At 31.5% G+C, this 115343-nt stretch carries 105 protein-coding genes, 1 tRNA gene and 2 pseudogenes (1 of these 108 running past the window's edge); 52 read left to right on the top strand and 56 right to left on the bottom strand.

Annotated elements, in window-relative coordinates; genetic code table 11:
* The 5 genes in view from Q0945_RS12125 to Q0945_RS12105 are tightly spaced (at most 36 nt apart) and all read right to left on the bottom strand, a layout consistent with a single transcriptional unit that may run on beyond the window.
* On the bottom strand, window positions 1-920 hold the 5' portion of the coding sequence (locus Q0945_RS12125) for an acetate kinase (RefSeq protein ID WP_299434898.1). 277 nt of this gene lie to the left of the window's left edge; only the first 920 of its 1197 coding nucleotides appear in the window; it begins with the start codon at window positions 918-920; its stop codon lies off the left edge, out of view.
* Window positions 921-934: 14 nt separating this feature from the next.
* Window positions 935-3022 (bottom strand): phosphate acetyltransferase, encoded by a 2088-nt coding sequence (pta, locus tag Q0945_RS12120; protein WP_299434896.1) that lies wholly within the window; start codon window positions 3020-3022, stop codon window positions 935-937.
* Between the two features lie 36 nt (window positions 3023-3058).
* Window positions 3059-4690 carry a phosphoenolpyruvate carboxykinase (ATP) gene (gene pckA / locus Q0945_RS12115; protein ID WP_299434894.1) on the bottom strand — a complete coding sequence of 544 codons (1632 nt, stop codon included), beginning with the start codon at window positions 4688-4690 and terminating at the stop codon, window positions 3059-3061.
* Between the two features lie 25 nt (window positions 4691-4715).
* On the bottom strand, window positions 4716-6554 hold the full coding sequence (locus Q0945_RS12110) for an SLC13 family permease (RefSeq protein WP_299434892.1): 1839 nt from the start codon (window positions 6552-6554) through the stop codon (window positions 4716-4718).
* Window positions 6555-6576: 22 nt separating this feature from the next.
* Window positions 6577-7356 (bottom strand): universal stress protein, encoded by a 780-nt coding sequence (locus tag Q0945_RS12105; RefSeq protein ID WP_299434890.1) that lies wholly within the window; start codon window positions 7354-7356, stop codon window positions 6577-6579.
* A 231-nt stretch (window positions 7357-7587) separates the two neighbouring features.
* Between Q0945_RS12105 and Q0945_RS12100 the strand changes: the two genes are divergently transcribed.
* The 5 genes from Q0945_RS12100 (at window position 7588) to Q0945_RS12080 (ending at window position 15531) form a co-directional block, all read left to right on the top strand.
* Complete coding sequence (locus Q0945_RS12100; RefSeq protein ID WP_299434888.1) at window positions 7588-8316, top strand: DUF2490 domain-containing protein; 729 nt, start codon at window positions 7588-7590, stop codon at window positions 8314-8316.
* A 209-nt stretch (window positions 8317-8525) separates the two neighbouring features.
* A complete protein-coding gene (locus Q0945_RS12095; RefSeq protein WP_299434886.1) occupies window positions 8526-8840 on the top strand; it encodes a hypothetical protein in 315 nt (104 codons plus the stop codon).
* Window positions 8841-9012: 172 nt separating this feature from the next.
* Window positions 9013-9567: a DUF4347 domain-containing protein gene (locus Q0945_RS12090; RefSeq protein ID WP_299434884.1), complete on the top strand. Its 555-nt coding sequence runs from the start codon at window positions 9013-9015 to the stop codon at window positions 9565-9567.
* 10 nt (window positions 9568-9577) lie between these two features.
* Entirely contained in the window at window positions 9578-14626 is a 5049-nt protein-coding gene (locus Q0945_RS12085) for a gliding motility-associated C-terminal domain-containing protein (protein WP_299434882.1), read from the top strand.
* A gap of 17 nt (window positions 14627-14643) precedes the next feature.
* On the top strand, window positions 14644-15531 hold the full coding sequence (locus Q0945_RS12080) for a type IX secretion system membrane protein PorP/SprF (protein WP_299434880.1): 888 nt from the start codon (window positions 14644-14646) through the stop codon (window positions 15529-15531).
* Window positions 15532-15672: 141 nt separating this feature from the next.
* Here Q0945_RS12080 and Q0945_RS12075 read toward each other — a convergent pair whose 3' ends face one another.
* Entirely contained in the window at window positions 15673-15873 is a 201-nt protein-coding gene (locus Q0945_RS12075; protein WP_299434878.1) for a hypothetical protein, read from the bottom strand.
* A 334-nt stretch (window positions 15874-16207) separates the two neighbouring features.
* Between Q0945_RS12075 and Q0945_RS12070 the strand changes: the two genes are divergently transcribed.
* From Q0945_RS12070 to Q0945_RS12005, 14 genes are all read left to right on the top strand, one after another.
* Entirely contained in the window at window positions 16208-17692 is a 1485-nt protein-coding gene (locus Q0945_RS12070; RefSeq protein WP_299434876.1) for an FGGY family carbohydrate kinase, read from the top strand.
* A 13-nt stretch (window positions 17693-17705) separates the two neighbouring features.
* A complete protein-coding gene (xylA, locus tag Q0945_RS12065) occupies window positions 17706-19031 on the top strand; it encodes a xylose isomerase (RefSeq protein ID WP_299434874.1) in 1326 nt (441 codons plus the stop codon).
* A gap of 120 nt (window positions 19032-19151) precedes the next feature.
* Window positions 19152-20174: a LacI family DNA-binding transcriptional regulator gene (locus Q0945_RS12060; protein WP_299434872.1), complete on the top strand. Its 1023-nt coding sequence runs from the start codon at window positions 19152-19154 to the stop codon at window positions 20172-20174.
* Window positions 20175-20417: 243 nt separating this feature from the next.
* A complete protein-coding gene (locus tag Q0945_RS12055; RefSeq protein WP_299434870.1) occupies window positions 20418-21149 on the top strand; it encodes a M15 family metallopeptidase in 732 nt (243 codons plus the stop codon).
* A complete protein-coding gene (locus Q0945_RS12050) occupies window positions 21136-22068 on the top strand; it encodes an alpha/beta hydrolase (protein ID WP_299434868.1) in 933 nt (310 codons plus the stop codon). Before Q0945_RS12055 ends, Q0945_RS12050 begins: the two co-directional genes overlap by 14 nt.
* 60 nt (window positions 22069-22128) lie before the next feature.
* Window positions 22129-22202: transfer RNA gene (locus Q0945_RS12045), tRNA-Pro, on the top strand.
* Between the two features lie 475 nt (window positions 22203-22677).
* A complete protein-coding gene (locus tag Q0945_RS12040) occupies window positions 22678-22983 on the top strand; it encodes a hypothetical protein (RefSeq protein ID WP_299434866.1) in 306 nt (101 codons plus the stop codon).
* Between the two features lie 387 nt (window positions 22984-23370).
* Window positions 23371-25746, top strand: a complete 2376-nt coding sequence (locus Q0945_RS12035) for a TonB-dependent receptor (RefSeq protein ID WP_299434864.1) — start codon at window positions 23371-23373, stop codon at window positions 25744-25746.
* A 27-nt stretch (window positions 25747-25773) separates the two neighbouring features.
* Window positions 25774-26997 carry a DUF4374 domain-containing protein gene (locus tag Q0945_RS12030; protein ID WP_299434862.1) on the top strand — a complete coding sequence of 408 codons (1224 nt, stop codon included), beginning with the start codon at window positions 25774-25776 and terminating at the stop codon, window positions 26995-26997.
* Between the two features lies 1 nt (window position 26998).
* A complete protein-coding gene (locus Q0945_RS12025) occupies window positions 26999-27700 on the top strand; it encodes an ABC transporter ATP-binding protein (protein WP_298555239.1) in 702 nt (233 codons plus the stop codon).
* Window positions 27701-27742: 42 nt separating this feature from the next.
* Complete coding sequence (locus Q0945_RS12020) at window positions 27743-29179, top strand: DUF3526 domain-containing protein (protein ID WP_299434860.1); 1437 nt, start codon at window positions 27743-27745, stop codon at window positions 29177-29179.
* Complete coding sequence (locus Q0945_RS12015) at window positions 29172-30608, top strand: DUF3526 domain-containing protein (protein WP_299434858.1); 1437 nt, start codon at window positions 29172-29174, stop codon at window positions 30606-30608. Before Q0945_RS12020 ends, Q0945_RS12015 begins: the two co-directional genes overlap by 8 nt.
* A 170-nt stretch (window positions 30609-30778) precedes the next feature.
* Entirely contained in the window at window positions 30779-31312 is a 534-nt protein-coding gene (locus Q0945_RS12010; protein ID WP_299434856.1) for a sigma-70 family RNA polymerase sigma factor, read from the top strand.
* A complete protein-coding gene (locus Q0945_RS12005) occupies window positions 31313-32110 on the top strand; it encodes an anti-sigma factor (RefSeq protein ID WP_299434854.1) in 798 nt (265 codons plus the stop codon). It abuts the gene before it with no gap.
* A gap of 1 nt (window position 32111) precedes the next feature.
* Here the strand turns inward: Q0945_RS12005 and Q0945_RS12000 are convergent, their stop codons facing one another.
* The gene (locus Q0945_RS12000) at window positions 32112-33188 is read right to left on the bottom strand and encodes a VOC family protein (RefSeq protein WP_299434852.1); all 1077 of its coding nucleotides are present in this window, start codon (window positions 33186-33188) and stop codon (window positions 32112-32114) included.
* Window positions 33181-33888 (bottom strand): TIGR04283 family arsenosugar biosynthesis glycosyltransferase, encoded by a 708-nt coding sequence (locus Q0945_RS11995; RefSeq protein WP_299434850.1) that lies wholly within the window; start codon window positions 33886-33888, stop codon window positions 33181-33183. The genes Q0945_RS12000 and Q0945_RS11995 overlap by 8 nt, the downstream gene beginning before the upstream one ends.
* Window positions 33889-34030: 142 nt before the next feature.
* Here Q0945_RS11995 and Q0945_RS11990 point away from each other — a divergent pair, with 142 nt between their 5' ends.
* Window positions 34031-34822 (top strand): DUF547 domain-containing protein, encoded by a 792-nt coding sequence (locus Q0945_RS11990; RefSeq protein WP_299434848.1) that lies wholly within the window; start codon window positions 34031-34033, stop codon window positions 34820-34822.
* Between the two features lies 1 nt (window position 34823).
* On the opposite strand, the gene Q0945_RS11985 is transcribed toward Q0945_RS11990, so the two are convergent.
* The 4 genes from Q0945_RS11985 to Q0945_RS16145 all read right to left on the bottom strand — a co-directional run bounded on the left by Q0945_RS11985 (window position 34824) and on the right by Q0945_RS16145 (window position 39848).
* Window positions 34824-37046 (bottom strand): TonB-dependent receptor, encoded by a 2223-nt coding sequence (locus tag Q0945_RS11985; protein WP_299434846.1) that lies wholly within the window; start codon window positions 37044-37046, stop codon window positions 34824-34826.
* A 52-nt stretch (window positions 37047-37098) separates the two neighbouring features.
* The gene (locus Q0945_RS11980; protein ID WP_299434844.1) at window positions 37099-38376 is read right to left on the bottom strand and encodes a CDC27 family protein; all 1278 of its coding nucleotides are present in this window, start codon (window positions 38374-38376) and stop codon (window positions 37099-37101) included.
* An 86-nt stretch (window positions 38377-38462) separates the two neighbouring features.
* On the bottom strand, window positions 38463-39143 hold the full coding sequence (locus Q0945_RS16150) for a hypothetical protein (protein ID WP_366136332.1): 681 nt from the start codon (window positions 39141-39143) through the stop codon (window positions 38463-38465).
* A 24-nt stretch (window positions 39144-39167) separates the two neighbouring features.
* Complete coding sequence (locus tag Q0945_RS16145) at window positions 39168-39848, bottom strand: DUF4331 family protein (protein WP_366136330.1); 681 nt, start codon at window positions 39846-39848, stop codon at window positions 39168-39170.
* Between the two features lie 218 nt (window positions 39849-40066).
* Between Q0945_RS16145 and Q0945_RS11970 the strand changes: the two genes are divergently transcribed.
* Window positions 40067-40597 carry a hypothetical protein gene (locus Q0945_RS11970; RefSeq protein ID WP_299434842.1) on the top strand — a complete coding sequence of 177 codons (531 nt, stop codon included), beginning with the start codon at window positions 40067-40069 and terminating at the stop codon, window positions 40595-40597.
* Window positions 40598-40828: 231 nt separating this feature from the next.
* Here the strand turns inward: Q0945_RS11970 and Q0945_RS11965 are convergent, their stop codons facing one another.
* From Q0945_RS11965 to Q0945_RS11950, 4 genes are read right to left on the bottom strand one after another with little or no spacing between them, the layout of a single operon-like run.
* A complete protein-coding gene (locus tag Q0945_RS11965; protein WP_299434840.1) occupies window positions 40829-42145 on the bottom strand; it encodes a sulfatase-like hydrolase/transferase in 1317 nt (438 codons plus the stop codon).
* 18 nt (window positions 42146-42163) lie between these two features.
* On the bottom strand, window positions 42164-42802 hold the full coding sequence (locus tag Q0945_RS11960; RefSeq protein ID WP_299434838.1) for an SCO family protein: 639 nt from the start codon (window positions 42800-42802) through the stop codon (window positions 42164-42166).
* Window positions 42803-43369, bottom strand: coding sequence for a hypothetical protein (locus Q0945_RS11955; protein ID WP_299434836.1), 567 nt, complete (start codon window positions 43367-43369; stop codon window positions 42803-42805).
* Complete coding sequence (locus Q0945_RS11950) at window positions 43370-44119, bottom strand: YHYH protein (RefSeq protein ID WP_299434834.1); 750 nt, start codon at window positions 44117-44119, stop codon at window positions 43370-43372.
* Window positions 44120-44367: 248 nt separating this feature from the next.
* On the opposite strand from Q0945_RS11950, the gene Q0945_RS11945 reads away from it, so the two are divergent.
* The 6 genes from Q0945_RS11945 to fsa all read left to right on the top strand — a co-directional run bounded on the left by Q0945_RS11945 (window position 44368) and on the right by fsa (window position 50291).
* Window positions 44368-44808: a thioredoxin family protein gene (locus tag Q0945_RS11945; RefSeq protein WP_299434832.1), complete on the top strand. Its 441-nt coding sequence runs from the start codon at window positions 44368-44370 to the stop codon at window positions 44806-44808.
* An 80-nt stretch (window positions 44809-44888) separates the two neighbouring features.
* The gene (locus Q0945_RS11940) at window positions 44889-45794 is read left to right on the top strand and encodes an FAD:protein FMN transferase (protein ID WP_299435001.1); all 906 of its coding nucleotides are present in this window, start codon (window positions 44889-44891) and stop codon (window positions 45792-45794) included.
* Window positions 45791-46003, top strand: coding sequence for a DUF4266 domain-containing protein (locus tag Q0945_RS11935; protein WP_299434830.1), 213 nt, complete (start codon window positions 45791-45793; stop codon window positions 46001-46003). The genes Q0945_RS11940 and Q0945_RS11935 overlap by 4 nt, the downstream gene beginning before the upstream one ends.
* A 57-nt stretch (window positions 46004-46060) precedes the next feature.
* On the top strand, window positions 46061-47356 hold the full coding sequence (locus Q0945_RS11930; protein WP_299434999.1) for a DUF3570 domain-containing protein: 1296 nt from the start codon (window positions 46061-46063) through the stop codon (window positions 47354-47356).
* A gap of 232 nt (window positions 47357-47588) precedes the next feature.
* Window positions 47589-49619 carry a transketolase gene (locus Q0945_RS11925; protein WP_299434829.1) on the top strand — a complete coding sequence of 677 codons (2031 nt, stop codon included), beginning with the start codon at window positions 47589-47591 and terminating at the stop codon, window positions 49617-49619.
* Window positions 49620-49637: 18 nt separating this feature from the next.
* The gene (gene fsa / locus Q0945_RS11920; RefSeq protein WP_299434826.1) at window positions 49638-50291 is read left to right on the top strand and encodes a fructose-6-phosphate aldolase; all 654 of its coding nucleotides are present in this window, start codon (window positions 49638-49640) and stop codon (window positions 50289-50291) included.
* 261 nt (window positions 50292-50552) lie between these two features.
* On the opposite strand, the gene Q0945_RS11915 is transcribed toward fsa, so the two are convergent.
* From Q0945_RS11915 to Q0945_RS11905, 3 genes are read right to left on the bottom strand one after another with little or no spacing between them, the layout of a single operon-like run.
* A complete protein-coding gene (locus Q0945_RS11915) occupies window positions 50553-54503 on the bottom strand; it encodes an Eco57I restriction-modification methylase domain-containing protein (protein ID WP_299434824.1) in 3951 nt (1316 codons plus the stop codon).
* Entirely contained in the window at window positions 54490-55500 is a 1011-nt protein-coding gene (locus Q0945_RS11910; RefSeq protein WP_299434822.1) for a restriction endonuclease subunit M, read from the bottom strand. The genes Q0945_RS11915 and Q0945_RS11910 overlap by 14 nt, the downstream gene beginning before the upstream one ends.
* Window positions 55497-55697 (bottom strand): helix-turn-helix transcriptional regulator, encoded by a 201-nt coding sequence (locus Q0945_RS11905; protein ID WP_144896418.1) that lies wholly within the window; start codon window positions 55695-55697, stop codon window positions 55497-55499. The genes Q0945_RS11910 and Q0945_RS11905 overlap by 4 nt, the downstream gene beginning before the upstream one ends.
* 285 nt (window positions 55698-55982) lie before the next feature.
* On the opposite strand from Q0945_RS11905, the gene Q0945_RS11900 reads away from it, so the two are divergent.
* Window positions 55983-57104, top strand: coding sequence for a formylglycine-generating enzyme family protein (locus Q0945_RS11900; protein ID WP_299434819.1), 1122 nt, complete (start codon window positions 55983-55985; stop codon window positions 57102-57104).
* Window positions 57105-57221: 117 nt separating this feature from the next.
* Window positions 57222-58187, top strand: a complete 966-nt coding sequence (trxB, locus tag Q0945_RS11895) for a thioredoxin-disulfide reductase (RefSeq protein WP_299434817.1) — start codon at window positions 57222-57224, stop codon at window positions 58185-58187.
* A 58-nt stretch (window positions 58188-58245) separates the two neighbouring features.
* Here trxB and Q0945_RS11890 read toward each other — a convergent pair whose 3' ends face one another.
* From Q0945_RS11890 to Q0945_RS11865, 6 genes are all read right to left on the bottom strand, one after another.
* Window positions 58246-58692 (bottom strand): hypothetical protein, encoded by a 447-nt coding sequence (locus Q0945_RS11890; protein WP_299434815.1) that lies wholly within the window; start codon window positions 58690-58692, stop codon window positions 58246-58248.
* 117 nt (window positions 58693-58809) lie between these two features.
* Window positions 58810-59820: a dipeptide epimerase gene (locus tag Q0945_RS11885; protein WP_299434813.1), complete on the bottom strand. Its 1011-nt coding sequence runs from the start codon at window positions 59818-59820 to the stop codon at window positions 58810-58812.
* A gap of 96 nt (window positions 59821-59916) precedes the next feature.
* On the bottom strand, window positions 59917-60648 hold the full coding sequence (locus tag Q0945_RS11880; RefSeq protein WP_299434811.1) for a head GIN domain-containing protein: 732 nt from the start codon (window positions 60646-60648) through the stop codon (window positions 59917-59919).
* A 97-nt stretch (window positions 60649-60745) separates the two neighbouring features.
* On the bottom strand, window positions 60746-62518 hold the full coding sequence (locus tag Q0945_RS11875; RefSeq protein WP_299434809.1) for a PspC domain-containing protein: 1773 nt from the start codon (window positions 62516-62518) through the stop codon (window positions 60746-60748).
* Window positions 62518-62856, bottom strand: a complete 339-nt coding sequence (locus tag Q0945_RS11870; RefSeq protein WP_121068691.1) for a PadR family transcriptional regulator — start codon at window positions 62854-62856, stop codon at window positions 62518-62520. The genes Q0945_RS11875 and Q0945_RS11870 overlap by 1 nt, the downstream gene beginning before the upstream one ends.
* Before the next feature lie 135 nt (window positions 62857-62991).
* Complete coding sequence (locus tag Q0945_RS11865) at window positions 62992-63474, bottom strand: DUF4870 domain-containing protein (protein WP_299434807.1); 483 nt, start codon at window positions 63472-63474, stop codon at window positions 62992-62994.
* A gap of 134 nt (window positions 63475-63608) precedes the next feature.
* Between Q0945_RS11865 and Q0945_RS11860 the strand changes: the two genes are divergently transcribed.
* Complete coding sequence (locus Q0945_RS11860) at window positions 63609-64064, top strand: DUF4442 domain-containing protein (RefSeq protein WP_299434805.1); 456 nt, start codon at window positions 63609-63611, stop codon at window positions 64062-64064.
* A gap of 36 nt (window positions 64065-64100) precedes the next feature.
* Here the strand turns inward: Q0945_RS11860 and Q0945_RS11855 are convergent, their stop codons facing one another.
* Window positions 64101-64517 (bottom strand): hypothetical protein, encoded by a 417-nt coding sequence (locus Q0945_RS11855; protein WP_299434803.1) that lies wholly within the window; start codon window positions 64515-64517, stop codon window positions 64101-64103.
* Between the two features lie 135 nt (window positions 64518-64652).
* On the opposite strand from Q0945_RS11855, the gene Q0945_RS11850 reads away from it, so the two are divergent.
* Window positions 64653-65450: a TIGR00266 family protein gene (locus tag Q0945_RS11850; protein ID WP_299434801.1), complete on the top strand. Its 798-nt coding sequence runs from the start codon at window positions 64653-64655 to the stop codon at window positions 65448-65450.
* A 92-nt stretch (window positions 65451-65542) separates the two neighbouring features.
* Window positions 65543-66136, top strand: a complete 594-nt coding sequence (locus Q0945_RS11845) for an NUDIX domain-containing protein (RefSeq protein ID WP_299434799.1) — start codon at window positions 65543-65545, stop codon at window positions 66134-66136.
* Window positions 66137-66138: 2 nt separating this feature from the next.
* Here the strand turns inward: Q0945_RS11845 and Q0945_RS11840 are convergent, their stop codons facing one another.
* On the bottom strand, window positions 66139-67377 hold the full coding sequence (locus tag Q0945_RS11840) for a D-alanyl-D-alanine carboxypeptidase (RefSeq protein ID WP_299434797.1): 1239 nt from the start codon (window positions 67375-67377) through the stop codon (window positions 66139-66141).
* Between the two features lie 285 nt (window positions 67378-67662).
* Here Q0945_RS11840 and Q0945_RS11835 point away from each other — a divergent pair, with 285 nt between their 5' ends.
* The gene (locus Q0945_RS11835) at window positions 67663-67860 is read left to right on the top strand and encodes a hypothetical protein (protein WP_299434795.1); all 198 of its coding nucleotides are present in this window, start codon (window positions 67663-67665) and stop codon (window positions 67858-67860) included.
* Window positions 67861-67930: 70 nt separating this feature from the next.
* Here Q0945_RS11835 and Q0945_RS11830 read toward each other — a convergent pair whose 3' ends face one another.
* Window positions 67931-68869, bottom strand: coding sequence for a LysR substrate-binding domain-containing protein (locus Q0945_RS11830; protein WP_299434793.1), 939 nt, complete (start codon window positions 68867-68869; stop codon window positions 67931-67933).
* A 251-nt stretch (window positions 68870-69120) separates the two neighbouring features.
* Here Q0945_RS11830 and Q0945_RS11825 point away from each other — a divergent pair, with 251 nt between their 5' ends.
* Entirely contained in the window at window positions 69121-71283 is a 2163-nt protein-coding gene (locus tag Q0945_RS11825) for a TonB-dependent receptor (protein ID WP_299434791.1), read from the top strand.
* A 225-nt stretch (window positions 71284-71508) separates the two neighbouring features.
* A complete protein-coding gene (locus Q0945_RS11820) occupies window positions 71509-72342 on the top strand; it encodes an alpha/beta hydrolase (protein ID WP_299434789.1) in 834 nt (277 codons plus the stop codon).
* A gap of 76 nt (window positions 72343-72418) precedes the next feature.
* Here Q0945_RS11820 and Q0945_RS11815 read toward each other — a convergent pair whose 3' ends face one another.
* The 3 genes from Q0945_RS11815 to Q0945_RS11805 form a co-directional block, all read right to left on the bottom strand.
* Complete coding sequence (locus Q0945_RS11815) at window positions 72419-73255, bottom strand: DUF4249 family protein (protein WP_299434787.1); 837 nt, start codon at window positions 73253-73255, stop codon at window positions 72419-72421.
* 4 nt (window positions 73256-73259) lie between these two features.
* Window positions 73260-75626, bottom strand: a complete 2367-nt coding sequence (locus Q0945_RS11810) for a TonB-dependent receptor (RefSeq protein ID WP_299434785.1) — start codon at window positions 75624-75626, stop codon at window positions 73260-73262.
* A 178-nt stretch (window positions 75627-75804) separates the two neighbouring features.
* Window positions 75805-77100, bottom strand: coding sequence for a DEAD/DEAH box helicase (locus Q0945_RS11805; RefSeq protein ID WP_299434783.1), 1296 nt, complete (start codon window positions 77098-77100; stop codon window positions 75805-75807).
* Between the two features lie 223 nt (window positions 77101-77323).
* Here Q0945_RS11805 and Q0945_RS11800 point away from each other — a divergent pair, with 223 nt between their 5' ends.
* Window positions 77324-78754 carry a C-type lectin domain-containing protein gene (locus Q0945_RS11800; protein ID WP_299434781.1) on the top strand — a complete coding sequence of 477 codons (1431 nt, stop codon included), beginning with the start codon at window positions 77324-77326 and terminating at the stop codon, window positions 78752-78754.
* A 4-nt stretch (window positions 78755-78758) separates the two neighbouring features.
* Here Q0945_RS11800 and Q0945_RS11795 read toward each other — a convergent pair whose 3' ends face one another.
* Window positions 78759-80312 (bottom strand): FAD-dependent oxidoreductase, encoded by a 1554-nt coding sequence (locus Q0945_RS11795; protein WP_299434779.1) that lies wholly within the window; start codon window positions 80310-80312, stop codon window positions 78759-78761.
* A gap of 81 nt (window positions 80313-80393) precedes the next feature.
* A complete protein-coding gene (gene metE, locus Q0945_RS11790) occupies window positions 80394-82718 on the bottom strand; it encodes a 5-methyltetrahydropteroyltriglutamate--homocysteine S-methyltransferase (RefSeq protein WP_299434777.1) in 2325 nt (774 codons plus the stop codon).
* A 155-nt stretch (window positions 82719-82873) separates the two neighbouring features.
* Here metE and Q0945_RS11785 point away from each other — a divergent pair, with 155 nt between their 5' ends.
* The 12 genes and pseudogenes from Q0945_RS11785 (at window position 82874) to Q0945_RS11730 (ending at window position 89698) form a co-directional block, all read left to right on the top strand.
* Window positions 82874-83335, top strand: a complete 462-nt coding sequence (locus Q0945_RS11785; RefSeq protein WP_299434775.1) for an Lrp/AsnC family transcriptional regulator — start codon at window positions 82874-82876, stop codon at window positions 83333-83335.
* Between the two features lie 40 nt (window positions 83336-83375).
* The gene (locus tag Q0945_RS11780) at window positions 83376-84359 is read left to right on the top strand and encodes an NAD-dependent epimerase/dehydratase family protein (protein ID WP_299434773.1); all 984 of its coding nucleotides are present in this window, start codon (window positions 83376-83378) and stop codon (window positions 84357-84359) included.
* A 122-nt stretch (window positions 84360-84481) separates the two neighbouring features.
* Window positions 84482-84898 carry a DUF2141 domain-containing protein gene (locus Q0945_RS11775; RefSeq protein ID WP_299434771.1) on the top strand — a complete coding sequence of 139 codons (417 nt, stop codon included), beginning with the start codon at window positions 84482-84484 and terminating at the stop codon, window positions 84896-84898.
* 34 nt (window positions 84899-84932) lie between these two features.
* Window positions 84933-85556, top strand: a complete 624-nt coding sequence (locus Q0945_RS11770; protein WP_299434769.1) for a hypothetical protein — start codon at window positions 84933-84935, stop codon at window positions 85554-85556.
* A 10-nt stretch (window positions 85557-85566) separates the two neighbouring features.
* Window positions 85567-86901, top strand: coding sequence for a 2TM domain-containing protein (locus Q0945_RS11765; protein ID WP_299434767.1), 1335 nt, complete (start codon window positions 85567-85569; stop codon window positions 86899-86901).
* A 153-nt stretch (window positions 86902-87054) separates the two neighbouring features.
* A pseudogene (locus tag Q0945_RS11760) lies at window positions 87055-87285 on the top strand (2TM domain-containing protein); the annotation flags it as partial.
* Window positions 87286-87341: 56 nt separating this feature from the next.
* The gene (locus Q0945_RS11755; protein ID WP_299434765.1) at window positions 87342-87644 is read left to right on the top strand and encodes a 2TM domain-containing protein; all 303 of its coding nucleotides are present in this window, start codon (window positions 87342-87344) and stop codon (window positions 87642-87644) included.
* Entirely contained in the window at window positions 87635-87973 is a 339-nt protein-coding gene (locus tag Q0945_RS11750) for a 2TM domain-containing protein (protein WP_299434763.1), read from the top strand. Before Q0945_RS11755 ends, Q0945_RS11750 begins: the two co-directional genes overlap by 10 nt.
* Window positions 87973-88281: a 2TM domain-containing protein gene (locus Q0945_RS11745; protein ID WP_299434761.1), complete on the top strand. Its 309-nt coding sequence runs from the start codon at window positions 87973-87975 to the stop codon at window positions 88279-88281. Before Q0945_RS11750 ends, Q0945_RS11745 begins: the two co-directional genes overlap by 1 nt.
* Window positions 88281-88589, top strand: coding sequence for a 2TM domain-containing protein (locus Q0945_RS11740; RefSeq protein ID WP_299434759.1), 309 nt, complete (start codon window positions 88281-88283; stop codon window positions 88587-88589). Before Q0945_RS11745 ends, Q0945_RS11740 begins: the two co-directional genes overlap by 1 nt.
* Window positions 88589-88936 (top strand): 2TM domain-containing protein, encoded by a 348-nt coding sequence (locus Q0945_RS11735; protein WP_299434757.1) that lies wholly within the window; start codon window positions 88589-88591, stop codon window positions 88934-88936. The genes Q0945_RS11740 and Q0945_RS11735 overlap by 1 nt, the downstream gene beginning before the upstream one ends.
* Before the next feature lie 6 nt (window positions 88937-88942).
* On the top strand, window positions 88943-89698 hold the full coding sequence (locus Q0945_RS11730; protein ID WP_299434755.1) for a LytTR family DNA-binding domain-containing protein: 756 nt from the start codon (window positions 88943-88945) through the stop codon (window positions 89696-89698).
* A 276-nt stretch (window positions 89699-89974) separates the two neighbouring features.
* Here the strand turns inward: Q0945_RS11730 and Q0945_RS11725 are convergent, their stop codons facing one another.
* The 4 genes from Q0945_RS11725 to Q0945_RS11710 form a co-directional block, all read right to left on the bottom strand.
* Complete coding sequence (locus tag Q0945_RS11725) at window positions 89975-91159, bottom strand: LETM1-related biofilm-associated protein (RefSeq protein ID WP_299434753.1); 1185 nt, start codon at window positions 91157-91159, stop codon at window positions 89975-89977.
* 127 nt (window positions 91160-91286) lie between these two features.
* Entirely contained in the window at window positions 91287-93533 is a 2247-nt protein-coding gene (locus Q0945_RS11720; protein ID WP_299434751.1) for an MMPL family transporter, read from the bottom strand.
* Between the two features lie 67 nt (window positions 93534-93600).
* Complete coding sequence (locus Q0945_RS11715) at window positions 93601-94227, bottom strand: YceI family protein (protein ID WP_299434749.1); 627 nt, start codon at window positions 94225-94227, stop codon at window positions 93601-93603.
* An 89-nt stretch (window positions 94228-94316) separates the two neighbouring features.
* Entirely contained in the window at window positions 94317-94892 is a 576-nt protein-coding gene (locus tag Q0945_RS11710) for a YdeI/OmpD-associated family protein (protein WP_299434746.1), read from the bottom strand.
* A gap of 113 nt (window positions 94893-95005) precedes the next feature.
* On the opposite strand from Q0945_RS11710, the gene Q0945_RS11705 reads away from it, so the two are divergent.
* On the top strand, window positions 95006-95803 hold the full coding sequence (locus tag Q0945_RS11705; RefSeq protein WP_299434744.1) for a ThuA domain-containing protein: 798 nt from the start codon (window positions 95006-95008) through the stop codon (window positions 95801-95803).
* Between the two features lie 338 nt (window positions 95804-96141).
* Here Q0945_RS11705 and Q0945_RS11700 read toward each other — a convergent pair whose 3' ends face one another.
* Both Q0945_RS11700 and Q0945_RS11695 read right to left on the bottom strand, forming a co-directional pair.
* Entirely contained in the window at window positions 96142-98334 is a 2193-nt protein-coding gene (locus Q0945_RS11700; RefSeq protein WP_299434742.1) for a radical SAM protein, read from the bottom strand.
* Between the two features lie 92 nt (window positions 98335-98426).
* Window positions 98427-99305 (bottom strand): DUF1080 domain-containing protein, encoded by an 879-nt coding sequence (locus tag Q0945_RS11695; protein ID WP_299434740.1) that lies wholly within the window; start codon window positions 99303-99305, stop codon window positions 98427-98429.
* A gap of 188 nt (window positions 99306-99493) precedes the next feature.
* On the opposite strand from Q0945_RS11695, the gene meaB reads away from it, so the two are divergent.
* Window positions 99494-100498 (top strand): methylmalonyl Co-A mutase-associated GTPase MeaB, encoded by a 1005-nt coding sequence (gene meaB, locus Q0945_RS11690; protein WP_299434738.1) that lies wholly within the window; start codon window positions 99494-99496, stop codon window positions 100496-100498.
* Between the two features lie 3 nt (window positions 100499-100501).
* On the opposite strand, the gene Q0945_RS11685 is transcribed toward meaB, so the two are convergent.
* The 11 genes from Q0945_RS11685 to Q0945_RS11635 all read right to left on the bottom strand — a co-directional run bounded on the left by Q0945_RS11685 (window position 100502) and on the right by Q0945_RS11635 (window position 110789).
* Window positions 100502-101377 carry an ATP-binding cassette domain-containing protein gene (locus Q0945_RS11685; protein ID WP_299434736.1) on the bottom strand — a complete coding sequence of 292 codons (876 nt, stop codon included), beginning with the start codon at window positions 101375-101377 and terminating at the stop codon, window positions 100502-100504.
* On the bottom strand, window positions 101374-102045 hold the full coding sequence (gene modB, locus Q0945_RS11680) for a molybdate ABC transporter permease subunit (RefSeq protein ID WP_299434734.1): 672 nt from the start codon (window positions 102043-102045) through the stop codon (window positions 101374-101376). Before modB ends, Q0945_RS11685 begins: the two co-directional genes overlap by 4 nt.
* The gene (locus Q0945_RS11675) at window positions 102042-102446 is read right to left on the bottom strand and encodes a TOBE domain-containing protein (RefSeq protein ID WP_299434732.1); all 405 of its coding nucleotides are present in this window, start codon (window positions 102444-102446) and stop codon (window positions 102042-102044) included. Before Q0945_RS11675 ends, modB begins: the two co-directional genes overlap by 4 nt.
* Complete coding sequence (gene modA, locus Q0945_RS11670) at window positions 102439-103215, bottom strand: molybdate ABC transporter substrate-binding protein (protein ID WP_299434730.1); 777 nt, start codon at window positions 103213-103215, stop codon at window positions 102439-102441. The genes Q0945_RS11675 and modA overlap by 8 nt, the downstream gene beginning before the upstream one ends.
* Before the next feature lie 528 nt (window positions 103216-103743).
* Window positions 103744-104355: a hypothetical protein gene (locus tag Q0945_RS11665; RefSeq protein WP_299434728.1), complete on the bottom strand. Its 612-nt coding sequence runs from the start codon at window positions 104353-104355 to the stop codon at window positions 103744-103746.
* A 51-nt stretch (window positions 104356-104406) separates the two neighbouring features.
* Window positions 104407-104988 (bottom strand): Crp/Fnr family transcriptional regulator, encoded by a 582-nt coding sequence (locus Q0945_RS11660; protein ID WP_299434726.1) that lies wholly within the window; start codon window positions 104986-104988, stop codon window positions 104407-104409.
* 1072 nt (window positions 104989-106060) lie between these two features.
* Window positions 106061-106963, bottom strand: coding sequence for a sugar phosphate isomerase/epimerase family protein (locus Q0945_RS11655; RefSeq protein ID WP_299434724.1), 903 nt, complete (start codon window positions 106961-106963; stop codon window positions 106061-106063).
* Window positions 106964-107002: 39 nt separating this feature from the next.
* A complete protein-coding gene (gene yiaK / locus Q0945_RS11650; RefSeq protein WP_299434722.1) occupies window positions 107003-108001 on the bottom strand; it encodes a 3-dehydro-L-gulonate 2-dehydrogenase in 999 nt (332 codons plus the stop codon).
* A gap of 220 nt (window positions 108002-108221) precedes the next feature.
* On the bottom strand, window positions 108222-109175 hold the full coding sequence (locus Q0945_RS11645) for a prolyl oligopeptidase family serine peptidase (RefSeq protein ID WP_299434720.1): 954 nt from the start codon (window positions 109173-109175) through the stop codon (window positions 108222-108224).
* Window positions 109176-109665: 490 nt separating this feature from the next.
* Window positions 109666-110055, bottom strand: a complete 390-nt coding sequence (locus tag Q0945_RS11640) for a RidA family protein (RefSeq protein ID WP_299434997.1) — start codon at window positions 110053-110055, stop codon at window positions 109666-109668.
* Window positions 110056-110225: 170 nt separating this feature from the next.
* Window positions 110226-110789, bottom strand: coding sequence for a Crp/Fnr family transcriptional regulator (locus Q0945_RS11635; RefSeq protein WP_299434718.1), 564 nt, complete (start codon window positions 110787-110789; stop codon window positions 110226-110228).
* Between the two features lie 669 nt (window positions 110790-111458).
* Between Q0945_RS11635 and Q0945_RS11630 the strand changes: the two genes are divergently transcribed.
* Together Q0945_RS11630 and Q0945_RS11625 are read left to right on the top strand one after the other, a co-directional pair.
* Window positions 111459-111935, top strand: a complete 477-nt coding sequence (locus Q0945_RS11630; RefSeq protein WP_299434716.1) for an Hsp20/alpha crystallin family protein — start codon at window positions 111459-111461, stop codon at window positions 111933-111935.
* Between the two features lie 206 nt (window positions 111936-112141).
* Window positions 112142-112249, top strand: a pseudogene (locus Q0945_RS11625) (IS110 family transposase); the annotation flags it as partial.
* A 31-nt stretch (window positions 112250-112280) separates the two neighbouring features.
* Here the strand turns inward: Q0945_RS11625 and Q0945_RS11620 are convergent.
* From Q0945_RS11620 to Q0945_RS11595, 6 genes are all read right to left on the bottom strand, one after another.
* Window positions 112281-112709 carry a DUF1330 domain-containing protein gene (locus Q0945_RS11620; RefSeq protein WP_299434714.1) on the bottom strand — a complete coding sequence of 143 codons (429 nt, stop codon included), beginning with the start codon at window positions 112707-112709 and terminating at the stop codon, window positions 112281-112283.
* A 56-nt stretch (window positions 112710-112765) separates the two neighbouring features.
* Window positions 112766-113332, bottom strand: a complete 567-nt coding sequence (locus tag Q0945_RS11615; protein ID WP_299434712.1) for a Crp/Fnr family transcriptional regulator — start codon at window positions 113330-113332, stop codon at window positions 112766-112768.
* Window positions 113333-113394: 62 nt separating this feature from the next.
* A complete protein-coding gene (locus Q0945_RS11610) occupies window positions 113395-113589 on the bottom strand; it encodes a helix-turn-helix transcriptional regulator (RefSeq protein ID WP_299434710.1) in 195 nt (64 codons plus the stop codon).
* On the bottom strand, window positions 113586-114041 hold the full coding sequence (locus Q0945_RS11605; protein WP_299434708.1) for a hypothetical protein: 456 nt from the start codon (window positions 114039-114041) through the stop codon (window positions 113586-113588). Before Q0945_RS11605 ends, Q0945_RS11610 begins: the two co-directional genes overlap by 4 nt.
* 302 nt (window positions 114042-114343) lie before the next feature.
* Window positions 114344-114646, bottom strand: a complete 303-nt coding sequence (locus tag Q0945_RS11600; RefSeq protein ID WP_299434706.1) for a hypothetical protein — start codon at window positions 114644-114646, stop codon at window positions 114344-114346.
* A gap of 175 nt (window positions 114647-114821) precedes the next feature.
* Window positions 114822-115343: IS3 family transposase (locus tag Q0945_RS11595; protein ID WP_299434704.1), on the bottom strand; the 522-nt coding region annotated here is incomplete at its 5' end.

Genomic DNA, 115343 nt, shown 5'->3' with positions numbered 1-115343 from the left:
TTTTTAATTCTATAGGCAGAAAGTTTTAATGCAAGAATACAATCAGAGTTTCCTGCTTTTGCTTTTTTATCAATTTCACGAAGATCAGAATATCCTGTGAGACCAAAAAGTCCACTTTTTTTTTGGAGTATATTACTAACTTCTTGTCCTGTAAGATTTAAATTTTCCATCATATAAAAAATGATAGATTGGTCTATATCTCCGCAGCGAGTACCCATTACCAAACCATTAGTAGGACTAAAACCTAAAGAATGGTCAATACTTTTGCCATTTTTAACAGCAGTAATACTACAGCCATTTCCAAGGTGTATTGTAATTATTTTACTTTGCTTTTTTTTGAGAATTGAATTTGCTTTTTCAGATACATATTTATGACTTGTACCATGAAAACCATATGCTCTAATTTTGTGCTTAAGAGCTATATCTTTAGGAATAGCGTAGGTATAAGCTACTTCTGGTAAAGTTTGAAAAAAAGCAGTGTCAAAAACAGCAATTTGTTCAGCATCTTTAAATACGTTTATAGCAACTCTAATACCTTCTGCATTAGCAGGATTATGTAATGGCGCTAAAAAAGACAATGCTTCTATTTCTTTTAAAACTTCTGGCGTAACCTTTGTTGGAGCATTAAATTTACTGCCGCCATGTACTACTCTGTGTCCCACAATATTAATATCAGAAACAGAAGAAATTAATTTCTGGGAAGGATCTAATAAAAATTGAGAAATTTTATCAAGTCCTACACCATGATTAGGTATTTGTGTTTTTTCTTTATGAGAGTAACTTCCTTTTTTATAACTAAAAAAGCTATCCTCTAGGCCTATACGTTCTAATAAACCTTTACACAAAACTTTTTCAGTAGGCATTTGTATAAGTTGAAACTTAATAGAAGAGCTACCTGAATTAATTATTAATATGTTCATTAATTAAATTTAAATTATTGTTCCTGAGCTTGTATTGCGGTTACTATAACGGTATTAAAAATATCTTCTATAGTACAGCCTCTACTTAAATCGTTTACTGGTTTATTTAAGCCCTGAAGTATTGGTCCAATGGCTAAAGCTCCTGTTTCTCTTTGTACTGCTTTATACGTGTTATTTCCGGTATTTAAATCAGGGAAAATTAATACAGATGCTTGTCCTGCTACTTTAGAATTAGGTAATTTTTTTTTACCAACTATAGGGTCTACAGCTGCATCATACTGTATGGGACCTTCCACATTAAGGTCTTTTCTTTTTTCTTTAACTAAATCTGTAGCCTGGCGTACACGGTCTACATCTTCACCAATTCCAGATGCTCCAGAAGAATAAGATAGCATTGCAATTTTAGGTTCAATATTAAAGGCTTTTGCGGTATCTGCAGAGGATATTGCTATCTCTGCAAGTTCTATAGCTGTTGGATTTGGGTTTATAGCGCAGTCTCCAAAAACAGAGACTCTATTTTCTAGACACATAAAAAAGATAGAAGAGACTATAGAGCTATTAGGTTTTGTTTTTATAAACTGCAAGGCAGGTCTAATAGTATGTTGTGTAGTGTGTATTGCACCAGATACCATACCATCTGCATCTCCTTTATAAACCATCATAGTTCCAAAATAGGAAATATCTTGCATTAAATCTTTTGCAGCGTCCATAGTAATGCCTTTGTGTTTTCTGAGTTCATAAAGCGTAATCACATAATCGTCAAAATTACTAGAAGAGTAGGGGTCTGTTATTGCAATACCTTTTAAATTTAGACCATGTAGAATTGCATTTTTTTCAATCTCTTCTTTATTCCCTAATAAAATTAAATCTACCACTCCGGTTTTTTGTAAGTTGGAAGCAGCTTGTAGTATTCTCAAATCTTCACCTTCGGGCAAAACAATTCTTTTTTTAATTGCTTGCGCGCGTAAAGCCAAATTATACTGGAACATTCTAGGAGTTACTATTTTTGGTTCATAGGTTTCCAGTTTTTCCAGTATCTCTTGTCTGTTTATATGCTTATTAAATAAGGCAATAGAAGTGTTTATTTTTCCTTTGTTTTTTGCGTAAATTTTAGATTTAATATTCCCAACTGCATTTGTGGTGGCAAAAGTGCCTTGTTTTACAGATAAAATTGGCACACTAGGCTCAGAACCTTCTAAGAGTTTCATTATAGATTCTTCAGGTTTAATACCGCCGGTAAGCAAAATTCCAGAAATAGCAGGATAGTTTGCAGAGGAGTTTGCTTGCAAAGCCCCTAAAATTATATCGGATCTATCACCAGGAGTAATAACTAAACCATTAGCACTTAAATGCTTTAGATAATTTGCTAATTGCATAGCACCAACACCAAAACTTCCGGTTTGGTTGTTTAAATAATTTTTTCCAAAAAGCACTTCGGCCATTAAAGCATCTCTTATCTCCATTATGGTAGGATGGGATAATTCTGGATGCCTAGGAACGGAATATATAGATGTTTTATTATCTAATTCCTTAGAAATTTCAGTGATTACTAGTTCTGTGTTTTCAGGGCGAGTTTTATTAGCAATTACACCGAGAATATTTAAACCTTTGTCTTTATAAGAGCGTACCGCAGATACGACACTACTACAAAAATCTTTTAGGGATTTACCTTTTGCATTATCTACTAAAATAACAGGAGATCCCAAGTTTTTTGCTATATCCCTGTTTAGGTCTAGTTCTATTACATTGTTTTCTCTATAAAAATCTGTTCCTTCAATTAAAATAAAGTCAAAACGTTTTTCTAAATTTTTATAAGTATTGATAATCCTGTCAAGAATTTCACTGCTTTTTCCCTCATTATATAGTTCTAAGACTTCATCTTGAGTTAAGGCGTAAGATTCTTTGACAGGAATATCAATATTAAAATGGTTAATTACCGTTTCAATATGATTATCGGCTCCATTGGAGTTTACTTGGTCAATAACTGGTCTAAAGTAGCCCACCTTTCCCATTTTGCCCAGTAGCATTTCCATTAGTCCTAAAACTACCAAAGATTTACCGCTATGGGCTTCTAAAGTAGCTACGTAAAGTGATTTTACCATTTTAAATTATATAAAGTGAAAGTTTTTTGTTTTAATTTACAAGTGAGCTAAACCTTGATGTGTGTCAATTAACGGCCCACCATGCATAATCTCATTAGATGCTTGATCTATAAATTTATCAAAATTTAAATGAAAAGAGTGTGCTAATTGTATAGCTTTACTAACGTATGCTCCTTTTTGTAACCAAGTATTCATTGGGTCTAATATTTCTGAAGGTACATCATGTATATATTTTGGCATGTGTAACCCAAACACAGGATGCTGTTCATAATCTACATCATTAAGGGCTCCTTTCATAGCCTCTGTAATCATAGTTCTTGTGTAGCGTAACTTTATTCTAGAACCTACACCATAAGGTCCGCCGCTCCAACCTGTATTTACTAGCCATACATTTACGCCAGCTTCGGTCATTTTTTTACTTAACATTTCTGCGTATACTGTAGGGTGTAGCGGCATAAATGGTTCTCCAAAACAAGCCGAAAAGGATGGTACTGGTTCTGTAATACCAGCTTCTGTACCAGCAACTTTAGCGGTATATCCAGATATAAAATGATACGCAGCTTGTCCTGGGGTAAGTTTAGATATTGGAGGTAAAACCCCAAAAGCATCACAAGTTAAAAAGAAAATATTTTTAGGATTTTTTGCAAAAGAAGGTTGCATAATGTTATCTATATGATGTATTGGATAACTTACTCTTGTATTTTGAGTAATAGAAGTATCTTCGTAATCTACCTCTTTTGTTCCTTCCTTAAAAACAATATTTTCTAGCATAGCTCCAGGGCGAATTGCACGAAAAATGTCTGGTTCTTTTTCTTCTGTTAAATCTACAACTTTAGCGTAACAACCACCTTCAAAATTAAAAATGGTATTATCAGCTGTCCAACCATGTTCGTCATCTCCGATTAGCTTACGATTTGGATCTGCAGATAAAGTAGTTTTTCCTGTGCCAGAAAGTCCAAAGAAAATAGCAGTTTCTCCATCTTCTCCTACGTTTGCAGAGCAGTGCATAGGTAAAACATTCTTCTCTATAGGCAGTATAAGATTAAGTGCGCTAAAAATACCTTTCTTCATTTCTCCAGCATAAGCAGAACCACCTACTAACGCAATTTTTCTTGTAAAGTCTAAAATAGAGAAGTTTCCTTGTCGTATTCCAAGAGCCTCAGCATTTGGTGTTTCATAACCTGAGGCACATACTACTAACCAATCTTCAGAAAAATCTGCATATTCAGAATCTTTTAGTCTTAAGAACATATTATTTACAAAATAGTTAGACCATGGATACTCTGCTATAGTCCTAACATTTAAGCGATATTCAGGAGCAGCACAAACATAACCGTCGTGTATATAAATTTCTTTATTAGAAAGGTAGTTTACAACTTCGTTATATAATTGGTTAAAGCTATCAGAACTGATGCCTTTATTAGTTCTGTTCCAAAAAACTTTATCTTTCGTATAATCATCTTTTACTAGGAAGCGATCTTGCGGAGACCTACCAGTAAATTTACCAGTATTTATACAAAGAGTACCATTCTCGGTCTCTGTACCCATTCCTTTTTCTAATGTTATTTTTTGAAGAGTATCTGCATCTAAATTCCAGTGCGCATTTGCATCTTTAATACCGTACTTTTCTAGGTTAGAGTTAGTAGGTTTTTTTGTTATTGTTTCCATAATATTCTGATTTTTAAGTTATTAATTAAAATGGCCAAAATAATGGCACTAAAAATATTGTTGTAATAAAAAATAGGAAGAGTAATGGTGCTCCAACTTTTACATAATCTAGGAATTTGTAACCTCCAGCAGCCATAACCATTGCATTGGTAGTAGTACCTACAGGAGTTAAAAATGCAGTTGATGCCGATACCGCTACAACAATCATAAATGGTTTAGGAGAAACTCCTAGCGTAGTAGCGGCAATTAAAGCAATTGGAGCCATTAGAACTGCTGTTGCCGAATTGTTTATGGTTTGACTAAAAGCAGTTGTTAATAAGAAAATACCACCTAAAAGCATGGTAGGGTTTATAGCTCCTAACTTTGTTACAAGGGTGTCTGCGGCCCATTGTGCAACACCTGTTTTTTGTAGTGCCACTCCCATAGGAATCATTGCGGCGATCATAACCACACTTGTCCAGCTTATTCCTTTGTAGGCTTTGTTTATAGGCACACAACCAGTAAGCATTAACACTCCTGCGCAAACTAATGCAGCAATAGCACCGGGCAAAATTTTAAATACTAATAAAATAATCATTAGGATTAAGGTACTTAGTGCTATATAGGATTTAAGAGTAAGTTTATCTACATTTTTGGCCATTGTTTCTGGATTACCAGATATAACAACATGTTCGTATTCTTGCTGTAAATCTTCTATAGCATTCCATAATCCTCTAATAATAAAAGCATCTCCTGGTTTTATAGTCACTTCTTCCCCCACAAGTGGAGCATTATCTCGAGACACGCCTAAAAGTTGAATGCGATTTTTATCTAAATAACTTCCTAAAGGAACTTTGCGTCCTACAAAAGCAGAATTAGGTGTTATAAGCATTTGAGAAAGCCCTACTTCTTGATTAATAAGCTCTTCTTTTAATTCTGAATTTGTATGTTTAAAAGGAATAATTCCTAATTTATATTTGCGCATTATAAAATCAATATTCTTTGCTTTTCCTTTAACTGTTATAATATCATGATAACGCATTTGAGTCTTAGGTTCAGGAAACTCTACAAATTCAGGAACTCTTTTTAAAGTATTAGAATGTCTTCTGCGCAAGCGCATAATGGTTACTTTATGATTCTCCTCAAAATTCCAATCTTCAATTTTTGTATTTATAAGAGGAGACATAGAACGGATACGAAAACGGTACATATTATCCCCAATACTATAATCTTTAACCCATTTGTGCATTTCAGAATCTATGTCTATTGGGCGGTCTTTTGTTTTGTTTGATGGTAAAAGTCTATGTCCTATATGTTTAAAATATAGTAGAGCAATAAGTAATAGAGGAACTCCTATTAAACCAAATTCAAAAAAAGAGAATCCTTCTAAACCAGCATCTACCAAAGCATTACTAGCTATAATATTTGGAGGTGTTCCTGTTAAGGTTAGCAAACCTCCCGTATTAGAACCAAAAGCTATAGGCATTAATAGTTTGGATGGTAATGTACCGGCGTTCCATGCAGCGGATACAGTTACAGGTAATAAGGCTGTTACAGTTCCAGTATTGCTTACAAAACCAGAAAGTATACTGGAGCCCATAGTTACAATGATTAGTAACTTAGGAACGCTATTACCAGCCCATTCTACAAACTTTTTACCTGCCAAAGCTGTCCACCCAGTTCTTGAAAGACCTTCACCAATTATAAATAATGCAGCAATCATTACTACTGTAGGGTTGCTAAAACCGCTTAACGTCTCTTTTAAACTTAGAACACCAGATAAATAAAGGGTAAGCATAGCTAAAATGGCTACAACATCTGGCGGATATTTTCCCCAGATAAAAAGTAGTATGGTAATACTTAAGATTATAGTTATGGTTAGCAAGATTTTGTTTTTTTAGAATTAATTATTCAATTGTTAATACAGGTACTGTAGCTTTTAATACTAGTTCCTTAGTAAGTAAGCCATCAGACGGAGTAGCTTTTTTGGTATGGTTTCTAGGAAGAATAGCAATCATATCTATATCATGTTTATTCACATAAGAAAAAATTCCTTCTACTATATCTGGGTTTTCTATAAAGGTATGTTCACTGTAAAAATTCTCTAGATAGTACATTAATGTATTCTCATTTTTTTCATCACTTTCTGTATATCCAAAAGTTCCTGGTTCATTTTGAATAGTTAAAACATGAACTTTAGCGTTAAACTTTTGAGAAATATTTAAAAGGATTTTTAAGGCAGTAGGCTTATCAATTTCATTTTTTCCTAAGACCAAAATAATATTCTTAATTTTTTGTTTTTTATTGCCTTCAGGAACAACCAAAATTGGATATTTAGATTCATTAACAAGTTTGGAGGTGAAAGAAAAATCTTTATCTAAAGACCACCCTGAAGTACCCATAATAATTAAGTCAGATTTTTTTTCTTCTTGCACTTCCATTATTACATCTGTAACAGAACCATCCCAGCCTAATGACCATGTCATTGGAATTTTAAGCTTGTTTTCATATTTTTTGGAAAGACTTTGATAAGTGTCACGCATCTTGTCATCATCTGCATTATTAGATACATGGATGAGGTTTATGTTTATCTTTTCATCTGCCACAAAGTGTACAGCATAGTCCAAAGCTTTATCGGCACTTTTAGAATAATCATAGGGTACTAATATTTTAGATATTGTGTTCATGGTAACTTTGTTTTTAAGATTATAGAAATATTCTATTCAAAAGTATATTGGTTTCTTTTTATAAAATGTGACTTATGTCATGTTCTGATTATAAACCTGTTAGGTGCATTATTTTTAACTTTATGTTAACCTAAATTTTATACGCTAAAAAATCTAAACATGTCATATGTCATGTTTTGACAGGTATGCATTTTAAAAATTTGTACTTGATTCTAAAGAAGAATTTTTGTAATGATAAAATTTAGAAAAAGTGCAGATTACTATGGATTAAATAGAACTTTTAAAAAGGGTATAACAATACTTTTAATGCTTGTTTCCTTTGTAAACTTTGCACAAGAAAAGGAGGATTTGTTAGGGTCTTGGTTTATAATTTCAGGAAGTAATAAAATATCTAATAAATTTAGTATTCCAACTCTGAGTATTTTAAGACATTATAAACTTATTAGTAATTATGAGTTTGCTTTTTTTAGAACAGGATTAACCTATCAAGTGAAAAAGAATTTTCTAACTACAATAGGAGTAGCATATTTAGATTCTGAAGCATATATAGGTAATGAATTTGGGGGGCATACTAAACAGATTTGGTTATATGAAGAGTTAGTATTTAAATCAAAATATAAAAACGCACTAATTTCTAATAGAATACGATTAGAATCTTGTTGGATTGATAAAGTAGGGGAGAGTTTAGTAAATAATAGAATTAGATATAGATTACAAGCAAAAATCCCTTTAAATAATGCTTTTTATTTTAAAATATTTAATGAATATTTTATAAACCTAAAAGCACCCCACTTTAACCAAAATAGATTTTTTATTGGGTTGGGCCATAATGTAACAAAGAGTGTAAAAGTAGATATTGGGTACATGAAAAATACTTTTAAAAAAAGTAATTTTGATCGTATACAGTTAGCTGTTTATTTTAAAACTGATTTTAGAAAAAAGAATAACCTAAATTTATAAACTCCCAATAAATTCCGATAAGTTTACAGACTTTTTTAGATTCATTTTTTTCTAAGCCTGTATCGCAAGGTGTTAATTCTAATAAGTTTTTTATTTTATATCTATAATTAAAATACGTTGTTTATAAATATAAAACGGGCATTAAACTCTTTCTAGTCTGTTTACTGTTAGTTTTTTTAGGAGAACCCAAAGCAGGTAAAAAAAATGCAATGCGCACTATTGGAGGGTATCATAAAAATATACCTCCATCACCAATTAAAAATGTTACGTTGTTAGGGAGCAATACAAAAGTAGATTGGGAAGTAACTACCGATAGTTTTTACTTAACCATGCCAGAAGTAGAGTTTAATTTAGAGGTTGCAAATACAAAAAGCAATATTTTCCTTGGAGAGGTAAGTTTAGAAGCTAGTTACAAGAAATGTTTCTTAGGAGTTTTAGGCATGGTTCCAATTTCTCAAAATTTAAATAGTAAAAGAGTAGAACTTAAGAATAGAATTTCAGTTTATTTGAATGTTAATATATAAAACAATTAATTGTAAGAGTTTTATTTAAACAATGTTGTGTTAAAGTAATGTAATACCGTTTTTTTTGAAAGTTACATACAAATTTACATCAACTCACAACATTTGTAAGAAAATACGTACTTTAAATATTTAATTTAGCGTTTAACTATAAAATATAATTAAACCTTAATTTATGCAAACTAAATACTCTACTTCCAAAAGAACATTCATATATGTATTCTTTTTTTTATGTTTAAAATTTTATGCCCAATCTGGCTCTAAAAATCTGGTTGTTATAGATTCAGATTTTTCAGAGAAAACACAAATTATAAGCACTTTAAGTACAAATCAAGTTTTAGTAGAGTTAAACAATACTACAAATGCTTGGAAACAAATAAGAGAATTTTTGCAAGAAAATTCAGAAATTAAAACAATACACCTTTTTGCTAATGCATCTTATAATTCTTTACAAATGGGAGGTGTAGCCTATGATTTAAATTCAGTTAATGCTGAGTTTGAATTAAGTATGTTAGAAGGTCTTTATCAAGGAGAGCATATTCAATTGCTTGTATACAATTGTAATTTAGGCTCTAATACAGATGGTTTAGCTTTAATTAAAGCAATTGGTGAAAAAGCCTATTTTAATGTAGGTGCTTGTACTAGTTGTACTTCTATTTTTGATACTGCATTTAATTTCGACTATTGGTCTTTAAGTGCATCAATAACGAACTCCATTTTAACAAAATAAAATCCCCCAAATGAGAAAAATATTTAAAAACACCTTAGCGTGGGTATGCTTGGTATTTACCACTGTATCCTTTGCACAAACGGTAGATATGACAGTACAGCAGGGTCCTAACATAGATGTTATGGTAACTGTTGGTTCTGCACAATTAGATTTAGCACCTTTTGAAACAGATTTAGAGACATCTTTAATTAATAAAGGAATGCCTTTAGGTAAATTACGCGTAGAGGCTTTTGAAAGGAGTACTATATCATCAGATCAGGCAGATGCAGCTGATATTTTTAATAGTTGGGTAAAAATGGATTTTACTGGAGCGGAACCACCAAATCCACACAACTCATTGGCGGGAGGTGTGTATAGCGGACCATATTTTTCTTTTGACTCAGGAACAAACCGAATTTTAGCGGATCCTGTTGCAAGAAATTCAGGAAATTATGGAGTGGCAATGTATGATCCAACGGGCGATGTGTCTGATGGTTCAATTTCGGCAACTTTTGGTCTTTCAGGAGACCCATATGTACATGCAGAGGTAGGTTTTATCTTTAGAAAAGTAGATAATGATAATTTTTATGCGTATATCATTGATAATCATACTTATTGCGGGAATTTACAAGGATACGCTAGCGGAGATGGTTTTCCTGCAGAAGCTATTTTAAAAAGAGAAAATGGTGTAACAACTATTTTAGCTGTTAATACTAGTAGTGGGCAAAGTGGTACTGCAACTTACGGTTGGAACGGGAATAGAGCAGATATGTTCGGCGCTTTTTATAATGGTCAGGCTATTGATTTCAGGATTGAAATGAGTGGCAATGATATAAAAATTTATCGTAAAGGAGGAGGAGGTAATGCAGGGACAGATTGGATAGAATCATTTGATATTACCGACTCAACACACTCTACTGGTAGTTATGGTTTTTATGTTCACGAGCAAGAAAATGCATATTTTGAAGATATCGCAATCGAAAAATTATCATTAAGAGCTTTTAAAGATGTACTGAGAGAACCACAGTGGAGAAATAATGCATTACGCTTTAATATAAACTTAGACGACTTAGAGGTAGCAGATTTTAATGATGATTCCGATTTGTCAGAAATATTAATGCGTACCATAAATGAAGACATTCATTACATAGGTTGGGGTGTTAATGCAAATAAGACTCAGTTTGAAAGATTTGTTACACAAAACAATCAAAAAGGAACCTTTGTAAATAGAGATGAAACAGCTTATAATGATTGGATAGATCAAATAGCACAATATATATATAATCAGTATGTTTTTGGAACAGTAAGCGCTGGGGAATATTTTATAGCAGGTACTTCTGTAGAAATAGATGTTACACCAACCGAGTTAAAAACAAATACTGCAAACGCAAGTTACCCTAATGGTAGATGGAAGATAACTCATGATGAAACCTTTTTTGATAATAATAGTGGTAAAGTATCTTGGCATGATTTATATTTAGAAGATGTACCAGAGTTTTATGAAAAAACAGGAGAATACAGCTTTACTTTCGAGGATTTACCAACGGCACCAACGACACTATATTTTCATAGAAAACCAGTAGCTAGTTTTACATATAATCCAGGTGCAGGTACTTTAACAGATAACTCATATGATTTAGATGGTGGTGCTAATAATGGCATTGCAAATTCTGAATGGAAATGGAAATCCGTAGATGCAAGTGCAACAAATGATTGGACAATAGGGCAATTTAACCCTTCCGGTCAGCCAGACGGTCAGTACTTAATAATGCTTACGGTTCAGGATCATCAAGGAACGTATAGTTCTCCAGCGAGTGTTTATGTTGAAAAAACATCTGCAACTCCTACAAATGACGATTTACCTTTAGCGCAATTTAATATTTTACCAGATGTGTTAACCACATATGCTGGTACAATGACAATTGCTGTAGAGAATAATTCAGCAGATCCTTACGGAAGAACCCTTACTGCAGAAGAGTGGATTGTAACGCAACGAACTTATGATAATGAAGGTAACCCTACAGATGTTGAAATATATAATTCTACAACACCTATGACAGACTTTTCTGCATACAATTCAGAAAGTGCAGATTATATAATTAGTTTAAGAACACAAACAGATACAGGAGTATGGTCTTTACCATTTTATAGAACCTTAAATATAATTCACGACGCATCGAATCCAACAATTACGGCTTCGCCAGCGAACGGAAATGTTACAACGGAAGATAATATTACCTTAACTTTTTCAGATGAAGGCTTGGGAAGTGGTTTTGATGTACAACGTTATGCATTAACGCAAAGTGCTACACCACCTGCAACCGATGATGCTAATTGGAGTTCATGGAGTAATAGTCAATCTAAAGATGTTTCTTTTTCTACAGGAGGTAGCGGATGGTATATTCATGCAGAAGCTAAAGATAATGCAACGAATACGGCGGCAACTTCCTTTGGACCATACAATTTAACTTTAGTTGTTGCAGCAAATGATGATTTACTTGTAGTAGATGAAGATTCAGACGGAACCCCTGTAGACGTGTTGTATAATGATGTCTATGAGTCTGGTAATGACGCTACTTTATCCATAATAACACAGGGATTAAAAGGGTATGCTGAGGTAGACGGAGATAATACAAGGATTTTCTATTACCCAGATGAAAACGAAAATGGAACAGACAGTATTACTTACCAATTAGATGATAATGGTACACTTGTTACAGCAACTATTACCGTGTCAATAACTCCAGTAGACGATCAGCCAATAGGCAATGAAAATACTTTTGATGTTAATGAAAATGCGACACTTAATGATGATGTATCTACAAACGATGAAGAAGTAGATGGGGATCCTGTAACATATCATATAATTAGCAATCCTTCCAATGCATCTTCCTTTACTTTTAATTCAGACGGTACATTTACATATGTACATGATGGGGAAGAGGAAGAGCAAGACTCTTTTACGTATAATTTTCAAGATGGAAACTCATTTAGTGAAGATGTAACAGTAAATATAAACGTATCCTTACAAAATGATACTCCAACAGGGGGAGATATATCTATAGATGTTGTTCAGGATGTAGATTTTACATTCACACCAAGCAATTTTACATTTAATGATGATGATTTGGTAGATGAATTTAATGGAATCCAGATTATAACATTACCACCTTCAGGAAAAGGAGAGTTAACATATGAAGGTAATCCAGTTTCTGAAAATGATTTTATTGATGATGTTACACTCTTATTATATATAACCGAAGCAGGAGAATTTGGTACAGACTATACATCATTCACATTTAAGGTAAAAGATTTAGAAGATGCAGTAAGTACAGCTACTTATACCACTAGTATAGATGCAGAAGAAGATACAGACGGAGACGGAGATGGCAATAGTACGGATCCAGATGATGATGGAGATGGCACCCCCGATACGGATGACGCATTCCCATTAGATAATACCGAAGATACCGATACCGATAATGACGGTACAGGCGATAATGCTGATGATGACGATGATGATGATGGCACCCCAGATGAAGACGATGCATTCCCACTAGATGATACCGAAGATACCGATACGGATAATGACGGTACAGGCGATAATGCGGATACCGATGATGATAATGATGGCACCCCAGACGTTGATGATGCTTTTCCATTAGATGCCAATGAAGATACCGATACGGATAATGATGGTACAGGCGATAATGCAGATACCGATGACGACGGTGATGGTACACCAGATGAAGAGGATGATTTCCCGTTAGATGCCAATGAAGATACCGATACAGATAATGATGGTACAGGCGATAATGCAGATACCGATGATGATGATGATGGTACACCAGATGTTGATGATGCTTTTCCATTAGATGCCAATGAAGATACCGATACGGATAATGATGGTACAGGCGATAATGCAGATACCGATGACGACGGTGATGGTACACCAGATGAAGAGGATGATTTCCCGTTAGATGCCAATGAAGATACCGATACGGATAATGATGGTACAGGCGATAATGCAGATACCGATGATGATAATGATGGCACACCAGATTCAGAGGATGATTTCCCTTTAGATGCCAATGAAGATACCGATACAGATAATGATGGTACAGGCGATAATGCAGATACCGATGACGATGGTGATGGTACATCAGATGTTGAGGATGATTTCCCGTTAGATGCAAATGAAGATACCGATTCCGATAATGACGGAACAGGCGATAATGCAGATACCGATGATGATAATGATGGTACATCAGATGTTGATGATGATTTTCCACTAGATCCTACTGAGGATACCGATACGGATAACGATGGTACAGGCGATAATGCGGATGACGATGATGATAATGATGGCACCCTAGATTCTGAAGATGATTTTCCACTAGATCCTACAGAGGATACAGATACGGATAACGATGGTATTGGAGATTACGCAGATACCGATGATGATGGTGATGGAAATATAGATACCGATACCGATGGTGACGGTTTAGGAAATAATATTGATTTAGATGATGATAACGACGGTACTTTAGATTTTGAAGATGCTTTTTCAACAGATCCAGCAGAAGATACGGATACCGATGGCGATGGAACAGGGGATAACGCAGATTTAGATGATGATAATGATGGGTATTCGGATCAAGTAGAACATAGAGAAGGTACAGATTCTAAAAATTTCGCCAGTACACCTGAAGATACAGATTTAGATGGAATTTCTGATAGTGTTGATACCGACGATGATAATGATGGAGTTGTAGATACTGAGGATGTATTTCCTAAAATAGCAGAACCTACATTAGCACCATCTGAAGCATTTACGCCTAACGGAGATGGTATAAATGATAGTTGGGTTATTCCAGGAATAGATAATTATCCTAATTCCAATGTAAAAGTTTATAATCGATGGGGGCATGAGGTTTTTGCTACAGAAAGTTATAAAAATGATTGGAATGGAAAATACAAATCTAATTCAGAAAAACTTCCAGCAGGATCCTATTTATATGTAATAGACTTAGGTAATGGTACAGCACCGTTACGTGGTTGGATGTTTATTAATTACTAATGCAAAACCCCCAGATAATGAAACTAAAATTAATATACACAATAATCTTGTTTGCTTTCGCAACGGTAAGTTTGTCTGCACAGCAAGAACCTAATTATACATTTTATAGGTATAATATGAATTTAATAAATCCTGCTTATGCAGGAGCTAATGAAGGTACCGATTTAGGGCTCAATGTACGCAGCCAATGGGCAAGTGTAGAAGGAGCTCCAGAAACTCAAAGTGTTATTTTCGGTACACCTTTACGTAAAAATGTAGGTATTGGTGCATCTATTATAAATGATAGAACTTTTATAGAAAATCAAACCTCTATAGCTTTAGATTTTTCTTATAAACTTAAATTAAATGAAAACCATGACTTATTTTTTGGAATAAAGGCTGGGTTTAATTCCTATAAAGCAAATACTGCAGGTTTAATGACTTATGGAATTCAGGCAGACCCTTCTTTAATGAATATTGATGGCAGTTTTAATGTTAATATTGGAATAGGAGCTTATTTAAAGAACGATAAGTATTTTTTAGCCTTGTCTATACCAAGAGTTTTAACGCCGGATAGATTAGAGTATGATGATGGTTTAGCAAAGATTGGTATGGATAAAATGCACGTATATTTAGCGGGTGGATATGATATTACACTAGCAGATAAGATTGTATTAAAGCCAACGGTATTATTAAGTTATGTGGAAGCATCTCCTTTATCTTTGGATGTTACGACACTTTTAGAATTTAATAATAGATTCGATATTGGTGTAGGTTACAGGTTAGACGAAAGCGTAAGTGGCATCCTTATTTTTAAAGCCAGTAAATGGATGAATATAGGATATGCTTATGAAGCAGCTTTTGAAAGTCCAGTTAGGACTATTGATAATGGTACACATGAAATACTACTTAATTTAAAATTGTAGAGGTCATAAACTTATATGATTTTTATATATGTCTTGTCCTAAATAATCTGTATCGACTATTTAGGACAAGATATAATTTGATTCCTATTATGGAAAAAATGGTAGAGGAACGTTATACCAATATTTACAGAGTGTGTAACCTTATATTAAGCCACCTATAACAGCCTTTTTTCTTTTAGGAGTTCTTTGGGAAAAAATAAATTCCAAAACAGCTATTGTAACCCTATTTTCCATATTAATTGTTGTAGCTTTACGTATAATGGCAGAAATATAATAGAGTAGTCTTTCGGGCATGTTGTTAGAGTTTATAACTATAAATTTTGCGCATATTGCTATTTTCATGTTTTTACTTTCTATTGTTATTTTTATTAGGGTTAGTTTAACTACTAACCCACAAATTATGACGCTATTCTTGGGTTTTCTTTTGGAACATTAATAGAGGATGATAAGCGAATAAATAAGATAGCATACTTTGTTTTTACGAAAAGCTTTGCGAAATTTTTCGTATACAACGAAAATTTTAATTAAGTTGTTGTTTTCTAGTTGTTTATGAAGGAATTTAGATTTGTTTTAATGTGCTTTTTTTACTATTTTGTATAGTATAGAAATAGAAAAGTATAGTTTTTATTTAGTCTTTAAATTATATTTGAGAAAAGTAATAACCATTTAAAAGCGTATGTATTATATAGGTTTAGATATAGGAAGCTCTTCTGTAAAAGTAGCATTAGTAGCTATGGATACTGGTAAAAGTATTGGTGTTGTTCAAGAGCCAGAGACAGAAATGTCTATGTTAGCTATTAAAAATGGTTGGGCAGAGCAAAATCCTGAAGATTGGTGGCAGTATGCTTGTAAAGGTATAAAAGCAATCAAAAAAAAATACAATGTTTCTAGAACCCAAATAAAAGGTATTGGTATTTCCTATCAGATGCACGGTTTAGTAATTGTAGATAAAAAAGGAGAACCGTTACGAAAGTCTATTATTTGGTGCGATAGCAGAGCAGTAGCTATTGGAGATAAAGCATATAAAGATTTAGGAGAAGAAACTTGTTCTTCACAATTATTAAATTCTCCAGCAAATTTTACTGCCTCAAAATTAAAATGGGTAAAGGAGAACGAACCAGAGATTTATAAGAATATTTATAAGTTTATGCTACCTGGAGATTATATAGCATATAAATTCTCTAATGTAATAAATACCACAATATCTGGACTGTCCGAAGGAATATTATGGGATTTTAAAAAAGATAACGTTGCAAATTTTCTTTTGGAACACTACGGTTTAGATGCGCATTTGGTTCCAGATATTGTAGATACATTTACAAATCAGTCTCAAGTAAATGGGCAAGGAGAAAAAGAAAGTGAATTAGCAGCAGGAACGCCGATATATTATAGAGCAGGAGATCAACCTAATAATGCATTATCCTTAAATGTATTAAATCCAGGAGAAGTTGCAGCAACAGGGGGTACTTCAGGTGTTGTTTATGGGGTTACTAATAGTTTGTCTAGCAAAGAAAGTTCTAGAGTAAACAATTTTGCACACGTAAATTATCAAAAAGGAGAAGAGCCAAGAATAGGTAAGTTGTTGTGTATAAATGGGGCTGGAATACAATATAGATGGTTATTAAATAATTTAGATGTTTCTTCTTACGAAGAAATGAATGTTTTGGCATCAGATATTGCTGTAGGTTCAGATGGTGTTTGTGTTATTCCTTTTGGTAATGGAGCAGAAAGAATGTTAAACAATAAACAAATAGGAACAAGGGTAGTAAATCTAAATTTAAATAACCATACCAAAGCACACATTTGTAGGGCAGCTTTGGAGGGTATTGCCTTTTCTTTTGTTTACGGGATGGATATTTTAAAGTCAGACGGAATGAAGGTAAACGTAATGCGTGCAGGAAATGATAATCTTTTTAGGTCCGAAATATTTGCAAATACGATAGCTACTTTAATAGCTCACGAGATTGAAATTTACAATACTACAGGAGCAATAGGAGCGGCAAGAGCAGCAGATTTACATTTAGGAGATTTTAAAAAGTTTAGTAAATCTATAATGGATAATGATCATGTAATGACGTTTATGCCATTTAAAGATAAAGAGCCCTATATAATAGCTTACGAAAATTGGAAAAAAGAACTAGAATTAATTACAAATAAATAATACAGGTAAAAAAATGGCAGTATTAGGAAATAAAGAATATTTTAAAGGAATTGATGCAATTAAATTTGAAGGCAAAGAATCTGATAATCCTCTTGCATTTAAATATTATAATCCGGAACAAATAGTAGCAGGAAAAACAATGCGCGAGCATTTTAAATTTGCAATAGCGTATTGGCATACATTCTGTGGTCAAGGGTCTGATCCATTTGGACCAGGAACGCAAAGTTTTGAATGGGATAAAGCTGCGGACCCAATACAAGCAGCAAAAGATAAAGCAGATGCTGCTTTTGAATTCATTAGTAAAATGGGATTCGATTATTTTTGTTTTCATGATTTCGATTTAATTCAAGAAGCACCAACCTTTGCAGAGTCCGAAAAAAGAATAGTAACTATTACAGAGTATTTAAAAGAAAAGAAATCGGAATCTGGGATTAAATTACTTTGGGGAACAGCAAACTGTTTTTCTAATCCAAGGTATATGAATGGAGCTTCTACAAATCCAGATTTTAATGTTTTAGCTAGAGCAGGTGGGCAAATAAAATTGGCCTTAGATGCTACCATAGCTTTAGATGGTGAAAATTATGTTTTTTGGGGAGGTAGAGAAGGTTATATGTCTTTACTTAATACCGATATGGGACGTGAGTTAGACCATATGGGTCAATTTTTAGCAATGGCTAGAGACTATGCTCGTGCACAAGGGTTTAAAGGAAATTTCTTTATAGAACCAAAACCAATGGAACCTATGAAGCACCAATATGATTTTGATTCTGCTACAGCTATTGGTTTCTTAAAAGAATATGGTTTAGAGAAGGACTTTAAAATGAATATAGAAGTAAACCATGCAACTTTAGCGCAGCATACTTTTCAGCATGAATTAGAGGTAGCGGCAAAAGCAGGTATGTTAGGCAGTTTAGATGCTAACCGTGGCGACTACCAAAATGGTTGGGATACAGACCAGTTTCCTAATAATATTCAAGAAACAACAGAAGCAATGTTGGTATTCTTAAAAGCCGGTGGTTTACAAGGTGGTGGAGTTAATTTTGATGCAAAAATTAGAAGAAATTCTACCGATTTAGAAGATGTTTTCTTAGCTCATATTGGTGGTGCAGATACTTTTGCAAGAGCATTATTAACTGCAGATAAAATTATTACTTCATCTGCTTATGATAAATTGAGAGAGGAACGTTATAGTTCTTTTGATTCTGGTAAAGGAAAAGATTTTGAAGCAGGTAAATTAAGTCTTCAAGATTTATATAAAATTGCACAGGAGAATGGAGAGTTAAAATTACAAAGTGGTAAGCAAGAATTGTTCGAGAATATAATCAATCAGTATATATAAAAAAATATAAGCAGTTAAGGCTATGGTCTTAACTGCTTTTTAATTATAAGTTTAATGCATCTTTCTATCCTTTGTTAATTAGTTTTTATGAATTTATAAGGCTATTATTAAAGTATTGTAATGAAAAAAATAACACTTAAAGATATTGGTAAGCACTTTGGAGTGTCTATTTCTACAGTATCTAAGGCAGTACGAGATAGTCATGAAATTAGTACAGAACTAAAAATAAAAATTCAAAAATACGCTAAGGAAAATAACTATAAGCCTAATAAAGTAGCTCTTAGTTTATTAAATAAGAGTACAAAAACAGTAGGAGTAGTTATACCTAATATTCTTAATTATTTTTTTATTCAAGTCTTGTATGGGATAGAAAAAATTGCGAATGAAAAAGGATATAATATAATTAGTTGCATTAGTGATGAGTCTAATGAAAAAGAAGGTAAAACATTAGAAGTTTTAGATGCTGGTACAGTAGACGGACTAATAATGTCTTTAACCAATGATTCCGATTTAAATAAAAATATTAGTTATTTACAAGAGATTGCAACTAGCCAAATTCCCGTTGTTCTTTTTGATAGGGTTTCTGATGCTATAAACTGTGATAAAGTTATTGTAGATGATTATGAATCCGGTTTTAAAACTACAGAGTATTTTATAAATATTGGTTGCAAAAATATAGCAGTAATAACGCCCATTAGTAATTCTAATATTGGGAAATTAAGAATAGAAGGGTATAAAAAGGCACTGCATAAAAATGGAATTTCTTTTGATGAAGGAATGATATTAAATATAAAACCTAAACATGACTTAGATTTAGAAATGTCTTTTTTATTAAATTATAAAAAGATAGATGCACTTCTTTGTTTGGATGAAATAACTGCTGTAAAAGTACAAAGCATAGTAAAAGAAAGAGGATATTCTGTTCCTAGAGATATATCTATAATAGGATTTACAAACGGTCAACTATCTAAATATGTAACCCCTGCAATGACTATGGTTAGCCAACATGGTAAATACATAGGAGAAATGGCATCAAAAATGCTAATTAAGAGAATAGAAGAACCAGATAGTGAAGAACCTTTTGAAACTAAAGTTATAAAGACTAGTTTAATAGTTAGGGAATCTACCAAAAAAATAGATTAAAACCATTTTATTCTAATGTAAATAGTTTAATTTTCTTCTTACTATATGGTGGACTTGTAAGAAAAAAATAGTGTAGAACAGCTGCCTTAAAGTTTAAAGTAACTTAAAGGACTATAATATAAAATATACGTTAAATATTGAAAGCCAATTTCTAAAAGGACTTAGAAATTGGCTTTTCTTGTTTTATTTAATTCTAAAAATATATAGTACCTTTCTATTTTAATAGAAAATCTAAATAGTAAAATGAGAATTTTAACCGTTCTGTGTTTATGTATTATTTTCTCTTGTAAAGAGAAAATAAAAGAAATAAAATCTTCTGAAAAAATAGAAACTACAATAATTGATAGTGTTAAAGAAGAAAAACCAATTACTATTATTATTCCAGAAGAACAAAAATTAAAATCTTTTAACAATATAGCAGATTCTACTTTTATACGTTTGGCAGATTACAGTAATAATTTTGCATACGATATGCGTTATGCTACAGAGAATAATTTTCTAAAAGCAAAGGTGTATGATTGTGCAGAATGTTACACAAGAATAAAAACGGCAAAAGCTTTAATAGAGGCAAATAAAGAATTTCTTAAAAGAGGCGTAAAAATAAAATTTTATGATTGCTATAGACCAAATTCTGTGCAGTATAAAATGTGGAAAATTGTTCCAAATCCGCAATATGTGGCAAACCCTAAAAAAGGTTCTATTCATAATAAAGGAGGTGCTGTAGATATAACTTTGGTAACTCTAGAAGGCGAAGAACTAGATATGGGAACAGATTTTGATTTTTTTGGAAAAAGAGCGTATCATGATAATTTAGATTTACCAAAAGAGATTTTGGAGAATAGAAAATTGCTAAAAGAAACCATGGAAAAACATGGTTTTTGGTCTATTAGAACAGAGTGGTGGCATTATAATTTAGGATCTGCGAGTAATGATAAAATAGCTAACTTTAAATGGGATTGTAATGAAGTTCATTAGTACTAAAAGATATTTAATTATTATGTCTTTAATCGTTTTTGGTTGTACACCTAAAGAAAGAGTAATAGAACTTTGGCCAGAAGGAAAAATTCCCAACCATATAAATACGGAAGAGAAAGAAGTTCATGAACAAACTAATATTCTTAGAATAAAAAATGTTCAAAACCCTACTATAGAAGTTTTTTTACCAGATGAATCTATAGCAATAGGGAAAGCATTATTAATTTTCCCCGGCGGAGGATATGGTATACTTGCATATGATTGGGAAGGAACAGATATTGCTAAGTATTTAAATAACCATGGAATTGCAGGGATTGTGGTTAAATACAGATTACCATCTGATAAAACCCAGGAAAAAAAGCATAGAGTACCTTTAATAGATGCTCAAAGAGCAATAAGGTTAGTTCGTAATAAGGCAGAAGATTGGAAAATTAATAAAAATGAAATTGGTATTATTGGTTTTTCCGCAGGAGGGCATGTAGCATCCACATTAGGAACGCAATATAGTAAAAAAGTTTATGCACCTATTGATGCAATAGATGAGTTAAGTGCGCGGCCAGATTTTATGGCATTAATTTATCCAGTAATAACCATGGGTGCAGAAACGCATATAGGCTCTAAGAAAAATTTACTGGGAAAAAACTCGTCAGAGGATTTAGTTAATGAGTATTCTAATCATCTACATATAAATAAAGAAACACCAGTAACTTTTCTTGTGCATGCTATAGACGATAAAGTTGTACCTAAAGAGAATAGTGAGTTTTTTCATGGGCAAATGTCTACACAAGGAGAAGATATGTCTTCTTTATACCTTTATGAAAAAGGCGGACATGGATTTAGTTTAGCTAAAGAAAAGGCACATTTAAAGGAATGGCCCAAAAAATTAATTAGTTGGATAAATGAATTAGAATCTGATTAATTTTTTTAATAATACTATTTAAGTCTCTAACAACTTTAATATTTTTGTTATTTATAATTTCGGGATGTAGCGCAGTCCGGTAGCGCACTCGGCTGGGGGTCGAGTGGTCGCAGGTTCAAATCCTGTCATCCCGACGAACCTAGTTTAGGTTTTATAAAAACACTGTTAACTTTATGATTATCAGTGTTTTTTTGTTTACATAGCATTGTTTGATATCAATTAAAGCTATTTGGAAAGTTTCAATTGAAGTTTAGTATATATGATAAGTAATTATAGTTGACTGTCTTGTGTTGATATTAATAATCTTATTATCAGATAAATAGTAAAATAAGTAGATAGTAAATATTGAGTTCACGCAAAAAGGGAGAGAACAAACGAAACAATTAAAAAAAACCGATACTTCTAAAGGCATTGGAGATTATATAAAAATATATTCCCTATCATATAACTAGGGACTTACTTTTTTAATACTTTTAAAATTTTTCGGTTACGTTTTTTTAACCCAATGAAATTAAAGTTATCCACAATTTATGATTTTGTTGTAACGAATCCACAATTTTAAAGCATTTAACATTTTTGTATCTTATATATTTATTAAATTTGACTCCAATGCAAATAAGTCATTTTAAAAAATATTTAGCTTATACTTTTCTTGCTCTTTTTCTCTCTCTAAAAGTGGCGAGTTTACATGCAATTACGCATCATCATGATGGTGACATTGAGCATTGCGAGGTTTGTGATTTAACTTCAGTAAATAACTTTACACCTCTACTTAATAATTATACAGAGACTCCAATAGGGAATAATTTTCTGTTTTATGCTATAAAAAATATCGTAAGTGACTATAGTTTCACTTATAATTCTAATGCGAATATTGACGATTTCTTTTCAAGACCTCCTCCATTTTCAATATAAATTTTCTTACTCTATTTTATTTTACTATCTAAATAATGATTTTTTATCAGATGTTTTGTGTTATAAATACTCGGATATATAGTTAGTAACAGCCCTTTTCAAGGATTGTTTGAAATACCTTAAATGAGTTTTCATTAACTGATTATTAATTCCGTTTACACTTTCTCTTAGAACTTCTTTAGAGTTTAAAAATTTTCACAGACTATAATTATCATATAAGTGGAATCGTAATTTTAATAACGGTTAAATGACTTGTATAGATTTTTAGAGTAGAGAGTAATTCAAAAACTCCATTGCTGCTGGTTACAGTATTGGTTTGTTCTTTAACCTTTTTTAATCTTAGAAAATGGGAGCCCAACAAAAATGGTGTATCCATTTACATATATAATGACAACAATCCAAAAAGATAAAATGCTTCAAAGACAAGGTCGCTCAAGCTTTTTCGTAGCTATTCTAGCACTGTTCTTTTCTATATCGAGTTTTTCACAAGAAACCTCATTTTTAGGAAAAATAACAGATATAAATGGTGCCCCATTAACAGGAGCTCATGTAAGTTTTATAGCACTAGAAAAAAGTGACATTACTAGCGCAGATGGAAGTTTCAAGGTACAAGGAGTTCCTATTGGCAATCATGTAGTAAATGTTTCTTATATAGGGTATAAATCTATTCAAAGAAAAATTATACTGGAAAAAGGAACACCTTTGAAATTGATTTTCAAAATGGAAGAAGAAGTTTCAGCACTTGACGATGTTACTGTAATAGCAAAATCAAAATCCCAAAAATTGAGACAAAGTGTTGCTAGTGTTAGCGTACTAGATACTAAAGAACTTTATACACAGAATAACAATACAAGTGATGTTATTAAACAAGTGTCTGGTATAAATGTACGGCAATCAGGGGGCTTTGGAAGTAATGCAGAGATTTTTATAAATGGAATGTCAGGCAAACAAATTAAATTCTTTTTAGATGGTATTCCTATGGAATATTACGGTTCAGGATTGGGAATCAACATAATTCCCATAAATCTTATGGAACAGATTGAAGTTTACAAAGGTGTTGTTCCTGTTGATTTGGGTGCCGATGCTTTGGGAGGGGGAATCAACATCATCTCTAGAAAAAGTTATACTAATTATCTAGATGTTTCGTATTCGGCAGGTTCTTTCAATACACATAAAGCAAATGTAAATGGCCAGTATGTAAATACTAAGAATAATACCATATTAGGGTTAAATTCATTTTACAATCATTCAGACAACAACTACAAGATTGATATAGAAATTCCCGATGAATTTGGTAATCCAAACCCTGTTACTGTAAAGCGATTTCACGATAAGTTTTCTAATTATATGATGAGTTTATATGCGGGGGTTTATGATAAATCTTATGCAGATAGATTGATAATTAATGCCAGATTTTCTGGGTTAGATGATGAAATACAGCATAACGCTATAATGGCGCAACCTTACGGCGAGGTAACTTATGATGAAAACACGCTTGGGTTTTCAGCATCCTATGAAAAAAGAGCGCTTTTACAAAATTTAGGCGCAAAATGGTATGTAGGCACTAACCTAACCAATGGGCATTTTAAAGATACAAGTTTAAACGCCTACACTTGGGATGGCGAAATTTTCGATACCAGACCTTCGGGAGGGGAGGTATCTTCCTCTGGAAATTCACTACAGCTTACTTCAAAAAATGCTATTAGTAGATTGAATTTAAAATATGATGCTTGGGAAAGAGGACAGTTTACCTTAAATGTTTTTACGTCTTGGTTTCACAGAGTAGGAGAAGACCCTATAGCTGCAGAATTTTATGGAGAAGATTATTTTACCAACCCTACCAAGCTGTTTAAGAATGCCATAGGTTTGGCATACCAACATACTTTTAAAGAAAAAATTACCAGTTATACAGCCATAAAGCACTTTATTTTAGAGGCTGATGGCTATGCCATTGAGAATCTTAATTTTTTACCCAATAAGCAATCCTTATCCAATATTGGAGTGTCCCAATCTTTTAAATACCAAATGTCATCCAAGATGCTGGCAAAAGTATCCTATGAATATGCTACACGTTTGCCCGATGAATTTGAATTGTTTGGTGATTTTATCTTAGTAAGGCCCAACCCATTTTTAAAACCTGAGCAAAGCCATAATATTAATTTGGGAGTGCAATGGAATACTTCAAAACTAAAACTTGAGTTACAATCGTTTTATAGACTTACCGATAATGTAATCTGGTTAAGAACATCACAATTCTTTGCTCAATATCAAAACCTATTGAAATCTTTAACCACTGGTGTTGAAGCAGAAGCAGTATATCACCCCTACAATTTTTTAGATATAAAACTCAATGCCACATATCAAGACTTAAGAAATCGTTCTCCCCAAAATGTAACAGGAGTTGTAGATAACCGATATTTTAATGCGCGATTACCCAATATTCCTTATCTCTTCGGAAATGCAGAAGTACGCTATCAAAAAGGAAATTTTCTAGGAGGTAAAAATAAATTTTCGGCTTGGTGGAATTCCAATTATGTGCATGAATATTTTTTGTTTTGGGATGTCGATGGTAACAAAGATTTAAAAAATACCATTCCCGCTCAGTTTATTCAAAATGTAGGCATATCGTATGCAATACCTAAGAATAATATGTCTATAACCCTAGAAACAACCAATGTTTTTGATGAAAAAGCATTCGACAATTTTAACGTACAACGCCCAGGAAGGGCATTTTATATAACCCTTAGAACTTTTTTAAAATAAATTATAATAATTAAAGTAAGATTAAAAATGAAAAACAAAACAAAAACATCGGTATTAATTAACTTAAAAAGCCTTTTTCTAGGTGTACTGACCCTAGCATTAACAGTAGGTTGCAGTAGTGACGATTCTTCAAATGATGATTCGCCTTCCATGAAAAAAGAAATTAAGTTTGGAATGGCTACCGTTAGTGGTGCATGGCCAAACACCACTACCTATTTACAAGGATTTGAGAATCTTAATTTTTCTACCATTGGAAACGATAAAGCAACAGAACTTACGGGTACCTCAAGTGTTGTTGTAGAAGGGGAGTATATGTATGCTAAACCTTTTGGGGCACCAGCAAACCTTGTTAAATATAAGTTTGATGAAAATGGACTTGCCCAAGAAGATAATAAAATTGTAGTACCAGGTGCTAATACGTTTAGTACCATACATTTTAAGGACGAAAATACGGCTTATGCAACAGTTGCTGGAGGAATTTCTAAGCTTATAGTATTTGATCCAACAACAATGCGTATTCAAGATGAGGTTTCTCTTAAAGATGTTACCGATAAATTTCCTGAAGCTAATCGTACTTATTATTTAGATATGGTTGAACGTGACAATAAATTATTTATGACTGTTCATTATGAGAATAATTTTGTGCCAATTAATGATCATGCGTATGTGGCAATTATTAATCTTGAAACTAATACCGTAGAGAAAGTAATTGAAGACCAGAGAACAGGGATGCTTTTTGGCGGACCTACTTCTAATGCAGGAATGATTAAAATGGCCAATGGCGATATTTATGTGCAAGGTAAGGGAACTTCTGATGGTGGAGGAAATGCACCTAGTGGTATAGTAAGAATTAAGAATGGTACTTCTGAATTTGATGCAGACTATTTTCTTAATCTTAGCGAAGCAACAGGTAATATTTGTTATGGGATTTTACATGCAAATGGCAAAACCTATACTGCAAAAGTTGAGGATGAAACTGATTTTTGGGAATTTAGTACAGGTAACCCTCAATTCAAGTATTTTGAAATTGATTTAGAAAATAAAACAAGTTTAGGAGCTGTTGTTGGGTTGCCAACAACTTATGGTACAAGAGGGATGAGTGTTACTTCTTTTAATGATAATGAAGTGGCATTTACTATTGCTACAAATGATGAAAATGCACTTTATGAGTTAAACGCCGGTGCTAACACTCCAACAAAAATGTTTACATCAACAGGAGGGTATATCACAGGGTTTAAAAGTTTGGATTAAGATGCTTAAAACAAATGGTTTAACAAAAAAATACGGAGCGTTCACAGCATTGAACGCTCTTGATTTAGAAATTAAAGAAGGCGACATTTTTTGCCTTTTAGGAGCTAATGGCGCAGGAAAATCTACAACCATAAACTTGTTTTTAAATTTTATAGAACCTACTAGTGGTAGTGCAACTATAAATGGTATAGACGTTACTAAGCATCCGTTAGAAACGAAACAAATTCTATCCTACATCCCAGAAAACCTAATGCTTTACCCGAATTTGACAGGTTTAGAGAACTTAGATTTTTTCTGTGGATTGGGTGGTAAAAATTATGCTAAAGCGGAGTTGGGGGTATTACTTGAGCAGTCAGGTTTGCAAATAGATTTTATAAATAAAAGGGTGCAAAACTACTCTAAGGGCATGCGGCAAAAAGTGGGTATTGCTTTGGCAAGAGCTCGTGAGGCAAAAGTATTATTGTTGGATGAGCCAACATCAGGTTTAGATCCTAAAGCAAGTAATGAGTTTTCTGAACTTTTGTTAGAAATGAAAGCTAAAGGAGTAGCTACGTTAATGGCAACTCATGACCTTTTTAGAGCAAAAGATACGGGCACCCATATTGGTATTATGAAAGAAGGTGTACTAGTTGAAAAGTTTGAATCCAAAGACGTTAATTTTCAAGATTTGGAAAAATTATATCTAAAGCATATGCATAATTAATTCATGTTGGTGTTTTGCAAAGCACTAAAGAAAAGTATAAAGATGAAAACTTACATTCTTATTGCTAAAAAAGAAATAAAAATTGCCCTTAGAGAAAAATTGGTACTTGCACTTTCCAGTATTATACTAGTGCTGTTGGGTATCTCGTTATTCACAGGTGTTATATCATATCAGCAGCAACAGAAGGCTATTACCAAAGCTCAAGATGAAAAGCGTAAAGAATGGCTAGAGCAGGGAGATAAGCATCCACATATTGCAGCACATTTTGGAACTTTTATTTTCAAGCCTAAAACGGTATTAAGTTTATTTGATTTTGGATTGGATACTTATACAGGGACTTCTGTTTATTTAGAGGCGCATTATCAGCATCAATTTATGTTTAGACCTGCGCAAGACCATAACAGTATGATTCGGTTTGGTGAGTTAAGTTCTGCTCTAGTACTACAAATTTTAATGCCGTTGCTTATTATTTTTTTAGCCTATGCATCTTTCACAAAAGAAAAAGAAAGAGGCACATTACGGTTGTTAAACAGTCAAGGTGTAACATTAACCAGTATTGCTTGGGGAAAGATTATGGCGTACTTTATAATACTGCTCACTATTTTAACACCATTTATATTGGGTATTTTATTACTGTCTTATTGGCTAAAAACCCCAGATACAATTACGGATTTAAGGATGCGTATTGGGTTGCTAGGTACTACCTATATGGCCTATATTTTTTTGTTTGTTGTATTGTCTGTATTGGTGTCAATAAAGTCATCTGTAAGTAGAAATGCCTTGTTAACCTTACTTACCTGTTGGATACTGTTTACTATTATTATTCCTAAAACCATGGCCAATTTTGGAGAGGGTTTATACCCATTGCCTTCAATGAAAATCTATAAAGAAGGTATTTTAAAGGATAAGGAAAATGGATTGGACGGAAAAACACCAAAGGCTGTAAGAATAGCGAAATTGGAAAAGGAACTTTTAAAGAAATACAAGGTAGATTCCGTACAACAACTCCCTTTTAATTTTGAAGGTGTAAGCATGCAGGCAGGAGAAGAATATGGAGATAAGGTGTACGATGTACATTGGGGTAGACTTTTAAATATTTTCAATAAACAGAATAAATTAGGAAGTTACGTAAGCCTATTTAACCCTTACATGGCATTGCGAAATATATCTATGGGGCTTAGTGCCACAGATTTAAGTGCCTCAGTAGATTTTCAAAAAAAAGTAGAAAATTACCGTAGAATCTTCATAAAAAAAATGAATAATGATATGGCGCAAAACTCTAATTATGGGGAATTTTATGAATATAGCGTTGGATTGGATATGTGGGAATCGGTAGAAGATTTTAAATACAAAACGCCTTCAATTTATAGCACTTTAAAGAAATATGTATTGGAATTTGTTTCTCTTTTTAGTTGGATAATATTGCTCATTCTATTACTGAATTACATAACCCGTAAAACAAAGCTAAACAATGGATAAAATAACCAAAACAATTATACGCTATGAATGGAGGTCTTTTGTGCGTAATAAATTTCAGTTATTGCTTTTGGCAATTATTTTTCTTTTTGGAATGTACGCTATTTATTATGGCGCATCTGTAGTGAATGTGCAGAAAAAAACCATTTCTGATGTTCAAAAAATAGAAGAAGATGAGTTTTATCAATATCAAATAAGCTTTAATGAAGAACTAAACTCGGTTGATGCAAAAAGAAAAAGAGACATTGCATCAAACCCTTCTTATGCTTGGTTTAGGCATGGATATCATGCCGTGCTTCCTCCACATAACTATGCAGCACTTGCCATAGGTCAGCGCGATTTGCACCCTTACTACCATCGTTTAACAGGAATGAGTTTGTATTATCAGCTTTTTGAAAACGAAATTGCCAACCCTGTTAAACTGTATGTTGGTAATTTTGACTTGTCATTTGTCATCATCTATCTTTTTCCATTACTTATCATAGCCTTTACTTTTGGACTTTATTCTATAGAAAAGGAAAGCGGTGTACTTGCACTTTTAAGAATTCAATCCATTAGTATTAGAAAAATAGTAGTAACAAGATTACTATTTTATTTTATGCTTATTACTGGTTTAGCACTCCTTATTTCTTTAATAGGACTACTTGTTTTAAGCAATATATTTTCTAACGAAAACTTTTTAGCGGCTGTGGCTTGGTTAGCAGGAGTTATTTTATACAGTGCCTTTTGGTTTAGCTTGATGTTTTTAATTATAAGTTTTTTTAAAAGTTCAGCATTCAATGCCATTTGTGCTGCAGGCTGTTGGTTGCTATTTTTATTGGTTATACCTGCTGTATTAAATGTTTGGATGATAAGTAAATACCCTATTGATACCACCCATTTAGCAGAGCTTACCCGTAGAACAGGTTTGGAAAATGAAAATGATGAAAAGGAACAAACAGAGGTGCTCTCTGAATTTTTGGAACACAACCCGAAATACAAGGCTAGTGATAGCTTGTTTAACAATAATCGTTACGCTAAAGTTTATGCAGCCTTTACTGCTTTAAAAGATAGCCATAGCAAAAAAGATGTTGATGCGTATAATAGCCAAATCGGTAAAAGAAATAAATGGGTTAACCAATTTCTTTGGATAAATCCAGCAGTAAATATGCAAGATGCTTTTACATTGATTTCAAAGACTGATTTAAATACTTTTTTGAACTATCAATCTGCATTGACTAAATTTCATAAAGATATCACTTCGTTTTATTATGATAGACTTTTTTGGGATAAATCAATCACTCAAGAGGATTATTCTAAACGTCCAGTTTTTAAAATGAAAGAAAGTAATGAACGATGGAGTATGGTACTATTTAGTTTTCTAAAGATTGCCCTTATCTTGGTACCTATAGGACTAGTAGGTTTTATGAAGATGAAAAAAATAACTAACTAAGGAATTATTGATTGTTTTTGAAAACAATTGAAAATTAAAAAAAGAGTAGGCGATAGCCTTCATTTTGTTACTAGTTCTATGGAATACTTTTCCAAAACAGAGTGTGCTAAATATTAATATCTTATTTTTGAATAAAACCAATTGGTAATAATTTGGTTCTAAAATAACTTATGCAATTAGAAGAGTTAATTACACGTTTTCAACAAAAAGATACTTTCGCTTTTGAGAGGCTGCATGCTATGTATGCAGAGAATATTTGTGGTGTAATTAATACAATAGTTAAAGATGATAATCTAGCTGAAGAGATTTGCCAAGATGTATTTGTCAAGGTTTGGAGTAATGCTTTAAGTTATAATAGTTCTAAAGGGCGTTTTTTTACGTGGATAGTAAATATTGCAAGGAATGCGGCTATAGATGTAATGCGTTCTAAAAACTATAAAAACCAAAAAAAGAACCTTCCCGCAGATTACTTCGTAAGTATCCTTGAAAGCAAACTAGAAGATGAAGAAACAGACGTTAATACGAAAGGTCTTCACAGTTTGGTTTCTAAATTAAAGGAAAAATGTATTCAAGTAATAGAGCTTCTTTATTTTAAAGGATATACGCAAAAAGAAGTGTCTGAAGAATTAGATATTCCTATAGGAACAGTAAAAACAAGAAATAGAAGTTGTATTTCTCAACTTAGAGAAAATATGCAGTTGTAAATGAATGTAGAAGAGTACATAGAATCGGGTATACTAGAGCTATATGTAGCTGGACAACTTTCAGAAGATGAAAATCTGAAGGTGGTAAAGCATGCTAGTTTGTATCCAGATGTACAAAAAGAAATAGAAGCTATAGAGGCATCTATTTTAGTACTTTCAAAAACTGCAGCTCCAAAAGTACCTTTAGATTTTGCTAAAGTTTATGATAAGATTAAAAACTTAAATACCTCTAAAGTAGTTCCTTTAAAAGAAAGTAAAACAAATTGGACTTCTTATATGGGTTGGGCAGCATCTATCCTTTTAATAATAGGGGGAGTGTATTTATTTAATCAAAATGAGAAATTACAATCTCAAATAGAAGTTGTAGAAAATGAGCGTATTAATTTAGAAGAGCAAATTAATGAAGCAAAAATTTCTCTTACGAAGTCCGAAGAATTGTTAGCAACAATACGTGATAAAAATATAACAGTTATTCCTTTAGGAGGTCAAGAGGTTTCTCCCACTTCATATGCTAAAGTATACTGGAATAAAAAAGAAGAGAAACTTTATATAGATGCGCAAGGCTTACCAGAACCTCCAGATGGTATGGTGTACCAAGTATGGTCCTTAAAATTAAATCCGCTTACACCAACAAGTGTAGGATTACTAGAAGATTTTATAGAGGATGATAATCGTATTTTTAATTTAACAAATGCAAATACATCTGAGGCATTTGGTATTACACTAGAACCTTCTGGCGGTAGTAAATTTCCAAACTTAGAGCAATTATATACTTTAGGAGTTGTGTCTTCTAGTTAAATTAAAGGTCTTTTTTTACACGATGAACTCGCATTAATTTTATAAGCCAATTTGGTAGAGGTTTATGGTGGTTCCTCTTTTTTAGATTTATAAATAAACCTAGTTTTTTTATAATAGGAACTTTGTGTGTTTCTACAAACTCTAATAGGGTGCCATCTGGGTCTTCAATATAACTAAAATGTCCTGCGGCTTCTCCCATTTCAAAACTAGAACTGCTATCTACAGTAAAAGGGTGGTTAAGCTTCTTAGCTTTTTCTCCTAAAGCTTTCATGCCAGACACATCAAAACAAAGGTGTATATATCCTAAATCTCCCCAATAGCGGTTTGCATATATTTTTTTTGGAGTAGCATTTTTTTTCTGAATAAGCTCTATTTCACAAGGACCTAAAAGAGTGCCAAAACCTCCTACTTTTGTTTCGCTTCTTCTTAGTAATGTTCTTCTGTAATTGTTTTCTTGATTGTCTATAAAAGAAAAATCTTCAAAGGTGTTATTTTTATCATATACAACAGTATCAAAGCCTAAAAGACTTTTATAAAAAGTAATAGATGTATCTATGTCCGAAACGCCTAAAGTTACACCTAGAACGCCACCGCAATCTTTATTACTTTCAGTAAAACTTGTATTGCAGGTTACTATTTGTACCAAATTATCCCATGGGTCTTTAAAGAAAAAATGTTCCTGATTTTCAAAAGTAGAAATAGGGGATAAGAGGTCTAAATTTAATGTTTGTAATTTCTTATGAACGCTAGTAATATTTTTACTTTTTAGCTTTAAAATATTAACGCCTAAATCTCCTAAGTTAATAGATTCTATAGGCGGAATAGGTTTTCTGTTAGTGTATTGCCAAATTTCTAAACCTCCGCCACCAGCAAGGTTTAAGGATAAAAGAGCTTTTCTGTTCCAAGCTTTACCACCTGTGTATTTTGTCATTAAAGAAGCAGTTGCTTCATCTTTAAAAACCAATAAATTAAAACCTATATTACGTCTGTACCAGTTAAATACTCTATTAGCATTTTGCACTCCAATTCCTATTTGTTGTATCCCGTTTAATGTAATTTCATTGGATAACTCAGCCATTATGATATTGCGTTTTGATAAGTTTAGAATGTATTTTTTTTAATTTTTTAGGAGAACAACCAAATTTAAATAAAACAACTAATATAAGATTTGATAGGTTAACTCTTAAATAGGAATTATGCTCATATTTTCTTGCCGAAACTATTAAATTGTTATTTATGATGGTGTAAGGTATTTTATTTTTTTTAATTCTTTTAAAAAACTCAAAGTCTTCCATTATAATTTGCTCTTCATTAAATCCTTTCAGGGTGTTAAATTTCTTTGTTTTTATGAAAAGACATTGGTCGCCACCTCCTGTAAAAACACCATCTTTACTAGTAAAGGATGCATTTATTTTTAGAAAAAAATTATCACTATCAAATTTATAAGAAAAAAATCCTGCATCTATATTTTTAGATAATGCCAGTTGAATATCTGATAAAAATGATTTTGGAGGAAAAACATCTGCATGTAAAAAAACAAGAATAGTACCTTTTGCATGCTTAGCTGCATAATTCATTTGAGCAGCCCTTCCTTTTTTTGGACTTTTTAAAAGTAGAACTTTTTTAGAATGTAAAATAGAATTTGTACTATCTGTAGTATTGGGAGAAACTGCTACTAATATTTCATAAGGAATTGTTGTTTTATGATTTTCTATGTGCGGGAGTAGCTTTTCTAAATTCGTTTTTTCATTATGTGCTGGTATTATTATAGAAATCATTCTCATATTTATATATTTAAAAGTACTGTTTATAAAAGAAAAGAGGTACACTTTTTAAAATTATATATACGTAGGTTTGTAATAAGGGTTTTCTTTTTTCGACTTAAAAAAAGATATATTTTTACTAAATAATTTGTGTACTATGAATAAGCTACAATCTAAGCTATTACTCCTTTTTTTTACAATCTTTTGTTTTTCTACTAGTGAAGCATCAAAAGTAAATACTGGCATAGTTAAGGTAGATTATAACAAATTGTCTGAAGAGTTTCTTAGTTGTGTTAAAGAAAATAGAAATACGGAAGAGATAAGAAAAGAATTAGCAGAATTAAGTTTAGAAGATTTAGAAAAAGGATTGTTAACAGACGAGCAAAAGTTAGTTTTTTGGCTAAATATTTATAATGGGTATATACAGGTTATTTTATCAGAAAAACCAGACTTATACAAGGATAGAAGTGCTTTTTTTAAAAAGGAACAAATACCAATAGCGGGTAGTATTTTGTCTTTTGAAAAAATAGAACACGGTATTATAAGAAAATCGCAATGGCCTCTTGGGTTAGGTTATGTACGAAAGTGGTTTCCTGGTAAAATAGAAAGAAAATTAAGAGTTAAGAAAAGAGATTACCGTATTCATTTTGCATTAAACTGTGGTGCTAAAGACTGTCCGCCTGTAGCTATATATACAGCAAGTCGCTTAAATGAGCAGCTAAATGTTGGTACTAAACTTTTTTTAAAATCCATGTCTAGTTATAATGAAGAATTAAATACAGTATATGTAACTTCTCTTTTTAGTTGGTTTAGAGGCGATTTTGGTGGAAAAAGTGGTACGAAAAAAATTCTTAAAGAGAATAATATAATTTCTACTATTAAAGGAGTAGAGATTATATATAAGAATTATGATTGGTCTTTATATTTAAATAATTTTATAGCCATATAATTTAAAAAGTAAAACTAATATTTGCTTTAATAAAAAAAGGGGTTCCAGGAGTAAAGTGTATTTCTTCTACAGGATTAGTTTCATTTTGTAATCTGGTAGTAGTAGCAAATTGAGTTTCATTCCATTCTACATCAAAAACATTATCTATAGTTATACCTGTGCTAATAAAAGAATTCCACTGGTAGTTTGCATTTAAATTAAATACGGTATAACCTTCTGCAACAATGCTATTATCCTCGTTTGCAGGTCTATTATTTAAGTGTTTATATTGTAAACCTCCAGAAAACTTACCTAAGTTAGTTACATTTAATCCGCCAACTAAAGTAAAGTCGGGCGCTAGTGGAATATAATCTTCCCCACTATTTTCATCAACAGAACGAGCTACGGTATACGTAAGGTCTGTACTAAAAAACAACCAATTTGTAAATTGGTAACGAGCCCCAAAATCTAGGCCTAAGCGTTTAGATGCACCGCTAGGTTCTACAATGCCAGCATCGCCTACATAAATAAATTCTTGTTCGGAATATAAATACCAAGCTGCAGCATTTAAAAATAAGTTTTCTGCGGGTTTTAATATTGTTCCAAGGTCTACACCATAGGCTTTAGGAAGTATTTTATGACCATTTTGAGCAACGCTAACACGAGTATCGTTAGAATGAAAACCAATACCAGATTTAAGATAATATTGTGTGTTTTTATTTGGATGATACACCAAATTTAATTTTGGAGAAAACGTTGTTTTAGACACCGAGTTATTATCATAAACCTCAGAAAGAGCATTAGCATACCTAAAATTAAAATTATCTAATCTTAGCGCAGGAGATAAAGTGAAATTTCCTAAATTAAAATTAGCATTTAAGTAACCAAAAATATTAGTTTCTTTAATATCTCCTAGTTGTATATTATTTAAAGTTGTTTTTCTATTTACAGTATTTGAAAGTTCATTACCTGTACTATTATCTGTTCTAAAACCAGAACCAAACTCTAAATTTACTTTTGTTTCTCCCCAATTAAGGTTCTTTTTTAGTTGGGTGTTTAAACCAAATAAATTACGAGATTCTTCTTGTTTAATCTGGTCTCCATTTTGCGGGTCGTCTAAGAAAAAAGTAAAATTAGAAAATAATAAAAAATTGTAGTTACTATAGTATGTATTTGCTTTAAAAAAAGTGTTTTTATCTATGTTCTTTTGTAAACCAATATTAACGTTTGTTCTACTTGTTTTACCACCCTCGGTATCATCTATAGCGCCAAACCTTGTTATTAAGCCACTTTTTACAGCACGTTCTGGTATTTGACCAGAGGCATCCCATGTACTAGTAAAATGAGAAACACTTGTAGAAATTTTACTATTAGCATCTAAACGAGAAGAATATTTAGTAATTACATTAAATCTTTCAAAATTCTGAGAACTTTTAAAAGGGCCGTCAAATCCTATTAATTCCGTTGCTATATATGCTTTTTCTTTTTTAGTATTTAGAACGTTAAATAATCCAAGGTTTCTTTTGTAGCCATAATCGCCATAAGTGAATTCAACGGTGTTTTTTGTAAAAGCGTCTTTAGAGGTAAAACCTACATGACCAGCGGTTGCAAAGTTTCCATATTGTGCATTATAAGGTCCTTTTCCAAAATCAATTTTTTCTATAGTTTCTGGAATAACAAAATGTAAATCTGCATATCCTTGCCCATGCGCATGCGATACCATATTTACGGGCATATTATCAACATTTATAGAAATATCTGTACCATGGTCAATATCAAAACCTCTAAGAAAAAGCTGTTCTGCTTTACCGCCACCTGCATGTTGGCCAATAATTAGCCCAGGTACCTTTTGTAAAATTTCCTGAGAAGAGCCTACTGGGTTTGTTTGTATATCTATTTTTGCTACAACAGATAAGGCATCTATTTTAGGGCTTATAACTACCTCATTTAATTCAAAAGGAGCTTCATTTAATATATAAGTATTTCTTTTGTTAGATGTGTTTTTAATAATTGTAATACTGTTTTTGTATCCTAAGCTTCCAATTTGCAAACTATCTCCTATGTTTGTTTTTTCTATAGAAAAGTATCCAATTTCATTACTATGCGCATGTTTTTGAGAGTTTTTATTAAAAATATAGGCACCTTCAATAGGAGTTCCGTCACTTGTTTCTATATACCCTTGAAACTCTTGGGCAGATATATGTAATGAGCTATATAGGTATAGAATTAAAAAAATATATTTCATAGGTAAATTATAAATGGGATGGATGTTTTTATTTTAAGGATGGTAAAATTAATTAAAGCATTTCAATTTTTAAAGTAGTTACAGGGCCAAGCTCATAGCTGGCATCTAATAATTCTTCTTTTAGTTTTAATGCCTTTTTTTCTTGCCCAGTTTTTTTATAAACTTGAGCAGCTTGTAGTAGTATATTAGGCTCAAAAGTTTTATTTTCTATATGGTTTGTAACAATTTGCAACGCTTTTTTATTTTCGCCATTTTTAAGATAACTATATGCTAAATAACCGTAAGATTCTGGCGTGGGTCTATTTTCTACTTCTTTTTTGGCAAGGGTAATAGCTTTTTTATATTGTTGTGTGTCTTCTAGATAAAGATTAATAGTGTAACTGTTATACATTACACCATACGCAGGGTTTTCAATTTCATTAAAAAATTCATCTAAATTATTTAATCGTTCTCTTTCGTTACCTAAATAGTCAGCAATTTCACTTTTTAAAATATAATAATCTGGAGCTTTGTAATTTTGAGTTACAGAATCTAAGATTCTAAGAGCCTCTTTAGGGTTTCTTTCGTGAGAGAATACAATCCATGCAATTCCTTTTTTTGCATAGGCATTATTAGAATCTAATTTTAAAGATTTTAGGTAATGATTGTAGGATTTTTTTAATTCTCCAGCATGGCCATAATAATCGGCCAGATTGGTATATGACCAAAGGATTAAATTTTTGTCTTTTTTAGCAACTGCAATGGCAGTAGCTTTTTCCATCATTTGTATGGTAGTATCTAAATTACCAAGATGGTCATTCCATTTAGCTAACCGAATTAGATAACTAAAATTAGAAAAATTTTTAATTTTTTTAAGGTAGTTGTTGGCTTCCTCATAATTGCCTAGTTCCATGTGAACATCAAACAATAAGCTATATGTATCTTCTAAACCGTTTCCAATTTCTAGGGCTTTTTTTGCAAGGACTAAAGCTTCTTTAAACCTGTGCTGCGATATGTAATTTCTGGCAAGTGCTCTATTATAACCAGCTCTTCCTGTAGCAGCAATAGCTACTGCTTTTTTTAAAGATTGCTCTGCTTTTTTTAAGAATTTTATATCTCCAGTGTTTTTAAAATATCTATTGTATTCGTTACCTACAATACCAAAACTAAGTAATTGCATACTGTCTGGTTGTATTTTAGAGTTCCACAATTCAAAATACTTAGAAGTTGTTTTAGCAGTAGTAGAATTTAAATATTGATTATAATCTTCTGTATTTGTAATACTATTTTCTTTTTCTGTATTACAAGAATAAATACTTAAAATTAAGAATAGTAGAGATATATGTTTCATGGAAATAAATATTTTGTTTATTATAATTTAATTGGGAGGATAAAAAGTACCCTCCCAAAAAGCTCTTTTTACAAGGTGTAAAAAACTTATTCAGGAGCACCTAAATAAGGAAAACTATCTGATGGTGTTGCGGTTAAAGCAACACCGTCTGAAGTAAGTCTAGGTAAATCTGCAGTACCATCGCCATCTGTATCTTGACCACTAAAACGGTCTCCAGTTTCCCCTCCAAATAAAAGAATTAGAGAAACATCAATAATATCATCTTGTAATTTTCTACCTGTTAAAGCAACTTCATCACCATCTGGGACTAAAACACTACCATCCATATCTACATCTTCTCCCGGATTAAAATACGTTGTTGGTAAATCTGGAGCAATTTCTAAAACATCGGCAGCTAAATAACCAGTTAAAGTAGGTGCATCTAAACCAAGAATATTGTTTTCATAATTTACATCCGCTGGATCTGCCCCTAAAAGACCTGCGTAAACATCATGATATTGTTCTAATCTAGCTTCAAAACGCGCTTGAAAAGAAGCAGCCATTTCAGAAGGTATTGCTAAATTATGTTCGTCTTTAGTAGCGTCATCTGCACTTAATACAGTATTAATTCCAGGCCTTCCCATAAAATCTACTTGTGTGTAAATTCCAGTAAAATCTGGCATCATCTCCTTTTCTTTAGGCATTGTAGAATCGTCATCATTATTACATGCTACAAATAGGGTAGTAGCAGATAAAAGCATTGTAAAATAAAAGATACTCTTTTTCATGTTATATGGTTTTAATAAAAATTATTATTGTTTTTTGTTTGTAGTTACCCACGTTTTGTAAACACTGAGGCCTAAAGCATTTTGCCCAGTTGTAGCTCCCAATAAGCTATTTGGTACTTCTACAACAATAGACATTGTATTAGCGCCATCAAAAGTATCTTGCGCTTCGTCCGCAGTTTTAAAGCCACCTGGAGCCATGCCACCTATAACTGCATTAAATTGAAAAAAGTCGAAGAAGAAAGCATCTTGTCTTGGTCCTGCAAAAAGCTTAACACCACTAGCAGTGGTTTCTGTAACTGCATCTGTTTCAGAAATTGCTACAGACCCTAAGGGAGAATCTACAAGAATAGTTCCGCTTATACCAGTTGTGGAAGGTGCTGCTGGCCCAAAAAAGTACATTTTGCCATCTCTAGGAATGGCTTGTATTACCATATCTTCTACCAAATCGTTATTTGTATCAATATTAATTTCGGTTAAAATGCTTTCGTCAAATGTTCCGTATGCTAAATCTGGTAATACACTAGACTGTAAGTCTACCACAAATACGGTATTGTCAGAACCAGTACTTGGTTCAAATCCATAAAAATCAGCAATGTCTGCTGTTGTACCCATAGAAGAAGGCGCATCAATGTGATCCGCCGCGATTAATACACCGCCAATTAAGGCTAGTGCTCCCAGACCTGCAAAAAGTTTTGTTTTTTTCATTATTACGTTTTTAAATGATTATTAATTCACCCTTACCTACGAAGTTAAATTTGGAGGGTTTGGTTTTAAATGTTAAAAAAATGTTAAAGAAAATAATATACAAAACCATGAAAAGGAATTGGCATTATTACAATAATAAATTTATAGGTTAGCTTTAACACATAACAATATATTTATTTAGGATGCGTTTTGTAGGTACTAATAAATCCCCTTATAAAATGAAAAAAATACTTGTTTTGTTTAGTGCTTTTATAGCCTTTACTAGTTGCGATAAGCTGGATGATCTTACAAAATTTGATATGGAGTTTGATACCAGTGTGGTTATAGAGTCTGCAGTAAATGTAAACTTACCATTTAGCGTACAATCTCCAGATGTAGAAACTAATTCGGAATCTGAATTTGAATTTAATGATACGCGTAAAGATTTAATTGAAGATATACGATTAAGAGAATTAAAGTTGATTATTACTACACCAGACGATGGCGACTTTACTTTTTTAGAATCTTTAGAGGTATTTATTTCTGCAGAAGGTTTGGAAGATGTTAAAATTGCATCTATAATGGATGTTCCAGATACGGTAGATAATACTATAGATTTAGAAACTTTTGATATAGATATAAAAGATTACATAAAGAAAGATACGTTTAGTTTAAAACTAGAAACTGTTACCGATAAAGTAATTACAGAGGACCACCATATAGATGTGGAAACTGTTTTCTTTGTAGATGCTAAAATTTTAGGTATTTAATATTTAAAGAAAAAAATATAAAAACCACCTTATTTTTAGGGTGGTTTTTTGTTTATGTAAAGTATGCTATTCCTAGGCGACAAAAAAAAAGTGGACTTTAGGTTGAATTACTAATAATTCTGTTAAAATAAACTTTAATACCTCTGAGGTTAATTCCAAATCTTATCCTTTTTTGCAAAGATTTTAATTCTATTTTCAATTCACACACAACTTTTGAACTTAATCCCCAATTTATCTATATTCATTCAATTTTGCAATTAGTTCATTTTTTATTAGTTCATTTTCATTACTTAATGGAGATTGGTTAGCACTTAATAGATTAGGGTTTTCTAAAGGGTTCTCAATTAAATTGAACAAAGCTTCTGTATTATCCCCAAATTTGATATATTTATGAGTAGCATTTCTAACGCTATAATCTATTAAACCAGTAGCATCATTCCTATATTCAGCATAAACATAATCACGAATTTTGCTGCTAGTAGTAAATAAATTTTTAAAGTTTTTACTGTCATTAATCTCATCAACATCTGCTCCAGCAATTGCTGCAATTGTTGCAAATAAATCAGTAGTGTTTAATAAGGCATCTTCAGTCTCATTTTTTCTAGAAACACCTTTGCCAGAAATAATCATAGGCACATTAATACCTCCTTGGTAAATGCTACCTTTAACTCTACGACTGTTATACTCTTGGGCTACTTGGTTTGGAGTACCATTATCTCCAATAAATATGAAAATAGTATTATCTTTTTCTTCCTGCGTCATGGACTTCAATAATCTTCCAAATTCAGAATCCATGGCTTCTAACATAGCCATATAATAGGGTAGCGGGTTGGCAGTAATACTAGCATCATCTGTAGGTAAATTGCCTTGAGAATGCAAGCTATTATCAGGTAAATGAAAAGGTGTATGTGGCGCATTAAATGCTAACCATAAAAACCATGGTTTGGTTTGGTTGTCTATCCAATTTATAGCTAAATCAGTGAATTTTGTAGTTGTATAATCAGTAGAAGCTGTGCTCGTAGTATTTTCTACTAGATTCCAATCCCAATATGATCTTACTCCACCAGAAATGGAACCAGAATAATGGTTAATGCCTATATCTGTTGGGTGTGATAGAGAAGTAGATAAATGCCATTTTCCTATTACAGCGTGCTCATATGTTAATCCAGTTTGGTCGTCTATATAACTTTGTAATGATGTTTCTAAAGTAGATAATTCATCTCCAACTGATATTACGTTTGTTTTATACCCGTATTTTCCTGTGAGTATACTTGCTCTTGTTGGTGTGCATGTTGCATAGGACCATAAGTTATTAAAACGTATTCCATTATCTATTAAAGATTGTAAATTAGGCATGTGTGGTTTTGTAGTACCAATGTTATATCCAGGAGTAGCATCTTTACCCATATCATCTGCAATAATGAGCATTATATTAGGGATTTCAGAATTTACCAAAGACTCTTCTTCGTCACTAACTTTTGTGCTGGACTCTTTGCTGCAAGAGCTTATTAGTAAAAAGAATATTATGAGAATTATATATTGTTTCATAATAGTTGTAACTAGGAATTATTTTTCTTTTTTTAAAATATCTATATGTCTTATTAAGCGTTTTAAATCCATTTCAATAGTGCCATTATAAACACCACGAATATGTCCTTTTTTGTCAATTAAGATAAAGTTTTCCGTATGTATAAAATTATTTTCTTCTTGCGTTTTGCCAAAGTCTTCATCTGCAAAATACCCTTTACGAGCAATGGCGTAAATAGAATCTTTATTGCCGGTAACTAAGTTCCATTTTAAATTATCTATACGATTTGTTTTTGCATAGTTAGAAAGAACCTTAACAGTATCATACCATGGCATTACGGAGTGAGATAATAGCATTACATTAGTATCGTCTGCATAGTGTTTTTGTAATAAAATCATATTGTTAGTTAACTTAGGGCAAATTCCAGGGCAAATAGTAAAAAAGAAGTTTGCAATATAAATTTTCCCTTTATAAGTTGCGTTTGTAATAGTATTTCCAAGTTGATTAGTAAATGAAAAGGCGGGGATTTTATGAGTTGCTACATTCCACTCAGGTGTAAAATTGGCTGAATTAAAAAAAGGTAAATTAGTTACGTTAGTAGCAACTATTTTCTTTTGTTCTTGCTTGCAAGAATAAAAGAAAATAATAAATAACGCTATGAATTTAATTTTTTTCATTTATTTAATTTTTATGCTATTTACATTTACTGTTTTACATTTTTTTAATCCAATTAAACCAAAACGTTCTCCATTTATAACTTCATAATTAGCTTTAATCATTCCGCTGGGTTTCCATAAACGTTGTTTTCCTGATTCTATCCCATTTATATAATTAAAATCCTTATATAACTGTCCAGTGGTATACCATTCTTTAGTAGCCCCATGGTATTGACCTTTACTATTAAAGTAATATACAAACTTTAGAGTTCTATTTTTCCACCAAGCTCTGTGAACACCTACTTTTATACCATTGGTATAAAAACGCTCTTCTGCTAAATTATTTGTTGCATACCATTTTTTTTCATAACCATGTTTTCTGCCTTCTACGTATTGAATATCTGAAGCTATTTTATTGTTTTGGTAATAGGAAACTAAATTTCCTGTAAATGCCCTTTCCTTATAGTATATTACTCCATTTCGTAATTTTAAATCTACGTTAGATATATCTATAGTTTGTTCTACATTAATGGTATTACAGCTATTAATGAGAAGAAAAAAGAAGAAGTATGGATTAAGAAAAGTCAACTAGCGAGTAATGTTTCCAGGTGTTCCAAAATATCCATTTCCATTTAAATATGGGTCTTCACTGGTTATATGGTAATGATATATTCCATCGGGAAAATCAACGGTGGTACCTGTATGTCCATGATATTCATCTAAATCTACGTTTGTTATAGTAACTCCATTTTCTTCAGGGCCATATATAGGAAAACCATCAGATAATAATCCTAGAAATGCATCATTGCCATATTTTTTTGTTAGCCATTTTGGTTCTATATGATAATGATATGTGGTCATTGCAGGGTGCCCTAACCATTGATCAAAAGAGTTTATCTCTCCTTCTAAAGGACTATTCCCTGCAGCATATTGATTAAAGAATACAACACCGTTTCTAGCAATTCCTATAGGACCCAAAGAAGTTTCTGAATGGGTAACAGCTTCTTCTGGTGTTAGGGATATTGTAAAGACAATGTTTTGAACGCCTATGCTTCCTGGGTTTTGTCGCCAATCAGGATTAGTTCCATTATAGTCTTCATATAAACTATTACTTGTATCCCAATAGGGGCTCGTATGGTCTGGTAAGTCTTGTGTAGTAAAGATAACTGTTCTCTCAGTTGTTTCATAAGATAAACCAGTGCCACTAAACTTTGATAGTATAGGTGTTATATTATATGTTGTAGGAGTAGGATTAATTATGTCTATTTCTCCAGAATTTTTTTTAGAGCAAGCAACTACTAAGCCAGCTATAAATATTATGTAACCAATCTTTTTCATATTAAAAAAAATAAATTAAACAATAGGTTAATATATGTTTTGATAAGACTGTAACATTATAAAAAGGTTTAATAAGTTTTTTAATAGTAAGTTTATACTTACAAATAAAACAATTTTAATTGGTAATTATTGTATATAAATGTTTAGCTATTAATTACGCAGAGAGAAAAAAATAGTAACTTTACTTGTAGATAGGTAGTATTAGTTTAGAATTTAATATTCTAATTAAAACAGAAGTTAGATTAGGTATGAGAAATATAATATTAGGGATGTGCTTAATAATAGTATCGGTTACTACTATGTTTTCTCAAGAGTGGCAAACAGATTTTATTCATGCAAAGAAACTTGCCTCTGAAAAAAATATTCCCATTATATTGGTATTTCAGGGTTCAGACTGGTGTGCTCCATGTATTAAATTAGACAAAGAAATTTGGAGTACAGAAGAGTTTACGGACTATGCAAAAGAAAATTTTGTTATGCTAAAGGCAGATTTTCCTAAAAAGAAAAAAAATAGTTTATCTGAAGAACAGACAAAAAAAAATAAAGCTCTAGCAGAGCAGTATAATCCTAAAGGGTATTTTCCTTTTGTAGTAGTGTTAGATAAAGACGGTAATGTCTTAGGGCAAACTAGTTATAATAAATTAAAACCAGTAGCATATATTAAATTGTTAGAATCCTTTAAAGGGTAATTTTGATAAAAAAAATATTTTATTTTTTCATTTTTTTTACTTGTATCACTGCATACGGGCAAGAACCTTATAAGCAAACAATGGGGCTTATGGGAAGCCGTTTTGATATTACGGTAGTAGCTAAAGATTCTCTTGAAGCTAGTTATTTTATAACACTGGCAGTTAATGAAATAACAAGAATAGAAAAACTTATTTCTTCTTGGGATAAAAATTCAGAAACTGCATTAGTAAATAAAAATGCAGGTATATCACCCGTAAAAGTTAGTAATGAGCTTTATGAGTTAATAGAAAGAAGTATAAAAATAAGCAAATTAACGGATGGTGCTTTTGATATTTCTTATGCTTCTATGGATAAAGTTTGGCAATTTAATGGTACTATGGCGCAAATGCCAAATGCCAAACAAATAAAACAATCTGTAGCCAAAGTAGGATACAGAAACATTATTTTAAATAAAGAAGAAAGTACCGTTTATCTAAAACAAGAAGGGATGAAAATTGGCTTTGGCGCTATAGGCAAAGGCTATGCAGCAGATAAAGCCAAAGTATTACTTGTGAAAAAAGGAGTTGTTTCGGGTATAATAAATGCTTCTGGAGATATGAATACTTGGGGAAAACAACCAAATGGAGAAGAGTGGAAGGTTGCTATTACTAACCCTATGAATAAAAACAAAGCCTTTGCATTATTACCAATAACTAATGGAGCTGTTGTAACTTCTGGTAATTATGAGAAGTTTGTAATGCTTAATGGTAAAAGATACACTCATATTATAGACCCAAGAACAGGATATCCGTCTAGTGGTATTATTAGTGTTACCGTTTTTGCACCAAAAGCTGAGCTTGCAGATGCGCTGGCAACTTCTGTTTTTGTAATGGGTAAAGAAGTAGGGCTAAATAGAATAAATCAATTGCCAAATATTGAGTGCGTAATTGTAGATGAAATAGGAGAAGTAACTACATCAAAAAATATTAAAATAAATAGATTATGATAAAGGGTTTTCTAATTGCATTTTGCCTTCTTATTTTTTGCACATCTTGTGTTGCTGTTAAAGAGTATGATAAGGTAAGTTTAAATGATCCAGATATGGTTTTATCCGACAAAAAATCAGACAGAAACATTTCTACTTTTCATTCTTATAGAGAGGCAGCAGTAGGTGCTAATGGAGGAAAAACTGGCGGAGGTTGTGGTTGTAACTAATGGTATAAAGTAAGTAGAAATATAATGAGTAAAAATAGTAAAGGAATAAGTCTTTGTATGTTTTTGTTTGCCACTCTTTTTTATGGGTATGCGCAAGAAAAAGATTCTATTGTTACCTATAAGAAACGCGTTTTAGAAACTTCTGAAATAGATTTTTTAACTAGCTATTATTCTCAAGAAGGAAATAACGCAGCTGTAAGTGGAGGACTAGGAACAGAAGATTTACAAGATGCAACAGCGGCAGTAGTAATTTCTATTCCCTTAAATGAGGATGATGTATTAACTATTGATGCTGGAATATCTGCTTACACTTCTGCATCATCTAGCAATGTAGATCCTTTTGATGGCAGTTCTCCTGCAGACCCTTTTGTGGCAAGTTCAGGAGCTTCAAAAAAAGATGTTTGGTCAAATTTAGTTCTAGGATACAGCCACAGTTCAGATAGTAGAAATGATATTGTTTCTGCTAAAATATCGGTATCAAAAGAGTTCGATTATTTTTCTTTAGGTTTTGGAGGAGGATATACTAAGTTGTTTAACCAAAAAAACACTGAAGTTAGTGTAAATGCTAATGTATATTTAGACAGTTGGAGCGCTATTTATCCAGTAGAACTTAGACCTTTTACTTTTAATGGAAATGGTATTTCTAATGGACTTTTTTTAAGTAACACTATTACAGGAAACACCAATTATAATCCAATATTTACTCCTTTTAAGGATGAAAAAAGAAACTCTTATGCAGTAGGTTTTGGTTTCTCGCAAATACTTTCGAAAAAAATGCAAGGTTCTTTATTGCTAGATTTTATAAGGCAAAAAGGGTTATTGTCCACACCTTTTCAAAGAGTATATTTTAGTGATGTGGCAGATTCTTTTATAGAAAATTTTCATTTGGCAGATGCTATAGAGCAGCTACCAGATTCAAGATTTAAAATAGCTGTAGGAGGGAGGTTACATTATTATATAAATGAAATTTTTGTAGTAAGAACTTATTATCGTTACTATACAGATGATTGGGGAATAGATTCTCATACAGCAAGTATAGAGGTGCCAATAAAAATAACAGATAAGTTTACGGTTTACCCATCTTACCGGTTTTATAACCAAACCGCAGCAGATTATTTTGCTCCTTATAATACGCATTTATCTACCAGTGAGTTTTATACGTCAGATTATGATTTGTCTAAGTATACAGCTAATCAATATGGAATAGGAGTAACCTATACTGATATTTTTACCAATTTTCACTTATGGAAATTTGGTCTAAAAAGTATCGATTTAAAGTATAATAATTACCAAAGAGACTCTGGCTTAAAGGCTAGTATAATTTCTGCCGGCTTTAAATTTATAATAGATTAGTCCTTTATTTTTTTTAGTAAACAACTGCGGAGAAAACTTTTAAAACTAAGGACAAACCTCGGAGTATTTAAATCTCAATTATCGAGTAAAAAGTTAGGTTTTTAATTACAATCTATAATTTTCGTTAATTAAGTTAATTCCGTGCTTAATTTTATTTTTAAAGAACTTCAAATCAGGTATATTTGCGGCAATTAGTATATAGTATCTATAAAAATTAATCTTAAAAGAGGAAATGAACAAAGAATTAGATCAGTTATCGGCAGACAATATTAGAGCATTGGCAATTGCTATGGTTGAGAAAGCACAATCAGGTCACCCAGGTGGACCAATGGGAGGAGCAGACTTTATGCATATTTTGTACTCAGAGTTTTTTAATTATGATCCTACCGATATGTCTTGGCCTTTTAGAGACCGTTTTTTTATGGATGCTGGGCATTTATCTACATTAATGTATGCACAATACTATTTATTAGGAAATTATAAAAAAGAAGATGTTGCTAATTTTAGACAATGGGGTTCTGTAACTCCAGGTCACCCAGAAGTAGATATAAATAGAGGAATTGAAAATACATCTGGGCCATTAGGACAAGGGCATACTATGGGAGTTGGAGCAGCAGTTGCAGCAAAATTCTTAGCAGCACGTTTTGGAAATTGGATGGATCATAAAATTTATGGTTTTATTTCTGATGGAGGAGTACAAGAAGAAATATCGCAAGGAGCAGGTAGAATAGCAGGGCATTTAGGGTTAAATAACTTTATTATGTTTTATGATGCTAATGATGTACAATTATCTTCTATGACAGACGAAGTTACTTCGGAAGATACAGCAATGAAATATGAAGCTTGGGGTTGGAATGTTGTAACCATAGATGGGCATGATCATGAGCAAATAAGAAAAGCATTAAAAGATGCTAATGCAGAAACAGAAAAACCAACTTTAATTATAGGTAAAACTATAATGGGTAAAGGTTCTGTTACAGAGGATGGTAGTATGTATGAAGGTCATTGTGAGTTACATGGAAAGCCAATAGGAGCTACTGGAGCAGATTACACAAAAACACTTTTAAATCTAAAAGCTGACCCAGAAAACCCTTTTAATATATATAGAGACGTACAAGAGTATTATAAAACTATTGTAGCATCTAAAACAAAGAATGCAGCTTCTAAAAAAGAAGTAATAGCAGACTGGAGAAAAGAAAATAAGGCTCTAGCTACAAAATTAGATTTCTTCTTATCTGGAGAAGTGCCAAAATTAGATTTTGAATCTATTACGCATAAAGATGGTCTTGCAACAAGAGCAGCATCTTCTAATGTGTTAGCATATATGGCAGAGAATGTAGAAAACATGATAGTTTCTTCTGCAGATTTATCTAATAGTGATAAAACAGACGGATTCTTAAAAAAATCATCTGTATTACAAAAAGGAGATTTCTCTGGAGCATTCTTACAAGCAGGTGTTGCAGAGCTAACTATGGCAACAATAGCAAATGGTATAGCATTACACGGAGGTATTATTCCTGTGGTTGCTACGTTCTTTGTGTTTTCTGATTATATGAAACCAGCTATTCGTTTAAGTTGTATCCAAGAATTACCAGTAAAGTTTGTTTGGACGCATGATGCTTTTAGAGTAGGGGAAGATGGGCCAACGCACCAGCCAGTAGAGCAAGAAGCTCAAATACGTTTACTAGAGAAATTAAAGAACCATAGCCATGAGCAAAGTTTTGTAGCATTGCGTCCTGCAGATTCTCAAGAAACTAGTGTTGCTTGGAAAATGGCAATGGAAAATACAAAAACACCAACAGGCTTAATTCTTTCTAGACAAGGAATAAAAGATGTAGCACCGCAAGGAGCTTCTAGATATACCGAAGCTTTAGGTGCAGAAAAAGGAGGGTACTTAGTAAAAGAAACTGCAAATGCAGATGTAGTTTTAATAGCTAACGGTTCTGAAGTTGCAACTTTACTTGAAGCAGCAGTTTTATTAGAAGAAAAAGAAGGATTAAAAGTTAGTATAGCTTCCATACCTTCAGAAGGTATTTTTAGACAGCAAGATGAGGAATATCAAGAAAGTATAATTCCTGTCAACAAGCCAATTTTTGGTCTTACAGCAGGTCTTCCAGTAAACTTAGAAGGTTTAGCAGGACCAAACGGAAAAGTATTTGGTTTGGATCATTTTGGATATTCTGCACCTGCAAAAGTACTAGACGATAAATTCGGCTTTACTGGAGAAAAAGTATATCAAGAAGTAGTAAATTTTTTAAATTAATACGTAAATAAAAGAAATATGAAATTTTTTATAGATACAGCTAATTTAGCAGATATTAAAGAAGCACAAGATTTAGGTGTTTTAGATGGTGTTACTACAAACCCTTCTTTAATGGCTAAAGAAGGAATTACAGGAGCAGATAACATTTTGGCACATTATAAAAAAATATGTGAGTTAGTAGATGGTGATGTAAGTGCTGAGGTTATTTCTACAGATTTTGATGGAATGGTTAAAGAAGGAGAAGCTTTAGCAGCTCTTAACCCGCAAATTGTTGTAAAATTACCAATGATTGCTGATGGTGTAAAAGCATGTAAATATTTTTCTGACAAAGGAATAAGAACTAATGTTACTTTAGTTTTCTCTGCAGGACAAGCATTATTAGCAGCTAAAGCAGGAGCAACATATGTATCTCCTTTTATTGGTCGTTTAGATGATATTTCTACAGATGGTTTAGGGCTTATTGCAGATATTCGCCTTATATATGATAATTATGGTTTTGATACGCAAATCTTAGCTGCATCAGTACGTCATACAATGCATGTATTAGATTGTGCTAAGATTGGTTCCGATGTTATGACTGGGCCTTTAAGTTCTATAAAAGGATTATTAAAGCATCCACTTACAGATAGTGGTTTAGCTAAATTCTTAGCAGATTATAAAAAAGGAAATTAAGTACTTTTAAATTTTATTTTAAAGCCTTCTATCCTAAGATAGAAGGCTTTTTTTATTATAAAAAGCGTTGAATTTTAACATCTCTTGTGTATGAAACGTAACGTATAAATAAACGCTAACTTTTCGGATTTAGCGTACTTTATAAATACACAAAAACCTCTCAGAAAGCCTATAATAGCTATGTTTTATATACTCTTTTGAAATTTTTGGCGTAGTGTTGGCTGTAGTGAATTGCGAATGCGTATGGCTTTTAGCTTTAGCTTACATTGGTTTTATCATTTTTTCAATAAATTCAATTTCTTCTTTAGTCAGTTTATATTTTATATAAAGTTGCTTGTCAATTTCCTCAATAGATTTACTCCAGTCGATGTCCGATTCAGAAGTGAAATTTTGGAGAGGAACAAATTTGTATGTTTTCGATGTTCCGTGTTGACTTACTTTCAGAATGCTATGCATAAACCTAGTAAACTTAGTGAAACAATAGTTTGTTAGATTTTTAGCTGATTCTTCTTTTAAGTCTAAATCAGCTCCTATAACGATATATGTTTCAGTACTTATTGTATTTGGCTCTCCTACAAATGCATTCAAGTTATCATCATTTAATTCTGTCCCAATATTGTTAGCATAAGGTGCAAATACTTTGAATTTATTAATCCAATTAGTGTTTTTCGTGATTTCCTCTATATTCAAAAACCCTACTTGTTTCCCTTTACCATAACACAAAACAGGTGATGTTAGTCCATTCTTTGAAGACCTAAAGATTGTTTTATTTTTAACAATATTTCCATCTAGTCCAAAAGGTTTTCTTGAAGATATAATACTTTCAAAAGACTCATATTCATCATTTGATTTAACCTTTTTGAGTATATCCACAGCAATATTGTGTCGAATAAGAATGTCAGAGTCTTCTGTTTTTAAATTTCTTAAATTTTGAATTGGGATTAAATTATCATTATAAGTAAATACTTTCGTTAAGTCTTCACTATTATCAAAACTCTTATCTCTTAAGAAAAAACAAATGCCTCCTCTGTTATTTGTATTTGGAAAAATTATATCCGGCTTTAAAAAATCGTGTAGCTCTGAAACGTTTTTGTCATTTAACATTTGATCTCTGAATGTGTCTAACCCTTTTCCACCAGCATACCATCTTGTTGGCATAATTATGCAGGTGTAGTTAGAATCCAACTGTTTTGCAATATTCACAAAATGGTGATAAATAGGTCTAGCACTAGCTTGTGCACCTCCATCGCTTTCTTGGTATGGTGGATTACCAACAATTACATTAAATTTCATATCGTTGTTGTTAATTTTTATAGTTTCATCTTTAATCAAATCGTTTTCTTTGATTAGATCGTAAGATGTGTAGTTTGATTCTATATTTTCAATTTCTAGTTCAAGTAGTTTGTATACTTTTCTAGTGAACTCGTAAGCAATCTTAGATGTTGGGATTGAGTAAAAATTATTTGCTACCTCTTTTCCGAATTTCTTATATGTGGCATACACAAATTCGCCTTGTTTGGAAGCAATATCAAGTAGTGAAGTAGTTTCGTTTATTGCATCGACAGGTAATGAGTTCATCATTTTATCGGTAACAACTTCCGGTGTAACAATCTCAGAATCCGATAAGCGACTAAATTTCTTCATCGCATTACTTGCTCTTTCAATTGGTGAAATTGTAATGTCGTTTGCTAAAGAATTTATATTAGAGATTTTATAATCCAATTCGCTTAGTATAAAAGGATTAATGTGCTGCTGAAATAGAACAAGTATATCTGCTTCAAGATTTAAATGTGTTGCTATACGCAGATTGTTTTTATCGTTAATTATTGTATTGATAATTTCTTGAAGTGACTTAACAGTTGAATCCGTTAAAAAAGAAAAGAAAAGAATTCTTGCATAATACATTGCAAACTTTCCTTTGTAATCTATTTTTTCATCATCTTTTGAAGGTTTTGAATCCTTATCATCTTTATCTGGCTTTTCATCATTATCAGGTTCATCACCGGTATCAATATCTTCACCTTCTCCCTCCGATGGTTTTATTTCTAAACCTTGTCTTGATTTTAAACCACCTTGTTTTTCGATTACAGCTTTTATTGCACCTATGTCTAACAAAGAAAAATCAATAGAAATTGATGTAGCTTCCTCTAAAACACTCCTTTCATTCGAATATTTGCGAACAGCATCTAATATATCTGTTGGCTCAACTTCAACCATTTTTTTGTTGTTAATGATAACTATTGGTGAAATTTGTAGTTCTCTTTTTATTCTTTCTTCTAATTCGGTGTTTCCGTTAGATTCTACATTAACATTGTAAATCTGCGACTTTTGTTCCTGCATTTGGAACATTCTATTAGGGTTAAAATCAACTAATAAGGTTTGAGGTTTCATATTATATTTTACAATATCCCCATCTGGTTCTTTATAAACCTTAATAAATTGACTTTGAAGCCTGAAAATTGCTTGGTCGTATTCTTGTGGTGAAGCTGTATCTTTTAAATAAAGCATAGTATCCCATTCAGGTACTGTACTTCCTGTAAGCATTCTATTTACTGTTAAAGTGATAGTTTTATTGTTCTCACTTTCATATTTAGTTATTTTAGATTTTACTGACTGTGCGTCTTTGTAAATTTTATCATTTTCTACACCAGAAATATTGACTACTTCGTAAGAACTTAGGTTTTTAAATTCATTCGATTTAATTAATTCCTCTAAAGCATCACAGGAAGCACGATAGGGAAGAACACAAACCATATGACGACACATTTTACCTTCTTTCAATTTATCATAATCTAGAAAACTTAATAAGTTGTCATCTTCATCTTTACCATCAATCACATTAAGTAAATCGATGATTTCTTGCTCATAAATAAATTTTTTATGTAGTTGATTTGTGTTGTCTTTAAGTATAGATTTAGGTTTTAATAATTCAGAGAAAGTATAAGTAATACCTGCTTTTTTAAGTTCTTCCATTCTTTGTCTGGAAGATTTATTTGGGTTAAATGCAAAACGTATCATTTGAGGAAAACCATAATAAGGGTTATCCCATTCTTTTATTTCATCTTTAATTAGGTTTTGCTCATTCCAATCTTCTTGGTCTTCAGCAATATTTGTGAATTGATAAAAAGCGATTATATCGTCATTTGTAAATTCACTATTCATTAAAATTCGATAAGGCGTACCAGATAGATGAATGCGAATCTTTGCGTTTATAGTTTTAGTAGTATCGTCTAATTGGTCTATAGATTCATCATTTAGTTTTTCCTCATTTTTTTGTTCTTTAGTTGAAAAGTTTTTTAAAGCCTTACCGTATTCTAATGCTCTTGCACCAAAATGTGTCTCGTCAATAAGTAATAAATCAATTTGATTTTCAAATACTTCCTTGTGTTTTATTTTTATATCATCGCCTTGTAAATCTTGAAGTGTTAGAAATAAAGCGATGTTTTCATTTGCCTCAATTTTTTCTTTAATAATAGAATCACTTTGCAAAAGTGAGTTACTGTCTAAAAACGTAAATCCATCAAACTTTTTATGGCTTTCTACAGTTTTTTTCCATTCTTCTCTAACATCAGCTTTTGCCGAAACAATTAAAACAATTTTGGCATTCATTTCTACTGCACAGCACATTGAGGTAAATGACTTACCAAAACGCATTACAGCATACATTAAAAGATTATTTCTGCCTTTTTTTAATGCATTTGTGAACCTTTCAATGGTATCCTTTTGATTTGGTCTTGGCTCATAAGTTTCAGTTCTATTGTAAGTATGAACTATTGGAATATGACTGTTTTCAAATCTATAAAGCTGGTATTTTGTATCGTTATTTTTATGAGATTCTTTTATATCAATTATAGCATTATCTACGTCCTTTGGTGTAGCATCTTTGAAAAATTCATTTGAATAATATGGTATTGACTCCAAGGAATTAGGCAATAACCTAGACTTTTGAATATCGTTTTCCAAATATTTATGAACTGCAAAATCTCTAAAAAAAGTTTCCTCATCTATCTTTGCAACTTCTTGAAATTTCTTCTCTAGTTCAGGAAAATATTTTCTCCATTCATTAAGTCTTGTTTCTACTGGTCTGTATGTATCGCCAACTTTTAAATAATTAGGAATTGTTCCTGTTGTGAAAGCGTAAATATGAGGCTCAACTCTTCCGATGATTAATTCCTCAAGTATTTGCATATCTAGTTGACTATTTTCTGCCATTTATTGATTTTGTATTTTCTATTAGGTCAATAAACCTTAGTTTTTTCCCTTTTAAATTTTTGTTTGACCAGTCCATAACTAAACAGTAAATTCCATTATGTTCAAACATATTGTTGTTAAGACAGCCTTTGCAAAATGAATTGCCTGTTTCTTCTTCTCCAAATAGATTAACTGATTTTGTTTTTATTTCACCACAAGAGAATGGAACAACACCTCTTAAACCATCCATTTGCCAAACATTCCAAGAAATTATATATGCTATTTCTTGAATTGATTTAAGTAAAGGTTCTTTACTGAATTTATGTTTGTAGTTTTCAATGAAAGTAAATAGCATTGACTCTCTTGCTAATAATAAACTGTCACCTTGCCATTCATAAGCATAAGTGTTTTTATAAGCTGACTTCATTGCCTTAAACCATTCACTAGAATCATCAACATTTTCGTTTATAACTCTTAGTTTTCTATCTAATAAACCAATCCTGCTTTCAATCTCAATGAATTTACCTGTTGTAGTATCGTACCTACTTGTTATGTATGGTGCTTCTCCACAAGAAATTTCAAGTCGAGTATCATTTACATAATCTTTCCAAGTCTTATTTTTTGGGAATTCAATTTTTGTTTGGTTAGTTTTCCATTTTTTTTTATCTGGAATTTCTTTATTGAAAACATTTTTTCTTTCGAACCAAGCATTATCTATTAAGTTATTTTGTGCATTACAAATCCAAGATGGTGTAAATACTTCAGCCATTTTCTTTACTCTGGAATGTTGTAATATTTGGTCTTTTTGAACCCTTGGCATTATTACATTACCATTTATCCCAGTAATGTACTCAGATTGAATCGGATTACTTTCTAAATATGATTCTCCCAAATCCTCATAATTACTTGTTGCCCAAATAATGTTTTTTTGAGTTGTTTGGTCTCGTAAAAGAATATCTAGAACCTTTGGATATTTTTCTAAGATTTCATTTTCTAATATGTCTATTTCCGTCCTCAATTCAGCTCTTTTATTGGCACTAGTAATTCTTTTGCTTCAACATTTAATATTTCAGCAATTTTGTATAAATCCTCTAAACTTGGTTGTCTCCTGTTTTGCGCATAAGAGTTAACCATATTGTAGCTTTTTTCTAGCTTTTCAGCTAGCCATTTTTGCTTAATTCCTTTTTCGTCTAAAACCTCTTTAATTCGGTTCATAATTGAATTATTTAATTCAGTCTACTAAATTAAGAAGAATTATTAAATATCTCACTGAGTGAGTATTAAAATAATCACTTTGTATGGGTGAACGTTGAAGAATGGCAAGCTCTTTTTATTTTGTGAGGCACGAGCAAAATGAAAAGTCCTTGATCGTGCAGTTGGCTTTTTTAGTTTGAATCTTCAAGTTTAGCAAGATTTCCGCATTACTTACAACATCTCTTGTGTTTAATAACAGTAAAAATAAAATAATAGAATTAAATTTGAAGATATAAATTTATGTAAATGATTAATAAGAAGATAGTTGTTTTAGGACTTGCTTTAGTAGCGTTTTGTGTACAATGTAAAAATGTAGACTCTAAAAAAGTAGACAAAACAAATGAAGAAGAAATTGCTTTAAAAGAGGGTAAAGTTGTAATACCAGATTCTATTAGAACCAAAATGCCCAAAGGAACTTCTATACCAGAAGGAATGGTTTGGATTAGTGGAGCAGAATTTTTACAAGGAGCAGTACCGCAAGATAAAATGGCAATGAAACATGAAAAACCAGCACATAAAGTTGCAGTGGATGGATTTTTTATGTCCGCAACAGAAGTTACAAATGACCAGTTTGCAAAATTTGTAAAAGAAACAGGTTATATTACTGTTGCAGAAAGAGAAATAGACTGGGAAGATATGAAAAAGCAACTTCCTGAAGGGACTCAAAAACCGCACGATTCTATCTTACAACCTGGGTCTTTAACTTTTAAGAAAACAAAAAGTTCTTTGCCAAATTTATATGATTTTTCGCAATGGTGGAGATGGACAATAGGAGCTAGTTGGAAGCACCCCAACGGACCAGGGAGTTCTATAAAAGGAAAAGGTAATTACCCTGTAGTACAAGTTTCTTATGAAGATGCAGTTGCCTATTGTAGTTGGGATGGTAGCCGTTTACCAACCGAGGCCGAGTGGGAGTTAGCTGCTAGAGGAGAAAATTTAGAAGCTATATATTTTTGGGGAGATGATGTTGTAGATTTAAAGAAAAGAGCAAATACTTGGGAAGGAGAGTTTCCGGTTGTTAATACAAAAATGGATGGTTACGAAAGAAGAGCACCAGTAAAAAGTTATCCTGCTAATAGTAATGGATTGTTTGATATGGCTGGTAATGTTTGGGAATGGACAACAGATTGGTATAACACAAATTATTATAAAGAACAAGGGGCTTTAAACCAAGTTACGTATAACCCAACAGGGGCAAGTAACCCTTTTACAGAAAACAACCCATACGCAAAAGAAAAAGTCATTAAAGGCGGTTCTTTTTTATGTAGCGATTCTTATTGTGCAAGTTATAGAGTTTCTTCAAGAATGGGCTCTAGTCCAGATTCTTCTTTAGAGCACTTAGGATTTAGAACCGTAAAAGAATATTAAATAGAATAGGGGTAGAGATATAGATTCAAACTCTTATTAATAAAGTTTTAATACTTTAATTGTAAGGTTTTAAGTCAAAAAGCTACTTTTGTATAACTCAAATAAATTAAAAAAACTATGTCTGATACTATAGAAAGAATTAAAACATTAATTATAGGCTCCGGCCCAGCAGGATATACGGCAGCAATATATGCTTCTAGGGCAGATTTAAAACCTGTACTTTATACAGGCATGGAGCCAGGAGGGCAATTAACAACTACTACGGAGGTAGATAATTTTCCAGGGTATCCAGAAGGTATTGACGGGCCTACAATGATGGTGCAGTTACAGCAACAAGCAGAACGTTTTGGTACAGAAGTTCGTATTGGGATGATTACTGCAACAGAACTAAGTGATAAAGTTGGTGGAATACATAGAGTAACTGTAGATAATGATAAAGTTATAGAAGCAGAAACTATTATTATTTCTACTGGAGCAACAGCAAAATATTTAGGTTTACCTAGTGAGCAAAAATTACGTGGAGGTGGCGTATCTGCTTGTGCGGTTTGTGATGGTTTCTTTTATAAAAAACAAGATGTTGCTATAGTTGGAGCAGGAGACACTGCAGCAGAAGAAGCTTCTTACTTATCTAACATTTGTAATAAAGTTACTATGTTAGTGCGTAAAGATTATATGCGTGCTTCTAAAGCAATGCAACACCGCGTAGAGAGTATTCCAAATATTGAAATTAAATACAATACAGAAGTTGATGAGGTTTTAGGAGACCAAGTAGTAGAAGGTTTACGTATGGTAAATAACCAAACAGGAAAAAAAGAAGACATAGCTATCACAGGTTTGTTTATTGCAATTGGTCATAAACCTAATACAGATATTTTTGCTGGACAGTTAGATATGGACGAAACAGGGTATTTGCTAACAGAAGGAAAAACAACAAAAACGAACTTACCTGGTGTTTTTGCTTGTGGAGATGCACAAGATAAAGATTACAGACAAGCGGTTACAGCTGCTGGTACAGGGTGTATGGCAGCTTTAGATGCAGAACGTTATTTAGCAGCTATAGAAACTCCAGAGGAGGTAGCATAATATAATAAAAGAGTTATAAAAAAATCCAGTATGTAAATACTGGATTTTTTTGCTTTTTTTAATCTATACGTTTATAATTTTCAGAAAATGTTGGGTGTCCATGTTCATCCAAAGTAATTTGGTTGTAATGGTCATCGTATAAATGTAATTCAAATTCAAATGTTTGTACGGTATCTAGAACTTTCATCATAGATTTAGAGCCATATTCTAATCTTTCAGATAAACTAGTATCGGTTTTACTATAGGTTCCATATCCATACCATTCTTTAGGGTCATCTGGAGAGTATCTTGTCCACATAACTTTACCTTTGCTGTAAATTTTTACCTGTCTATATCCGTTAATATTCAGAAGAGTGTCTGATACGTTAATCCCATCATAATGATAACGATTTACGAGTTCCCAAGTTCCTTCCAAAGAAGGTTTAACGTGCGATTTTGATGATGTAAAATTGGTTGCAGAAACCAATACTAACATCAAGAAAACCAATCCCAATTTTTTTTTCATGGTTATCTATTTTTAAGTTGTTAATTATTAATAAGTTACGTTATTTTTTTGAGATAATAACGAGAAATAGTAGTTTTCTTTAAAAGGAATATAAATGTAATATCGTATTAATAATAATTATAAGAGGGTAACGCCACTCCCGTTTTGTATAGAAAATAATACAGTACCATCTTCTTTAATTTCTACTCCTTTAGCTATATCTTCTTTAAGTAACATAGCACCATCCATATCTACATAATCTAATTGCGGTAGTAATTGCGCTATTGCAGAAATACCAACAGACGACTCTGTCATGCAACCAACCATAACTTTAAGTCCTAAATCTTTTCCTTTTTTAATCATGCGTAGGGCGGGGGTAAGGCCACCACATTTGGTAAGTTTTATGTTTATCCCTGAAAAGTGTAATGCACACTTTTCTACATCAGATTCTACAATACAACTTTCATCGGCAATAATGGGTAATACACTATTATGCATTACTTTTTCCATGCCTTCCCAATTATCTGCTTTTAAAGGTTGTTCTAAAAACTCTACTCCTAAGTCCTTTAAAATTGGAGCGTTATGTATAGTTTCTTCAGGGCTCCATGCACAATTAGCATCTATCCTAAAAATAGCATCGGTATGCTTTCTTAACTCTTTAACAATGGCAACATCCTTATCTGTTCCTAATTTAATTTTATAAATGGGCCACGGTTTTTCTTTCATTTTAGCTACCATCTTGTCAATACTAGCAATACCTATGGTGTAATTGGTTGTAGGGTATTTTTTAATATTTGTTTTCCATATCTCATAAAGAGGTTTCTTTTTTAACTTGCCATATAAATCATGCGCAGCTAAGTCTAAAGCGCAAATGGCAAAATTGGTAAGTCCTTTATCTACAAGAAATTGATGAAATATATCTGGAGTTGTAAAATTAAAAGCGGTTATTTCTTTTTCAATTTTTTTAATTTCTTGCATCATGCTTTCTACCGTAATTTTGTAGTAAGAGTTTGCAGTAGCTTCTCCGTAACCAGTTTCTCCATTTAAAGATAAGCTAGTAATTAAAGAGTCTTGAGAATCATGAGATTTTCTAGAAATACTAAACGTATGCTTTAAACTAAGGCTATATTTTTTTAATTGTATTTCCATGGCGTTAATATAGAAATTAAAAACAAAAAAAATCCGCTAAAATTTAACGGATTTTTTTAGTTAATTGTAGGGGGTAGCTTTTAGCTAATTCAATTTTTAGTATTTATGTACACTACCAGAAACCGATTTCTTTTTTTGAACACTGGCGTTACCTGAATACGATATATTACCGCCACTACTAGCGTCCGCGTGCAAAGACTCAGAAACATGAATTTTTATATTAGAGCCACTACTAGCCTCTGCAGAACAAATAACTGTAGTAAGGTCTTTAGCTTTTATGTTAGAGCCGCTACTACCATCTATATCAGATACTTTTGCTTTACCAGAAATAAAAATATTAGCACCACTACTGCCATCTACCTCTAAATCATTACAAGAAATTTCAGCATTTAAAATAGAACCACTACTAGCACCTATTTCTAAATCATCACTTTTAATAGTATTTTCTGTAACTAAATGGGAGCCACTAGAGCTTTTTAGAGCATCAATATTAGGTAAGGAAACATAAACTTTTTTAGTTGCTCTACCAATATTTTTAATAGCATGAATATGTAGTTTTCCGTTTTTAACATCTGTACCAATAAGGTCTATAATATTTTCGTCTCCTTTTACAGATATTTTATAGTCCTCTGCTTGTGTTACATAAACTTGTATACCTTCCGATGCAGATACTACAGTAAAGCCTTCATTAACGTTTCTGTTTTCATCTACTACGATGTTATTTCCTTTAATACCAGAGCCCATGTCTCCAAGATTAATATCAAATCCGCAGGAGGATAAGAAGAGCGTAATAATAATTGCGATGGTAATTTTTACTAGGGTTGTCATGATTGTTGTTTTTTTGATTACTGTAAAATTGATGTATTTGTTGGTACGTTACTAGTTTTTATTACTCAGTTGTTAGATTTGTTAACCGAGTTGTTTTTTAATTGTTTTCGTTTGTGTTAATATCTATTCCGTTTTCGTCTATTTTCATTTTAAAAGACTCGCCATTATCTTTAACATCAATGTCTATTCCATCTTCATTAATAAGAATTTTGTTGTTTTCGCCGTTTTCATTCACATTAATTTTAATACCATTTTCATTAATAATAACCTTGTTTTCTTCCTCACGTTCTTTTTCTTTTGGACAATCTAAGCACACTAATTGATTGTCTTTAGCAATTTTCCAGGAGTATTTGGTAAGTTCACAGCCATTCATATCATGGTCATTATTAGTATGGGTGCTCCAACATCTACTATTACTCTTACTATAATTTAAAATAGTATTTTCCGGTAGATAAAGCGTAGCTTTTACTTCTAGGTCATTAAATTTGTTATTTCCTTTTAAGGTTAAAAAGTCATCTAAAATTATAGTATTGCCCTCTACTTTATAACTATAATTTATTTGGTCAGCAGTTTCACGTGCTGCATTAAAAGATGCTCCGTTTGCTTCTTTTCTAACTTCTAGCCTAATAACAGAATCTTTAGATTTTTTGATGTTAATACGAACGTCTTCAGATAACATTACTTCTTCACCGTTGTCATCATAACTCATAATTAACCCGTCCATATGAATGTTTCCTCTATTCTCATGTAATTTAGAAGATACAGATGAAATAAATATAGTGTCTCTAGGGGTATCTATATATAATTCATGTTCTGTTGTAACGTTGCCAGAATATGCATGCGCAGCAGCTTCTCTAACACCAATTATTATTAAACTTATAATAGATATAATCCAAAGCCCTAATAAAGAGAATTTAGCTATGTTTCCTATAGATTTTAAGTTTTTCACTAAAATCTTTAAACCTAAATAAAGCAAAAAGAAAAATGGTATTCCTATTGCAAAGAATAGTAGTAAAGAAAGCAACCATACTGGAGCTTGCGAAGAATTGGTTATAAAATTATTAAACCCAGGTAAATGTACCCAGTCTAAAGTGCCAACGGCTATAAAACCAATAAAGAGTCCTAAAATAGCACTTGCACCAATTATTATAAGAATAATGCCTATGAATTTTCCAAATATTTTGAAAAAGAACATGATAATTTCGCCAATAACATCAAAAAAGGTTTTACTACTGCTTTTAACTTGGTTTCCTACTTTTTCATAGTCCACACTTTTAACTTTTTCAGCTACCTCATCAAAACCCTCTTTAACTTTACGTTCTATATTACTAATATTTACGGCTTCGCCACGCATATCTAACTTTTGAGAAGTACTAGAAGCTTCTGGTATAAGAATCCATAATAAACCATAAATAAGAATAAAACCTCCACCAGAACCAATGGTAAAGAAAACCCATAACAAACGAATCCATAATGGGTCTATGCCTACATAATGTGCTAACCCAGAAGAAACACCAGCAACATATTTAAGTTCCGTATCTCTATATAATTTTTTTACATTCTTCTTCTTTTTCTTTGGTGCTGGTTCATCCTCAAAAATATCTTCGTCTACCATATAGTCTTCTGGCTGCCCCATAATGGTAATTACCTCGTCTACTTCTTTATTAGTAATTACTTGTCTTTCATTTTCAAGCTTTTCATGAAAGAGTTCCGCAATACGAGCTTCAATATCTGCAAGAATTTCATCACTACCAGCGGTATTTGCAAAAGAGCGTTTTATAGCTTCTAAATAGCGGCGCATTTTGTTGTAAGCTTCTTCATCTATATGAAAAAGAACATTAGCTAAGTTTATGTTTACGGTCTTGTTCATTATGCGTTATTTTTTGTGTTGGTTACTACGTTAGTAGCGTTTCTTAATTCGTCCCAAGTACTATCTAATTCTTTTAAAAATACTTTTCCGGTTTCGGTAAGTGTATAATATTTTCGTGGCGGTCCAGAGGTAGACTCTTCCCATCTGTAATTTAGTAAGCCAGCATTTTTAAGTCTTGTTAACAAAGGATATATAGTACCCTCTACAACAAGCATCTTAGCGTCTTTTAGAGTTGCTAGAATTTCAGAAGCATATTTATCCTTGCCATTTAGGATAGATAAAATGCAATATTCTAGCACGCCTTTACGCATTTGTGCTTTTGTATTTTCTACATTCATAATTTCATAATCTATTTAATTAACTGTTCGTTTTCATATGCCATACCTTAAGTTTTTTTATGTCTGTGATTAAGAGACTATAGCTCTAAGTACGGAATATGGGGATTGATTGATGAATAAATTCTGGATTGATTTTTATTTTATAAATTTTATAGTAACAGGGTAGCTAAAAGTTTCTCCTTCGTTAGTTTTTAAAGTTGCCATTATGGTATATACTACATTAACAATAAAAAGTGCTGCCTGTGCCAAACCAGTAACTCCTAATGGAATCATCCACTTAGTAAATGAAAAATTATCTAAGTTAAAATGCAGGTTTAAATTGTTATAATTACTTAGGTCTGATAATCCAAAAAGATTAAAATCCATAATATTAGGGAGCATCCCAATAATAAAAGGAACACTTATTATTCCTAAAAGAATAGAATAAAGAAGTAGACTTATTTGAAAGTTAATTGCTTGTTTTCCATTATAATCCACAAAGCTATATTCTTTTTTATTTGCTGTCCATAATACTAATGGAATAATGAAATTTCCAAAAGGAATAAAGAATTTAGAAAAGGTAGATGCATGTATTAATGCAGACAAGGTTTTCTCGTGTTTTGTTATGGTTTCTGTCATGACCTATTAGTTTCTTATGCAAATATATGTTTAAAAAAAGGTACTATGCAAAACAAAGTACTGTAATTTAACATATAATTAACATTTTATTCTTAATTATATATCCTCTATATTTATTAAAAAATAATATACCTATGCCAGTTTCTTCCAGTAAATTAAATATGTTCACTTTTTTAAAACTTCCCTCAGCATGGTGGTGTGGTGTACGTTTGCAATCTATAGATAAAAATAGGGCAGTGGTTACAGTAAAGCATAAATGGTTTAATCAAAACCCATTTAAATCTATGTTTTGGGCTGTGCAAGGCATGGCTGCAGAGCTTAGTACTGGAGCTATGATGATAGACCAAATTAAGGACAGTGGTAAAAAAATTTCTATGTTGGTAGCCAATAATAATGCTAATTTTTCTAAAAAGGCTACTGGTAAAATTACTTTTGTATGCGAGGATGGCTATAAAATTAAAGAAGCCTTAGATAAAACTGTTACTACAGGAGAAGGGCAAACCCTTTGGATGCAATCTATAGGAACTAATGAAGAAGGGGTAGTAGTGTCTACCTTTAATTTTGAATGGACAGTTAGGGTGAAAAAATAGAGTTTAACTAAAAATGCTAGTACTATTGAGTTTTATTTAGCGCTCAAATTCAGTTATTAGACCGTCCGAAGCAACATTATCATCTAATTTTAAATTATCATTTACAATAATAATTACACCTTTTTTATTATTTTCTACATAAAGAGTTTTTATTTGCTTGTCTTCTCGTACTTCGTAGTTATAAACTCCAGTATCTAGACCAGCATAAATATCTTCTGGTCCTGTAGTCATAATATTATTTTCTACGTTTAATTTAAGTTTAGAATGGTCAAAAGTCCATTTTACTTGATCTCTAGTATAATCTAAATCTATTCCAGCTAAACCACCATTTACATTTTTTAAATACCAGATTCCAGAAATTGAATCCATTGTGTTTTCATCTTTATCCTTTTCGCAACTGTTGAAAAGAATCATACTTGTTAATATAAAGAAGATAGAAAATCTAATATTCATGTCTAAATGGTTTTTACAGTAGATACTAAATTAAATGAATAGTTGCGTAGCCGTTTCAAAAAAAAATGAAATAACTTGTAACAAATGACCTTTGTTTGTATACATATAAGTATCAATCATAAAAATTATTTTAAAATGAACGCGCACGAAATAGATTATCAGATTTTTGGAGAAGAAATGCAATATGTAGAAATAGAACTAGACCCGCAAGAAGCAGTAGTAGCAGAAGCAGGTAGTTTTATGATGATGGATTCTGATATTAAAATGGATACCATTTTTGGGGATGGCTCTAATCAAGAAAAAGGAGTTTTGGGTAAACTATTTTCTGCAGGGAAAAGAATGCTAACAGGCGAAAGTTTATTTATGACTGCTTTTTTAAATATAGGGCAAGTGAAAAAACAAGTGAGTTTTGCATCTCCATACCCAGGAAAAATTGTTCCAATAGATTTATCTGAAAAACAAGGAAAATTTATTTGTCAGAAAGATGCTTTTCTATGTGCAGCCAAGGGAGTTTCTGTAGGTGTTGAATTTTCTAAAAAGTTAGGAAGAGGTCTTTTTGGAGGCGAAGGCTTTATTATGCAAAAGTTAGAAGGCGATGGTATGGCATTTGTACATGCTGGAGGAACCTTAGCTAAAAAAGTGCTTGCTGCTGGTGAAGTATTAAAAGTAGATACTGGTTGTATAGTTGGTTTTAGCCAAACCGTAGATTATGATATAGAGTTTATTGGCGGTATTAAGAATACAGTTTTTGGAGGCGAAGGCTTATTTTTTGCCACCCTAAGAGGACCTGGAACAGTATATGTGCAATCTTTACCTTTTAGTAGATTAGCAGGTAGAGTTTTATCTGCACTGCCTAGAAGCGGAAATAGTAAAGGAGAGGGTAGCCTTTTAGGAGGTATTGGAGACTTATTAGATGGCGATAATAGATTTTAATAAAAAAAATAAATTTATTAAAGCGTTATGTATTTTAAATATATAGCGCTTTTTATTTGAAAAATAATTTTTATTATGCTAATCTTTGTAATATGAAATACGGTAAAGTAAGGAATGTAATAAAGGATTTATTATCAGATAATTGGTATACGTTAAGCAAATTTAGTTTTGAATATTTAAGAGAAGACGGAGTTTGGGAAAAGCAAGAACGTGAGGTCTATGATTGTGGAGATGCAGCAGCAATACTCTTATATAACAAACAAAAGCAAACTGTAGTTTTAACAAAACAGTTTAGGATGCCTGTTTTCCAAAATGAAACAGAGCTAGAACTAGGAAATGGAATGATGGTAGAAGTATGCGCAGGTCTTTTAGATGGTGATACACCAGAAGTTTGTATTATAAAAGAGGCTATAGAAGAAACAGGCTATAAAATAGACGTAGTTACTAAAGTGTTTGAGAGTTTTATGGTACCCGGAACGGTTATGCAAAAAGTACATTTTTTTGTTGGGGAGTATAAAGAGGAGAATAAAATAAGTGCCGGTGGAGGCGCAGACTATGAGACAGAGAATATAGAAGTTCTAGAAGTTTCTTTAGAGGAAGCAATTAGTTGGGTGCAAAATGGTAAAATTAAAGATGGAAAAACGATAATGCTTTTACAGCACGCGCAAATACAAAACCTTTTATAGTTTTAATAAGTATCTCTTATTTTTTCAAAAAAATGATGCATTTCTTTTTTAATATCAGATGAAGACGCAACAAAATGATTATTCATAAAACTAAAAATAACTGTTTTTCCAGAGTTGGTTATAAGGTAACCGCTTAAGCAATAATTGTTACCTAAACTACCAGATTTGGCATATAAATAGGGTTCTTGCACAGTATCTCCATTTTTTATTTTAGGAGTGTTAGTTACAGGAAATAAAGTGTATAACCTTTCTTTAGGTAATTTTTTATAGAGTTCATGAAGCACATGCACCATAGATTCTGGTGTAAAAAGATTATACCTAGATAAACCAGAACCATCTACCCATCTTGGTTTTTGTTTTAAGTTAGATAACTTCGTTTCTAAAATATACTTTTTAGCAATGTTAAAATTTAGAGTATCAGAAAGAATACCAGAACTTACCAGCATTAATTGTTCTGCTAAAAAATTATCGCTCTTATGCATCATTCTTTTATAGACAGAATCTGATGCTATACCATATAAAATATTTTTATCACCCTTAGGTAACTTAGAAGAAATTGTGATATTCTTTTGTAATATTTCTTCTAGAAGGTCTTTAGTTAAACTGTTGCTAGTAATAAAAGGAGTTGTAATAGTGTCTTTAGAGGTGCTATTATAATAAAATGTATTAGTATGCTCTTCTCTTCTTTTTGGAAAATCAGAAAATGTTACACTGTCTTTAAAATAATTAGGTGTAGAAATTAAATTTTCTTTATTATATACAGTAATAACATTACCATATATAGGTAAACTACTTTTTTCGGGAGAATAGTAGGTGCCATAATCTTCCCAAGCCCAACCAGGACCATATTTATTATCTTTAAAATTAGAAATGTTTAAAACTATATTGGAATATTTCTTTAGTAAAGATATAGCCGTATTGTCCTTAAAATAGGGGTGCAAAAGAGTTGGGTCTCCAGTTCCTTGTATATAAATAGTATCTTTTTGAATACTGTATTTTAAAGAAGGTATATTATTAGGTAGTATATGCAAAGAAGCATATAGAGTAAATATTTTAGTGTTACTAGCAGGCGTAAAATATTTTGTACTGTTAAGATTGTATAGTGTATCTTTTTTAATTGGATCTATTACTAAAACCCCTTTAAAACTATTTTTATAAAGGTTGGAGTCTAAGCTAATTTTAGAATTTTTACAACTAGTAAAAAATAATAGTATTGTAAAAAATAGCAAAAAAATCTTCATCTAAAATAAAATGTTTTAGGTTGAAGTTAAATTTAAATAAAAAACTTGCGAAATACGATATAAAACCAATGTGAATTATTAATTTTATAGATAACCATTTGATTATTAGTTTCTTGTTTTTAACGTTGTTTTTTTTGCATTTAATTAAAATATTATGAGAAAAGTAAGGAAATCCTTTTTTTTAACAAGAAATTATCGAATATTTAACTTAACAGGTACAATAAATAAAAGGTAATATGGTTAATTTTACTAGAGAGTATTATTTAATTTAAATATTTAAGAAATATGCCAAAGGCAATGTTAGAATACACAAAAACGGTTTTAAAAAAAGTTAGTTTTGATAGTGTTCTTTTCTGTAAGGAATTAAAAAAAAGTTTAAGAATACTATTACCAGAAGAAATAGAAGAGTTAAAAAAATGGTTACAACAGTTTATTAACGATAAACCAGAATTACAAACCAGTATATTTTTTTTAACGGCATAATATAAAACGGTCACTATTTAGTGACCGTTTTTTTAAATTGATATTACTACTTCGTTTTTATCTCTATAGTTTATTTAGAAATAGGACTAATTATTTTTACATCCTGAAAAGCAATAGCTCCCCGAACAATTCCAGAAATTACATCTCTTAAGGCTTCTGTTATTTGTATTTTAAGTTCGCTCTTATGATAAATAAGGCTTACTTCCCTTGCTGGAGAAGGCGCATCAAAATACTTTAGCTTCGCTTTTTTAACTTCATCTAGGCTCAAGGTATTTAAATAGGGTAGGAGTGTCATTCCAAGACCTTCATCAGAAAGATTTACTAGAGTTTCAAAACTACCGCTCTGTAATTGAAAATGCTCTTCATTATAATTTTTAGAAGCTTTACATAAGTTAATTACGCCTTCTCTAAAACAATGTCCATCTTGTAATAAAAGAATATCATTAATACTTAAATCCTCTGGCTTTAAATTATCTAAGTTTTTAAGTCTGTGGTTATTTGGAACATAACCAACAAAAGGCTCATAATATAAAGGGCGTTCTTTTATAAATTCAACCTCTAAAGGAGTTGCAGCAATAGCAGCATCTATATGGCCATCTTGTATATTTCGTATTAAGTTTTCTGTACTTTGTTCTTTTATAATAAGGTTTACTTTAGGGTACTTATTAATAAAAGCTTTTAAAAACATTGGTAGTAAGGTTGGCATAATAGTAGGTATTATTCCTAAAGTATAATCACCCCCAATAAACCCCTTTTCTTGATCTACAATATCTTTAATACGTTCCGCTTCGTTTACAATATTTTTGGCCTGTTCTACAATTTTTTTACCAACTTCGGTAATCGTAATTGGTTTTTTACTTCGATCAAAAATAAGTATATCTAACTCATCTTCAAGTTTTTGAACTTGCATACTTAAAGTTGGTTGGGTAACAAAACTTTTTTGTGCGGCAAGTGTAAAGTTTTGGTGCTCAGCAACTGCTAAAACATACTGTAATTGTGTAATAGTCATGCATTATAATTTTAATGCTATAAAGGTATTAAAACTATCAATAAAACTTATTATAAAACGATTTTTTATGTAATACCTTTATACTATTAAAAGGAAATGAATTTTTTAACAAATATTAATTAGTAATGATGGTTAAACCGTCACATTTCTAACATTTCAGTAGCCATAATTCCCAACTGGGTGATCTTATTTAGTTTTGGAGACAGGCTGTTCGCATTTTTGGAGTATTAAAATCAAAAAATCGAACAGTCATGTTAAAACTAGTAACTTATTTTATTTTATTTTTTACAACTACGGTTGCTCTCTCTCAGGCTACAATTTCTGGAAAAGTAGTAAATGAAAAAGACAATCCTATTGTAGGTGCCAATGTATATTTAGAAGGTACCTATGATGGCGCCTCTACAAATGCAGAAGGAATTTTTTCCTTTGAAACTACATTAGAAGGCACGCAAACGCTTATTATATCTGCACTTTCTTATGAAACGCACTATGAAATGGGAGAAGTTTCCTATTATAAAAATATACCTATTAAAATGCGCGAAGCTATTAATGAACTTACAGGGGTTACTTTAACTGCGGGGACTTTTAAGGCAGGCGATAATTCTAAAGTAGCGGTATTAAAGCCATTAGATGTTGTTACTACTGCAGGCGCTTTAGGAGATTTTGTTGCAGCATTACAAACCTTGCCAGGAACTAGTACAGTTAGTGAAGATGGTAGATTATTTGTTCGTGGTGGTTCCGCAGGAGAAACTCAGGTTTTTATAGATGGTTTACGAGTTTTTCAGCCTTTTAATGCTACGGCAAATAACATTCCTACAAGAGGCAGGTTTTCTCCTTTTTTATTTAAAGGAATAACGTTTAGTACAGGAGGATATTCTGCTGAATATGGGCAAGCATTGTCCAGTGTTTTGTTATTAAATACAGAAGATATGCCAAAACAAGAAAAGACCGATATTTCATTAATGTCTGTTGGAGGAGGTTTGGGACATACCGAGATTTGGGGAAACCAATCTTTAAGTTTTAATGCGTCTTATATTAATTTGGCTCCATACCAAAGTATAATTCCTAATAATCAAGGTGCACGTTGGAATGAGCCTTACGAATCTATTGCTGGTGAAGCAGTTTTTAGAAGTAAAGCAGAAAAAAGTATGTTTAAATTATATACAGGATTTAACCATAGTAATTTAGATATTGAGCAAGAGGATGTAAATTATGAAGACTATGTTCCTTTTCAGTTAAAGAATAACAATCTATACGTAAACGCTTCTTATAAGCACTTTTTAGAGAACGAATGGACCATTACTTCTGGAGCTAGTATTTCATCAGACAAAAATAAAATAGGAATTTTAACCGATAAGATAGGCACAGAGGAAATAGCATCGCACGTAAAAGTAAAAGTAAAGAAGAGTTTTAGCAGCAGGTTTCAGCTACACTTTGGGGCAGAATATTTTAGTACAGATTATGAAGATATTTTTACGGAAGAAAATGGGACTACTTTTATGAGTGGTTTAAAAGAGAATTTATCTGGTGCGTTTTCGGAGGCCGATATTTTTTTTAGCAATAAACTAGCAATGAAAGTAGGGGTAAGAGGAGAGTATTCTAAAACGTTGAAAGATTTTACTTTATCTCCAAGAGTATCATTAGCGTATAAGAGTAGTGATAAAGGACAATTTTCTTTGGCCTATGGCGATTTTTATCAAAACCCACAAACCAATTTTTTAAAGTTTAACGATAATTTAAAATCTGAAAAAACGGCGCATTACATATTTAATTACCAATATTTAAATGATGGAAAAACTTTTAGGGCAGAAACATATTATAAAGACTATAAAAGTTTAGTGAAGTATGATACAGATATGCCCATGTTTAATAGTGCGTATAACAATTTAGGAAGTGGCTACGCTTCTGGTATAGATGTTTTTTGGAGAGATAATAAGAGTATTAAAAATTTAGACTACTGGATTTCTTATTCCTATTTAAATACGAAAAGAGATTATTTAAATTTTGAAGAAAAAGCGACCCCAAATTTTGCACCTACCCATAACTTTTCTTTAGTAACTAAATACTGGGTAGAAGATTGGCGTTCACAAATTGGTGCTTCTTATACCTATGGTTCTGGTAGACCTTATGATGATCCTAATTCTTCTAAATTTTTAGCAGAAAAAACAAAGAGCTATAATAATTTAAGTGTTAATTGGGCGTATTTAATATCGCCTCAAAAAATCTTATATCTATCTATAAACAATGCTCTAGGTTTTAATAATGTAAGTGGCTATCAATATGCTAACGCTCCAGATGTAAACGGAGCATTTAATAGGCGTTCTATAAGACCAACCGCAGATACTTTCTTTTTTGTAGGTTTCTTTTGGACTATTAGTAAAGACAAAAAAAGTAATCAATTAGATAATCTGTAATTAGCTTTAACCAATCAGTGGTAAATTCTTTGCTGCTTCAAAGTGTTTTAATTAATTATTATTTCACATATTTTTTTAAAATCATTACAGCATAAATGACATTTTTTAAGATGTAAAATTAAAGACCACCAAATATTTTTGATATTTGAGATATAATTTATTGTAATAGGAGTAAAGGGTATTGTTTTTTTACAATAATTTAGTGTGAACCTAAAAAATGAATTTATGCCATTTATAACAAACAAAAAAGCAAAGGTACAAGTAGATATTTTTTATGAAGATTATGGGAATGGACAACCCGTAATTTTAATTCATGGATGGCCATTGAGTCAAAAAACTTGGGAGCAACAAGTGTGGAAACTAGTAGATGAAGGTTTTCGCTGCATTTCATATGATCGTCGTGGATTTGGAACATCTTCCTCTCCTTGGGAGGATTATGACTATACTACACTCACCAGTGATTTACATGCTTTAATAGAAGAATTAGATTTAACAAATGTTATATTAGTAGGGTTTTCAATGGGTGGAGGTGAAGTAGTTCGTTATTTTACCAATTACGGGTCTGATCGTATAGCAAAAGCAGTTTTAATAAGTTCTATAATTCCATTAGTAAAAAAGAAAGAGGATAATCCTAATGGTGTACCCGAAAATGACTTAAATGGTATTATTGATGCTTTAGAAAAGGATAGGGTACACTTTTTGAAAAATAAATTCCATAAAGGGTTTTATAATTATGAAAACAATAAAGACCGTGTTAGCGCTGCCCAATTAGATTATGATTTTACAGTCGCTTCTTGGGCTTCCCCACGAGCAACAATCCAAACAGCACTTTCCTGGATGCATACAGATTTTAGACCAGAGTTACAAAATGTTACAGTACCTACTTTAATTGTTCATGGAGATGCAGATGGTACCGTACCTATTGAAACTTCCTCTAAACAAGCAGCTTCTGGTATTATAGATAATAGGTTTGAGGTTATTAAAGGAGCTCCGCATGGGCTTCATATTACACATGCTACAGAGTTAAATAAAATTTTAATTTCTTTTTTAAAGAAATAGTATAGAAAAAATCTAAAATATAAAAAGGGAGTAGCAACTAGGCTACTCCCTTACCATTAAAAAAACCAAAAAAATATTATTCAAATGTGTAATTGGTTTTTACAACTTGGGTAAGTCTAAAAAAGCCATGCGCATAGTTATTGGCATTTGTTTGGTTTATACAGTTCCCTTTTAAAGCAACTGGTGTAGTACCAAATAAACCTACCCCTTCAGATTGTTCTATTAAGGTGTTTATATAATTATAGTATGTCTCAGAAATACCATACATTTCTAATTCTACACGGTCTCCAGTAGTAAACTCGCCTTGGTTGTCATCTTCATCTTTCTCATGCCACCAGTCTATTTCATTTCCATTAATAAATTGATCATTGCCAGCTTCTAGTTCATAAAATAAATCGCCATCTTCTTTAAATCTAAATAGATAAAAGTTTTTTTCATCTTCAGGGTCATTAAAATATGCAACAACTTCTAATACTTCATCATCAAAACCTTTTTCTGTAGATTGTTCTACTCTTGTAATATCGGTTACAGGTTTTAAATTTTCTGTAGCAGTATATACTTCGTTATTGTAAATAACTTCTAGCATATAAGTATCTTCTATAATTGGATTAAATGTAGTAATAGTATAATCCCCATTATTTTGATTTTCAAAAATGAATTCTTCGGAGGTATTTGTATTTGTAACCTTTACAGTAGCATTAGTTACAGGAGAACTTTGGTCTTCTACAAAATAAGTAGATGAGGTAGATAACTTTATGGTTTGGTTAGCACCTGTTGTTCCTTTTTCCCAGTCTAAAGATGCTTCAATAACCAGCCTTTCTGGAGCGTTTTGTACTTCTACATCAATTACATCTTCACAAGAGATGAACAAACTTATGGTTAGTAGCGTTATGAGTTTTATATATAATTTCATCGTATTAAAATTTAAAGTTATAGGTTGCAGATGGTACCATTCCAAAGATGGCAGTTCTTGTAGCTTCATTTACACCAGTTTCTGTGTTTTGACCAAAAGAGATAGATGCCGCATTTTTCTTATTGTAGACATTATAGATTCCAAAAACCCATTCGCCTTTCCATCTTCTATTTGGTTTTTTATTTGGCGTATATGTAGCCGATAAATCTAGGCGGTGGTACAATGGTAACCTATCCGAATTTCTATTAGAGTAACTAGCAATAGAAAGCCCTTCGTATTGGTATTGACCGTTAGGGTAGGTAACAGGTCTTCCCGATTGTAAAGCAAAGTTAGAACTAAATGTCCATTTATCTGATGCCTTATAAGATCCTGTAATAGATAAATCATGTAAGCGGTCGTAAGGTGTTTTATACCATTCTCCATTGCTAATTCCAGGACCACCAGCATTGGCATCATCTGTTCTTTGCTCAGATTTAGAAAGTGTATAGGCTACCCACCCAGTAAAATTACCTGTATTTTTTCTAAATAACACTTCTAATCCATAAGCTCTAGACTCGCTATTTAATATTTCGGTTTCTATGGTGTTGTTCCCAATTAAATCAGAACCATCTATATAATCAATACGGTTATCTGTAGTCTTGTAATAAGACTCTACTTCTAAAGAATATGCTTCATCTTTAAAATTTTTAAAATAGCCTATAGCAAATTGGTCAGACAATTGGGGTTTTACATACTTGCCGCTAGGCGTCCAAACATCTAAAGGAGTAACCGATGCTGTGTTAGATAATAAATGAATATACTGTGCAACTCTAGAGTATCCTAATTTTACCGAGGAGTTTTCATTTAACTCATAAGCCATAGAAACTCTAGGTTCTAAATTACCATAATTAGCTATAGATTCTCCGTCGTCATAAACAGTTTCTCCTATTTCCTCACCACGTTCATAAATACCTAAAACAGGGTTGTAAGCAACAGGCTGGTTATTTGCATAATTATTTAAAGCTTGCCCTCCTAAACGGTTAAAATAGCTGTAGCGTAAACCATATTGCGCGGTTAATTTATCTGTAAGTTTGTGTTCTGCATTAATATAAACACCAGTTTCTAAGGCTTTCTTTTTGTCTAATTGCATAGCATTTACAGAAGATTCACTAGAGGTAGGTTCTATAGCACCAGGATTAAAATCATAATAAATGGCACTAGCACCAAAGTCTAATTTAAATTTATCATTGAAGTAGTATTTTAAATCGTACTTAGCATTGTAATTATCTATTGCAGAAATCCAGTTAAACTCGGCAACTCTTATTCCAATGTCGTAATCATAGCGGCTATAGATTAAAGATAAATTAGAGAATAAGCGTTCATTAAAAATATGGTTCCAACGTAAGTTTCCAGAAGCATTACCATAGGTAGTTTCAAAACTACTCCCTAATTTAAATGTATCTCTTCCAAAATATCCAGAAAGAAAAAGCTTATTGTTTTCATTAAAGTTATAATGTGTTTTTAGGTTTAAATCGTAAAAACCAACTCTGTTTTTGTTATTAAATGCAGCTAAAAATACATTTACATAAGAGGATCTACCAGCAACAAGAAAAGAGCCTTTTTTATTAAATAAAGGTCCTTCTAATGCCAATCTACTAGAAATAAGTCCAATTCCTCCAGATGCAGCGAACCTTTTATTATTACCGTCTTTTTGTCTTACATCTAATACCGAGGAAGTTCTACCGCCAAACTTTGCAGGAATACCTCCTTTGTGTAGTTTAATGTCTTTAATAGCGTCTGCATTAAAGACCGAAAAGAAACCTAGCATGTGCGATGTATTGTAAATAATGGCTTCATCTAGCAACACCAAATTCTGGTCTGCCGCGCCTCCACGTACGTTAAAGCCACTAGAACCTTCTCCATTATTAGTAACTCCAGGGAGCATTTGTAGAGATTTTATAATATCTACCTCTCCTAAAACCACAGGCATACGTTTTACCGTTTTAATGTTAAGCTTGTTAACGCTCATTTCTGGTTTTCTAATATTTACATGCTCTTTTTCATCCGCTGTTAAAACAACTTCTTCTAACTGCGTAGCATATTCTTGAATTTCAAAATTTACTTTTTGATTTTGATTTAGAGTAATTTCCTTTTTTACATCTAAAAAACCTACATAAGAGATTATTAAATTGTAATCTCCGCTAGGGGCAGTGATAGAGTAAAAGCCATACTCATTAGTAATAGCACCTATAGTAGTGCCTTCTAAAAAAACGGATGCTCCAAAGAGAGTTTCCCCATTACTGGCATCGGTAATAGACCCGCTGACCGTAAAATTTTCCTGCGCACTTAGGAGCGAAGTGAAAAATAAAAATAGTAATCCTAATTTCTTCATGATTTAATTGTTGTTTTTTGATGGATGTTTTAATGTATGTTTAGTAAAGACAAAAGAAAATAGAATAGGTTGCATATGGTCAAAAAAAAGATAAAATATTTTTTGAAGATGTTGTTGATGCATAAAAAAAAAGCCCATTCTATAGACTAGAACAGGCTTTTTTAAATTATTATTTTTTTTAATCTCTCTTATCAGGATTATTTCTGCTAGAGTTTCTATTGTTTTTTCCTCTGTAGTTAGATTTTCGGTTTCTATTTGAATTTCTAGAAGGTCTATTATTATTTCTAGTTTTATTGTTACTAGGTTTTTGGGGTTTAAGTTCGATGTTTTCTTGTGCATCTTCCATAAAAGGATGGTCTCCCAATCTTGGAACCTGTTGCTTAATTAACTTTTCTATATCTTTTAAATAGGCGCGTTCTTCTGCCATACAAAAAGATATAGCAATGCCACTGGCACTGGCACGTCCTGTTCTACCAATACGGTGTACGTAGGTTTCTGGAATATTAGGTAAATCATAATTTATTACCAAAGAAAGGTCGTCTACATCTATACCACGTGCAGCAATATCTGTTGCAACAAGAACATTAAGTTTCCCTTCTTTAAAAGCACCAAGGGCCTTTTGTCTTGCCGTTTGTGATTTGTTACCGTGAATGGCTGCAGAATTAATATCTGCTTGCGCAAGTTTCTTAACAATTTTATTTGCGCCATGTTTAGTTCTAGAAAAAACTAAAACCGATGCCTCCGGTTTTTCTTGTATTAAATGTATTAGTAATTTTGGTTTATTAGTTTTACTAACAAAATAAATACCTTGCTCAACTCTTTCTGCTGTAGCTTGTTTTGGCTTTATAGTAACACGCTCAAAATCTCCTAGTATTCTTTTGGAAAGTTCTACAATGTCTTTTGGCATGGTAGCAGAGAAAAATAAAGACTGTCTCTTAGTAGGTAATTTTGCAATGATCTTTTTAATATCATGAATAAACCCCATGTCTAGCATTTGGTCTGCTTCATCTAAAACCACATACTCAATATCTCTAAGCGATATAATGTTTTGATTCATTAAATCTAATAATCTTCCTGGAGTTGCAATCAAAGCATCTACACCTGGGCGTAAAGCATTTACTTGCTTTTGTTGTTTTACACCACCAAAGATAACCGTGTTTTTAACATTTGTATGCTTACTATATGCTGTAAAGTTTTCGCCAATTTGTATAGCAAGCTCTCTAGTTGGTGTAACTATAAGCCCTCTTATACGTTTTTTCCCTTTTATATGTTCTTGGTTACTATGTAGGTGATGAATTATAGGAATACTAAAAGCCGCAGTTTTTCCTGTTCCAGTTTGTGCAACCCCTAAAAGGTCTTTTTTTTGAAGTAAAATAGGAATTGCTTGTTCTTGAATAGGAGTAGGGTTGGCATACCCTTGCTCTTCTATAGCTTTTAATATAGGTAAAGCTATACCTAAATCTTTGAATGTCATTTATTTTAAAATATGCGGCGAAGATACGTTTATGGAGTAGAAAAAGAATAAAATAGAGATTATTTATCTAAAAGAAATAGTTTTTTATTTGGTATATATTGCTTTTAAGTTGCTTTACGTCATTAATACAAGGTTTTACAACAATAATTAGGCTGTATTTAGTAACTTAAATAAATTGGAGACTTTGTATACATCATTAAATAAGTATTATAACTAAAATAAAATGAAATTTCCCTTAGGACTTATTTGTACGATATTATTTCTGTTATGGTCTTTTACTAGTATAAGTCAAGAAACTTTTGCTCATAATTTTCAAAGTGTAAGTTATACTGCTAACGATGGTTCCGAGAATTTTGCTGCCGGATGGACAGAAACAGGAGAAGGAACAAATGCAAATGGAGGAAGAATACGAGTAAATAATAATCAACTTCGATTTAGAAACCTAGACACAAGGTACATAACTCGTAATTTAGACTTATCTGCTTATGAAAGCGTTACCCTTACCCTAGATTATAATAGAACTAGTGGAGACGAAACTATAAATGTGCAATTATATGATGGGTTTAACTATGTTACTGTTGCTAATTTAAATGGTACAGGAAGTTTAAGTTACGATTTAAATACCAATCAGATTATAGCAGACGCTGGCATTAGATTTATTTCGGGTAGTGGTGATTGGGATGTAAATACTGAGCAAGTATTTATTGATAACGTTCTTTTTACAGGAACCTTACCAAACCAACCGCCGATAGTAGCCGGATCGGGTTCTCAAATATATTGTCCAGGGTCTTCTGTTCCTGTGGCGCAAACAATTAATATTACGGATCCAGATGATACTACAACTACAGCAGTTTATATACAAATTTCAGGTGGATATGTTACAGGAGAAGATATACTAACCTTAACAGGTAGCCACCCAAATATTACTTCTAGTTGGGATGCTACAGAAGGAGAAATAACTTTACAAGGGCCAACAACCTATGCAGAATTTGAAACTGCAATATTGGCAACTGAATTTTCTACGAGTGCGGCAAACCCTACTGGTGTTAGGCAATTTTCTATAACTGTAGGGGAAGCTAATTATTTACCATCAACGCAGCATTATTATGAATTTGTGTCTGACCCAAATATTTCTTGGACCGATGCTGAAATTGCAGCAAGTAACCGAACATATTTTGGTTTACAAGGGTACTTGGTAACCTTAACATCGCAAGAAGAAGCAGATTTTTCGGGTTCGCAAGCGCAAGGTGTAGGGTGGATTGGAGCTTCGGATGAAGCAGTAGAGGGGGAATGGCGTTGGATGACAGGCCCTGAGGCTGGCACACAATTTTGGGATGGAAATGTAGGAGGTACAGAATTAACCTATGCTTTTTGGAATAATAATGAACCTAACGATTATCCTAATGCCGGTATAGACGGTGAAGAAAATTATGCACATATAACAGATAATTCGGTGGGAATTTTGGGTTCGTGGAATGACCTGCCAAATGTTACTGCAACAAGTGGAGCCTATTCTGCACAAGGGTATGTTGTGGAATATGGAGGTATGTCTGGGGATCCTGTATTAAACCTTACGGCAACTACAACCATAGAAATGAGTTTGTGTAAGGTTATTACAAATAAAAAAATTACATACAGGGTAAATAAAGATTAAAAAACTATAAGCTAGCAATAGCAGCCTCAGCACAACGTTCCCCGTCCATAGCTGCAGATACAATACCACCAGCATAACCGCCACCTTCTCCACAAGGGAATAAACCTTCAATTTCTGGATGCTCTAATTTTTTGTTTCTAGGAATATTTACAGGAGATGAGGTTCTAGATTCTACACCAACAATATTAGCTTCTGCAGTATAATAGCCTCTCATTTTTTCTCCAAAGGCTTTAAATCCGCCACGTAATCTGCTACCAATTCCTTTTGGTAAAAGAGAATGTAGGGGAGATGATTTTAATCCTGGTTGGTAAGAAGTTGGATTTAAGTCTGTAGATAAATTTCCTTCCACAAAATCAGTAAGTCTTTGTGATGGTGCAACTTGGCTGCGACCACCTGCAGTAAAAGCTAAGCGTTCTAAACTTTTTTGGTATTCCAAACCTTTAAGAACTCCAAATTTTTCGAACTTATACAAATCTTCCTCAGCATTAATTTCTACCACTATTCCTGAGTTTGCATATAAATTATTTCGTTTAGAGGGAGACATGCCGTTTACAACAACTTCTCCAGGAGCAGTAGCAGCAGGAACAATAAATCCGCCAGGGCACATACAAAAAGAATATACTCCTCTGTTTTTAACCTGTTCTACCAAGCTATAAGAAGCGGCTGGCAAAAGAGTATTTCTATCGCCTTTACAATGGTACTGTATAGAATCTATTATATGCTGCGGATGCTCTACACGAACACCCATAGCAAATGACTTTGCTTTTAAAGCAATTTTCTTATTGTTCAGTAAATAATAAATATCACGTGCAGAATGTCCTGTTGCTAGTATAACTCTATTAGCAATCATTTCATTACCGTTCTGTAATTGTATGGCAGTTATTTTGTTGTTTTTAACTGTGAAATCGGTTACACGAGTATTAAAATGAATTTCGCCACCATGTTCTATAATTTTTTCCCGAACATTTTGAACAATTTTTGGTAGTTTATTGGTGCCAATATGTGGGTGCGCATCTACTAAAATTTGTTCTGTAGCACCGTGATAAACAAGGCTTTCAAAAATTTTACGAACATCCCCTCTTTTAAGGCTACGAGTGTATAGTTTTCCATCGGAATAGGTTCCAGCACCACCTTCTCCAAAGCAGTAATTACTATCTTCATTTACTAAATGGTCTTGGTTTATGGCTTTTAAATCGCGTCTACGTTCCTGAACTTTAGTACCGCGTTCTAAAACAATAGGCTTGTAACCTAATTCTAAACAACGTAAAGCAGCCCACATACCAGCAGGGCCAAAACCAATAATATGTATTTCTTTGGCTTTAGAAACATTTTTATAATTGAACGTATAATCTGGTTTTTTTGATGGTTTTTCGCGAATATAGATTTCTAACTTATAATTAAAATAAATAGAGGGTTTACGAGCATCAATAGATTTACGTAAAACTTTTATTGCGATGTCTTTTTCGTCTTGCCCTAGATGTTTTGCAACCTTTTTTAAAAGCATTCCGGGTTGGCCTTCTTCTTTAAGAGATAATCTATATTGTATATTCCTTACCATAGCGCAAAGCTAAACTACTTTAAGGTATAAAAAAATGCATCTTACAAATTGTAAGATGCATTTAAAAAAAACTTGATTGTATTAAGCTAAAACAGAAATACTTTCTCTGCATTCTTGTGCTGCAGTAACCATTTCTATTAATGCCTTTTTAGTTTCTTCCCAATGTCTTGTTTTTAAACCACAATCTGGATTAATCCATAATTGCTCTACAGGAATGTATTTGGAAGCTTTTTTTATTAAAGAAACCATTTCTTCTCTTTCTGGTACTCTAGGGGAATGAATATCATACACTCCAGGACCAATTTCATTAGGATATTTAAAAGCGGCAAAAACGTCTAAAAGTTCCATTTGTGATCTAGAGCATTCAATGGTAATTACATCGGCATCCATATCTGCAATATCGGCTATAATATCATTAAACTCAGAATAACACATGTGTGTATGTATTTGGGTTTCGTTTTTTACGCCACTAGCAGATATTCTAAAGGCTTTTATTGCCCAGTTTAAATACGTTTTCCAATCTTCTTTTCGTAACGGTAACCCCTCTCTTATAGCAGGTTCATCTATCTGTATAATTTGTAAGCCAGCTTTTTCTAAGTCTACCACTTCATCTCTAATAGCTAATGCAATTTGTGTAGCCGTTTTGGAACGAGTTTGGTCATTACGAACAAAAGACCATTGTAGAATAGTAACTGGGCCTGTAAGCATCCCTTTTAATGGCTTTTTGGTTAAAGATTGTGCATAAGAAGACCATTTTACTGTCATTGGGTTTTCTCTAGAAACATCGCCATAAATAATAGGGGGTTTTACATAACGGCTACCATAACTTTGTACCCAGCCAAATTGTGTAAAAGCAAAACCATTTAGTTGTTCTCCAAAATACTCCACCATATCATTACGTTCAAACTCGCCATGCACTAGAACATCTAAACCTGCTTCTTCTTGGAATTGTATGGTTTCTTTAGTTTCTTTTTCTAGTAAATTTTGATATTCTTTAGCATCAATAGATCCTTTTTTATGCTTTGCTCTCCAACTACGAACCTCTTTTGTTTGCGGAAAAGACCCAATGGTAGTTGTAGGGAATAAAGGTAAGTTTAATGCGGTTTTCTGAATTTTTTGACGAACAGAAAAAGGATTTTTTCTTTGCGAGTCTTTTTCTGTAAGTGCTTTTACACGCTCTTTTACATTAGGATTATGAATTAAAGAAGTGGTTTTTTTAAACTCATGTATTTTAGTGTTTTCATGTAGTTTTACTAAACTTATTTCTAAATTTTCTTGATTTGCTAACTGTTTTAATATGGTAACTTCTTCTAGTTTTTGTTTTGCAAATGCTAGCCATTGTTTTACCTCTTTGCTTAGATTTTTTGAATTTGTTTCTAAATCTAAATCGCATGGGGAGTGGAGTAGGGAACAGGAAGGAGAAATAAGAATACGTTCCTTACCAATAGCATCTATTGCTTTTTGAATAAGATTTAAAGAGGTGTCAAAATTATTTTTCCAAATATTTCTGCCATCTACAACTCCTAAAGATAAGTGCGTTTTTTCTTGTAGTTTTCCAGATTGCAAAATGTCATCAAGTTGCAGGGGGCAACGTACCAAATCTATTTGTAAGGTATGTACAGGTAAAGAAAGTGCAGTTTCTAGATTATCGCCATAACAATCAAAATAATTGGCAATAACTATTTTTAAGTTAGGAAATATATTTGAAAATCTTTGATATGTGTTTTGTATCGCTTCTTGTTCTTTTTTAGATAAATTTGTAGCTAAGAAAGGCTCATCAAACTGTATGTATTCTACTCCTAAATTTACCAATTCTTGTATAATAGTTTCATAAACAGGAAGTAACTTCTCTAGTAAATTTATCCTATGAAAACCATCTTCTTTTTCTTTACCAGAAAGCAGAAAAGATACAGGGCTAAGAATAACAGGCTTTGTTTTTATACCTACTTCTAAGGCTTCTTTGTATTCGTCTACTATTTTAGAATCATAAACAAAAAAAGTTTGGTTTTTTGTAAACTCAGGTACTAAGTAATGGTAATTTGTATCAAACCATTTTGTCATTTCTAAAGCAGTAACATCAATAGTATTTTTTTGATGCCCTCTTGCCATTGCAAAATAAAGATCCTGTTTAGCAAAGTTTGGGTTGTTTTTAATGGCAAAATACCTTTCTGGAATGCAACCTAAAGTAAAGCTAAGGTCTAATACTTGATCATACAGAGAAAAGTCGTTAGAAGGAATAATGTCTATCCCTTTTTCTTTTTGTAAAAGCCAATTTTGTTGTCTAATGTTTTTTGTAGTTAATAAGAGAGAACCTAAAGAAGATTTACCAGACCAGTAATTTTCTAAAGACTTTTTTAACTCTCTTTTACTTCCTATTCTTGGGTATCCTAAATTTGTAGTTTTCATTATGTATAGATATAAATTCTATACAAATCTATATGTAAAGATTATTTATCTTATAATTTATTTTTAAATAAGATTATTTAACTATTAAGTAGTATATTTGAAGATGTAATTTTTATTATTCTGATGGAATATTAACCCCCAAAGAAAATTTATCTATGGAAAATTTAGATGTAACCGATATTCAATTGTTAAAACACCTTCAAGAAAATTCTAATATTACCACAAAAGAGCTAGCAGCTTTGGTAAATTTGTCTCCTACGCCAGTGTATGAACGTGTTAAGAAATTAGAAAAAGAAGGATATATAAAGCAATATGTTGCTTTATTAAATGCCGATAAATTAAATAGAGAACTCATTGTTTTTTGTAATATTACACTAAAGCAGCATACCAAGGCAATTGGTAATAAATTTGTGGAAGATATTGTTGCGTTAAAAGAGGTAACGGAGTGTTATAATATTTCTGGCGATTATGACTTTAAATTAAAGATAATGGTAAAGGATATGAAACATTATCAGGATTTTGTTATTAATAGCTTGGGAGATATAGAGAATATAGGAAGTGCGCATAGTACTTTTGTTATAGGAGTTATAAAACAATCTTATGCAGTTCCTATGTAATTTTAGAAAAGTAAAATAGTAAAAATAAAGGAGTTAGGGTATGAAAGTTTTGTTTATAGGGGGTACAGGGAATATTAGTAAAGAATCTAGTAAACTAACTATAAGCAGAGGAATAGATTTATATGTTTTAAATAGAGGAAAATCTAAAGTAGACATTACGGGAGTAAAATCTATTATTGGAGATATAAATAAACCGGAAGAATTATTAGAATTGCAAAAACACGAATGGGATGTTGTTGTAAATTGGATAGCCTTTATTCCAGAAGACATAGAAAGAGACATAGCTCTTTTTAAAGGAAAAACAAAACAGTATATTTTTATTAGCTCTGCATCTTGTTACCAAACCCCTTTAAGTTGCCCTGTAATAACAGAATCTACACCACTTTCTAACAGTTTGTGGGAATATTCTCAGAATAAAATATTGTGCGAATACCGTTTACAAAAAGCATACAGAGAAGAAGGCTTTCCTATGACTATAGTACGCCCTTCTTTAACCTATGATACAGTATTTCCTATTGCTATAGGAGGTTTTAGATATTATAATACTGTGGATAGAATTTTAAAAGGGAAAGAAATTATTGTACATGGTGACGGTACATCTATCTGGACAGTAACTCATGCCAGTGATTTTGCAAAAGGTTTTGTTGGTCTTTTGGGTTTAATGCCAGCTATAGGGCATGCTTTTCATATAACTTCTGAGGAAATACTAAGTTGGAATATGATTTATAAGATTTTAGCAAATGCATTAGGGAAAGAAGCTAATATTGTTCATATAGCTTCGGACTTTATTTGTAAAGTAGAGCCGTCTTTTACTGGAACTTTGTTAGCAGATAAAGCAGAAAGTGTGCTATTTGATAATAGTAAAATAAAAATGTTTGTTCCTGGTTTTAAAGCAACTATTCCTTTCTCAGAAGGTATTGTAAAAACTATTAATTGGTTTAATGCTAATCCAGAGCATAAAGTAATTAGTCCAGAAGAAGAACAAAAAATAGAAAACATACTACAGGCATATCATAAGCTATAAGTTTCTAGTAATTCTTTAAGTTATACAATTGGGTACTGTAATATAACAGTTCAGTCTTTCTTTTTTATTTATGGTGTAGGATTGCTTCATCTTTGAAGTGTTAATCAAAAAAAACATGCATCATGAAAAAAATTATTACCATCATTTTCGTATTAGTGGCAGCAATAGTTGTTGCTCAAGAGAAACTTACTACAATAGAGGTAGAGATACAAGATATTGATAATTCTAACGGCCAAGTACTTGTTGGGTTGTATAATTCAGAAGAGTTGTGGCTTAAAAAAAAATACAAAGGAGCAGTTGCCAAAATTTTGGAAGGAAAGAGTATAGCAACTTTTATAGACATTCCAGAAGGAATATATGCTATATCGGTTTTTCATGATGAAGATAAGGATGGAAAATTAAAGACTAATTTTTTAGGAATCCCTTCAGAAGATACAGGTAGTTCTAATAACGCCCCTGCTATGTTTGGTCCTCCAAAATGGGAAGATGCCAAATTTGAAGTAAAAGAGAATACAGTGAAGCAAATCATCAATTTATAATTAATAAAAATCAACAATTAAAAAACGAACAATCATGAAAAAATTAATTACAATTTTAGTAGTATTTATTTCGGCACTAACTTTTGCACAAGACCAGTATAAAACAGGAATGCAAAAAGCTTTTGGATTTTGGGGAGAAGGTAAAATTATCGAAGCTTCTAATCTTTTTGAGCGTATTTCTACAGCAGAAATAGATAACTGGTTGCCGGCTTATTACGCTGCACAAGTAAATACAGTAGCATCTTTTGGGGAAAAGGATAAAGAAAAGCTGGTAAAGCAGTTGGAAAAAGCACAAGAGTTTGTAGATATTGCCAAAGCAATATCACCAAATAATCCAGAAATTATAATACAACAAGCTATGATACACACTGCCTATGTTGTTTTTGATGGCGCTAGTTATGGTATGACATTGTCTCCAGAAATAGTTGCTTTATACCAAAAAGCATTAGCGATTGCTCCAGATAATCCAAGAGTTGTTTTTTCTAAAGCAGAATGGGATATGGGGTCTGCAAAATATTTTGGACAAGATACTGCGCCTTACTGTAAAGAAGTAGAACGTGCTTTGGAACTTTTTGCTAACTTTAAGCCAGAGTCAGAGTTTCATCCTAATTGGGGAAAAGACAGAGCAGAAATGATAGCTAAAGACTGTGGAAAATAAAGAAAAATAGATGCAAGATTTTTTAAAACACCTTGGAAGAGCTATACTTATTGGAACTTTAATATATATAGTTTTTATTGCAGTATATTACATTACGGGCTCCATTTCTCCAGAATTTAATGTAGAAATGGCTTGGAGAGAGTATTGGAAAAATATGATTTTTTCCTTGGTGCTTTATTTTGCTAATGCCTATTGGGTAGAATACCATATTAAGGCTTTTGAAAATAACCTTTTTACGGTAAAAAGATTTTTGATAGCTATTCTAGGAAACGTTTTATTTTCTTTATTGGGAGTGTTTGTTTCTAACTTAATTATAGAAGTAGGCATTTATAAGTTGTCTTTTTGGAACTTTTTTGGAAGACAGCATATAGAAGAGTATAGAATGTCTATGTTAATTTCTATAGTTATTTCATTGGTTTTTTATGCTATTTGGTATTATAAGAATAGGCAAGAAAATAAAGTAAAAGAACAAAAAATAATTGCTGGAACGGCTTCCGCAAAATTTGATGCTTTAAAAAACCAGTTAGACCCGCATTTTCTGTTTAATAGTTTAAACGTCTTAACAAGCTTAATAGAAGAAGATCCATACCAAGCACAAAAGTTTACAACGTCACTTTCTAAAGTCTATAGATATGTGCTAGAACAGAAGAACAAAGATTTAGTGTCTGTAGATGAAGAATTAAATTTTGCTAAAACCTACATTAAATTATTAAAAATGAGGTTCGAGGATAGTATAATTTTAGATATACCAGATAGTTGTTCAGATTCCGAAGCTAAAATTGTGCCTTTGTCTTTACAATTACTGCTAGAAAATGCAGTAAAGCACAATGTAGTTACAGCAGATAAACCATTGTCTATAAGAGTTTTTGAAGAAGAAGGAAATCTTTGCGTATCCAACAATATTCAAGAAAAAAGAGTGGTTAAAAAAAGTAGTGGAGTTGGGCTGGTTAATATTCAAGAACGCTATGGTATTTTAACAGACAGAAGAGTTGTAATAGATAAAGCCGCTTCGGTTTTCAGTGTACAATTACCTATGCTTACTAAAAAGGTAACGGTAATGGAAGAGCAAGAGTCTTATATAGAGGATAAAAGATATCAAAAAGCAAAAGAGCGGGTAGAGGCAATAAAAGGTTTTTATGGAAACTTAATAGCGTATTGTATAATTATACCGATGCTTGCAATTTTAAATTATAATACAACTAGTTTCCCTTGGATAATTTTCCCAACTTTAGGATGGGGGTTTGGTATTGTTGTTCATGGCATGGAGGCATTTGGTTACAATCCACTTTGGGGAAAAAATTGGGAAGAACGTAAGTTAAGAGAGTATATGGAGGATAAGGAATAACCTTTTTTACAATTCATCCATAAAAGATAACAATTCGGAAATTCATATTTAGAAATAGAAAAGTTTTACAGGAAATTTGAAGTAAAAAATAATAAAACAAAATTATGGATACTTTAAGTAAAGAAACTAGATATTTAAGAGCAAAAGAGAAAGTACAAGCGGAGAAAGGTTTTTTATTCTAACCTAACTGCGTACTGCATAACAATACTAATGTTAGCAATACTTAACTACGCAACAACAGGTTTTGTTTGGGTTATTTTTCTGGCAATGGGATGGGGTTTAGGAGTTGTTTTACACGGAATGCAAGTGTTTGGTTATACCCCTTTTTTAGGTAAAAATTGGGAAGAGAAAAGATTAAAAGAATATATGAGTAAAGAAGGGTAGTTCTTAAATATTTAATATTTAAAAATAATTACTCCAATATAAAAAAAACCAACCTTATGAAAAATTTAGAAACAGAAAGTAAATATTTAAGAGCTAAGGAAAAAGTAGATGCGCAAAGAAAATTTTATACAAGTCTAATATCTTATGTTGTATTTATTCTTTTTTTAGGAGCCATTAATTATTGGACAAATAAATGGCAATACGCCTGGTTTTTATGGGCTGCTTTTGGTTGGGGTATTGGACTGGTTTTTAAGGCTATTAAGGTTTTTGGATATGGTACTTTTTTCAGCACTAGTTGGGAAGAGCGCAAGATCAAAGAATACATGAATGAAGATAAAAAAAATGACTTATGGAGATAAAAGAGGGAAGTCAAAGAGAAAAACTACGTAAAGCTAAAAAACGAGTAGCCGATTTAAAAGGATATTACGGGCATTTAGCGGCTTATATAGCGGTAAATACCTTTATCTCTGTTGCAAAGATTATTGGCAATATAAATAATGGAGAAACCTTTAGTGAAGCATTTTTTGATTTTAACACATTTGCTATTTGGGCTTTCTGGGGAATAGGTTTGTTTTTTCATACTATTAAAATATTTTCTTTAAATCCTTTATTTGGAAGAGATTGGGAAGAAAAACAGATTCAGAAATTTATGGAAGAAGATAGACGGGAATCCGAAAAATTTAGATAATGGAAAATCAAAAATTACAATTAGCTAAGAAGAAGGTAAAGGCAGTTAAGCATTGGTATATACTTATTGTATTTGCAATACTAGGAACTATTTGTTTGTCTTGGTTTAGAGTTTATTTAATAAACATTGGAACGCCAGAAAAATGGAGTTGGTTAGTAATGATTGGGCCAGTTATTTGGGCACTTATTATACTATTTAAGGGATTAATTATTTTTAATAAACTCCCAGGGTTCTTTAAAAATTGGGAAGAACGTCAGTTAAAAAAAATATTAGAAGACGAAGAAAATAAAATTGCAAAATATAAGTAATGGAAAATACTAAAATTAATAGAGCAAGAAAGAAAGTCAAGAATCTTAAAAATTGGTATTATTTTATAGCTTTATCTACTGTAGGTAGTTTTGTTATGCTATGGTTTTCTTTTAAAATGCAAGATTATGGAGCTCCAGAGTTTGTTGGGTGGATTTATAGGTTAATTCCAATAGTTTGGTGGTTAATTATTGTTTTGCAAGGATTAGGAATAAGAACTTTGCTTCCTTGGTCTTTTAGAAAGTGGGAAGAACGCCAGATTAAGAAGTTCATGAAAGATGAAGGAGAGAAGCTAGAAAAATATAACTAATGGCGCATAGAAGTATAAAAGAAGAAAAGTATGAGAAAGCTATGGATAGGGTTAAAACCGAACGAAAGTTTTACCTTTCTATAGTACGTTTATTAATTTTTTCAACTCTTTTATTTTTCTTGAATGATAGTATTTTGCAATTGTTTATTGATAGAGGTTTAGATAATGAGCATATTTTAAAATGGGTAAATTGGACTTTATGGAGTACACCTGTAATCATTGCTATTATTTTATTTATAAGAGGGATATGGTTATTTGTTTTTAAAAATAAATCTCCAAGAAAGTGGGAAGAGCGCAGAATTAAAAAAATAATGAAAGAAGAAGATTCTTTTGAAAAATATAATTAGAACATTATGAATGTAATTATAATAGAAGACGAAAAACCTGCAGCAAGAAGATTATCTAGGTTGTTAAGTGAATTAGGTGTAGAGGTTTCTACCATGTTACATTCTGTAGAAGAATCCATTTTATGGTTTAATGAGAATGAACATCCCGACTTAATTTTTTTAGATATTCAATTATCGGACGGATTGTCTTTTGAAATTTTTGAAACTATAGAAATTAAGAGTGCTATAATTTTTACAACGGCTTATGATGAATATGCATTACAAGCATTTAAATTAAATAGCATAGATTATTTATTAAAACCAATTGATGATGAAGAGTTAGAGGTTGCAGTAAAAAAATATAGAAACCTAAAACCAGAACCAGAAAAATTAGCTTTAGATTTTGAGGATATTAAAAAGCTTTTGGTAAACCCATTAGAGCGTGAATATAAAAAAAGATTTACCGCTAGAGTAGGGCAGCATTTAAAGATTATAAATGCGGATGAGGTAGAGTGTTTTTATAGCGAAAATAAAGGAACCTATGCCGCAACTTTAGACGGTAGAAATTACCTCTTAGATATTACCTTAGAAAATTTGGAAAACGAGCTAGAACCAAAAACGTTTTTTAGAGTTAGTAGAAAATTTTATGTGAACATAAATCATATAAAAGATATTGTTTCTTATACAAATTCTAGGTTGCAAATAAAGGTAAATCACTATAATGAGCAAGAAATTATAGTGAGTAGAGAAAAAGTAAAAGACTTTAAGCTTTGGTTAGAGTAATTTTTGTTAATATTCTGGAAGTGTGATCTTTAACAATAACTATAGTTTTTTCTTATAGTGCCTTTTTTTACTGTTTTGAGGTAAAAAAACGTCTTTTTTAAGAAGTTTAAATATACAATTAATTACCTTATAAAAAACAAAGATTTTTAAGCCCTTTTTTTATGCTTTTTAAAAGGCAAATAAATCAGTTTACTGTTGATAATAAATTTATAAACCTTTCTTTTTTTGTAAAATATTGGCAGGTAAAAAAAGGTCTTTTAAAGCAAAAAAGCAATGTTATTCTACTCTGTTTTCATCAAAAGAAGAAGGTAATAATTTGGGAATTAATTTGATAAAAATAGGCAATAAAACCGCTCCTCCTGGAAGCATAAAAATGGCTAAAGAAGGAACACTTTTACAAATATCTAATAGCTGATTTTGTACCTTTTTCTTCTCTTCCGGACTTAAATCTTTAATAGTAGATTTAGATAATAAAGCAACTAATTCTTTGCTTTCAGAAAGCTCTTTTTGGAGCCTTTTACTATTTCTAATAATTAATTTATTTACAATTTTAGACATGCTATCATAAAATTGTACTGCTAAATTATTGTCTTTTAAGAAAGGAATTGTACTTGCATTTTTATCAAAAAAAGAGGTGATTTCTTCTATAGACCTAGAAATTTGTTTGTCAGTAAAACCTAAGTCTTTACCAATTCCGTAAATAAAAATAGATTCTTTATACTCTAAAGATTTATCTTCCCAAACGGTAAGGCAAGCCATTTCTAAATAATATCTATTTTCCCATTCTATAAAATTATTTAGAATTTGGTCTCTGTAAGAGCCATCAAAATTGTGTTGTTCACCATCAATAAATGTCAAAGAGTTTTTAAATAGTGAGGCTAATTTTTCATCAGATTTGTTTTTCTCTTTAGAATTTAAAGCGTGGTAAATAATATTTATTGCTACATATTCTATGTTCTGAGCATAAATTCTTATGCTATCTGTATTGGTTAAATACCTTTTAAAAGTTAATACATCAATATATAAGAAAGAGTTGGTAATAATACTATTAAATGTTTTACTAATAACATTATCATCTATATAAACCCTAGAGTCTATTATTTTTTCTAGTTTAGTAGACTCCTTATTGGTGTTTAAAAACTTATCCCAGAAAGAAACATGATTTATCTCTAAATCTTTATAAAACGCATTAATGGTTGTAATAAATAGTGCTGTATCAGTGCTTCTTTTTTCTAATACATAAGTGTAATAGAGGGCATTTAGGAGGTTAATTTTAGCGCACTCATCCTCGGTAAGCTTATGTTCGGCCTCTATTTTTCTAGGTATGCGAATGTTAATGCCATATACAAATCCTGTTTTTTTAAGAACGCCATACAAATCTCTAAATGTAGTAAACGGCATTGCATCATCTTTAATAAGATGAAAATACTTGTCTATCCAGCCAACTGAAGATGGGTTCATTCGTTTTTATTGAAATAAAAAGCCAAATTACTATATTTCATAAGACTTTTCTTATAATTAATCTAGCTTTTAAATTTAATGCAATAGATTGTGAAGTATATTTTATTATTGTTAAATCTAATGCGATTTAATTCTTAATCCATTTTCTAATTAGAACTGGTAATAGTAATAAATCTAAAATTAATGCTGTTAGTAGTGTTGCACTTAAAAGAAGCCCTATGGTAATACTTGGTAAGTGCACAGAAAAAACTAAAACCATAAAGCCAAAAAATAGTAATACAGTAGTTATTATTAAAGCTCTACCAGTTTCTTTAAAAGTTTTTTCGATTGCTTTTTCCTTATTAAGCCCGTTGTGCCTGCATAGTTTATAGCGCCCTAGAAAGTGTATAGTATCATCTACGGCAATACCAAATACAATTGCAAAAATGATAGATATAGTTGCTTCTAAAGGTATTTCTAAAAAACCTAGTAATGCACCTGCAAAAAGTAAGGGTAAAATATTAGGGATTAAAGAAATTAGTAGCAATTTTATGTCTTTAAATAAAATAACCATTATAATACCAACAAGTAATAGTCCAATACCAAGACCTTGGAGCAGACTGTTTCTTATGTAGACAGAGTTTTTGTCTAACAACATTCCTTTTCCTGTAAGTCTAAATTTTACTAGAGAGGTGTCTGTTTTTGTGGCAATAAAGTTATTTAAACTGCCATATACTCTAATAAGGCTATCGGTGCCAATATCTAATACTTTTGCAGAAATACGCCCTTTTGTTTCATTCTCATTTACAAACTTTTTAAGCTGTTTACGAGCAATTTTTTTAATGTCTTTCTTATAAGATAAATAGGTTTTACTGTCTTTTGGGAGTGTAAAAAACTCTTTTTTATTTAAATTGTGAGCTTTGTTAATGCCTTTAAATAAGAGGTTTACGGAGGTTACTTCTCCAATATCTTTAAAGGAGTTTAGTTGTGCTTCCATTTTATCTATTTCTTGAAGCACTTTAAAGTCTGTTATCTTATTTTCTCCTTTGGCAATTATTGCAACTTCTAATGGTCTAAAGCCAGAGTATTTTTCTTGGTAAAAAGAAAAATCATCGGCAAGTTTACTATTCTTAGGAAAACTAGCCTGAAACTCATAATTAGTGTTTATCATAGATACCCCCCAAAAACATAAGATACCAAATAGAGCTGCGCTATATAGTATAGTTTTTGGTTTTTTACGAGTAAATACATTAATTCGTTGTAGGTAAGAGTCCCATTTTTCTATAGAATTCTTTTTAGATAAAAGGTGTTTTTTATTAATAAGTAACAGTAATGCACTTGTAAAAAATATAACGGTTACATAAGCTACCATTACCCCAATAGCAGAGTTTAAACCAAAATCTTTAATAGGCATTAGTTTAGAGGTTACAAGTGATAAAAAACCAATGGCGGTAGTTACGGAGGTTAATAAGGTGGTAAGGCCAACTTCTTTTAAAGTGCTTATTATTGCACTATTCTTATCCATATTTAGGTTTAGTTTCTCTAGATAACTATCCATTATATGAATAACATCTGCAGAGCCTACAATTAAAAGTAAAATAGGGTAGAAGGAGGAAAGTGTATTTAATTCTTTTCCTAATATAGATAATACGCCTAAGAATAAAAGTAGTGCCATTACAATAGAAGAAAAAGCAAGAGCAACCACTGCTATTTTTCTGTAAATAACTAATAAAACTAATAAAACCAATAAAGCAGAAAGAGCACTTGTTACTAATAACTCTCTTTTTTGCATGGCCACAAAGGCCTCATAAAAATAAGCTCTTCCTAAAAAATGATATTCTTCTATATGGTTGTTTTTTAGAGATGCACGAACTTCTTTTAAAAATAATAGGCAGTTGTCATAATCTAAATTGTCTTCGGTTTCTATTGCAACTACTAAAGATGTGCCTTTGGTATCTATAAGACTATTGGTAAAAATGCTTTCTTTTTTTATTTTATCCCAATCTTTAGCATATTTTGTACTATCCTTAATATGTATTACGGGCAGTTTTGTATACCCAAAAGAAGTTTTTAATGGGTAAAACATAGTGGTTAAAGAAGAACTGTTTTTTGTATAGCTAAACTTTTCTGCGTCTAATGAAAATTGATGAAAGCGCTCTAAGAACTCTTTTTTAAATACTGTGGAATCATTCTCAACGGCAATTAGTAAAAAATTGTCATCGGTACCAAATTCTTCCATAAATTCTTGATAGAATAATAAATCGGGATCTCCGATTGGAAAAAATTGGTCAAAATCGAATGTAAACTTTAGGTTGCCAAGTAAAAAGGCCGAAATTGCCGCTAAAGCTATAAATACAGTAACAATACTTTTTTTTGCGGCAATTAACTTATGCATAGTTTCTAATTACAACAAAAGGCTACTTTAGTAAAGCAGCCTTTTGTTTATAGGATAAATACTTTATTTATTTTTTTTCTAAAAGAACTTGCGCTTGTACAGCAACATCGTTCCAAGTTTTGCTAACACCATCTGCTCCTGTATGTAAAGCTTCACAAGCTTTGTTTATTGAGGCAACAGCATCTAATGCATTCCAGTTTTCTAAATTCATAACTCCTTTAAAAGTATAAGCATTGCCAGTATTCTCATAGGTTAAAGGAATATTTGCAGTTTCGCCATTTAAGGTAACATCTATAGAGCAAGTATTGTCTGCTGCAGCTTTAAATTCACCAGAAATAAGTTCTGTGTTTTTCATTACTCCAAAAAAGAACTCTAATAATTTCGGGTCTCTTGTTCTTGTAGCATCATTAGTAAATAAACTGCTTACAGGAATACTAAATTTTGTTCCGTTTAAAGCTTCTAAAGCTGTTTTTCCAGTAGTAGCATTAGTTATGTTAATAGTAGTGAATTTACCACCTACAGGTTTTTTTTCTGTGGTTTTGTAGGCTATAAAACTAACTTTAGTAGAATCTTCTACTAAGCTATACTGTTCTACTTGGGCTTCTTCAGTTTGTTCTTTTTCTTTCTTAACATCTTTGCAGCTAAATCCTACAAATACCAATAAACTTAATGTAATAAGAGCTATTTTTTTCATGTACTGTATTTTGACTATAAAAATACATATTATTTGTACACCTAACAATAAGAGAACAGGTATTCTCTAAGATAAAATTGAAAAAATAATTATCTATTTTCTCTAGATTTTATATTGTTCTCACAAAGATTAATAATTTCAGATATTCTTTTAAGTCTAGTAGTTTCTCTTTTTGCTTGGTGTAACCAGTATAGATAGTTTTTTCTATAACTTTTACTAAAAGCGGTGTAGTTTTTAAAAGCAATTTCATTTTGGTTAAAGGCAATGCGTAAATCTTTAGGGATAATCCCGTTTTCCACATTATCTAGTACATTCCAGGATCCATCTTTCTTTGCTTGTTTAATTTTTACTAAACCACTATCATGCATCAACTTATTTTTTATAAGCAATTTTATATAGGTTTTATTGAGTTTACTCCAAACACTTTTTTGTTTTCTAGGCGAAAAATATTGCTGTCTTTTACCATTACCAAGACTCTTTACGGTACTGTCTATCCAACCATAACATAAAGCCACTTTTACAGCTTCTTCCCAGCGCATACTTTCCATAGCGTGGTCTACTTTATAAAAAATTAAATAAACGCCTTCTGTTCTTGTATAATTTACATGTAGCCAAGTACGCCATTCTGTATCATTTTTAAAATAAAGAACTATTTTCTCGGACATAATTTTTTCGAAGTTGTAGTAGTTTTTTGTAAAAAAGCACGAAAATGTAACTTTTTATACGCAATGTTTAAATTTTTAGGTTTATTTTGAGTGATTTAATAAATTATTAAGATATGAAAAAAAATGTAGTTATCATTTTTATGATTTTAGGGCTCTTAGTAACTTCCTGTTCTAAGAAAAGAGAAGGAGCACCAAAAATTCTGGTTTTTTCTAAAACAATGGGGTTTAAGCATGCTTCTATACCAGCAGGGATTGCGGCTATAGAAAAATTAGGATTAGAAAATGGTTTTGAAGTAGATACTACAAAAAATGCAGAATTTTTTACAGAAGAAAACTTAAAACAATATGCATCTGTTATATTTTTAAGTACAACGGGGAACGTTTTAAATCATTATCAAGAAGCTGTTTTTGAAAGGTATATACAAGCTGGTGGCGGGTATGTAGGGATACATGCTGCAACAGATACAGAGTACGATTGGGGTTGGTATAACAAATTAGCAGGAGCTTATTTTCACAGTCACCCAAAAGGAACACTAGAAGCAGATTTTATAATAAAAGACCCAAATTTTATAGCAACAAGTTTTTTTAAAGATTCTATATGGCATAGAAAAGATGAGTTATATAATTATAGAAAAATTAATCCTGATATTAATGTTATTCTTACTGTAGATGAAAGCACGTATGAAGGAGGAATAAACGGAGAAAATCATCCAATGGCTTGGTACCATGATTATGATGGTGGTAGAGCTTTTTATACAGCAGGCGGTCATACCAACGAAAGTTTTAAAGAAGAACTGTTTTTAAAACACGTTTTAGGAGGTATACAATATGCTATAGGAGATAATGAAGTTTTAGATTATACTAAAGCAACCAGTAAAATTCCATCAGAGATAAATCGTTTTCTAAAGTAACTTTAATTTTAAGAAGTTTTTTGAGCCTATTGAGATGAGAATTATTTCTAATAACGACGTTATAATTGCACAACGTAAAGACGGAATATTTTTGTATAAAGAAGTTACCAAAGAGCTTAAATAAGTAGTAGCTTTGTTAGATGTATATTTTATCCTTAACTAATAATAGCGTAAAAAACAGTCTTTAACATCTAAAGAATTTATAAAGTAGAAAATAGGATGCCAGAAAATATGCTAGTTTTAACAGCTAGTTATATTGATGATGGTAAGAATGGAGCAATACCATTAACAGGAACAAAAGCTGTAGTATTAGGGAATAATACCTTTTTTAATTAAAACTATACTAATAACAATCCCTGGTTGCGTAACTTTTTTATTGGTTTAGAAGCCCAGAATAGCTCAAAATTTGTAAATGAAGTTTCATAATTAGTTTTTAACTCTTTAAAAGTTACGGGTTTGTTGGTGTTAGGTTTTAAACAAGGTAACTGTGTAGAAAGCCATTCTCCTTCTGGTTTAGGTAGGGTTATAGAAAAAGATTCCTCGTGATTATGAAAACCTAAAGTTGCCAGTTCCCAAGTTTGCCCTCTTTTTGTTTTAGAGCTGTATTCTATCGTAGGCGAGCTTCCTAACCAACAAATCTTGTGCTGCGGTTTAGGTATAATTGGCAGCTCATTTTCTAGACAATTATAAATAAAATCAGGAAGTATTGTAGTGTTTGGAATTTTAAAATTAAACCAATCTTGTAGTGGTAATTCAAAACTAACCCCGTGCATATAATTAAATAAAGATTTCTTTAATCCGTAGCTAAATTTAGAATGGTCTATACCAGTTTGATCCGTAAAATCTATATCATTATTAGCAAATGTAATTTTTTTATATTTTGGTGTAATTGCATAATCTTTTGGATTTATGCCAACAGGGCTATGTGCTGTTAATGCAAATTGGTGCCAAAAACCAGATTGTAAAACTCCAATTTCAAAAAGCTGACGTACCATTTCTAGACTGTCTATAGTTTCTTGAAGGCTTTGGGTTGGGTAGCCATACATTAAATAGGAATGCACCATAATATTTGCTTCGGTAAAGTTGCAGGTTACTTGTGCCACTTGTTCTACGGTTACCCCTTTATCAATTAATTGTAATAACCGGTCCGATGCTACTTCTAGTCCGCCAGAAACAGCAATACAACCAGACGCTTGTAATAACAAACATAAATCTTTAGTAAAGTTTTTTTCAAAACGTATGTTTGTCCACCAGGTAATGGTAAGTTCTCTTTTTAGTATTTCTAACGCAAGACTTTTCATTAAAGAGGGCGGTGCTGCTTCATCTACAAAATGAAAACCAGTTTCTCCGGTTTGCGCTATAATTTCTTCCATACGGTCTACTAAAATAGTAGCTGTAATGGGTTCGTATAGTTTTATATAATCTAATGAAATATCGCAAAAAGTACATTTTCCCCAATAACAGCCATGCGCCATGGTAAGTTTGTTCCATCTGCCATCGCTCCAAAGGCTATGCATTGGGTTTGCAATTTCTATAACAGAAATATATTGGTCTAGTAATAAATTAGAATAGTCTGGAGTACCTAATTGGTTTTGTTTATAGTCTTGTTGTTTGGTATCGTTTTTATATATAACCGTATTGTTTTCTAATAGAAATGTACGTTTGTATTCTCTTTTAATAGTGTCCGTATTTTTTAAATTTTCAAAAAGTAACTCAATAGGTAATTCGCCATCATCTAGAGTTATATAATCAAAGAACTCAAACACGCGAACATCGGTAAGTTGTCTTAACTCGGTATTGGGAAAACCACCACCCATAGCAATTTTTATATCTGGAAAATGTGTTTTTATATATTGAGCACAACGAAAGGCACTATACAAATTACCAGGAAAAGGAACAGAAAAGCATACTAATTTTGGGTTTGTTTTTTGTAATAAATCTTCCAGCAGGTCTAAAGTAATACTATCAATAAAAGTTATATATTGTTGTAACTCATCATAAATTTCATCAAAGTCGTTAGCACTACGGCCTAGGCGTTCTGCATATCTGCTAAACCCAAAATTAGAATCTATACATTCTACAATAAAATCCGATAAATCTTCTAAAAACAAAGTACATAAATGTTTTGCTTTGTCTTGTAACCCCATGGAACCAAAGGCCCAATCTAAATCGTCTAGTTGTTGAAATCTTGATGCTCTAGGAAGAAACCCTTGTGTACATACTTGCCTTGCAAAAGTTTGATTTTTCCCTTGTAGAAATAGAATTACATCGTCAATGTTTTTAATATAAGATGTTTTTAAAGCATATATGCGCTTTACGTTATCAGAAACTATAGTATTATTCTCTTGAGCAGTATTAAAAACTAATTGTAAATATTCTTTTGAAAAGAGTTTAAGGATGACTTCTATTCCTAAATCAGACTGATAACTAGAGATGTTTTTAGTGTTTAAAAACCCTTTTAAATAAGCCGTTGCAGGGTAGGGCGTATTAAGTTGGGTAAAAGGAGGAGTAATAAGTAAAACGTTTTCCAAAGGCCTATGCACAATTAATATTAGGTGTAAAGGTAATAGAAAATAAGGGGTAAATAAAGAGGAGTAAGGTTACTCCTCTTTTTAAATAAAGCTTATAGTTGCGCTGCTATTTTCTTAGGAAGTTTCTTAATACTTCTAATTTTTATGTTTTTATAATATACTTCTGCTGCTTCTGACTGAAATTGAATTTTTCCTTTCGTTAGGGGAGTAGCATTTCCTTCTTTATCATATTCTAAAGAATTTTCTAAAGCCATTACTACTTTTCCATTCACAATATGGTATGCTTTATCTCCTAAGCAAATTAATTCTAATTTATTCCACTCTCCATGAGGCTTTTCAAAATCTTCTATTCTTCTGCAACGACTATTAGCTCCTGTTTTAAAAGTTTTTAATTCTCCCTTAGGGTCATAAAACCAAAACTCTTTGCCATTTTCCTCGCGCTTAGTAGCTTTAACTTTCATACTAACACCAGCTATAGGGAAAAAATCGCCAGAATCTGTTTCTTGTACTTGCATTTCTGGAGCTTTCATCCAAACATTCCAGAATTGCCCATGAGGTTCTTGCGCATGGTATAAAACGCCACTATCTCTTTTGTCCTTTAAACGTGGTTCCCATTGTTTAGTACCCCATTTTATGTAAAATACTAAATGGTAATTTTCGTATTCTTTTTTAGTACTTAATCCTCCATATATTTCCCCAGAAACATTAAGTACGGGCATCTCTTTTTTTGTTTTAGTAACAGTGAAAACATGTAAAGGGTCTTTGTTTAAACCTACAGGAGTACCGTGCATACCATCTCCTTTTTCATAACCATCTAAATTAACCGTAGTATGTGGTACACCTATAAAAACATCCCATTTACTCAAATCTTTGTCTAGTAAAAATTCCCAGTTTTTCTCTTTCTTTTGAGCATTAGTTATAAAACTTATAGAAAGGACTAGAGTAAATAAAAAAAGGATTTTGGTTTTCATATTACGTAAATTAAAGTATGGTTTATATCTGTTTTAAAAGTAATAAATTAATAGTAAAAATATAGAGTTAAGTACCATAATAGTAGCATAACAATATAGCAAATTAGTATTACATGTGTTCTTATCTCTTTCTTATGTATTATTATAACCAATTGTTATTGCTTATTTTTATATTTAGAAAGGATAGTATGAATAATTACAGACTAAAAAATAGGTTAACTGCAGCTGCATATATTGAAGGAGTTTTAGTAGGTGATCGCGTTATTTTATCTAGAGCAATTACCATAATAGAGAGTAATTTAAAGAGTGATAAAGCAATTGCTAAAGAAATTATACAAGCTATTTTGCCTAAGTCTGGAAATTCTATTCGTATTGGTGTTACAGGGGTTCCTGGAGTTGGGAAAAGTACTTTTATAGAAGCCTTTGGAAAGCATTTAGTTGCCGAGGGAAATAAAGTTGCCATATTATCTATAGACCCTAGTAGTCAACGTTCTAGAGGCAGTATTCTTGGCGATAAAACAAGAATGGAAGAACTAGCCAATTTAAAAGAAGCTTATATAAGGCCATCTGCTTCTGGAGATACTTTGGGAGGTGTAGCTAATAAAACAGGAGAAACCATGTTGCTTTGCGAGGCAGCTGGTTATAATGTTATTTTAATTGAAACAGTAGGAGTAGGGCAATCGGAAATTGCGGTACATGGAATGACCGATTTTTTTCTTTTGTTAATGTTGGCTGGTGCAGGAGATGAGTTACAAGGAATAAAGAAAGGCATTATGGAAATGGCAAATATGGTAGTTATAAATAAAGCCGATGGAGATAATGTTGCCTTAAGTAAAATTGCAAAAAGACAATACCAGAATGCATTGCATATTTTTCCAATGCCAAATTCTGGATGGAGCCCAATAGTTAGTACAGCTTCTTCTATACAAAATATAGGTATAGGCACGGTTTGGGATAAAATAATGGAATTTAAAAAGTTAGTAAAGGGTAACGGCTATTTTGTAAATAATAGAAAAAGGCAGCAAATACAGTGGATGTATAATACCATTAATGAAGAATTAAAACAATTATTTTATGGCTCTGATGTAGTTACCAAAAAAATAAAGCAACTAGAGAAAGATATTTTAGATTCAAAAGTATCGCCTGTAAATGCAGCACATAGTATTATTGAAGAATATAAAAAAGGGTTTTAAAAGCTATTCTACCTTATAAATAATAGGATTAAAGGCTTTAGAAGCAACAATAACTTTGTCTCCCAGGTTTAAGTTTTTTACCTCAGATTCTTGGGCTATTATTTTTACTACATCGTTGAAAATAAGAACACTAATTACATAAACAATTTCTTCTTTTTCAATTTTTAAAATCTCTCCTTTAAATTTAAACTTACCGCTAAGTTTTTTATTTATAAAAATTTCGGTTGGGGTTCCCATTTTTTCAACTAGACCATTTTTAAGAACAAAAACCCAGTCAGAAAGTTTGTGAATTTCACCAATATCATGACTAATTAAAATAGTGGTTAAGTTGTACTTTTTATGGACTTTTAATAAGTAGTCCTGTAATTTTAATCTAATTTTTATATCTAATGCGGATAAAGGCTCGTCTAATAATAATATTTCTGGTTTTTGTACTAGAGCTCTAGCAAGAGCAACCCGTTGTTTTTGGCCACCAGAAAGTGTATCTGGTTTTCGGTCTTTTAAAGCACCTAGTTCTATAATTTGCAGCAGCTCTTCAATAATAGCTTTGGATTGATTTTTTTCTAAAGCAAATTCTAAATTTTGCACAACAGTCATATGCGGAAATAAGGCATAATCTTGAAAAACATATCCTATTTTTCTTTTTTGTGGTGTCTTATTTATTTTTGTATCACTATTAAACCAAGTTTCATTAGCAACAGTAATAAGACCTTTTTCTGCCTGTAGTAAACCCGAAAATATTTTTAAGGTAGATGTTTTTCCTGCTCCAGATTCTCCATACAAAGTAACCAATTGCCCTTTCTTAATTTTTATATCTAAATTAAGAAGTATATCTCCATGCGCTGCTTTCAGTTTTTTTTCAATGTTTATATGTATCATTTCCAAAAACGTTTTAAATGTCCACCATTAACTAAATAAACTAGTAAGAGAATAGAAAAAGTGATAGCAAAAAGTACTGAAGAATAAAAATTTGCAGCACTATAATTTAAAGCTTCTACTTCATCATAAATAGCAATAGAGGCTACTTTTGTCGTTCCAGGAATATTGCCACCAATCATTAAAACAACACCAAATTCTCCTACCGTATGCGCAAAAGAAAGCACAATACCTGTTAATAATGCTGGTTTTATATTTGGTAAAAGTACTTTGGTTAAAGTGTTAAATTTAGATTTACCCATAACATAAGCAGCATCTTTTAAATTAGAAGAAATACTACTAAATCCAGACTGTATTGGGTGTACCATAAAAGGTAAACTATAGATAATAGATGCAATAACAAGGCCAGTAAAGGAAAATACTAACTTAATACCTAAGAAGGAATCTAACCAATTACCAAAACTATTATTAGGGCTAAAAGCAATTAAGAAATAGAAACCTAAAACTGTAGGAGGTAAAACCAAAGGCATGCTTACCAAAGTTTCTATAACAGGTTTTATTTTAGATTTAGAAAAAGCCAACCAATAAGCCAAAGGAATAGCTATTATTAATAACAAAACAGTAGTTGCTAATGCTAGTTTAAAGGTAAGTAGTAGTGGTTCCCAAGTCATACTTCAGAAAGCATTATTTCATTTAATTTTACCATTGCGGTTATGTTTAAACCTTCTTTAAGTTGTAATTTTTCTATAGCATCTGTAGCTACTATAGCAGCAACATCTCCAAGGGTTGTATATACAAGTATATTGCTTAATAAAGTTCCTTTTTTTAACTGTTTAATGGTACCAGTAATTCTATTCTGGATACTTAAATTAAGTAGGTCTCCAGTGCCTATAATTACTTCCGTTTCTTTAAACAAAAGTGTTATTTTTTTATCAATAACTAGATAAGGAGCAGTCTCTGGAGTTTCTATAACAATTACTTTCCAAATTAAGTCTTTAGCAATTGTAACAGATACAATAGACATAGTTCCGCTTACTTGAACTGCACTTATATGTCCTTTTAGATTATTCATTTACCGAATATCCGTATTTCTTTATAATTTCTTGCCCTTCTTTAGAAAAAAGGTACTTATAAAAAGCTGTAGCGTTTTTATTTTCTTTAGCATTTTGTTTAATTACAATAATGCTCTGAGCAATAGGAGAGTAGGCAGTAGTATCTATAGCAACCCATTTACCAACATTTTCCATTTTTTTGTCTAATACAACAGATAAGGCTGTAAAACCTATAGATGCAGATTTAGATGTTATAAATTGGTTGGTTTGTGAAATACTCTCGCCAAACACTAATTTACTCTCTATTGCATCATACAAATTATACTGCTTTAAAGATTCTATAGCAGCAGCTCCGTATGGTGCTGTTTTAGGATTAGCAACAGCAATATGCTTTATGTTAGAGTTTATCAGAATAGATGTTGATGGTGTTATACTATCTATAGCTGACCAAAGAACCAATTTGCCATACCCATATATTTTTGGAATTATAAGTCCTAATTTGTTATTGTATATTTCTTGGGGATATTTTCTATTAGCAGAAATAAAAACATTGTATGGGGCTCCTTCTTTAATTTGAGCAGTTAATTTACCAGAAGAGCTAACTACAACTTTGCATTCTATTCCAGATTTTTTAGAAAATGAATTAGAAATTTCGGCAATAGCTGGCTGCATATTTGCTGCGGTAGCTATTATAATTTCGTTATTAGATGTAATAGAATTACAAGACGAAATTACGACTAGCAGGAGCCAAATTTTAAGAAGAATACAAATATTTTTTTCTGACAGCAAGAACTTCTTTCTTTTTATTGGTATTAAAGAATTAATTAAACTAAGCTACAAATTTCAGTTTATAAACCATTATTTCTGAGGAAGTTTTATAGCCTATAATTTTACAAGTTCTATTATTGAGTTTTTCTTGGATACGAAAAAGTTTGTTTTATAACTTTGATTAAAATCAGCTCCTTTTAGGAAGGTGTTTTCTAATAAGTCTATTTGTTTTTTTATGTTTTTCCTCTTTTCAAGGACGTATAAGGATGTGTAAAGTAAATTTTATACTTGTTTAGCTTTTCTGCGGTAAGTTCGTCTAAGATTTTGAGTTTAAAAGTTTAAGAATGCCACCAAATTACTTTGTCTTTTTTGTAGATATTTTTTAAAATTATGGTGCCTTTATTTAGAGCAGGACATTGTTTTTTATAACAGAATTAATTAGAATACAATTGTTTTTTTGGATAACAAGTAACTTAATTAAAAAGAAATAAAGATTTGTGTTTTCATCCAAACCGTTATTTCTTTTATAAATTTATTATATGTTAGTTTTTATTTACCAATCATGATATTAAACTCTTTAGGTATTTCGATTCCTGAAAATCCATTTGTTAACCCATAAAAAATAATTAGTGTTGCAATAAATCCATTTATTAAAATAATTTTGGATTGTTGTTCTACAGTTAAACCAAATAGTTTTTTCTTCATTTTATGATAATGAATTGCAGCAGCGTGTCCAAAAAATGAAATAACAGCTAGTCCGTAATAAGGAATAAAAAACAAGTTCATAGGAAAAGTGTTTAAACCGGCTGCTCCAAAATAAAAATTTGTATCAAGATTTAAAATATATCGGCCAACCAATACTGCACTAATATGCATGATTAAAAAAAATGCTAGATACAGCCCAGTCCATACTTGCATTTTCTCATAAAACCCTTTAACTATTTTCCGTTTTGAAAAGAATAAATTTAATCCTGTAATGATCTGTATTATCACAGCAATCAAAAGAATTGTTTCTACAATTATGTTTCTGTAGATAAATCTTAGCTTATTCATTAAATGAATATGAGCCTCTGCTCCAAAAATACTTACGAAGTGATTAAATAAGTGTAAACCTACAAATACTGTAATTATCAGACCTGTAAAATAATGTAATCGTTTCATCTTTTTTTTTACAAAGTTCTGATAAATTAAGTAAGTTTCATTTGATATAAATCAAATTCGTTTTTTAAGACTTCTAATTCTGCTTAATGTTTCAAGGGTTATCCCTAGATAAGAAGCAATATGAGTTAAGGGTATTCTAGTTGTAATATTAGGGTGAATAGTTAAAATATTGTTATATTTCTGTTCCGCATTCTGAAATTGAATAGAAGTTATACGTTCTTGTTGACTCAACATGGTTTTAGTTACTATAACTCTTATTAAACGTTCATAATCATGGTATTTCATAGAGAGTTCTTCAATTTGTTCTCTTGAGAATTCTACTAGTATAGAATCTTCAAGTAATTCAATAAAATGAGGGCTAGGTTTATTTGTAAAAAAACTTACAATAGAGCTTATAAATTCATTTTCAAATGCAAACCAATCAGATATATCTTTTCCATCTTTTAAATAATAAGCCCTAGCACAACCACTAACAACATAGTATGTTTTGTCAGAAAATTGGCCTTCACGAACAAGCGTAAAATTTTTTTTTAATTTTAAGATTTTTGCTAAACCTATTAATTCTTGTTGACAATCATAAGTTAGGGGAGAATATGTTTCACTAATCTTTTTTATAATGTCTTCTTCGTTCATATATTTTGTCCTGAAATAGAGAAACCTTTTTTGGGTTTATTTCTACGGTTCAAATGATTTTTTAAGCCGTTTAGAAGGAAAAAAAATAGTTTGAACTGGGTTTGTTTTTAAATCGTAAAATTACTTTATTTTTTAGATATGATTAGTATTTAAATATACTATTTCAGAACAATGGCTGCCATTCTATTAAATGTTTGCCAATGGCTCTTATCTATTTTAAGTTCAATTCTCATTAAATGGATAGTATAATCAAAAAGAACAAAAGCGACGATTAAGATTATGTTATACAGTGGAAGCTATATAGATGTTTTGTCCTTAAATAGGTTGATTATTTTATGATGATTAAAAAGGTTAATAATTTTAGATGTTTTTTTAAATTAATATTGCTTATAGATAAAGCGCTTAGCCCAGTTAGAAACATAGTTCTTGTTGCCTTTTTTAGCTTGATTTAGGCTAAAAAAGTTTGATCTAGATAAATTCCTTACAGGACTCTGTTAATTATTTAACCATAGAGTTTTCATAGCAATGATTATCTTCGGCCATACTGTCGTTTATCTTTTTTCTTTTGAGTTCCTTGGAGTATACATTACTGCAATATTGAATACCTCTGTCTGAATAGTGAATTAGTTTTTTGGGGTAATAAGTCAGCAATGAGTTTTAAATAGCAGAATCCCTTTATAGTTCTGATATAAGTTATATCTGGGACCCAAACTAGGTTTGGTCTACTGATTGCAAAGTTTTTTTACAATGTTTCCGTATTTGTAAAACCTGTGATAAGAATTAGTTGTTCTAGAGGAATATTTTTTAATTATAAGTTTATTTTCTCATAGAATACCGAATAACTGGTCTCTTCCAATTTTTATATTGTTTTTTAAAACTCATTTTTCAATGTACTCAAGGAAACAAATAAAAAGATATGAGTAATATAACTTTAGATTAGATGAATAAATAGTATATTTTACATACATTTTATTCTTTTGCTTAGTTGATAGTAAAATATTTTTTGTTGTTATTTTACATGCTGAACCATTTTGTCTTTATACCATCGCAAGCAATAATTTCAATTGCCATTTTAGTAAAGCCCTGATTTAAATTCGCTAAACATATTTTTTATAATTGCTTTTGTGTCACCTTCTTTTAAACTTTCAAACGACACATAGCCACGATAATTACTAGATTGTATAATTTTAGCAATACGTTGTAAATCTGCCGAAACTTTAGTACTATCTTTTTGTTTTACATGCTCTTTTACAAAAAAGTAGTTGGCATAAGGAGCAAGGTTTTCAATTTCTTTATAAGGGTCGCTAGAAGGTAAACTTCCACAATCTAAAATTAATCCAAACCAGTTTGAATTTACTCTTTTCAACATGTCAATAATTTCTTCACTTGTAAATAAAAATTCATCATGATTCTGCAGACCAACAATGACACCGTTAAGTTCGCCATATTTGGCACAGGTTTTAAAGTCATCCGACATCCATTCCTTTACATCCTCTTTTGAATAGGAATCACTTTTATGTTTTCCCGTAAAAATTCGCATTATAGGTGATCCTATTTTAGAAGAAACCTGTAACCAGTTTTTGATAAGTTCAATGTCATTATTTCTTTTTACAAGATTAGGATTGGCAAAGTCATTTCTAACACCAGTCCAAGCAATGTCAAGTCCTAACTCAAGAGCTTTTCTTTTTAAATTAAAAAGTTCTTTGTTTGTTGGTGTTTCTGGATAAGAATTGAAATAATAACCCGTTAAATCTACCGCATCTAAACCAATATCTGCCGCGTATTCCATCATGTCATAAAAGGTCATTTCTCCGCTTCTAAGTTCTGAATTAAACGAATACGCATTAATGCTGTATTGCAGTCTTGATGTCGTATTTATTTTTATAGGGCTGGTGTGAGCCATTAGTTTGTTAACTCCTAAAACTAAAGGTGCTAGCACTAAATTTTTCAAAATGTTTCTTCGTGTTATATTCATAGTATTTACATTTATGGGTAAGTAGATTTTTTATTTTTCTTAAAGTGCCATAATCTTTTCCCAAATACTTTTATTGACAAAAATGCCTTCTTTTAAATTTTTTGCTCTGGTTTGTGAGCTTCGTTCTCCTGGATAGTAAATTGTATCTCCAGGATTTATTGGTTCTACATTATGAGTAAAATTAATAATTTCTTCTAAGAGTTTTTCAGGTAGCCCATTGTCTTTAAAAACTTTAGGATAAATACAGATATAAACTTGGGAAATGGCTGTCTCAATTTCTTTTGAACTTATTTTGTAGGTAGAGTTTCCTGCAGAAAGTATGGTAGCCAACATGTCTAACACCATTGATAGGGCTGATCCTTTCCAAAAACCAATGGGTAAACCACGCTCTTTTGATAAAATTTTATCAGGGTCATTTGACAATTCATCATTGTTATCCCAACCCCCATGATAGGGTAATTTTTCTCCTTTAAGTTTATAGTCGTTAATCTTACCGAATGAAAACTGTGAAAGTGCCATATCCAATATAACATGTCCTTTTTTTCTTGGTATAGATACAACAAAGGGATTATTACCTATTTTGCTGTCTTTTCCACCCCATGGCGGCATGTTTGGTTTAGTATTCGTAAAAAGTATCGAAATGCAATTGGCATTAGCTGCTTGTTTTCCATATGTTCCACCTCTCATCCAGTGATTAGTGTTACGTAATGCTACCATGCCCATTCCATGTTGTTTTGCTAATTCAATAGCTCTGTTTGTACACTTAGTAGCATTTACAATACCAGGGCCTAGGTTTCCATCCCAACGTTCTATGTTGCCAAAAGAAACTACTTTTTTTGCTTCTGCATCAATGTTAATTATTCCTTTTTTTACATATTCTATAAAAAGAGGCACTCGATTGATACCATGAGAACTAACACCATCTAAAGTACTTTCCGTAAATACATTAGCAAGTAATTTAGCTTTCTTGTTGGAGAATTTATATTTAATAAAAAGCTCGTAAAGAACCTTTAACATGTTTTCGGGTAAAATTTGCATGAATATCTTTGTCTAATTTTAATTGTTTACATCTCGACTGTTTTAGTACGGGAATTAAAAATAGTGAACTTTCGATTAAACATTTTACCAAAACTTTTTATTTTGTTTTATCTTTTTTGTTCTAAAGCCAAATCAAAAGATTTGGCGGAATTGGTTTAAAGCTCTGAACCTTGGACTAAGTACTAAAATACGTATTATTTATAGCCCTTGTGGGTAAATGTTATTTTAGGTGATTTTTGAACCATTCAATTATTTCCGTAAATGAATCAAATTTTGAATAGGGCAAACTGTGACTTTTTCTATCGTATATTTTGAATTTATATTCTTTATCAAAAAAATCGAGTTGTTGCACAAGTTCAATCGCTCCCGTAACAGATACTCTCCCATCTTGTCTAGAATGTAAAATATAAATAGGTGTATTTATTTCATTAGCCCATTCTACTGCAGAACGTTCATTGAGATATTTTTCGCTGTTTTTATTAAATTCGGGTAAAATATTGGCTAATCCTTTATAATTATACTCTTCTTCTAAATCTGACCAACCACTTATAAATATAGGTCTTTGTATAGATTGCAACTTTAGGTCTGCAACACCACCTATTACAGCAGCTGCATTAATATTAATTTTTTTGAGACTTTGGTATGTCATCATTCCACCTCTCGAAACACCTATCATAAAAATATTATTACTATCTACATAATTAATTTTCTTTACTATTTCATGCAATTTAAGAACATCATTTATATCATCTCCTCCAGATTGGTCTATTTTTCCCATATCTCCAACAAAGCGGTAATTAGATGCGTAAACAGCAAATCCATTTTTAGCAAGCCAGTAAAAATCTGGTAAATCTTCTTCTGATAATCTTCCGAAATTCCCCGTACCCCCTCTATTATAAATAATGACAGGCACTTTCTTACTAGTTTTTTTTGGACGACATGAGTAACCACTTATCTCAAAACCATCGCATTTATATTTGAATGTCTCAAAAATGTATTCCTTTTGATTTCTAGCTTTTTCGTATGATAAACTATCATATCTATATTTTCCAATTGGGCTAATTTCCTTGTACGTTTTTTTTATTTCAATTTGATTTATTTTATATATACCAGATTGAGAAAATACTTGTGTATATTCAAAGAAAAGGATGAATAGTAGGTTAATTATTTTCATTTAACTGTATTTTTTTTGTCCTGAAATAGGTTGCTCTTTTTTGATGATTTAAAAAGGTTAATAATTTCAGATTATTTTTGTTTTTTCGATACGATTTGTAGTCTATGTTTTGATTTAAGTGAACACTGTTAGGCGTGTTTAAATTTAGACACTAATGAGTTCTAAAATTGTTATAATGGGTTTTACTTTCTGCATTCAGGGATTTAGAGCAACAAATATTGCTTTTTTGTTTGATACTAAGCTACATTTTTTAGTTCAAAACCCATAATTTCCTGTGGCGTTTTATAACAAATCTATAATTTTAGATTTGTTGCGTTAAGTTCTTGAGTACGTATTGATGTTGAACCATAAAAGGTAGCGGATTTTTATGCGCTAACTTTTTGGATAATAATTTACTGAATTTAAAAAAAATAACGACTTGAGTTAGAGTTCAAGCCGCTATTACTTTTATACCTTGTAGGGCATTCGTTTTTAGTACTTTAATCAAATATTACCTTACAACAGTAACTTCTAATTCTACTTTTAGTGTTTCAAAAAGACTTTTTACTTCTAATAAAGTACTAGCTTGTTTTATATTGTGTTTGGCTATCCAATTTTGGAAAACATCAAAACAAGAAAAAAGCTCTTCTGATGAAGTGGTATAGATATTTAATCTAACAATATTTTTACATTCATATCCAGCTTCCTTAATAACTTTCTCTAAATTATCTATAGATTTAATTAGTTGGGTTTTCATATCAGCAGTACTTGATTTTCCGTCAGAATCGATAGCTGTTTGTCCAGAAACATATAAAGTTCCCTCAGGTTTTGTTACTTCAATTGCTTGTACATAGCTTCTTTCATTTTGCCATTTCCATGGATTTATTATTTGTTTTTCCATCTGTTTCTTTTTTTCGTTTTGTGCAAATGTTGACACAGTAGTTAATAATATAATTGCTAATAATTTTACTTTACTTCTCATAATTATAGTTTTGTTTTTAGACTACAAATATTTGAATAAAAGTATTGTTCGCGCGTGACAAACATCACAATTATAAAGAAGTGAAAACTCTATAAAGAAAACCTACTAAGTGTTTCACGTGAGACACCTAAGTAAGAAGCTAAAAGGCTTTTTGGAACTCGTTGAAATAATACGGGATGTTGTTTAAGTAACTGATCATATCTCTCTTTAGCATTTGAAGTTAGAAAAGATAAAATTCTATTTTGTGAAGCAATATGTCCTGAGTAAGATTTCTTAAGAAAAAAAAGCTCCATTTTTGGTAATTCGGTTGACAGTTTTTGATAATTTTTATGACTAATTGAATATACACTGGTATCTTCAATGCATTGTAATGACATTTTAGATTTAGTCTGCAAAAAATAAGCCGAGAAATCACTTTCCCACCAATCTTCCATTGCAAATGACACAATATGTTGTTTGCCATTTTTGTCGTTGAACACTAATTTCAAGAGCCCGGAAAGAACATAATAACAATAATTTACATTTTCTCCTTCTTGAATAAGAAAATCATTTTTTTTATACTTTTCAAATGTAAAATGTGATAAAACAAATGTAAATTCGTCATCTGAAAGAGGAATTAATTTTTCTATATGTTCTTTTAATTTTTTCTTCATTATGAGTTCTAATTTCTGAGGCATTGGTAAATGATGCCCAACGTTTCTGCTACGATTTTGGGCTATAAAAATGTACGCTAACCAGTCAGCCAGAGTTATATTTTAAAATTATTTTACATAGATAAAGTACTTCGCCCAGTTTAAAATGTAACCACTTGTTACCTTTTTTAGTTTTCAATTCAGTTGGCAAGTTATAAATTCAAACCTATAGATTTAGTAGATTCAATCTTCTAAATTTTCAATTTAACTATGAGTTTACAATTTACCTATAAAATTCAGACAAAGGAAATTGGACCGAGTAATAAGTCCGTCTGAGTGAATTATTTTTCATTTAAAAAGTCAGCCAGAGTTATATTTTAAAACTACCGAAATATTGATGCCGAAACATTAAAGATAATGTTGTTGTGTGTAGTGCTTATCCACATCTTTGTGTTAGAGATTCTTGTTTTTTATTTTCTTCTTTTGATATATTTAAAATGTCAATTTGACATTTATTTGAGCGGAAAAATGATAACCTTTCTGAAAAATTGACAGCGAAACACGTCATTTTAATAAAACATTTAGGATAAAATATGGTTAATCTATTTTGGTATTTTATTTGTTCTATTGAAGTCGAAATCAATAGAGGTTTCAAATTTGAAATAATGTTTAATTTAAAATTTTGTAATTATGAGCAATTTAGTTAGTGTTCCTAAAAACGGAAGTTTAGCGAACAGCAATTCAAATCAAAATTTCCCAACTTTGTCAAATTGGTTAGATGACATCTTTAATCGAGACCTACCATCAGTATTTAGCTCAAACTTCAATACTGGAATTACTTTACCAAAAGTAAATATCAAAGAAACTGCTGATGATTTTACGGTAGAAATGGCAGTTCCAGGTCTTAAAAAATCAGATTTCCAAATTGACATCGATAATCAAGTATTATCCATCTCGACAGAGACAAAGGAAGAAAATGAACATAAAGAGGAGAATTATACTCGTAGAGAGTTTGGTTACTCTTCTTTTAAAAGAACCTTTACTCTACCTGAAAGTGTAAATGATGAAAAAATTAATGCGAGTTATAACGAAGGCATTTTGAGTATTTTCTTACCGAAAAAAGAAGAGGCAAAACAAAAGCCTGCTAGAACCATTAAGATTTCATAATCGATTTACTAATTTTTTTTGATTCAAGTGTAAAGTAAATAGTAGGAGACCGAGTAATTGGTCTCCTCTATACTACTAAAAATGTTTAATCCTTAAAATTTAACGCAATGAAAAAATATATTTTATTATTTATAATTGGCTTGTTAATTTTCAGTTGCAACAGTCAAAATAATGACATGAAAAATACTGAAACAAAGGAAAGTGATGAAAAAATAGTTTTAATAGCAGTGTCGAACAAACTGTTAAAACAGGCTTTTGCAATAGCTAAAACAGGATTGCCGTATGAAGAGAACTTTGTTTCTAAATTAGCTTAAAATTGTTTGTTTTTTAATTCAGTTCTTTTTGTTAGGTGTAATTTTTTATTTCAGTTGTTGGTAGTAATCTAGAATCTTCTAATCCCGCAGTTCTATGCCCAACATTATTTAAATAAATTTTACTTTCGGCAAATTTCATAAATGTTTGGACTGATTGGTGTTCAACTAAGAGAACAGCATCCCATTTTTCTGATTCAGGCCCAATTAGGAAATTATTACTCGCTCCATAAAATAGAATTTTACTTCCTAATTTATTAAGCTCTACTAATGTGTTATTTGTATATAATTTATAAGCTTCTTCTCCACTAATGTCTTTTTGTGGTTTTATAGACTCTAAATTTGTATAATCAGCTTTAGATTTAAACTTTAATAAATTAAGCATTACAATTTTCCCTTTTTGATGGAAATTTAAATAGAATTCTTTGCCCGTTTCTGGTGTTGCGTTAATGTGCTTATTCATATTTTATTATTTTCCATAAATGTTAGAATAATATTCTAAACATTCATTGATATAGGTCAAGAATGGAAAGCAACTTTATTTCTAATTCGGCTAACTGTTTCCGGACTTACATTTAGATAAGAAGCAATTTCATATTGCGGAATTTCAGTAGCAATTCTTCTATTAATCTTAACCAATTTTAGATATCTTTCTTCAGCATTTAAAAGTCTAATATCCTCTAGCTTTTTTGCCGTAGAAATGAATAGTTTTTCAGATACTTGTCTTGCTATTTTTTCTACAAATGAGTGTTTACTTGCTAAATCTTCAAGTTCCTTTCTGGTTATTATTTTTAGTACAGAATTTTTAAGGCAAACAATTTCCTTATTTGATTCTTCTTGTCTTAAAAAACTATAATAATTTGCCACGAACTGATTTTCAAAGACAAAATCATCAATAACTGATTTATCATTTCCTATTAAAGTACACTTTAAAAGTCCTTTCTCAACAAATCCAATTCTATTAGAAATCTTTCCGTAGACTACAAATTTTTCCCCCTTAATTAAATCTATTTTTTTAAAAGAAGCAGAGAATAAAATAGCATCAGATTCTGAAATTTGAAAATTATTTATAAGGAATTTTTTCATTTTCGTAAGTAGGCTAAAACCAGCAATTAATTTTATACGGTGTTGGCAAATCGTTTTTTAAATTATTCTTCAATATTAAATAAATATTCAACTGTAACTTTAAAAAAATGAGCCATTCTGATTGCTAAAGTAACAGAAGGATTAAATTTGTTTTTTTCTATTGCGTGAATAGTTTGTCGTGAAACATTTATTTCTTTCGCCAATTCTGCTTGCGTTAAGTTGTGTCTAGCTCTTTCTACTTTTACAAGATTTTTCATAAATACATTTTTCTTTTGATAAAGAATATTATTATGTAAGACCAAAGCAATGGAAATATAAAATAATCTAAAGTCAGTTTTAAATCTTTAGCTAAAATATACATAAAAATTGTAACTAATATTCCAATTATAAAAGTTAGCTGAAAAGATTCTAGACGTAATTTGTCTATGAAATCGTCTTCTACTTTTTCTTTCGAAACCATATAGATTAACATTGCAATTATCGCAACAAAATCAATTCCATAACTTAACCCTCCGCCAGAGAAGGCATTTAAAAGACCTAATATTCCATTATCAGATTCCGTTCCTATTTCGTAAGCATTAATCCCTGATATTTTATATTTATTGATTGAATTATTAATAAAGTTTAGACTTCCATTAAGTAGAGAGGCAATGATAAAAAGGATTAATCCAAGTTTTTTACACCAATTTGGTAATATATGCGTTTTCATATTCTATTATTTTTAAACAAAAGTAAATAAAACTTTACATTTAGTAAAATAAAATAGATTATATTTAAATTTCACTATTTTTAGGATGATGTTAATTTGAAGTAGAAGTAGAAGAGATGAATATTACGAGTCGCCCGAAATGTCTTGTCCTGAAATATGGTTTACAACGGTCTCGTATAACCGTCAGTTACGGGTTAAATTAGCGATTATTTTCGGTTTAGCACGGACGTTAGCAATTCCGAGTGGATTCGGACGTAGTCGAATCCGCCGTAATTGCGGTTATACATTGTTACCTACAGTTTTTATTCTTCATTCCAGTTAATTCCGTTCCACATTTGTCCATTTTTATAATATTCTAAAATTGATTTTTTCGCTAACTCAAAGTCAACAAGCCAATTTGCTGGGTATTCATCCTTTTGTCCATTGCTTAACAAGAAATCTACGTAAAGTTCAGAACTATTTTCAGAAATTTTTGGCACATAGGATATGTCTTTTTCTAAATCTTGAAACATTAAAAATACTTTTTTCTCAATTTTATTTGTCAAAACAGTAAGTGATGATTTGTCATTTTTATACAAACAAATTTCGCTGAATTCATTCTTCATTTCGATATTCATTACACTGCTCAATTCAAACTCCGAGTTAATTTCAATTTCTTTGTTGTTAAATATACAGTTTGTCATTTTGTATTATACTGAAATAGGTTGACCTTTTTGTCCGTTCAAAAGATTTTTTTCAGCCGTTTGGAAGGCAAAAAAATAGTTTGAACTAGGCCTGTTCTTAAATTGTTAATTCAGGTAAATTTAGTTTATTTTTTCGATAGGATTTGTATTTAATGTTTGGATTGAGATGAACTTCAGCTGGTTTCCTTAGGTCCAGGCTAAAATGTGTTCTAAGATTGTTGTAAATAAATACCGCCTGTTGTGTCATTTGTTGCGCTATTTTGGTATTTTTTATTGTTTTTTTGAGTCCGTATTCATGTTTTAAAGTTCTATTGATACGTTCGGCCACAGCGTTTTCGTACGGGTCGTATTGCTCTGTCATACTCATTGTGATGTTGTTTTCTTCAGCAAAGCAGGTGTATTTTGGGTTGCAGTACTGGAATCCTCTGTCTGAATGATGAATTAGTTTTTGATTGGGATATTTTCTGTTTTTAATGGCCATAGCGAGTGCATCTTTGCAAAGTGATGTTCTCATATGGTTGTCGAGTTTATAGCCCATGATTTGCTTGGAATAGGCATCGGTTACTAAAGCTAAGTAATTATGTCCATTTTCAGTTTTAATGTATGTGATGTCGCTTAC

The organism is uncultured Maribacter sp. (assembly GCF_947500405.1).
Lineage (GTDB): Bacteria > Bacteroidota > Bacteroidia > Flavobacteriales > Flavobacteriaceae > Maribacter_B.
The sequence above is the reverse complement of the archived record's forward strand: the minus strand, read 5'-3'. Positions and strand labels throughout refer to the sequence as shown.

Bases quoted from the DNA above. Each gene is read 5' to 3' on its own strand.
- Q0945_RS12050 (WP_299434868.1), top strand. From the start codon at position 21,136: ATGAAGTTCATTAGTACTAAAAGATATTTAATTATTATGTCTTTAATC.
- Q0945_RS11840 (WP_299434797.1), bottom strand. From the start codon at position 67,377: ATGAAGATTTTTTTGCTATTTTTTACAATACTATTATTTTTTACTAGT.
- Q0945_RS11705 (WP_299434744.1), top strand. From the start codon at position 95,006: ATGAAAAAAAATGTAGTTATCATTTTTATGATTTTAGGGCTCTTAGTA.
- Q0945_RS11610 (WP_299434710.1), bottom strand. From the start codon at position 113,589: ATGAAAAATCTTGTAAAAGTAGAAAGAGCTAGACACAACTTAACGCAA.
- Q0945_RS11780 (WP_299434773.1), top strand. From the start codon at position 83,376: ATGAAAGTTTTGTTTATAGGGGGTACAGGGAATATTAGTAAAGAATCT.
- Q0945_RS11770 (WP_299434769.1), top strand. From the start codon at position 84,933: ATGAAAAAATTAATTACAATTTTAGTAGTATTTATTTCGGCACTAACT.
- Q0945_RS11800 (WP_299434781.1), top strand. From the start codon at position 77,324: ATGAAATTTCCCTTAGGACTTATTTGTACGATATTATTTCTGTTATGG.
- Q0945_RS11615 (WP_299434712.1), bottom strand. From the start codon at position 113,332: ATGAAAAAATTCCTTATAAATAATTTTCAAATTTCAGAATCTGATGCT.
- Q0945_RS11740 (WP_299434759.1), top strand. From the start codon at position 88,281: ATGGAAAATACTAAAATTAATAGAGCAAGAAAGAAAGTCAAGAATCTT.
- Q0945_RS11830 (WP_299434793.1), bottom strand. From the start codon at position 68,869: ATGACTATTACACAATTACAGTATGTTTTAGCAGTTGCTGAGCACCAA.
- Q0945_RS11735 (WP_299434757.1), top strand. From the start codon at position 88,589: ATGGCGCATAGAAGTATAAAAGAAGAAAAGTATGAGAAAGCTATGGAT.
- Q0945_RS12000 (WP_299434852.1), bottom strand. From the start codon at position 33,188: ATGGCTGAGTTATCCAATGAAATTACATTAAACGGGATACAACAAATA.
- Q0945_RS12015 (WP_299434858.1), top strand. From the start codon at position 29,172: ATGGATAAAATAACCAAAACAATTATACGCTATGAATGGAGGTCTTTT.
- Q0945_RS12005 (WP_299434854.1), top strand. From the start codon at position 31,313: ATGAATGTAGAAGAGTACATAGAATCGGGTATACTAGAGCTATATGTA.
- Q0945_RS11960 (WP_299434838.1), bottom strand. From the start codon at position 42,802: ATGAAAAAAATTAAATTCATAGCGTTATTTATTATTTTCTTTTATTCT.
- Q0945_RS12060 (WP_299434872.1), top strand. From the start codon at position 19,152: ATGAAAAAAATAACACTTAAAGATATTGGTAAGCACTTTGGAGTGTCT.
- Q0945_RS11860 (WP_299434805.1), top strand. From the start codon at position 63,609: ATGCCAGTTTCTTCCAGTAAATTAAATATGTTCACTTTTTTAAAACTT.
- Q0945_RS11940 (WP_299435001.1), top strand. From the start codon at position 44,889: ATGGGGCTTATGGGAAGCCGTTTTGATATTACGGTAGTAGCTAAAGAT.
- Q0945_RS11845 (WP_299434799.1), top strand. From the start codon at position 65,543: ATGAAATACGGTAAAGTAAGGAATGTAATAAAGGATTTATTATCAGAT.
- Q0945_RS12080 (WP_299434880.1), top strand. From the start codon at position 14,644: ATGAAACTAAAATTAATATACACAATAATCTTGTTTGCTTTCGCAACG.
- Q0945_RS12010 (WP_299434856.1), top strand. From the start codon at position 30,779: ATGCAATTAGAAGAGTTAATTACACGTTTTCAACAAAAAGATACTTTC.
- Q0945_RS11635 (WP_299434718.1), bottom strand. From the start codon at position 110,789: ATGAAGAAAAAATTAAAAGAACATATAGAAAAATTAATTCCTCTTTCA.
- Q0945_RS11730 (WP_299434755.1), top strand. From the start codon at position 88,943: ATGAATGTAATTATAATAGAAGACGAAAAACCTGCAGCAAGAAGATTA.
- Q0945_RS11970 (WP_299434842.1), top strand. From the start codon at position 40,067: ATGAAAAAAATACTTGTTTTGTTTAGTGCTTTTATAGCCTTTACTAGT.
- Q0945_RS12025 (WP_298555239.1), top strand. From the start codon at position 26,999: ATGCTTAAAACAAATGGTTTAACAAAAAAATACGGAGCGTTCACAGCA.
- Q0945_RS11990 (WP_299434848.1), top strand. From the start codon at position 34,031: ATGAATAAGCTACAATCTAAGCTATTACTCCTTTTTTTTACAATCTTT.
- Q0945_RS11890 (WP_299434815.1), bottom strand. From the start codon at position 58,692: ATGAAAAAAAAATTGGGATTGGTTTTCTTGATGTTAGTATTGGTTTCT.
- Q0945_RS12075 (WP_299434878.1), bottom strand. From the start codon at position 15,873: ATGAAAATAGCAATATGCGCAAAATTTATAGTTATAAACTCTAACAAC.
- Q0945_RS12020 (WP_299434860.1), top strand. From the start codon at position 27,743: ATGAAAACTTACATTCTTATTGCTAAAAAAGAAATAAAAATTGCCCTT.
- pckA (WP_299434894.1), bottom strand. From the start codon at position 4,690: ATGGAAACAATAACAAAAAAACCTACTAACTCTAACCTAGAAAAGTAC.
- Q0945_RS11630 (WP_299434716.1), top strand. From the start codon at position 111,459: ATGAGCAATTTAGTTAGTGTTCCTAAAAACGGAAGTTTAGCGAACAGC.
- Q0945_RS11965 (WP_299434840.1), bottom strand. From the start codon at position 42,145: ATGAAACAATATATAATTCTCATAATATTCTTTTTACTAATAAGCTCT.
- Q0945_RS11885 (WP_299434813.1), bottom strand. From the start codon at position 59,820: ATGGAAATACAATTAAAAAAATATAGCCTTAGTTTAAAGCATACGTTT.
- Q0945_RS11645 (WP_299434720.1), bottom strand. From the start codon at position 109,175: ATGAAAATAATTAACCTACTATTCATCCTTTTCTTTGAATATACACAA.
- Q0945_RS11715 (WP_299434749.1), bottom strand. From the start codon at position 94,227: ATGAAAAAAATAGCTCTTATTACATTAAGTTTATTGGTATTTGTAGGA.
- Q0945_RS11925 (WP_299434829.1), top strand. From the start codon at position 47,589: ATGAACAAAGAATTAGATCAGTTATCGGCAGACAATATTAGAGCATTG.
- Q0945_RS11855 (WP_299434803.1), bottom strand. From the start codon at position 64,517: ATGAATATTAGATTTTCTATCTTCTTTATATTAACAAGTATGATTCTT.
- Q0945_RS11865 (WP_299434807.1), bottom strand. From the start codon at position 63,474: ATGACAGAAACCATAACAAAACACGAGAAAACCTTGTCTGCATTAATA.
- Q0945_RS11945 (WP_299434832.1), top strand. From the start codon at position 44,368: ATGAGAAATATAATATTAGGGATGTGCTTAATAATAGTATCGGTTACT.
- Q0945_RS16150 (WP_366136332.1), bottom strand. From the start codon at position 39,143: ATGAAAAAGAGTATCTTTTATTTTACAATGCTTTTATCTGCTACTACC.
- Q0945_RS11620 (WP_299434714.1), bottom strand. From the start codon at position 112,709: ATGAATAAGCACATTAACGCAACACCAGAAACGGGCAAAGAATTCTAT.
- Q0945_RS11675 (WP_299434732.1), bottom strand. From the start codon at position 102,446: ATGAATAATCTAAAAGGACATATAAGTGCAGTTCAAGTAAGCGGAACT.
- Q0945_RS11745 (WP_299434761.1), top strand. From the start codon at position 87,973: ATGGAAAATCAAAAATTACAATTAGCTAAGAAGAAGGTAAAGGCAGTT.
- Q0945_RS11815 (WP_299434787.1), bottom strand. From the start codon at position 73,255: ATGAAATTATATATAAAACTCATAACGCTACTAACCATAAGTTTGTTC.
- Q0945_RS12035 (WP_299434864.1), top strand. From the start codon at position 23,371: ATGACAACAATCCAAAAAGATAAAATGCTTCAAAGACAAGGTCGCTCA.
- Q0945_RS11870 (WP_121068691.1), bottom strand. From the start codon at position 62,856: ATGAATGTAGAAAATACAAAAGCACAAATGCGTAAAGGCGTGCTAGAA.
- Q0945_RS11725 (WP_299434753.1), bottom strand. From the start codon at position 91,159: ATGAACCCATCTTCAGTTGGCTGGATAGACAAGTATTTTCATCTTATT.
- Q0945_RS12105 (WP_299434890.1), bottom strand. From the start codon at position 7,356: ATGAACACAATATCTAAAATATTAGTACCCTATGATTATTCTAAAAGT.
- Q0945_RS11720 (WP_299434751.1), bottom strand. From the start codon at position 93,533: ATGCATAAGTTAATTGCCGCAAAAAAAAGTATTGTTACTGTATTTATA.
- Q0945_RS11835 (WP_299434795.1), top strand. From the start codon at position 67,663: ATGCCAAAGGCAATGTTAGAATACACAAAAACGGTTTTAAAAAAAGTT.
- Q0945_RS11825 (WP_299434791.1), top strand. From the start codon at position 69,121: ATGTTAAAACTAGTAACTTATTTTATTTTATTTTTTACAACTACGGTT.
- Q0945_RS12040 (WP_299434866.1), top strand. From the start codon at position 22,678: ATGCAAATAAGTCATTTTAAAAAATATTTAGCTTATACTTTTCTTGCT.
- Q0945_RS11915 (WP_299434824.1), bottom strand. From the start codon at position 54,503: ATGGCAGAAAATAGTCAACTAGATATGCAAATACTTGAGGAATTAATC.
- Q0945_RS12085 (WP_299434882.1), top strand. From the start codon at position 9,578: ATGAGAAAAATATTTAAAAACACCTTAGCGTGGGTATGCTTGGTATTT.
- Q0945_RS11750 (WP_299434763.1), top strand. From the start codon at position 87,635: ATGGAGATAAAAGAGGGAAGTCAAAGAGAAAAACTACGTAAAGCTAAA.
- modB (WP_299434734.1), bottom strand. From the start codon at position 102,045: ATGACTTGGGAACCACTACTACTTACCTTTAAACTAGCATTAGCAACT.
- Q0945_RS11775 (WP_299434771.1), top strand. From the start codon at position 84,482: ATGAAAAAAATTATTACCATCATTTTCGTATTAGTGGCAGCAATAGTT.
- Q0945_RS12055 (WP_299434870.1), top strand. From the start codon at position 20,418: ATGAGAATTTTAACCGTTCTGTGTTTATGTATTATTTTCTCTTGTAAA.
- Q0945_RS16145 (WP_366136330.1), bottom strand. From the start codon at position 39,848: ATGAAAAAAACAAAACTTTTTGCAGGTCTGGGAGCACTAGCCTTAATT.
- Q0945_RS11605 (WP_299434708.1), bottom strand. From the start codon at position 114,041: ATGAAAACGCATATATTACCAAATTGGTGTAAAAAACTTGGATTAATC.
- Q0945_RS11600 (WP_299434706.1), bottom strand. From the start codon at position 114,646: ATGAAGAATGAATTCAGCGAAATTTGTTTGTATAAAAATGACAAATCA.
- Q0945_RS11900 (WP_299434819.1), top strand. From the start codon at position 55,983: ATGATTAATAAGAAGATAGTTGTTTTAGGACTTGCTTTAGTAGCGTTT.
- metE (WP_299434777.1), bottom strand. From the start codon at position 82,718: ATGAAAACTACAAATTTAGGATACCCAAGAATAGGAAGTAAAAGAGAG.
- Q0945_RS11640 (WP_299434997.1), bottom strand. From the start codon at position 110,055: ATGGAAAAACAAATAATAAATCCATGGAAATGGCAAAATGAAAGAAGC.
- Q0945_RS11685 (WP_299434736.1), bottom strand. From the start codon at position 101,377: ATGATACATATAAACATTGAAAAAAAACTGAAAGCAGCGCATGGAGAT.
- Q0945_RS11710 (WP_299434746.1), bottom strand. From the start codon at position 94,892: ATGTCCGAGAAAATAGTTCTTTATTTTAAAAATGATACAGAATGGCGT.
- Q0945_RS11655 (WP_299434724.1), bottom strand. From the start codon at position 106,963: ATGAATATAACACGAAGAAACATTTTGAAAAATTTAGTGCTAGCACCT.
- Q0945_RS11935 (WP_299434830.1), top strand. From the start codon at position 45,791: ATGATAAAGGGTTTTCTAATTGCATTTTGCCTTCTTATTTTTTGCACA.
- Q0945_RS12070 (WP_299434876.1), top strand. From the start codon at position 16,208: ATGTATTATATAGGTTTAGATATAGGAAGCTCTTCTGTAAAAGTAGCA.
- Q0945_RS11755 (WP_299434765.1), top strand. From the start codon at position 87,342: ATGAAAAATTTAGAAACAGAAAGTAAATATTTAAGAGCTAAGGAAAAA.
- Q0945_RS12030 (WP_299434862.1), top strand. From the start codon at position 25,774: ATGAAAAACAAAACAAAAACATCGGTATTAATTAACTTAAAAAGCCTT.
- Q0945_RS11875 (WP_299434809.1), bottom strand. From the start codon at position 62,518: ATGAACAAGACCGTAAACATAAACTTAGCTAATGTTCTTTTTCATATA.
- trxB (WP_299434817.1), top strand. From the start codon at position 57,222: ATGTCTGATACTATAGAAAGAATTAAAACATTAATTATAGGCTCCGGC.
- Q0945_RS11795 (WP_299434779.1), bottom strand. From the start codon at position 80,312: ATGGTAAGGAATATACAATATAGATTATCTCTTAAAGAAGAAGGCCAA.
- fsa (WP_299434826.1), top strand. From the start codon at position 49,638: ATGAAATTTTTTATAGATACAGCTAATTTAGCAGATATTAAAGAAGCA.
- Q0945_RS11765 (WP_299434767.1), top strand. From the start codon at position 85,567: ATGCAAGATTTTTTAAAACACCTTGGAAGAGCTATACTTATTGGAACT.
- Q0945_RS11950 (WP_299434834.1), bottom strand. From the start codon at position 44,119: ATGAAAAAGATTGGTTACATAATATTTATAGCTGGCTTAGTAGTTGCT.
- Q0945_RS11980 (WP_299434844.1), bottom strand. From the start codon at position 38,376: ATGAAACATATATCTCTACTATTCTTAATTTTAAGTATTTATTCTTGT.
- Q0945_RS11695 (WP_299434740.1), bottom strand. From the start codon at position 99,305: ATGAAAACCAAAATCCTTTTTTTATTTACTCTAGTCCTTTCTATAAGT.
- Q0945_RS11850 (WP_299434801.1), top strand. From the start codon at position 64,653: ATGAACGCGCACGAAATAGATTATCAGATTTTTGGAGAAGAAATGCAA.
- Q0945_RS12100 (WP_299434888.1), top strand. From the start codon at position 7,588: ATGATAAAATTTAGAAAAAGTGCAGATTACTATGGATTAAATAGAACT.
- Q0945_RS11660 (WP_299434726.1), bottom strand. From the start codon at position 104,988: ATGAACGAAGAAGACATTATAAAAAAGATTAGTGAAACATATTCTCCC.
- Q0945_RS11810 (WP_299434785.1), bottom strand. From the start codon at position 75,626: ATGAAGAAATTAGGATTACTATTTTTATTTTTCACTTCGCTCCTAAGT.
- Q0945_RS11665 (WP_299434728.1), bottom strand. From the start codon at position 104,355: ATGAAACGATTACATTATTTTACAGGTCTGATAATTACAGTATTTGTA.
- meaB (WP_299434738.1), top strand. From the start codon at position 99,494: ATGAATAATTACAGACTAAAAAATAGGTTAACTGCAGCTGCATATATT.
- pta (WP_299434896.1), bottom strand. From the start codon at position 3,022: ATGGTAAAATCACTTTACGTAGCTACTTTAGAAGCCCATAGCGGTAAA.
- xylA (WP_299434874.1), top strand. From the start codon at position 17,706: ATGGCAGTATTAGGAAATAAAGAATATTTTAAAGGAATTGATGCAATT.
- Q0945_RS12095 (WP_299434886.1), top strand. From the start codon at position 8,526: ATGCGCACTATTGGAGGGTATCATAAAAATATACCTCCATCACCAATT.
- Q0945_RS11805 (WP_299434783.1), bottom strand. From the start codon at position 77,100: ATGACATTCAAAGATTTAGGTATAGCTTTACCTATATTAAAAGCTATA.
- Q0945_RS11880 (WP_299434811.1), bottom strand. From the start codon at position 60,648: ATGACAACCCTAGTAAAAATTACCATCGCAATTATTATTACGCTCTTC.
- Q0945_RS11820 (WP_299434789.1), top strand. From the start codon at position 71,509: ATGCCATTTATAACAAACAAAAAAGCAAAGGTACAAGTAGATATTTTT.
- Q0945_RS11995 (WP_299434850.1), bottom strand. From the start codon at position 33,888: ATGATTTCTATAATAATACCAGCACATAATGAAAAAACGAATTTAGAA.
- Q0945_RS11905 (WP_144896418.1), bottom strand. From the start codon at position 55,697: ATGAACCGAATTAAAGAGGTTTTAGACGAAAAAGGAATTAAGCAAAAA.
- Q0945_RS11985 (WP_299434846.1), bottom strand. From the start codon at position 37,046: ATGAAATATATTTTTTTAATTCTATACCTATATAGCTCATTACATATA.
- Q0945_RS12090 (WP_299434884.1), top strand. From the start codon at position 9,013: ATGCAAACTAAATACTCTACTTCCAAAAGAACATTCATATATGTATTC.
- Q0945_RS11930 (WP_299434999.1), top strand. From the start codon at position 46,061: ATGTTTTTGTTTGCCACTCTTTTTTATGGGTATGCGCAAGAAAAAGAT.
- Q0945_RS11785 (WP_299434775.1), top strand. From the start codon at position 82,874: ATGGAAAATTTAGATGTAACCGATATTCAATTGTTAAAACACCTTCAA.
- yiaK (WP_299434722.1), bottom strand. From the start codon at position 108,001: ATGCAAATTTTACCCGAAAACATGTTAAAGGTTCTTTACGAGCTTTTT.